This window comes from Lentzea sp. NPDC036949 (assembly GCF_055608075.1).
In genome coordinates this window covers 339,137-427,445 of sequence record NZ_JBVJRA010000008.1, presented here as the reverse complement: position 1 = coordinate 427,445, position 88,309 = coordinate 339,137, and the positions used below count along the sequence as shown (strand labels likewise).

Below are 88,309 nucleotides of genomic sequence, written 5' to 3'. Positions count from 1 at the left end.
ACGCGGGGTTCTCCTCCTGCGACCCGGGCCGGATCTACCTGCCGGTGATCATGGACCCGGTCTACGGCTACCAGGGCCTCAACGTCGAGGCGCAGCTCAACAACTCCTCGTCGCTGCTCAACTGGACCCGGCACATGATCGAGGTGCGCAAGCAGCACCACGCGTTCGCCGAGGGCGACTTCACCGAGCTGGGCGGCTCGAACCCGAGCGTCCTGGCCTACAAGCGGATGTGGAAGCGCCCCGACGGGCGCGAGGACATCGTCCTGTGCGTGAACAACCTCTCCCGCTTCCCGCAACCGGTCGAGCTGGACCTCTCCGAGCACCGCGACTACACGCCGGTGGAACTGACCGGAGGTGTCAAATTCCCCTCGATCGGGGAACTCCCCTACCTGTTGACCCTTCCCGGTCACGGTTTCTACTGGTTCCAGCTGGTAGAGGCGGGCGACGACAGCGAGATGAGGTGAGGCGCGCATGATCGACCCGGACGAGCTCGCCGACAAGCTGGTCGGCACCCTGCCCGACGTCCTGCCGACGCTGCGGTGGTTCGGCGGCAAGGACCGCGCGATCACCGCCGTCCGTCCACTGCGGACGACCCCGCTCACCGACGACCTGGTGCACTGCGTCGTCGAGGTGGAGCAACCCGGCCGCACCGAGGCCTACCAGCTCGTGATCAGCGAGCACTCGGACGGCTTCGACGCGACGGCCGACCCGGAGCGCAACGGCCTGCTGCTGGAGAAGATCGCCGCCGGCGATCGGGTCAACGGCATCGAGTTCGCGCACGAGCCGGGCGTCGAGCTGCGCACGGCGCTGCGCGGCCGCCCGATCGGCGTCGAGCAGTCGAACACGTCGCTGATCTACGGCCAGCAGTACATCCTGAAGATCTTCCGCAAGCTCGCCCGCGGCGAGAACCGCGACCTGGTCATGCACCGGGCGCTGCAGTCGGTGGGCTGCGAGCACATCGCCCGCCCGCTCGGCTCGATCTCGACGACGCTCGACGGCGAGCCGGTCACGCTCGCGATGCTGCAGGAGTTCCTGCCGGACGCGGTCGAGGGCTGGGACATGGCCAAGACCTCGGTGCGCGACCTGATGGCCGAGGCCGACCTGCACGCGTTCGAGGTGGGCGGCGACTTCGCCGGCGAGGCGCAGCGGCTCGGGCACGCGGTGGCCAAGGTGCACGCCGACCTCGCGGAGGCGCTGGGCACCCGCATGGCCGACGACGACGCGGTCACCCGCGCCATCGCGGGCATGCAGCGGCGCCTGGACACCGTCCTGGAGGCGGTGCCGGAGCTGGGCCGCTACGAGAGCGCGCTGCGCGCGTCGTTCGACGAGGCCCGCAGGCACGTCGGGGCGATCCCGATCCAGCACGTCCACGGCGACCTGCACCTGGGTCAGGTGCTGCGGACCGTGCACGGCTGGCTGCTGATCGACTTCGAGGGCGAGCCGGCCGCCGGTGTCGAGGAGCGCAACGCGCTGCGGTCGCCGTTGCGCGACGTGGCGGGGATGCTGAGGTCGTTCGACTACGCGGCCAGGCAGCTGCTCGTCGGCCAGCCCGACGACGACCAGCTCGCCTACCGCGCGATGGAGTGGACGAAGCGCAACCGGGCCGCGTTCTGCGACGGCTACGCCGAGGTGGCGGCCGACCCGCGGGACAACGCGCACCTGCTGCGCGCGTTCGAGCTGGACAAGGCGGTCTACGAGGTCGCTTACGAGCACGCCAACAGGCCGGAGTGGTTGACGGTGCCGCTGTCGTCGATCGCCCGGATGACTTCTGGAGGAGAGTAAGCCGTGAAGGCCGACCTGGACCGACTCCTGTCCGGTGCGCACCACGACCCGCACTCGGTGCTGGGTGTGCACACCGTCGGCGACCAGGTGGTCGCGCGGGCCCTGCGGCCCGGCGCGACCTCGGTCGCCGTGGCGTGGGGTGACAAGCAGGTCGAGCTGCCGCGCATCGCCGACGGCCTCTTCGAGGGCGAGCTGCCGGAGGCGCCCGGCGACTACCGGCTGCTCGTGTCCTACGGCGACCGCACGATCGAGGTCGACGACCCGTACCGGTGGCTGCCCACCGTCGGCGAGCTGGACCTGCACCTGATCGGCGAGGGCCGCCACGAACGGCTGTGGGACGTGCTCGGCGCGCACGTGCGGTGCTACGAGACGGTCACCGGTGACGTCACCGGTGTGTCGTTCGCCGTCTGGGCGCCGAACGCGCGCGGTGTGCGCGTGACGGGTGACTTCGACGGCTGGGACGGGCGCGCGAACCCGTTGCGGTCCATGGGGTCCTCCGGTGTGTGGGAGGTGTTCCTCCCGAACGTGCCGGTGGGCTCGCGGTACAAGTTCCGCATCCTCGGCGCCGACGGCGTGTGGCACGAGAAGGCCGACCCGATGGCGTTCGCCACGGAGGTGCCGCCGCAGACGGCGTCGGTGGTCACGCGGTCGGAGCACGAGTGGCAGGACGCCGAGTGGACGGCCCGGCGTGCGGCGACGCAGTGGGCGAACGCGCCGATGTCGATCTACGAGGTGCACCTCGGGTCGTGGAAGCCCGGCCTGAGCTACCGGCAGCTCGCGACCGAGCTCGCCGACTACTGCGAGGACATGGGCTTCACGCACGTCGAGCTGCTGCCCGTGGCCGAGCACCCGTTCGGCGGTTCGTGGGGCTACCAGGTCACCTCCTACTACGCGCCGACCTCGCGGTTCGGCACCCCGGACGACTTCCGGTTCTTCGTCGACGCCCTGCACCAGCGCGGCATCGGCGTGCTGGTCGACTGGGTGCCCGCGCACTTCCCCAAGGACAGCTGGGCGCTCGCGAAGTTCGACGGCACCCCGCTCTACGAGCACGCCGACCCGCGTCGCGGTGAGCAGCTCGACTGGGGCACGTACGTCTTCGACTTCGGCCGCAACGAGGTGCGCAACTTCCTCGTGGCGAACGCGCTGTTCTGGATCGAGGAGTTCCACCTCGACGGGCTGCGCGTGGACGCCGTGGCGTCGATGCTCTACCTCGACTACTCGCGGCCGGAGGGCCAGTGGCTGCCCAACGAGCACGGCGGCCGGGAGAACCTGGAGGCGGTCCGGTTCCTGCAGGAGCTGAACGCGACGGTCTACAAGCGGCACCCCGGCATCGTGATGATCGCCGAGGAGTCGACGGCGTGGCCGGGCGTGACGCGGCCGACGCACCTGGGCGGTCTCGGGTTCGGCTTCAAGTGGAACATGGGCTGGATGCACGACACGCTGCACTACCTGTCGCGTGAGCCGGTCCACCGCTCGTTCCACCACAACGAGATGACGTTCTCGCTGGTCTACGCGTGGAGCGAGAACTTCGTGCTGCCGCTCTCGCACGACGAGGTGGTGCACGGCAAGGGCTCGCTGTGGACCCGGATGCCCGGCGACGACTGGAACAAGGCGGCGGGCGTGCGGTCGCTGCTCGCGTTCATGTGGGCGCACCCCGGCAAGCAGCTGCTGTTCATGGGCGGCGAGTTCGGGCAGCGGCAGGAGTGGTCGGAGTCGCGGTCGCTCGACTGGCACCTGGTCGAGCAGGAGCCGCTGCACCAGGGCATCCAGTCGTTGCTGCGCGACCTGAACTCGGTCTACAAGACCGCCGCGGCGCTGTTCTCGCACGACGTGACGCCGGAGGGCTTCCAGTGGATCGACGCGAACGACTCGGGTGGCAACGTCCTGTCGTTCCTGCGGGTCGGTGAGGACGGCTCGACGCTCGCCTGCGTCGCGAACTTCTCCGGTTCGCCGCACCACGACTACCGGGTCGGCCTGCCGTCGACCGGGCGGTGGAAGGAGCTCATGAACACCGACGCGGCGCACTACGGCGGGTCGGGCGTGGGCAACATGGGCGGTGTCGTCGCCGAGGCCAAGCCGTGGCACGGGCGACCCGCGTCGGCGGTCCTGCAGCTGCCGCCCTCGGGCGTGCTGTGGCTCGTGCCGGACCCCGCCGACGAGCTGTGACGCCGGCCGGGGTGCGGCCGCAGCCGGTCGCACCCCGGTCACCGGCGGTGATCTCGCCGGGTGAACCCGATCGGCCCGGCACACGTTGACCATCACATGCGCCTGAGTTCGCCGAGTAGGGCCTCCGTCGAGCCGGGCGGCAGGCACAATGGTGTGATGCGGCACTGGAGCATCGCGCTGATGGTCGTCACCGCCCTGCTCGCCACGGGGTGCACCGCCGGGATACCCGGCCGTCCCCGTGCCGCCAAGGTGGTCAAGCAACAACCCGCCAACCCGACGATCCAGGTCCGCGGCAGCGACAACGGCCGCATCGACCAGCTCGCGGCGACGGCGCTCACGGACATCGAGGTCTTCTGGACCGACTCGTTCCAGAAGACGTTCGGCAAGCCGTGGAAGAAGCTGAGCGGCGGCTACTACTCCGTCGACACCGCGGACTCGGCCGCCAAGCCGCCGCCGTGCACGCAGAAGGCCGCCGACGTGGAGGGCAACGCGTTCTACTGCCCCTCGGCCGACGCCATCGCCTGGGACCGCTCGTCGCTGCTGCCCGTGCTGGAGGACCGCTTCGGCGAGGCCGCCGTGGTCGTCGTGCTGGCCCACGAGGTCGGCCACGCCGTGCAGAACCGCATGGGCATCACGCCGGAGGCGGAGCGCCGTGAGCCGGACAAGTACCCGACGATCCTCACCGAGGCGCAGGCCGACTGCTTCGCGGGCTCGTTCGTCCGGCACGTCACCGACGGCGACTCCGAGTACCTCGACATCGGCACCGACGCGCTGGACAAGGCGCTGGGCGCGCTGATCACGTTCCGCGACCCGGTCGGCACCTCACCGGAGGACGAGCAGGCGCACGGCAGCGCGTTCGACCGCGTGGCCGCCTTCCAGGACGGCTTCGAGCAGGGCCCCAAGTTCTGCGCCGCCATGTCCGTGCAGAACCGCACGTTCACCCAGCGCGCCTTCACGAGCACCCGCGACCGCGCGAACGGCGGCAACCTGCCGTTCGACGAGATGCTGGAGTCGGTCACCCCCGACCTCGACACGTACTTCAAGACGCTGGCCACGACCCAGAGCAAGACCTGGCCGACTGTGCGCGCCGAGGCCGCGTCCAGCGAGCCGGACTGCTCCGGTGACCAGGGCCCGGTCGCCTACTGCCCGTCGGACAAGACCATCAAGATCGACACCAAGGACGAGCTGCCCGCGCTGCACAAGGAGCTCGGCGACTACGCCACCGGCACGCTGATCGCCACCCGGTACGCACTGGCCGAGCTGGCCGTCCTCGGCAAGCCGACCGAGGGCGAGGAGGCCTCGAAGGCCGCGCTGTGCCTGGCCGGCGCGTACACCGGCGCGGTGTTCCAGCGGCAGGACGGGTTCGGGCTGTCGCCGGGCGACTTCGACGAGGCGGTGACGGTGCTGCTGCGGTTCGACTACGCGGCCCGCGACGCGACCGGCGGTGACGCGGTGGACCCCGGCTTCGAGCGGGTGGCCCGGTTCCGCGAAGGGGTGTTCGAGGGTCCGAAGAAGTGCGGGCTGAACTGATCTCGCGCCCGGCAGCCGAAAGCCCGCAGCGGACCGTTCCGCTGCGGGCTTCACTGTGCCGGGGGCGGTCAGCTCGACTGGAGCGAGATCTTCGCGCCGGGGATCTTCAGGGTGCCGCCGGCCAGGTCCGCGTTGCGCACCGTGACCTCGGTGAACGACGCGATCGGCACGTTCAGCGGCGGCGGGTGGGCCGCGGTGTAGTCGACCGGGATCTTGATGCCGAGGATGTCCAGGTTCCCCTTGAGCTGCACGGTGAACAGCTCGATCCTGGCCGGTGAGCCGAACGGGACCGAGACCGTGGACGTGCTGCCGGGCGCGGCCCTCGTCACGAGCTGCACGCCGGGTGAGACCTCGCCGGTCTGCACCAGGTCGCGGATCTTCATGTCGGTGGCCGTGAACTTGAGGACCTTCACGACCTGGCCGTTCAGCACCGAGTCGACGACGCCCGCGAAGTTCAGGCCGACCAGGTCGAGCCGGGAGGCGGTGAGGGTCCACTCCCTGCCGCCCGCCGCCGGGGCAGGGGCCGGTGGCGGGGTGGCCGGCGTCGACGGCGGCACCGTGCTCGGCGGTGGGGCCGGCACGGACGACGACGCCGGCGGCGGGGTGGAGCTGCCCGGCGGGGTGCCCGGTGGCGTGCTGCTCGACGGCGGTGCGACGGAGCTGCTCGTGGGGGCCTGGGTGGTGCTCACGGGCGGCGGTACCGACGGGTCGGCGGGGTCGGCGGACGGTTGCTGGACGGCGAGCAGCGCGATCAGGGCCACGGCGGCCATCGGCGGTGCCGGGTTCTCCAGGGAGAGCTCCGACCGGCCCTTCCTCCTGCGCTTCTCCCCCGGCGCCTTCGGTTCCTTCGGCACGTCGGTCCACGCCACGGCGAGCGCGCCGCCGAGCAGGCTGAGGACGGTGCCGAGCAGGAAGCCGCCGAGGTTCGTCGTCACCAGCGCCACCAGCGACAGCAGCACGGTGACGATGCCGGAGGCGAGCCGGAACCCCGGCGCGATCCACAGCGACAGACCGCAGATGATCAGCAACGTGCCGATCAGCAGCGCGGAGACGCCGCCGATCGTCTTGATCGAGATGATCATGTCGCCGAGCTTCACGCCGACGAACGGCGGGAACAGGATGACCATCGCACCGGCGATGACGAACAGGCCGGCCCAGAAGGGCCGGCCACGCCGCCACGCGGTGAAGCTGCGCCAGAGCCTCAGAAGCACTCGTTCTGCCCCTGCTTCAAGCTCAGGTTCATCCCCTTGAACTTGATGGACTGGGCCGTCGTGCTCCACGCGACCTGCCGCAGCGCCGCGATGTTGACGGTGTCGGCCTGCATGCCGAACGACCCCGGCAGGCCCTTCAGGCCCTCCGGGCCCTTGGACAGCGTGCCGGCGTCGATGCCGATCTGCGGGTTGCCCAGCGTCAGGTCACCGCTGATGTCGGTGAGCCCGACGACCAGGTTGGTCGCCTCCATGCCGCCCTTGCCGCCGGCCTCGATGCGCATCGTGAGGTCGCCGACGACCGGCATGTCGGGGACGAAGACCGACTGGCAGAACTTGTCGAGCGATGCCGACTTGAAGCCGTTCACCGCGACCGGGTGCACCTGACCGGACCCGGCGTCCACCCCGCCGAACTGGACGTACCCCTGGCCCGTCAAGCCGTCAGCTGACACCTTGAAACTGCTGCCGGACACCGAGAACGAGGCGGCCAGCGCTCCTTGGGACATGCCGAAGAGGAGCACACCGGCGCCCACGGCACCGATGCCGAGCACCCCGACGAACCGTGCCCAGCGCGTTCTTCCCATACCGCCAAACTCCTTCCACGCCGAAGGCTTGCGTGGGGGGACTGTGCGCTCCGGAACATCGGCGGGACAAGGAAACGAGTCCGTGCAGTCTTGAAATCACCCCACGGGGTGAGGGAGTTTCACGTTTGGCCGCTGGTGGTTCCCTCACCAGGCCCAGAGGGCACTGAGTAGCCTCTGACCATGGGGATCGGACGCCTGGCCGCAGCGCTCACCACCGTCGTCGCGCTGGCGGGATGCTCCTCCGTGGTCGAGGGAGCACCGAAGGGCGAGCGGCCCGACCCCACGAAGGTCGCGGGCCTCGCGATCACCAACGGCCCGTCCGGCGCCAAGCCCGGCGTGCCGAACGCCGACCTGTCCGTCGAGAACGGCGACGGCGGCGAGATGGACCAGCTCGCGATCAACACGCTCGCCGACGTCCAGGAGTTCTGGAAGGACGAGATGCCGAAGGCGTTCGGCGGCAAGGCGTTCGAGCCGGTGAAGCGGTTCATCTCCTACGACTCCAACGGCAAGGGCGTCGAGGTCTGCCGCCTCAACACCACCGGCATCGCCAACGCGTTCTACTGCGCGGTCGACGACAGCATCACCTGGGACCGCGGCGAGCTGCTGCCGATGCTCAAGGACGCGTTCGGCCCGATGGCCGTCGTCACCGTTCTCGCGCACGAGATGGGCCACGCCGTGCAGTACAAGCTCGGTGCCGCGTCCGGCATCGGGCCGAACACCCAGTCGATCGTCAAGGAGCAGCAGGCCGACTGCTACACCGGCGTGTTCATGCGCTGGATCGCCGAGAACAGGTCCAAGCACTTCGAGCTGTCCACCGGCGAGGGCCTCAACCAGGTGCTGCAGACCATGTTCTTCATCCGCGACTCCGCCGGCACCTCGTTCGAGAAGCAGGGCGCCCACGGCAGCGCGTTCGACCGCGTCTCCGCCTTCCAGTTCGGGTTCGTGCGCGGTGCCGCCCGCTGCGCCGAGATCAACGAGGCCGAGATCGACAAGCGCATCACCGAACGCCCGTTCTCGTTGCAGGACACCGACCAGGGCCAGGGCCGCGGCAACGCCCGCATCGACCAGGACAAGTACCTCAAGGCGCTGGAGGAGTCGCTGCGCGACGCCTACAGGTCCAGCGGCGCGGCCTTCCCCGCCCTCGACAAGGGCGGCATCAGGTCCTGCGCCGACGCCCAGACGACCTCGCCCGCGTCCTACTGCCCCGCCACGAACCAGGTCCAGCTCGACCTGCCGTCGCTGGTCAAGATCGGCACCCCGCCCAAGCGCGGGCAGAAGGGCGGCATCGGCGACTTCGCCGCGTTCGCCGTCGTGGCGTCCCGCTTCTCGCTGTCCATCCAGAGCGCCACGGGCTTCAGGCTCGACGACGACGCGGCGGGCCAGCGCACGGCGTGCCTCACCGGGGCGTGGGCGGGGCTCACCAACCGCCCCGACCCCGCCGCGGGTCTGCGGCTGTCCCCCGGCGACCTCGACGAGGCCGTGGCCGAGCTGCTCGCCGACGACAGCCTCATCGCGGCCGACGTGAACGGCAAGGCGGTGCCCTCCGGGTTCGCACGGGTGGAGGCCTTCGCCGACGGGTTCTTCCGCGGTTCCGCGCTGTGCGTGAAGAAGTACTCGGTTTGACCCTTTGATCGACGCCGGTCGATACTTTTCCGGTGCTGACCGATGAAGCCACCACGTACGCCTCGTGGTTCGCGAGCCTGTCCGACCCCACGCGCGTGCGCCTGCTCCACCAGGTCGCGTCCGCGCCCGGCGAGGTCACGGTGGGCGAGCTGACGACGTCGCTCGGCATCAGCCAGTCCACCTGCTCGCACCACGTCCGCAAGCTCTCCGAGGTCGGCTTCCTGCGCGTGCGGCGCGAGGGCACGGCGACGATGGTGTCGGTGAACCCGTCGTGCTGCACCGGTCTGCCGCACGCCGCCGACGCCGTGATGGGCGCGCTGACCACCGGTTCGGTCCGGCCGGTCGCCGGTGTCGCCGTGCGCGCGATGACCGCGGCCGACTGGCCCGACGTCCGCCGCATCTACGGCGAGGGCATCGCCTCGGGCAACGCGACGTTCGAAACCGAGGTCCCGTCCCGCCGCACGCTGGAGCAGAAATGGCTCCCGGACCACCGCTGGATCGCGGTGGTGGACGGTTCCGTGGCGGGCTGGGCCTCGGCCGCCCCGGTCTCACCGCGCGAGTGCTACGCGGGCGTGGCCGAGACCTCGATCTACGTGAGCGACGCGTTCCAGGGCCGCGGCGTGGGCAAAACCCTGCTGCACCACCAGGTTTCGGCCGCCGATGCCGACGGCCTGTGGACGTTGCAGGCCGTGATCTTCCCGGAGAACCGCGCCAGCATCGCACTGCACCACCGGGCGGGGTTCCGCACGGTCGGACTCCGCGAACGGATCGCCCAGCACCACGGCAAATGGCGCGACACCGTACTCCTCGAACGCCGCCGCCCCTAATTCAGAGGGTACGCGGGGTCCCCGCGTACCCCAGAAGGGAACGCAGGGCCCCCGCGTGACCTTAAATGGGAACGTGGGGGGCCCGCGTGCCCCGGAAGGGGACGTGGGGGGCCCGCGTGCCGGTCAGTAGAGGGCGGAAGCGAGGTTGCGGCGTGCTGCGGCCACGCGCGGGTCGTCCGCGGGGAACAGCTCGAACAGGCCGACCAGGTGCTGGCGCACGCGGTCGCGGTCGTCCCCGTACACCCGCCGCACGGTGTCGACGAGGCGCTTGAACGCCTCCTCCACCTGCTGCGACGCCACCTGCGCGTCGGCGGCGGCGAGCTGCGCGTCGACGTCGTCCGGTGCGCCGTCCGCCTTCGCGATCACCGCCGGGTCGACGGCCTCGGCCCGCTCGGCGAACCGCGCCTGCGCGAGACCTTCCTTCGCAAGCTCGTTGGACGGTTCGGCGTCGAGGATGTGCTGGTAGGCGGCCTGCGCGGCGGCGTAGTCGCCCCGCTCGAAGGCCTCCTCGGCGGCGACGAACCGCGGGTCCTCTGGGAGCTCCTCCGGCTCGGCCGGCGCGGTGGCGTTGGCCTCGCCGGCGCGGATGCCCGGCAGCCGGTCGCGCAGCGCGTCCAGCAGCCGCGCGATCCACTGCTGCAGCTCGGCGTCAGCGAGCGGGCCGGCGAACGCGTCGATCGGCTGCCCGCCGGCGACGGCCACGGTCGTCGGCACGGACTGCACGCCGAACGCCTGGCCGATGCGCGGGGCCTGCTCCAGGTCGACCCGCGCGAGGATCCACGAGCCGCCCGACGGCTGGGCGAGCCGCGTGAGCGACGCGGCCAACTGCTGCGACTCCGGGCTGTAGGAGGCACCCAGCAGCACCACGACGGGCACCTGCAGGGACTGCTCGACCACCGCCTGGAACGACGCCTCTGTGACGTCCACGATCCACGGCGCGGACCCGTTCGGAGCTCCGGCGGGACCGGCGGCGGGAGCGGGCGACGCGGCCGCCTGGCGGGCGGCGTCGGCGCGCGCCTTCAGGGCACCCAGGTCGACGGCGCCCGAGAGCGCGGCGGACAGTGCGGCGGTCTTGCGAGGATCAGGCCTTGTCACGTGTTCCATCCTGGCACGGCTAGTTCCCGGACCGGGTCCAGGGCCATCGGGTTGACGCGCATCGCCTCGTTGCCCGAAGCGATGCGTAGTGCAAGCGGTGTCATCAGGTCGACGAACCGCTCGGTTCGCTGTCCTCCCAGCGCTTCCCACGGCGCGCGGGCGGCCTCGTCGGTCGCCCGTTCCACCGCGGCGAGGTCACCGGGCAGGTCGGCGGCTTCCCATTCTTCCTCCGTCCACCCCCTCGCCGCCCGCATGTACGCCGGATCGAGGGAATGCTCACGCGCGTAGAGCGCAAGCGCTTGGCACGGTCCCACACCGTGGGCCACGAGCGCAGCCACATGCCCATCTCCACGCGACTCGCGCAAGATCGTGCACGCGTGCCACAGCGCCAGGTGCGGCTCGTCGGGCCACGGCAGCGCGCGGTTCGCCGCGGCCAGCGGGCGGCCCGCGATCGGAGCGGCCTCGGCGGCGTCCCGCGCGAGCGCGGCCAGCTCGGTGATCTCGGGGGTGTCCACCGCGCCGAGCAACCGCCGCAGGGCGCCGTCGACGCCCTCCAGCCGCGCCCGCAGGAACTCCGCCGGTGAGGCGACCTCCCACGCGTCGGGCAGCGCCCGTGCGACCTTGCGCGGGGCGAAGTTGTAGAAGACGGCCGTCACCAGCTCGCGGGAGGCGGCGCCCAGCGGTGCGGCGCGCAGGCCGAAGTAGCCCATCCAGCCGCCCTTGCAGCCCAGCGCGTCGGTTGCCGCGCGGGACTCGGGCGTGAAGTAGGTGACGTCGTGGTACGGCTCGAACCGCAGCCACAGCTGCCTCACATCCACGCCCGACACGCTAACCCAGCGGACGCCGCCGCACGGACCCGCTCACCGGTGCGGCGTAGAGCCCTCGGCCGTTCGTGCGGACCGTTGCTCCACACGGGTCACGGGGTGTCGGCGAGGTGGTCCTCGATCCGCTGCACCTTGGCCTTCAGCTGCCCGGTGTGGCCCGGCCGGATGTCGGCCTTGAGCACGAGCGAGACCCGCGGTGCCGCGGCCTGCACCGCCTCCGTCGCGCGCTTCACGACGTCCATCACCTCGTCCCACTCCCCCTCGACCAAGGTGAACATCGAGTTCGTCTCGTTGGGCAGTCCCGACTCCCGCACGATCCGCACGGCCTCGGCGACGGCCGCGGCCACACTTCCCGACGAGTCCGATGCGGACGGAGCAACGCTGAACGCGACAAGCACACGTGCCTCCCTGGTGATCTCTGCGTGTACTGACTGGTAGCTTCCGTGCACATGACACCGCTGCCGTTCGATCCGATCGCCCGCGCGGCCGAACTGTGGGACGAGCGCGTCGGTTCGGCCACGTCGATGGCCGCCGTCACGAGCGTCATGCGTGTCCAGCAAATCATCCAGTCCGCGGTGGACGCAGCCCTCAAGCCGCACGGGCTCACGTTCGCCCGCTACGAGGCGCTGGTGCTGCTGTTCTTCTCCCGCAAGGGCGCGCTGCCGATGCGGGTCATGGGCGAGCGCCTGCAGCTGCACCCGACGTCGGTCACGAACATCGTCGACCGGCTGGAGAGCGACGGCCTGGTCCGCCGCACGCCGCACCCGACCGACCGCCGCACGACGCTGGTGGAGATCACCGAGGCCGGTCTGCAGCGCCGGGAGGCGGCGACCGAGGCGGTCGTGCGGGTCAACCTCGGGCTCAAGGGACTCACCGACCGGCAGACCGAGCAGCTCACCGACCTGCTCGCCAAGGTGCGCAGGGCCAGCGGCGACTTCGAGGACTAATTCGGTTGGCACGCGACCGGAGCTGTGGCGTCATGGGCGGGTGATCCGAAACCGCCCTGACCGCTCGATCGTCGCCCTCGTCAGCACCCCGAGCGGGTTCGCCGGGCGCACCGGTGTCCTGCCGGTGCCGACCCCGGAGTGGAACCACGTCGAGCCGGTCAACGCCGTGCTGCGGGAGCTGCTGGGTGTCGAGACGAGCGTGCTGCGGCTGGTGTCGGTCGAGGGCGGCCAGGTGCCATGGGGCGGCACGGTCACCTACCACGTGCAGGCGCACGGCGAGCCCGACCGCTCGAAGCTGAGCCCGGCGGCCGAACCCGCGCCCGACGCCGAGCACCGGTTGCCGTGGGCGCGGCTCGGCGGTCCCGCGGAGCTGGTGGCGTGGGCCGACACCGCGGTCACCCGCACTGGCCCTGCCGTGCAGGTCAGGACGTGGAACCTGTCGAGCGTGCACCGGCTGCCCACCGCGGGCGGCCCGGTGTGGCTCAAGGCCGTGCCGCCGTTCTTCTGCGACGAGGGCGCCGTGCTCAAGACGGTCGCGGCGCACGACCCGACGCTCGTGCCGGCGGTGCTCGCGTCCGCGCCGGGCCGGGTGCTGCTGAGCCAGGCGGAGGGCGGCAACTGCTGGGACCTGACGCCGGAGCTGGTCGAGCGGGTCGTGCCGCGCTGGGTCGCCGTGCAGCACGCGCTGGCCGGCGAGCCGCAGCTGCCGCCGTCGGTCGTGCCGATGCCGTCGTTCGGGCTGCCGGACACCCTCGTGCACGGCGACTTCCACCCCGGCAACTGGCGCGACAGCGGCGTCGTGATCGACTGGTCCGACGCGTGCTGGGGCCACCCGGCGCTCGACGCGTGCCGGCTGACCGAGTTCACCCCGCACCTGAGCGACGTGATCAGCCGGGTGTGGAGCGAGGCCTGGCTGCGGCACCGCCCGGACAGCGAGCCGCTGAAGGCGCTCGACGTCGCCCGTCGTGCCTCACGGCTGCACAACGCGGTGAAGTACCAGGAGTTCCTGGACAACATCGAGGCGTCCGAGCGGATCTACCACGAGGGCGACCAGGAGGCCGAGCTCAGAGCTGTTCGGGAGCTGCCCGTTCGGTGAGGCGGCCGGTCTTCGCGGCCCAGCGCTCGAAGATCACCGTGCCGAACGGCGGGATGCTGGAGAGCAGGCCCAGCAGCAGCGTGCGGGTGTCCCACCGCAGCGGCTCCTTCGCCATGAGCGTGACGAGGATGAAGGCGACGAAGACGAAGCCGTGGATCGGGCCGAAGACCTTGACGCCGATCTCGTTCTGCACCACGACGTACTTGAAGAACATCCCGAGCAGCAGCCCCGCCCAGGAGATCGCCTCGGCGAGGGCGAGGATGCGGAACCGTCCGGCCGCGCTGGAGAACGTCATGGCTCCCCATCATGAACCGTGATGGGGAGCACAACGCCACCGGGGTTGTCTATTTATGTCCTATTCCTCCCATTTGAAGACACGGGAGGCGAGGAACCCGACCACGAGCGCGAACCCGGTGAGGACAGCGGCCGGCACCACCAGCGCCTCGACCCCCTTGCCGCGCACCAGCACGTCGAGCATGCCGTCGTTCATGTGCCGCAACGGGAACACCTTCGACACCGCCTGCAGCCACCCCGGCGCCTGGTCGACCGGGAAGAACGTGCCGGACAGGAACGCCATCGGCAGCACCACGATGTTCGCCGCGGCCGACGCGGACTCCTCGGTCTTCGCGAACGCGCCGACGAGCATGCCGAGCGCGAAGAACGCGACCGTCCCCAGCAGCAGCAACGGAATCGCCAGCCACCAGTGCCCCGAGAGCCGCAGCCCGAACACCGGCAGCATCGCGATGCCGACGAAGATCGCGCCCTGCACCAGCGCGACGCCCGCGCTGACGAGCACCCGCGACGACAGCACCGCGGTCGTGGACACCGGCGCGAGCCTGATCCGCCGCAGCACCTGCTTGCGCCGCCACGACACCAGCGTCAGCGCGGAGCCGAACACCGCCGACACCGCCACGCCCCACGACAGGATGCCCGGCGTCAGGTACTGGATCGGCTTGAGCGAGGCGTCCTCGACCTTCTCGGCGGCGAAGGTGAACCGCGGCGGCTGGCCCGTGGCGGCGAGGTTGGTCTTGTCCACGAACCCGTTCACGATCCCGAGGACGGTCGCCGACTGGACCTGGTCGCTCTGCGCGTAGCGGACGTCGAGCGTCTGGCCGCGCACGATCAGCGCGGCCAGCAGGTCGCCGTCCTTCACCTTCTGCAAGGCGGCGTTCTCGTCGTCGAACGCCTCCAGCTCCAGCACACCGCTGTCCCTGAGCGAGCTGACCACCGGGCCGTCGCCGACCACCGCGATCTTCGTCTTGTCCGTGCCCACGTCCCGCAGGAGCAGACCGAAGATCACCAGGAACATCAGCGGGAACAGGAAGGTGAAGAACAGCGTCACCCTGTCCCGGACGAACCCCTTGAACATCGCGAGCGAAAGCGTTCTGAACGCGGTCATGCGCGGTACTCCCGCCCGGTCAGGTCGAGGAAGACGTCTTCGAGGGTGGCCGTGCGGACCTGGAGGCCGTCGAGCGCACCGCGGTCGGCGAGCGCGGACAGCACCGGCGCGGGGCGGCGGGTGGAGATCGTCAGCGAGACCTCGTCCTCGTGCGCCTCCTCGACACCGTCGAGCGCGGTGGCGTCCACGACGGACAGCAGGCCCTTCTGCAGCGTCACGTGGGTCGGTGCGTCCAGGCCGCGCACGAGCACCGCCGGCGGGTCGAGAGCGAGCACCCTGCCCCTGTCCATGATGGCGACGCGGTCGCAGAGGATCTCGGCCTCGTCGAGGTAGTGCGTGGTGTAGACGATGGTCTTGCCGCGCTCCCGGATGGCCCGCAGCACGTCCCAGAGGTTGCGCCGGGCCTGCGGGTCGAGCGCGGCCGTGGGCTCGTCCAGGAACACGATGTCCGGGTCGTGCACGAGCGCGCACGCGATGGAGAGCCGTTGCCGCTGCCCACCGGAGAGCTTGTTCTCCTGCTCGTTCGCCTTGTCGGCGAGGCCGACGAGCTCCAGCATGTCCGCGGCGGTGCCGGGGCTCACGCCGTAGAGCGAGCCGAACGTCTGCAACTGCTCCTTCGCCGTCAGCTTCTCGAAGAACGACGACGCCTGCAGCTGCACACCGATGCGCGGCAACAACTTCGTGTTGCGCGGCCACGGGCTCTCGCCGAGCAGCGACACCTCACCGCTGTCGGGCTCGCGCAGGCCTTCGACGATTTCCAGCGTCGTCGTCTTACCGGCGCCGTTGGGCCCCAGAATGCCGAAGAACTCGCCCTCGGCCACGGTGAACGAGACCCCGTCCACCGCTTTCAGCTCGCCGTAGCTCTTGCGGACGTCCCGCACCACGACCGCCGACCGTTCCTGCGTCATGGCGCGACGGTAGGTCAGCGGCAGGTCCCGCACGCCGCGGATCGACCAAAGTCGTCGCGAAGTCGAGACGAAAGCCGTCAGCCGCCCGCGACCAGCAGCGGGCGTTCGGTGTGGACGTCGGCCGACCTGCGCAGCGCGGCGGCGAACTGCTCGAACCGCGCCCGCGGCACGGCCGTGCGGACCTCGCCCAGCGCCTGCCACGCGAGGCGGTGCTCCGCGGTCTCGGCGAGCCGCGGCACCGGACCGCCCATGACGTCCCCGGCGAACGCGAGCGCGACGGTCGCCGCCCGCAGGCACGCGGTCGCGAGGGTCACGCAGTCCTCGACGAGCGGGCCGTCACCACCGGGGCGCACGACCCCGCCGACGGCGAACCGGACGACCTGCATCAGCGCGAGGTGCAGGCGCTGGCCGGCCAGGACGCGCTGGTGCGACAGGTCCTCGGAACCGGTGCCGGGCATCACGACGGTCATGCCGACCTGGGGCCGGCGCAGGACGTGGTCGAAGAGGGCGGTGGGCGCCCACACCAGGGTGCGCCAGGCGTCCCCGCCCAGCGAGGTGCCCATGCGGGTGGCGTTGCCGAGGACGTCGAGGTAGGCGGTGAGGACGCCGGACAGGAACACGGCGCCGCTGTCACCGCCGGCCCTGGTGATGCCCAGCCGCCGGTCGTCGGCGAGGTGGCCGTCGCAGGGTCCGGGCTCCCACCCGATGACGTCGCTGCTCGCCAGCACCACGCGGGCCAGCCGCTGGTGCACGGGCGAGGCGGACAGCACCGTGTCGTCCAGCCCCATCCGGGCGAGCACGGACGCCGCGTGCCGCACCGACTCGCGGTGCCGCGGCACGAGGTCGGGGTGCAGCAGGCGGAACGGTTCCACGTCGTCCCCTCCGTTGGTTGTCATCACAATGACCTGCGGGCGGCGGGAAGTCATCCGGATGGGCCGCTGCGTTACGTCTCAGTTGGACTGCACCCAGGCCGCGAGCTGCGCGCGGGTCGACAGGTCGAGCACGGTCTTCACGTTGTGCACGTGCGACTCGACGGTGCGGTGCGAGATCCCCAGGCTGGCCGCGATCTGCGCGTTCGTGAGGCCCTGCGCCACCAGGTCGGCGACCATCCGCTGCCGGTCGCTCAGCACCGCGTCGCGCGCGGCCGCCTCGTCCAGCGCGGTCTCCACGGCGTAGCGGAGGTCCATCGCGCGACCGGCCCGCTCGGCCCGGCTGAAAGCCGCGCGGGGCAAGGCTTCCCGTGCGACATCACGAACGGCGGCGATCTTCCGCCGCCACCACGGTCCCGGCGGGACGTCCCACACCGCGCGCATCTGCCGGCAGGCGGCCAGCAACCGCACCCCGAGCTCGTGCCGCCCGGACAGCACGGCGACCAGGGCGCAGCCCTCGACCGCCTCCAGCACCGCCCGCGGCGCCGCCGCCGACATCCGCGTGCTCTCGGCGAACCGCGCGCCCGCCCTGCCCAGGTCGCCGCGTTCCAGCGCGACGCAGCCGGAGGTGTGCAGGGCGGTGGCCGCGATGTCGGGGCGCCCCAGGTCCGCCAGCACGGGCAGGGCCGCGGACACCAGCTCGTCGGCGCCGTCGACGTCGCCCAGCTCCAGCCGCACCCGGCCGAGGTTCCGGCTCGACACGGCGACGCTCACGTCGTCGCCGTTGCGCACACCCCACTCGATCGACCGGCGCAGGGCCCGCGCCGTGTTCGGCAGGTCGGCCATGCCGTCGTAAGCGCCCGCGACCGTGCGGTAGAGGCGGCACAGGACGAGCTGCTGGCCACCCGCCTCTGCGGTCTCGACCGCCTCCAGCGCGTACCGCACCGCGTCGTCGTGCCGTCCCTCGTGGCTCGCCAGCAGTGACGCGTACTCCAGCGCGAGGACGCGGTAGCGCGCGTCGGCCGCCGTTCGGTCCAGCACCTGCATCAGCACGGTGCTCGCTTCGGCGAAGCAGCCGCGGTCCGAGCAGACCCGCAGCAGGATCGTGGCGAGCATCAGCCGGCGTTCGTCCCACGGCTGCACCAGACGGGCGAACGCGTACGCCACGTTGTCGTACTCCTGGTGCTGCACCTCGACCTGCTCGGGCGTCAGGACCGACGACGTGACACCGGGTTCGCCCATCCCGCACAACCAGTCGACGATCCGGCGCGCGGTCTCGGCGTACTCGCCGCGGCTGCGCAGCTGTTCCTCCGCGTAGAGGCGCACCGACTCCAGCATCCGGAAGCGGCCGTCGTTCTCCCGCACCACCAACGACTTCGCCTGCAACGCGGCGAGCGGCTCGACCACCGGACCGCCGTGCACGACCTCGGCGATGCCCAGCCCGAACCCGCCTGGCAGCAGCGCGAGCCTGCGGAACAGCGCCTCCTCCTGCCCGGTCAGCAGGTCGTGGCTCCACGCGATGGCGGCGCGCAGGCTGCGGTGCCTGCTCTGCCCGTCCGCGTCGGCGAGCAGGTCGAGCCGTTCGTCGAGCCGGTCGGCCAGCTCGCACAGCGGCACCGACCGGATGAGCTTCGCTGCCAGCTCCACCGCGAGCGGGACGCCGTCCAGCCGCGCGCACACGGCGGCGATCTCGGCCTCGTGCTCCGGCGTGGCACTGATCCCGGCCCGGTCGGTGAACAACCGGACGGCGTCGGCCGCCATGCCCCGCACCGGGTAGACCGCCTCCCCGAAGGCGCGCAACGCCTCCCGGCTCGTGGCCAGCACCTGCACCCCGGGACAGCGCGCCAGCAGCGCGTCCACGACGGCACAGCACTCCTCGACGAGGTGCTCGCAGTTGTCGACCAGCAGCACCACCCTGCGTCCGGCCAGCTCCGCGAGCAGCGTGCCGCGCAACCCGGCCCCCGCGTACCGGTGGACGCCGACGGCGTGGGCGAACGCGGGCACCACCTGGTCGGCCGCGCCGACCCGGCTCAGCTCGACCGTGCGCACCTCCACCCGCTTCAGCCGGCCGGCGAGCTCCGCCGCGAGCCGCGTCTTGCCGACACCGGCCGCGCCGACGAGCGTGAGCATCCTGTGCTTGCGCAGCAACACCTGCAGCTCGGCGAGCTCGGTGACGCGTCCGACGAACGCGTCGGCGTGGGCGGGCACCTCGGTGACCACAGTGGACGTACCCGCGGTGCGCCGCCGGTAGGCCCGCTGACGGCACGCGTTCGAGCAGTACCGCGCCCTCGACGGCCGGGGCGCGAAGTGCGTGCCGCACGTCGCACAGGTGCCCATCGCGTGAGTTTACGGCCGATTCGGTGTCTCAATTGGGAAGTGTGCCCAGTTCGACGTCCAGCACGGCGCCGGACCGCAGCTCGGCGACCTCGATCCGGTCCCTGGTCCTGGCGAGCCACCCGCCCCGGACCCGCCGCACCACCTGCGTCTTCGTGAGGTCGGCGCCCTCGGCCCTGATCACGACGTCCCTGCCGTTCTCCAGGTGCACCACCGCCCTGGTGAACTTCGGGGCGTGCGGCACGAACTCGCCGGTGCCGGGCACCGCCGGGTACATGCCGAGCGCGCTGAACACGTACCAGGCCGACATCGTGCCGAGGTCGTCGTTGCCGGTGACCCCGGCCGGGCCGTTGACGAACAGCGTCTGCGCGGCTCTGACGACGACCGAGGTCTTCTCCGGCTTGCCGATCAGCGCGTACATCCACGGCGCGTGCAGGTCGGGTTCGTTGTTCGGGTTGTACCGGAACTGGTTGTAGTAGTCGTAGGGCCCGACGACCCACTTCTCCCGCACCGTGCGCCTCGGGTCGGTCAGCAGGTCCGGGTAGGCGAAGAAGTCGTCGAGCCGCGCCTCGGCCGCCGCCGCGCCGCCGACCGCGGTGAGCAGGCCGGGGATGTCGTGCCGGCACAACCACTGGTACTGCCAGGCCGTGCCCTCGTGGAACCCCTCCGAGCCCTGCGGCGTGTACGGGTCGAGCCAGGAGCCGTCCCGCAGCTTCGGGCGCGGGAACCCGGTGAAGCCGCGGTCGCTCACGCCCCGGTCCCACAGGGCGCGGTGGTTGAGGCCTCGCTGCCGCAGCCGTTCCGCGTCCTCCCGGTGCCCCAGCGCCTCGGCCATGACCGCGAGCGTGGCGTCGGCGAGCGCGTACTCCAGCGTGGCGGACGCGCCGTGGTGCGGGTCGGTGTCCTGCCCCTTCTTCGGGAAGTGCTTGTCGTACTGGACGAACCCGTTCGCGAGGTAGCTCGGGTTGCCCGACCGGCCCTGGAACCGGGAGCTCTCCGGCGGCACGCCGTCGGCGTTCTGCAGCAGTGCCCGGTACGCCTGCTCCTCGAAGCCCTCCAGGTGCCCGAACCGCCACAGGTCGACCAGGAACGGCGTGACCGGGTCGCCGGTCATGCAGTTGGTCTCCTGGTTGGCGAACGCCCACCGCGGCAGCCACCCGCCCTGCTCGTGGACGGCGAGCACGCTGCGGGCGATGTCCTTGCTGCGCTTGGTCCTCAGCAGCGCCAGCAGCTGGTTGTGCGCGCGATAGGTGTCCCACAGGCTGAAGTACTCGTAGTAGGTCCAGCCGTCGGCGCGGTGGACCTGCCCGTCGAACCCGCGGTACCGGCCGTCGAGGTCGCTGCCGGTCAGCGGCTGCAACAACACGTGGTACAGCGCGGTGTAGAAGACCGCGCGCTCGTCCCAGTCGTCCGTCTCGACCTCGATGCACGCCAATTCGTCGCGCCACGCCTGCTGCGCCTCGTTGCGGAGCTCGTCGAAGCTCTTCTCCCCGGCCTCGCCGAGGTTCCCGGTCGCCCCGTCGGCGTCCACTTGCGACAGTGCGGTCTTCGCCGTGACCGGCCCGGGCTCGAAGGTGACCCACGCGCCCCGCAGCCCGGCACCGCCCCGCGACTCGCGCTGCCCCGGCTTCGCCCCGTTCGGGCCCCAGGTGCCGAACTCCCGGAACGGCCGGTCGAACCGGGTGGTGAAGTGGGAGACGTACGGCCGGCCGCCGCAGAACGCCTGCGTCTCCACGGTTCCGGCGATGGTGCGGTCGTCCAGGACCACCACGCTGCTGGCCGAGACGGGTTCCTTGTCGTTGGCCTGGCCGACGTTGACGAGCACCGTGCCGCCCACGCCACCCGGCCACGTGAACCGCTCGACGCCGACGCGCGTGGTGGCGGTGCACTCGACGGTGATGTCCCGGTCCAGCCTGACCTTGTAGTAGCCGGGCTTCCCGATCTCGCCGTCGTGGGTGTACTTCGCGCCGTAGCGCCGGTGGTCGAAGCTCGCCGGCAACGGGCCCGAGATCGGCAGGATCGAGACCAGCCCGCCCTGCTCCCAGCAGCCGGCGCCGGAGAGGAAGAAGTGGCCGAAGCCGCGGATGACCTGGTCGTCGTAGCGGTAGCCGGCGTAGTGCGAGCCGATCGGGCTGGAGTGGGCCTTGCCGAACGGCATGGAGGCGCCCGGGAAGGTGTTGCCCTCGTCCTTCGTGCCGATGAAGGTGTTGACCGACTCGATGGGGTCCAGTGCGTCCACGAGGCCCACCCTAGACGGGATTCCGGGCGCGGGCAGTGGTGCGGAGGAGTGGTTCCGCGAGCACCGGCAGGACGCGGTTGATCCTCCACAGTGGACACCGCTGGCGACCGCCCGCCACCCGGCCCCGCTTGACCGGTGCCGAACGGTTGACAAGGGCGTGGAGCCGGGGTGAGATACGGCCACTATGACAACGTTGTCCCCCAGCGGCCAGGCTGCCGGCCAGCGCAAGGTCCGCCGCGCGACGATGAACGACGTCGCACGGCTGGCGGGCGTGAGCATCAAGACCGTCTCGCGCGTGGTCAACGACGAGCCGGGTGTGCACCCGTCCACCGCGGAGCGCGTGCTGGCGGCCATCGACCAGCTCGGGTTCCGGCGGAACCTCAGCGCGCGCAACCTGCGCAGGGGGTCGTCCACCGGCACGATCGGGCTGGTGCTGGAGGACGTCGGCAACCCGTTCTACTCCGGGGTGACCCGCGCTGTCGAGGAGATCGCGCGGCTGCGGGGCAGACAGGTGATCTCCGGATCGTCCGACGAGGACCCCGGCCGGGAGCGCGAGCTCGCGCTGGAGTTCTGCAGCCGCAGGGTCGACGGGCTGCTCATCGTGCCCGCGGGCCTGCAGCACAGCTACCTGGTGCCGGAGATGCGCGCGGGGACGCCGGTGGTGTTCCTGGACCGGCCGGCCGGGGACGTCGTGGCGGACACCGTGCTGGTCGACAACATCGGCGGGACCGTCGAGGCGGTGATGCACCTGGCCTCGCACGGGCACCGGCGGATCGCGTTCCTCGGGGACGCGCCGGACATCTTCACCGCCAACGAGCGGCTGCGCGGGTACCGCGAGGGCTGCGTGCGGGCCGGGATCGGGTACCACGAGGAGCTCGTGGCGATGGGACCGCACGACGAGGCCAGCGTCGTGACGGCGTTGCAGCGGTTGCGGACCATGCGGGAGCCGGCGACGGCGGTCGTGGCGGGCAACAACCGCATCACCGTCTCCGTCCTGCGCGCGCTCGCCGGGGTCGCGGACAAGCCCGCCCTGGTGGGCTTCGACGACTTCGAGCTCGCCGACCTGCTGTCGCCGCCGGTGACCGTGATCGCGCACGACGCGAGCGCGCTCGGCAAGGCGGCCACCGATTTGTTGTTCGCCCGACTGGACGGCGACAACTCACCACCGCGCCGCGTCGTGCTGCCGGTGCGCTTGGTGCCACGAGGATCCGGGGAGGTCCACGCGTGAGTTCTGGCTTGCTCCACCAGCCGGTCAACCTGCCGGCGAACCAGCCGAAGCAGTTCTACCGCGGCGGTGAGGCGATCGCCGCGTTGCGGGGTGGCGCCGCCGCCGACTTCGGGCCGGAGGACTGGGTGGCGTCGACGACGACGCTCTTCGGCCGCAGCGACGCGGGGCTGACGACGTTGCCGGACGGCGTCCTGCTGCGGGACGCCGTCGCCGCGGACCCCACGGGGTGGCTCGGCGCCGACCACGTGGCCGAGTTCGGCGCGGACACGGCGCTGCTCGTGAAGCTGCTCGACGCCGGGCAGCGGTTGCCGGTGCACTGCCACCCCTCCAACGCCTTCGCCGCCACGCACCTGAACTGCCGGCACGGCAAGACGGAGGCGTGGATCGTGATCGGCACGACCGGCGCGAACCCGACCGTCTACATCGGATTCAAGGACGAGGTGCCCGCCGACGTCGTCGCCGGCTGGGTCGCCACGCAGAACACGACGGCGATGCTCGACGCGCTCAACCCGGTGTGCGTGCGGCCCGGTGACACGGTGTTCGTGCCCGCCGGTGTGCCGCACGCGATCGGCGAGGGCGTGTTCATCGTCGAGCTGCAGCAGCCGACCGACTTCTCGGTGACGCTGGAGTGGCAGGGGTTCCTCGCCGACGCCGACGCCGGCCACCTCGGGCTCGGCTACGACCTGGCGCTGGACTGCGTCGACCGGCAGGGCTGGGGCTCCTCGCTGGCGGAGCTCGTGCACCAGACGTCGGAGAAGTGGGCGCCGTCGGTGGACCTGCTGGGCCGCGCCGCCGACCCGTTCTTCCAGGCCGACCGCCTGCACGTGGAGGGCTCCTCCACCCTGGAGCCGTCGTTCGCCGTGCTCGTCGTGCTGGAGGGCTCCGGCCGGCTCGGCGCGCTGGACGTGCACAAGGGCAGCACCGTCGTCGTGCCGCACGCGGCCGGTGAGCTGGGGCTGACCGGTGACCTGGTGGCGGTCCGCTGCCGTCCACCCGTCCTGTCCACCCTGGAGGGCGCATCGCGATGAGCCGGCCGCTGCTGGAGGCGCGTGATCTCACGAAGAGCTACGGCACCGTGGAAGCACTCCGCGGTGCGTCGTTCACCGCCTGCGCGGGCGAGGTCGTGTCGCTGATCGGCGACAACGGCGCCGGCAAGTCCACCCTGGTGAAGTGCCTGTCCGGGGTGGAGCAGCCGACCGGCGGAACGCTGCTGTTCGAGGGGGAGCCGCTCGTGCTGGGCTCCCCCAACGACGCCCGCGACCGCGGCATCGAGACGGTGTTCCAGGACCTCGCGGTCGCGCCGGACCTCGACCCGGCCGCGAACATGTTCCTGGGCAGGGAGATCCTCAAGCCGGGTCTGCTCGGGTTCCTCGGCGTGCTCGACAAGAAGGCGATGCGCAGGCAGGCCACCGAGCACTTCACCCGCTTCGGCGCGGCGCTGCAGAGCATCGACGTGCCGATCGCGGCGCTGTCCGGTGGTCAGCGGCAGTCCGTGGCGGTCGCGCGCTCGGTGGCGTGGGCGTCGAAGCTCGTGTTCATGGACGAGCCGACCGCGGCACTCGGCGTGGTGCAGCGCGAACGCGTGCTCGACGTGATCAAGCGGGTCCGCGACGAGGGCGTCGCGGTGGTGCTGATCAGCCACAACATGCCCGAGGTGCTGTCGGTGTCCGACCGGGTCGAGGTGCTGCGCCTCGGTCGCCGGGTGGCGCGCTTCACGGCGTCCGAGACCAGTGTCGAAGAGCTCGTCGGCGCGATGACGGGTGCGCTGACCCAGGAGGACGCGGCCTGATGACCGAGGAGAAGACAACGTTGTCAGCCTCATCGGACGACCGGCGCACGCCGTTGCTGAAGCGGCTCGCCGGCGCGAACACGCTGTGGATCGGCCTGGTGCTGCTGGTGCTGGTCGCGGTGTTCGGCGCGATCCGGCCGGACGCGGTGTTCCAGGTGACCACGCTGCAGTTCCTGCTCGCGGAGACCGCCGTGCTGCTGGTGCTGTCGGTCGGCATGACGTTCGTGATCATCACCTCCGGCATCGACCTGTCCGTAGGATCGGTGCTGGTGTTCGCCTCGGTCACGTCCGCGCTGGCGATGAACGCCCTGTCCGGCGGTGACGCGACGAACGCGGGCTGGGGCGTGATCGGGCTCGGGTTGCTGGTCGCACTCGTCAGCGGCGCGGTCTGGGGCCTGCTGAACGGCCTGCTGATCTCGCGGGCGAAGATCCCGCCGCTGATCGTCACCCTGGGCTCGTTCGGCGCGGCGCAGGGCGCGGCCCTGTTGCTGAACAACGGTTCCAACGTCGCCGGTGTCCCGGACAGGCTGAGCCGCACGTTCGGTTCCGGCACGTACCTGGGCATCCCGAACATCGTGATCGTGGCCGCCGTCGTCACCGCGCTGGGCGCGCTCCTGTTGTCCACCACCCGGTTCGGCCGCTACACCTACGCCGTCGGGTCGAACGAGGAGGCGGCGCGGCGCGTCGGCATCTCGGTGCGCGGCCACCTGACGAAGGTCTACCTGCTGGCCGGCACGCTCGCGGGCCTCGCGGGGTTCCTGGGCAACGCGTTCTTCCGCGTCGCGGTCGTCACCGGCCACGAGACGGACAACCTCAACGCGATCGCCGCCGTCGTGCTGGGCGGCACGAGCATCTTCGGCGGGACGGGTTCGGTGGTGGGCACGGTCTTCGGCGTGTTCATCCCGGCGGTGCTGGAGAAGGGCCTCGTGATCATCGGGGTCAGGGAGTTCTGGCAGCCGATCGCGGTCGCGGTCGTGCTGGTGGCCGCCGTGTGGCTGGACCAGACGCGGCGGCGGGCGCGCAACCAACGTTGAGAAGGGGTGCTGGACCAATGAAGATCCGCTCCGCAGTGGCCGTCTCGGCCGCGTTCCTGCTCGCCGCGTGCGGTGGAGGTGGCCAGATCGGCGACTCGAACACGGGCGGCACCGCCGCGAACAAGAAGCTCGTGCTGATCCCCGGCATCACCGCAGAGCCGTTCTACATCTCGATGCGGTGTGGGTTCGAGGAGGCCGCCAAGGCCGCGGGCTACGAGTTCGACACGCAGGCGCCCGCCAAGTTCGACGCGGCCCAGCAGACCCCGATCGTCACCGGTGTCCTCGCCTCCAAGCCCGCCGCCGTCCTGATCGCGCCGACCGACGACAGGGCCATGGCGGGCCCGATGAAGCAGCTCAAGGACGCGGGCATCAAGGTCGTCGAGGTCGACACCAAGCTCCAGGACACCTCGATCGCCGCGTCCTCCATCTCCTCGAACAACGAGCAGGGCGGCAAGCTCGCCGCGGAGACCCTGAACAAGCTGGCCGCCGGGAAGTCCGGCTCGGTCCTGGTGCTCAACACCAAGGCCGGCACCTCGACCACGGACGCCCGCGCCAAGGGCTTCGAGGAGGCGGTCAAGGCCTACCCGAACCTCCGCTACATCGGCCAGCAGTACACCGACAACGAGCCGGCCACCGCCGCCTCGAAGGTCACCGCGACCCTGGCCGCGAACCCGGACCTGATCGGCGTGTTCGCCACGAACCTCAACACCGGCGAGGGCGCGGCGACGGGCCTGCGCAACGCGGGCAAGACGGGCGCGGTCAACCTGGTCGGGTTCGACGCCTCACCGAAGCAGGTGCAGGACCTCCAGGCTGGCACCGTGCAGGCGCTGATCGCACAGGACCCGGCCACGATCGGCAAGCAGGGCGTCGAGCAGGCGCTGGCGGCGATCGAGGGCAAGCAGAACGAGCGCGACATCGAGACCGACCTGGTGGCGATCACGAAGGACGACGCCTCGGCGAGCTCGAAGTACTTCTACAGGGAGAAGTGCTGAGCTTCCCGCAAGCCGGGCGCAGGGCCGTTCCACCGCGGTGGGAGCGGCCCTGCGCCATGTCACGACCCCGAGACCTGCCAGGGAAAAATGACAACCGTCATGGCCGCATGGCCGGGTTGGGCTAAGACCAGAGGTGTACCGGGGGATCACCCTTCAGCCGTTGTCCCGCGCGCCGGAAGGCGGTGGGCTTGGGGCACAACCGAAGGGGGAACCACCGATGCGCCGAAAGCAGTTAGCGGCCGCACTGGCCGTCGCCACGGCAACATCACTTCTCGTCGCACCACAGGCTTCGGCCGCGCCCGCGCAGACCATCGCCTGGCGCGCCTGCTTCAGCGAGGTCCCGCCGGGAGCGCCGCCCGGTGCCGAACGGCTGGAATGCGGCACGTTCACCGCGCCGATGGACTGGAACCACCCGAACAACGGCAAGACCGTCACGATCGCCGTCAGCCGGCTCACGCCGAAGGACGGCAAGGCGAAGTCGACCGTCTTCACCAACCCCGGCGGGCCGGGCGGCGAGGGGCGCACGATGCCGCTGCTGTTCGCCGAACGGCAGAAGCTGGCGGACAACGCCGAGATCATCGGCATCGACGTGCGCGGCACGGGGGCGAGCAGCAACGTCACGTGCGGCGACTACTTCACGCTCCCCTCGACCGACCCGCGCGACCGCAGCAGGGCGAACCTCGACCTGCTCTACGACGGCATGGCGTTGCAGGCGAAGTTCTGCCAGACCAAGTCCGGTGAGCTGGGCCGCTACATCACCACCGACCAGACCGTGAAGGACCTCGACCTCCTGCGCCAGCTCCTGGGCAGGAAGAAGGTCAGCTGGCTCGGCTACTCCGGCGGCAGCTGGCTGGGCGCCTACTACGCCACGTACTTCCCGAAGACGCTCGACAAGGTCGTGCTCGACTCCAACGCCGAGTTCACCGCGCCGTGGCAGGCGGTGTTCGGCGACTGGGGCATGGGCTTCGAACGGCGGCTGCGCGTCGACTTCCTGCCGTGGGTGGCGAAGTACGACAGCGTCTACCACCTCGGGAAGACCGCCGACGAGGTGTGGCAGACCTACGAACGCACCCGCAGGAAGCTCAACGAGCAGCCGGTGACGTTGCCGGAGGGCGTCTACAACGGTGTGCTGCTCGACTTCGTGACGCGCGCCGGGCTCTACCAGAAGGGCGCGTTCGACGGCACCGCGACCAAGATCGCCGAGCTGGCCGGTGCGGCACCGCGGCGGATGAGCGCGCAGGCCACCTACCCGGACGCCTCGATCGGCACGCTGTTCTCGGTCCTGTGCAACGACACGCCGTTCCGCGGCGGTCGCGCGCACCTGGAGCGCGACGCCGTGCGCGACGGCGCCCGGTGGCCGTTCTTCGGCTACTACCAGCTCGCCGGGCCGTGCGCGTTCTGGGACCGCCCGAACGTCACCCTGAAGCAGCCCACGGGCAAGGGCGTCGTGCCGACGTTGATGGTGCAGTCGGTCCGCGACCCCGCGACGCCGCTCGAAGGCGCCCAGCGCGCGCACCGGGGTTTCCGGAACTCGGTGATGCTCACCGTGCAGGACGAAGGTGACCACGGCATCTACGGCTTCGGCAACGCGTGCGTCAACGACGTCGTCGAGCGCTACCTCGTCGACGGTGTCACGCCCGCGAAGGACCTGACGTGCCCCGGCGTTCCGCTGCCCGCTCCCGGCGAGACCGTGCAGAACCCGCTCACGAAGGCACGTCAGCTGGCCACCGACCTCGGCTGGTGACCCGCGTTTCCTGATGGCATCTGCAAGTACCACCAACCCTTGATCACCACCGCTGACTACCACCAATCTGTTCGCCGCCCGTCGAAACAGTCGCGGGCGGCGACCCTGGTAACCCGGTCAGAACGTGCCGGGGTGGAGGCGTCTGCGCCGCGCCGCGTAGACGCCCGCCTCGGTCCGGCGGTCGAAGCCGAGCTTGTGCAGCAGGCTCGACACGTAGTTCTTCACGGTCTTCTCGGCCAGGAACAGGCGGTTCGCGATCTGCCGGTTCGTCATGCCCTCGGCGATCAGGTCGAGGATCCGCTTCTCCTGCGGGCTCAGCGCGGCGTAGCGCGGGTCCTCCTCCGGGCCGCCGCGCAGCCGTTGCAGCACAGTGGCCGTGACGCCGGCGTGCAGCAGGCTGCCACCGGAGGCGAGGGTGCGCACCGCGGCCACGAGGTCGTTCCCGGACACCTCCTTCAGCATGTACCCGGACGCACCGGCCATGATCGCGCCGAACAGCGCCTCGTCGTCCGAGTAGGACGTGAGCATCAGACAGGCCGGCGGTGGCTGCACCAGGCTCCTGATCTCCCGGCACACCGTCACGCCGTCACCGTCGGGCAGCCGCACGTCGATGATGGCGACGTCGGGGCGCAACCGCGGCGCCTGCGTGATCGCGGAGGTGGCGCTGTCGGCCTGGCCGACCACGGCCATGTCGTCGGCCTGCGCCAGGAGCTGCACGAGCCCCCGCCGCACGATCTCGTGGTCGTCCACCAGCAGCACCGCTATCGCCATCTCGCCTCCTGCAGCACCAACGGGACGGACCAGGTGATCCGCACACCGGCACCGGGAACGGAGTCCACCGCGCAGTTCCCGTGGTGCCGCCGCGCCCGTGCCGCCATGTTCGCCAGTCCTCCGGCGTGCTGGGCCTCCCCGCCCGAATCGTCAGCCGACGGCAAGCCGCGACCGTCGTCCTGGACGGTCAGCTCCAGTCCGGTCAGCTCCCGGTCGACGCCGATCGCGACCTTCACGCGGGTCGCCCGTGCGTGCCGTGCGACGTTGGTGAGCGCTTCCCTCAACGTGGCCACGAGGTCCGGTCGCAGCTCGTCGGGCACCACCGAGTCGAGGGGCCCCTCCAGCGACACGTCCGGCTCGAACCCCAGCAGCTGCGCCGAGTCGTGCACCGCCCGCAGCAGCTGCCCGCGCAGGCTCGTGGAGCTGGTCAGCGGCTCCTGCAACGAGAAGATGGTCCTGCGGATCTCGCGGATCGTGTGGTCGACCTCCTCCACCAAGCCGGTGATCCGCTCGGTGAGCTGCGGCTTCGCGGCCATCCCGGTCAGCCCCTGCAACCCGAGCCCCAGCCCGAACAGCCGCTGGATGACCAGGTCGTGCAGGTCCCTGGCGATCCGGTCGCGGTCCTCCAGCACCGCGATCCGCTCGGTGTCCCCCTGCGCCTCGGTGAACTCCAGCACCAGCGCCGCCTGCGCGGCGAACGCCTGCACCAGCTCCAGGTCCTCGAACGGCGGCTGGCTGCGGGTGCGCGCCACGATGAGCACGCCGAGCGTCCGCTCCCCCGCCGACATCGGCACGACCACCAGCGGCCCCGGCACCAGGTCGACCTGCCCGGCCTCGTGGCACTCCGCCCGCCCGGTCTCGTAGACCCGGTAGCTGACCGTGCCGTCACGCGGCACCCGCATGCCCTCCGCGTCGTAGGTCCCGCCGTCGGTGACCTCGATGACCAGCTCACCGGCGTGGTCCGGCAGCACCAGCGCGCTGAAGTTCGCGTTCGCCGCGACCCGCGCCCGTTGCGCGACGAGGTAGAGCGCGTCGCGCCCGGTCGTGCCGGTGAGCAGGGCGGTGGTGACCTCGGCCGCCGCCGTCAGCCACGTCTCCCGCTTGCGCAGCCGGTCGTGGTCGCGCTGCTTCTCGATCGCCACCCCGGCGGCTGCCGCCAAAGTGGCCACCCGCTCCCGGTCGTCGTCGCCGAACACCGGTTTGCCCGCGAGGTGGAGGTTGCCGAAGTCCTCCCCGCCGACCTGGATCGCCGCCCCGATGAAGTGCGTGTCGTCGATCGAGCGCGGGTCCCCCGCGGTGATGTGGCCGGGGTGCTGCCCTGACCACTCGACGAGCTCCCGGTGGCCGTTCACGACCGCCAGTGCGCCATAAGGAGCGTCGACCAGGTCGCAGGCGGACTCCACGACCAGGTGAAGGAGGTCGGGCAACGAGCGGCTGTCAGCGAGCGACAACACCACGTCGAGAAGGCGCTGATCGGTGCTCAAGTTGCCGCCGCCCACGGGCTTCACCTCTTTGCCAGGGAGAGAAGTGACACCGCACGAACGACTGAGGGTAACTCCCCTGCGTAGTCAGAGGGGAGACCATCACCGGAAATGGTGAAAACTGAGGTTACTCAGAGTAGAGGGTCGGTCGAGTTGCCCGGCGGGTTCAGTGCAGCCCGACGGTGAACCCCTCGTCGATCACGCCGCGGTAGATCTGCGGGGCGAACGTCCGCAGCCCGGCGTCGATCGGCGCGATCATCGACGCCGAGTCGCCGAGGGCCAGCCGGTACCCGTTCTGCACGCGGTGGAACTCCCACAGGGGCTCCATGGCCGGGTGGGCGGCGCGGAAGCGCGGCGGGTCGAGGGGGTGGAGGTCGACGCGGACCAGCGTGCGTCGGACCAAGGCGTCGGCGAGCTCGACGGCCCGTTCACGGGTGCGGGAGATCGAGACGGCGCCGAGGTCCTGCCAGGCGACGGCCCACGGTGCGCCCTGCGGGTCGTCGAGGCGGATGCCCTGCTGCTCGATGACCAGCTTGCGGGGCCGGGAGATGGTCTTGAACTTCACCAGGGCCATCACGCCGATGAAGGTGAACGCGAGGCCGATGACACCGGCGGTGGAGCCGCCGACCGGTTCGCCGTCGAGGAACGCGGTCACGGCGCCGATCAGCGCGAGGATGCCGAGACCACCGGCCAGCGAGCCGCCGAGCAGGACCTTGCGGGTGTCGCTCTTGCCCAGGTCGAGGACGACAGGTGCGGGCGCTCCCCAAGCGGTCATGCCCGCAGGTTACCGCTGATCAACTGCTCCGCGGCCGTGAACGGGTCCAGCTCGCCCGCCACCACGCGCCGCGCGAGCCCGTCGGCGGGACCGAGGCGGGTGCGGACGCGGTCGACGGCGATGGCCTCGACCTCGGCGGCCGCGCGGCGCAGGCGGCGTTCGGCGAGCTCGCCGTGCTCGGCCATCCACCGCTGGTGGGCGTCGATGGCCGCCACGACGGAGTCGAGGCCCTCCGAGCGGGCGGCCACCGTCTTCACCACGGGCGGGCGCCACACCGGGCCGGTGCGGTCGCGGCGGCCCAGGGAGATCATGTGCTTGAGGTCGCGGGCGGTCTGGTCGGCGCCGTCGCGGTCGGCCTTGTTCACGACGAACACGTCGGCGATCTCCAGGATGCCCGCCTTGGCGGCCTGGACGCCGTCGCCCATGCCCGGCGCGAGGAGCACGAGGGTGGTGTCGGCGAGGGCCACGACCTCGATCTCGGACTGGCCGACGCCCACGGTCTCCACGAGCACGACGTCGAACCCGGCCGCGTCGAGCACGCGCAGCGCCTGCGGGGTGGCCCAGGACAGTCCGCCGAGGTGGCCGCGCGTGGCCATCGAACGGATGAAAACGCCCGAGTCGGTCGCGTGGTCGCCCATCCGGACCCGGTCACCCAGGAGGGCGCCGCCGGAGAACGGGCTGGACGGGTCGACCGCGATCACGGCCACCCGCTTGCCCGCGGCGCGGAAGGCGCGCACGAGGGCGTTGGTGGAGGTCGACTTGCCGACGCCGGGGGCGCCGGTGATGCCGACGACCTGGGCGTGCCCGGTGAACGGGGTGAGCGCCGCGGCCACCAGGGGCAGCTCGTCGCTGCCCTGTTCCACCAGGGAGATCAGCCTGGCGACCGCGCGCGGCTCGCCGTCACGCGCGCGGCCGACCAGTTCTGCTACGTCAACGGCCTTGGCCACAAACGCGGTCCCTAGGCCTTCGCCGGCACGCGGAGGATCAGGGCGTCGCCCTGCCCGCCGCCACCGCACAGCGCCGCGGCACCCACGCCGCCGCCGCGCCGCTGCAGCTCGAGAGCGAGGTGCAGGGCGATGCGCGCGCCGGACATGCCGATCGGGTGGCCCAGTGCGATGGCCCCGCCGTTGACGTTGACCTTGTCCTCGGAGATCCCGAGCTGACGGGTCGACACGATGCCGACCGCCGCGAACGCCTCGTTGATCTCGACCAGGTCGAGGTCGGCGGGCGAGATGCCCTCCTTGGCGCACGCGGCCTTGATGGCGTTGGAGGGCTGCTCGTGCAGCGAGGCGTCGGGGCCGGCGACGACGCCGTGCGCACCGATCTCCGCGATCCACTCCAGGCCCAGCTCCTCGGCCTTGGCCTTGCTCATCACCACGACGGCGGCCGCGCCGTCGGAGATCTGCGACGCCGAGCCCGCGGTGATCGTGCCGTCCGCGGCGAACGCGGGACGCAGCTTGCCGAGCGACTCGGCGGTCGTGTCGGCGCGCACGCCCTCGTCCGTGCTGAACAGGACCGGGTCGCCCTTGCGCTGCGGGATCGACACCGGGGCGATCTCGGCCTCGAACACGCCGTTCCCGGCGGCCTTGGCGGCGAGCTGGTGCGAGCGCGCGGAGAACGCGTCCTGCTCCTCGCGCGTGACGCCGTAGCGGCCGTTGTACTTCTCGGTCGACGAGCCCATCGCGACCTGGTCGAACGCGCAGAACAGACCGTCGTGGGCCATGTGGTCCTGCATCTGCACGTCGCCGTACTTGAACCCGCCGCGCGACTTCGGCAGCAGGTGCGGCGCCTGCGTCATCGACTCCTGGCCACCGGCCACGACCACGTCGAACTCGCCGGCGCGGATCAGCTGGTCGGCCAGCGCGATCGCGTCGATGCCGGACAGGCACACCTTGTTGATGGTCAGCGCGGGCACGCTCATCGGGATGCCCGCGGCGGCGGCGGCCTGGCGGGCGGGGATCTGGCCGGCACCCGCGGTCAGCACCTGACCCATGATCACGTACTGGACCTGCTCGGGGGCGACGCCCGCGCGCTCCAGTGCCGCCTTGATCGCGACGCCGCCCAGTTGGGCACCCGAGAAGTCCTTGAGCGATCCGAGCAGTCGACCCATCGGGGTGCGCGCCCCGGCGACGATGACGGAACCGGACACAGCTGCCTCCATGGAAGAGCGAACGGTCGTTAACTGAGCACCATACCCGCGGCTACTCGGCGGTAACGCTGTGAGACCTCGCACAGGGGCGCCTGCACCGATCGAGTCGATACCCTTCGCTCTCATGAACGCAGAACTCGCTCGATTCGTGACCGCGATCGACCACGTGGGCATCGCGGTGCCCGATCTCGACGTCGCGATCGCGTTCTACCGCGACAACTTCGGCCTCGAGGTCGCCCACGAGGAGGTCAACGAGGAGCAGGGCGTGCGCGAGGCGATGCTGCACGCGCCCGGCGACCACGACGGCACCGCGATCCAGCTGCTCGCGCCGCTGAACGAGGACTCGACGATCGCGAAGTTCATCGGCCGCAGCGGCCCCGGCCTGCAGCAGCTCGCCTACCGGGTGTCCGATGTGGACGTCGCGGCGGACGCGCTGCGTGCGAAGGGCCTGCGGCTGCTCTACGCCGCCGCCAAGCGCGGCACGGCGAACAGCCGGGTCAACTTCGTGCACCCGAAGGACGCCGGCGGCGTGCTCATCGAGCTGGTCGAGCCCGCGGAGCACTGACCGGAGGACCCGGTCCGGTGAATGCGCGTGGCATCCCTCACAGGTGTGACTCTGAATCGGTTACTGCTGAGTAACCTCCGGCAACCTGCGACTATCCCTCAACCGGGAAGGAATGCCGCCGTGCAGAAGATCCTTGACGCGATCCTGGCCGACGAGCTGGACGCGATCGGTTCGCTGGACGTTCCGGAGAGCTATCGGGGCGTGACCGTGCACGCGGACGAGGCCGACATGTTCGCGGGCCTCGAGACGCGGGACAAGGACCCGCGCAAGTCGCTGCACGTCGACGAGGTCGCCACGCCGGAGCTCGGGCCGGGTGAGGCGCTGGTGGCCGTCATGGCCTCCGCGATCAACTACAACACCGTCTGGACCTCGATCTTCGAGCCGGTGTCCACGTTCGGGTTCCTCCGGAAGCTGGGCGGCCGCCACGACCTGCCGTACCACGTCGTGGGATCGGACCTGGCCGGCGTCGTCGTGCGGGTCGGCCCCGGCGTCACCGCGTGGAAGCCGGGTGACCGGGTGGTCGCGCACTGCCTGGACGTGCCGCTGGAGGCGCCGGACGGGCACAACGACACGATGCTCGACCCCCAGCAGCGGATCTGGGGCTTCGAGACGAACTTCGGTGGTCTCGCGGACCTCGCGCTGGTGAAGTCGAACCAGCTGATGCCGATGCCCAGGCACCTCACGTGGGAGGAGGCGGCGTCGCCGGGCCTGGTGAACTCCACCGCCTACCGGCAGCTGGTGTCGACCAACGGCGCGAACATGAAGCAGGGCGACACGGTCCTGATCTGGGGCGCGTCCGGCGGCCTGGGTTCCTACGCCACGCAGTTCGCGTTGAACGGCGGCGCGACGCCCGTGTGCGTCGTCTCCTCGCCGGAGAAGGCGGAGATCGTCCGTTCGATGGGCGCCGAACTGATCATCGACCGTTCGGCGGAGGGCTACAAGTTCTGGAAGAACGAGCACGAGCAGGACCCGCGGGAGTGGAAGCGGTTCGGCGCGAAGATCCGCGAGCTGACCGGCGGCGAGGACCCGGACATCGTGTTCGAGCACCCCGGCCGTGAGACGTTCGGCGCGTCGGTGTTCGTCGCGCGCAAGGGCGGCAAGATCGTCACGTGCGCGTCGACCTCCGGGTACATGCACCAGTACGACAACCGCTACCTCTGGATGAACCTCAAGCACATCCTCTCGTCCCACTTCGCGAACTACCGCGAGGCGTGGGAGGCGAACCGGTTGATCGCCAAGGGAAAGATCCACCCAACGGTGTCCAAGGTGTACTCAATGGACGAAACGGGCCAGGCCGCGCACGACGTCCACCGCAACGCGCACCAGGGCAAGGTCGGCGTGCTGTGCCTTGCACCGGAAGAGGGTCTGGGTGTGCTTGACCACGAACTGCGTGCGAAGCACCTCACGGCCATCAACCGATTCCGGGGTGTGTGACCTTCTGAAGACACTCGAACGGGTAGCGTGAGGGGCATGGGCCCCCTCGCCGACGACCGTGACCTCGTCCCTCTGGGATCCGGATTCGACATCGTCAAGCGCGGTTACGACCGCGCCCAGGTCGAGGACCACCTCGAACGCCTCGACTCGGACCTGCGGCTGCTGGCCGCGGACCGCGACGCCGCCGTGTCCCAGACGTCCGACCTGGCGCGCCAGCTGGAGGCCGCACGCTCGGAGATCACCGAGCTGCGCAACCAGGTGGAGCGCCTGTCGCTGCCGCCGACGACGCTGGAGGGGCTCTCCGAGCGCCTCCAGCGCATGCTGCGGCTGGCGCAGGACGAGGCCAACGAGATCAAGGCCCGTGCCGAGGCGGAGAGCGGGCACATCCGCGCCAAGGCGGAAGCCGACGCGGGGGTGCTCCGCCAGCGCTACGAGAAGCTGATCCAGGAGCTCGACGAGCGCCGCGCGGCCATGGAGACCGAGCACAGGGGCGTGCTGGAGACGGCGCGCGGCGAGGCCGAGAAGATCGTCTCCGAGGCGGAGGCCGCGGCCCGCAAGATCGCCGACGACTCCGAGCAGCGCCGGGTGACCGTCGAGGAGGACTTCGAGATCGCGATGGCGGCCCGCCGGTCGGAGGCGATGGCGACGCTGGCCACGCAGGAGGCCAACTCCAAGGCCGAGGCCGACCGCCGGCTGCGGGAGGCCTCCGAGGAGGCCGCGCGCATCCGCGCCGCCGTGGCGCAGGAGCAGGCCACCTCGAAGACCGAGGCCGAACGCCGCGTCCGCGAGGCGACGGAGGAGGCCAACCGCCGCCGCCACGACTCGGTGACCGAGGCGACCGCGCGCATCCAGGAGGCCACGGACGAGGCGAACCGCCGGGTCCGCGAGGCCACCGAGGAGGCCAACCGCCGCACCACCGCCGCCACGCAGCGCGTCGACCAGCTCCGCACCCTGCGCAACCGCCTGTCGCACCAGCTGCACGGCGTGCGTGCGGCGCTGCAGGACGTCGTGCCGCTGCTCGACCCGATCGAGGAGCAGCCGGAAGCGACCGCGCCGGAACCGGCCGAGCCGAAGGCGGCCCAGCAGGTCGTCCAGCCGGTCCAGCAGCCGGTTCAGCAGGCGCCCGCCCAGCAGCAGCTCACTCAGCAGGCGCCCGCCCAGCAGCCGCCTGCCCAGCCCGCCGCCGAGGCGCAGAAGGCCGCGCCCGCTCCGCAGCAGGCCCCGCAGGCGCAGAACCCGCAGGCCCAGGCCCCGCAGGCCGCTGCTCCGGTTCCCGCCGCGCCGACGAAGGCAGCGCAGACCCAGTCAGCACCGGCCAAGGCACCGGCGGCACCGACCAGGGCCGCGGCTCCGCAGGCCGTTCCGCAGCCGCCCGCCACGCCCGCACCGGCCCCGCAGCAGGCCCAGGCGGCTCCCGCCAAGCCCGCGCAGCAGGCACCCGCCGCGGTGGACGGCCCGACGAAGAAGCTCACGCGCCCGCAGCCGGCCAAGAAGTCCTGACAGCACCGCAGTCACAGCGGCCGCGACTCCACCGGAGTCGCGGCCGTTGCTCGTTCAGCGGCACGCAACCGTTGCGCCATCTGGGGTTTTCCCGTTCGTGACGTGCCGCTGGACCGTTCACTGTTTCGATCCCGATGGCGAAGCTCACGGCGCTCGTCCCACCGGGGAGTGGCATAGTCGCCCGCAAGTTACTCCTTGGTAGCCCACGCTTTGTCCCGCAGGGAGGTCTGCAGTGACGCGCGAGATCAACACCGTCGGAGTCGTCGGTTTCGGAACCATGGGCGCGGGCATCGCGGAGGTGCTCGCACGCACCGGGCTCGCGGTGCGGGCGGTGGACGTCGACGCGGCCGGTCTCGAACGCGGCCTCGGGCACCTGGAGCACTCGACCGCGCGGGCGGTGCAGGGCGGCAAGCTGACCGAGGACGAGAAGACGGCGCTGCACGGCCGGATCACGACCTCGCTGCGGCTCGCGGATCTCGCCGACTGCGACCTGGTCGTCGAGGCGGTGCCGGAGAGCATCGAGCTCAAGGCGGGCATCTTCCGCGAGCTCGACCAGGTCCTGAAGCCCGAGGCCGTGATCGCCTCGAACACCTCGTCGCTGTCGATCACCGAGATCGGCGTGCACACCGGCCGGCCGGGCAAGGTCGTCGGCCTGCACTTCTTCAACCCCACGCAGGTGCTGAAGCTCGTCGAGGTCGTGCGCACGGTCGTCACCGAGGCGGACGTGGTCGCCGACGTCGTGGCGTTCGTGGAACGGCTGGGCAAGTCGCCGGTCGTGATCGGCGACCGCGCAGGGTTCATCGCGAACGCGCTGCTCTTCCCGTACCTCAACCACGCGGTGAAGATGCTGGAGTCGAAGTACGCGACGCGCGAGGACCTCGACGCCGCGATGCGCTACGGCTGCGGCTACCCGATGGGCCCGCTGGCGTTGCTGGACCTCATCGGCCTGGACACCGCCTACGAGATCCTCGACACGATGTACCACCAGTCGCGCAACCGCCTGCACGCGCCGGCGCCGCTGCTCAAGCAGATGATCACGGCGGGGCTGCTGGGCCGCAAGTCGGGGCGCGGCTTCTACACCTACGACGGCCCCGACTCGCCGACCGTGGTGGCCGACGCGCTGACGCCGTCCACTGTGGACAGCTCGGTGCCGGTGCGCGAGGTGCAGCGGGTCGGTGTCATCGGCACCGGCACGATGGCAACCGGCATCGCCGAGGTGTTCGCCAAGCGCGGCTACGACGTGGTCCTGCGGGCGCGCAGCCTCGACAAGGCCGAGAAGGCGATCGGGGCGGTGGGCAGGTCGCTGGAGCGCGCCGTGTCGAAGGGCAAGCTCAGCGAAGCTGACCGGGACGCGGCGCTGGCCCGCGTCACGCCGGCCGTGGAGTTCGTGGACCTCGCCGACTGCGACCTGGTGGTCGAGGCGGTCGCCGAGGAGATCGGCGTCAAGAAGGAGGTCTTCGCGGCGCTCGACGAGGTGTGCAAGCCCGGCGCCGTGCTCGCGACGACCACGTCCTCCCTGCCGGTCATCGAGGTCGCCGCGGCCACGTCCCGCCCCGCCGACGTCGTGGGCCTGCACTTCTTCAACCCGGCGCAGGTCATGAAGCTGGTGGAGGTCGTCGAGACGATCTCCACGAGCGCGGACGTCGTGGCGACGGCCCGCAAGGTCTGCCTGGACCTCGGCAAGCACCCGGTGCACTGCGGTGACGTCGCGGGCTTCATCGTGAACGCGCTGCTCTTCCCGTACCTGAACGACGCGGTGAAGATGCTGGAGGCGCACTACGCGGAGGCCGACGACATCGACAACGCGATGAAGGTCGGCTGCGGCCTGCCGATGGGCCCGTTCGCGCTGCTGGACGTCGTGGGCCTGGACGTGTCGCTGGCCATCGAGCGCACCCTGTACCTGGAGTTCCGCGAGCCCGGTTTCGCGCCGGCGCCGCTGCTGGAACACCTGGTCACAGCGGGTCGCCTGGGCCGCAAGACGGGCAAGGGCTTCCGCGACTACACGTGAGCGCTGTACCGCTGACAGGGGCACCACGCCGGACGTGGCATGGTGGTGCCATGCGTCGACTGGTGCTCCTGTTGGCTGTCCTCGTGCTCGTCGCCGGCTGTGCCGGGAAGACGACGGTCGAGGGCAGTCCGAAGGCGCAGGACGCGATCGACGCGGCCTCGCCGTTCGACCAGGAGGCACCGCCCTCCGAAGACCCGGACCCGTCCGGCGACCCCGACCCGTCCGGCGACCCCTCCGAGGAGCCGGACACCACGCCGATCGACGGCGAGGTGCAGGGCGTGTGCGCCGTGCTGAAGTGGACGGACCTGCCCTACCCCGGTGCCAAGGCGGAGACCCCGCCGACGCAGATGAACTACGACTCGACGTTCGACCAGTCGTGCCGCTGGACCACGAAGGTCGACAACGCCGAGGTGGGCGTCTCGCTGCGGTTCCGCGAGGGCAAGCAGATCACGATCGAGCGCACCACCGGCGAGTACGAGGTCGGCGGCAAGAAGGTGCCCTACCTCGACCGGTCAGACGACCCCGAGGTGCAGCCGACGTGCGTGCTGGTCGCCCCGTACGACGGCGGCGGGCTCGGGATCATCGTGATCGACTCGACCGGCAAGTTCGGCGGTGTCTGCGACCAGGGCCGCAAGATCGCCGAGATCATGCTGTCCCGGTCGCCGTCCTAGCCGCAGCAGCCTCCGCCGCAGCACCCGCCGCCACCGCCGCCCGGTTGCCGGGCGGTGCCGCCGATCCCGGCCATGGACAGCAGCTTCACCGTGTCCGCGTGACCACCGGGACAGCTCGCGGGCGCTGACGACTCGCTCATGGGGCGCTTCAGCTCGAAGGTGTCGTCGCACGTTCGGCAGCGGAACTCGTAGGTCGGCACGACCCGATTCTACGAGCGGTTACCGTGTGGCCGTGCCGCGTCGCAACAGCCCCAAGCCAGAAGAGCACCGTCCGCTGGGCGGCGGTGTCGGCTGGGCGCGCTCCGAACGGGGTCCCGACGGCGAGGACTACCTGGTGCGCGCCATCTCCGGCACGCAGGCCCAGAAGACCTACCGCTGCCCCGGCTGCGACCACGAGATCCGCCCCGGCACCCCGCACGTGGTGGCGTGGCCCGCGCACGAGGCGGGCTCCGCGGAGGAACGCCGCCACTGGCACCAGGGCTGCTGGGACTCGCGCGGCCGGCGCGGACCGACCACGCGCCGCTTCTAGAGCCCCACCTGGACCCGCCACCGCTCCAGCCGCGCGCGGAACTCGTCCGGCTGCTCGACCGGCGGCAGGTGCCCCGCGTCCTCGATCCGTTCGCTGGTGCTGCGCTTCAACGTGACCGCGAGCTTCGCGGCGACGTCCGGCGGCGTGAGCCGGTCGTGCTCACCGACCAGCACCAGCGACGGCACGTCCAGCGACTCCAGCACCTCGGTCGAGTCCGGCCGCTGCGCCATCGCGCGCTGCCACCAGGCCACGTCCTCCGCGCTCTGGTCGAGGACCATGGCCCTGGTCAGCGCCTTCGCCTCGGCCGACGCACCCGGCCCGAGCAGGTTCGGCAGCATCGCGTCGGCGAGCCAGTCGCCGACGCCCTCCCGTTCGACCCGCTCGGCCATCGCGTACCGGTTCGCGGCCGCCTCCTCGGTGTCCGCGGTGTGCTTGGTGTCGACGAAGACCAGGCCCTTGACCCGTTCCGGCGCGATCCGCAGCAACGCCATCGCCACGTACCCGCCCATCGAGCACCCGCCGAGCAGGAACCGGTCGAGGTCGTCGAGCCCGGCGAGCACTCCCTCGGCGAGCGTCGTCAGGTCCGGCTCACCGGCCCCGCGCAACGACGGCGTCCGCGCCCCCGGCACGTCCCACATGCGCGCGTCGAGCGGAAAGGCGTGCAACAGCACGAGGTCATCCATCGGTCCACTCCGGAGCCAGCACCGACCACACCTCCATGTCGTGACGCACACCGCGGTAGAGGTAGTGCTCCCGCAGCACGCCGTCCCTCCTCATGCCCAGCCGCCGCGCCACCGCGATGCTCGGCGCGTTGGCCGACGACACCAACCACTCAACCCGATGCACACCCCGCTCGCGAATCGCCCAGTCGACCACCAGCCGCGCGGCCCGCGTGACCAGCCCCCTGCCCGCGGCCGACGGCTCCAGCCAGCACCCGGCCTCGGCGGTGCCCTGCCGCAGGTCCATGACCCGGAACAACACCCCGCCGACCAGCTGCCCGTCGAGCCAGATGCCGTAGATGCGGCCGGAGTCGGTCTTCGCCTTCTCCGCGTACCCGGTCAGGTAACCCCGCGCCGCCTCCACGTCCGGCACGGCGTCGGGCAGCGCGATGTACCGCCCGATGAACTCGCGCCCGCGCTCGATGTTCGCGAAGAACTCCGGCGCGTGCCACGGCTCCAACGGCCGCAGCTCGGCGCCGTCGTCGCCCAGTGACCTGCTGAACATCCCCGTCTCCCCAGCGTCAAGATCAGTCTGCGGGGGACGGTACCTCGCGGGTGGGTGGCGGCAGGGCGGTTCGGCGGCGAGCTGTGCGGCGGGTGGCAGGAGCGGCACGCGCCAAGCACGGCGCCTCCGGCACGGCAGGGCGCGGCGACGCGGCACGGCTCGGCGGAACGGCGCGACACGGCGGCACGACGGGGCACGCGGCACGGCACGGCGGCACGTCAGGGCACGGCGGCACGTCAGGGCACGGCGGCACGTCAGGGCACGGCGGCACGTCAGGGCACGGCGGCACGTCAGGGCACGGCGGCGCGTCAGCGCGGCACGGTGCGTTGGGCCGAGCGCGGCGAGCTCGGCCTGCGCAACAAACCGCAGCCGCCAACCGTCCCCGGATCGAACGCGGCGACGCCGACCGTCGCCAGCCGGCCTCGTTCGCCTCCGACCGCCCTTGCTCGCCTCAGCCGACCGCAGCCCTCCCTGCCCCCGCCAGCCCTACCCGGCCCGAGCCGACCGCAGCCGACCGCAGCGTTGCCGTCCCGCCAGCCCCACCCCACCCCGCGCCGCCCGAGCCAGCCTCACCTGGCCCGAGCCGCCCACAGCCGTCCCGAGCCCGCCCGCAACCGTCCCAAGCCGCCCACAGCCGTCCCGAGTCGTCCCCCGCCGTCCCTCGTCCCTCAGTCGTCGAAGCCCCTCTCCGCCAGCTCCTCGATCCGCCGCACCGCCTCCCGCGCGTCCTTTCCCGTCGCCACCACCGTGATCGACGAGCCGCCCGGCGCGCTCAGGCCCATCAGCCCCAGCACGCTGGCCGCGTTCGCCTCCTCGCCGCCATGGCGCACGACCACGTCGGCGTCGAGCTCCGCGACCGTGCGCGACAGCAGGGCGGCCGGGCGGGCGTGCAGGCCGACCTCGTTCGTCAGCAGCACGTCGGCCGACACCTCGTCGGACACCAGGTGCAGTGCCGGGCGGGACGGGGTTGCGGCGGGGGTGTCGCCGGAGGCGCCCTCGGCCGAGGCGGCGACGTCCGCCAGGGAGGCGCCGCCCTGGGCCGTGACCGCCGCCGCGACCGCTCCCTCCACCAGGGGTGCGTCCACCACCGCGTAGCGGCTCGGGTCGTCGGCGGACTCCACGGCCATCTCGGCGGTCATCTTGGCGCTGCCCAGGTCGTACAGCACCACCACGCCCGAGCCGGAGTCCGCGTCGGACAGGGCCTCGACCACCGCGCCGTAGTCGGTGCCCAGGCCGCCCTCCTCCGTGCCGCCCACGGGCACCACCGCCACGTCCGGCGCCATCTGCGCGGCCAGCTCCGCCACGCCGTTCGCCAGCATGTCGCTGTGCGAGACGACCACGAGTCCGACCCGCGCCACCGAGGCCGCCGTCACGACTTGGCCGCCGCGTCCGCGAAGGCGCGCAGCAGCAGCGCCGTCGAACGGGCACCGGGGTCGAGGTGCCCGGCGCTGCGCTCGCCCAGGTAGGACGCGCGGCCCTTGCGCGCCACCATCGGCACCGTCGACTCGGCGCCCGCCTCGGCGGCGTCGGCGGCCGCGCTCAGCACCGCCGCGACCGACCCGCTGCCGGCCGTGGCCGCCGCGGTGACAGCGGGGGTCAGCGCGTCGACCATCGTCTTGTCGCCCACCGCCGCCTTGCCGCGGGCGAGCACGCCGTCCAGCGCGCCCTGCAACGCCCGCGCCAGCAGCTCGCCGTCCAGCTCCTCGGCCTCCCCCACCGCGGTGGAGGCGCGCAGGAACGCCGTGCCGTACAGGGGGCCGGCCGCGCCGCCCACCGTCGAGATCAGCGTGGTGGCGGCCAGCTTCAGGACCTTGCCCGGTGTCGCGGGCGGGTCGGCCTCCAGCTTGGACACCAGCGCGGTGAACCCGCGGCGCATGTTCTCGCCGTGATCGGCGTCGCCGATCGCCTGGTCCAGCCGCACCAGCTCGTCGCGGTGCTCCTGCACGACGGCGGCGGCCAGGCGCAGCGCCGCCACCACGTCCGAGGCCGTGCACCCCATGTCAGACCCCCCACCGCAGCGCAGCGGTGTGCACGGGCGCGTCCCACAGCTCCACCAGCTCGTCGTCGAGCTTGAGCAGCGTGAGGCTCATGCCCTGCATCTCCAGACTGGTGATGTACGGGCCGACGAGGCTGCGTTCCACCGTGATCCCCCTGTCTGCCAACGACTGCTCCGCGATGCCGTGCGCCAGGTACAGCTCGATCAACGGCGTGCCGCCCATGCCGTTCGTGAACAGCAGGACCCGGTCGCCGGAGCCGAACGGCAGGTCGGCCACGATCGGGTCGAGCAGCGCGGCCACCATCTCGGTGGCCGAGCCGACCGGCACCCGCCGGCGGCCTGGCTCGCCGTGGATGCCGATGCCGATCTCCATCTCGTCATCGGCCAGCTCGAAGCTCGGCGTGCCGACGTGCGGCACCGTGCACGAGGTCAGCGCGAGCCCCATCGACCGCACCGACCCGATCACCCGCCGCGCCAGCGCCTCGCACGCGGCCAGGTCGTCGCCGCGCTCGGCCGCCGCCCCGACGATCTTCTCCAGCAGCACGGTCCCGCCGACACCGCGCCGTCCCGCCGTGTAGAGCGAGTCCTGCACCGCCACGTCGTCGTCGACCACCACCGACCGCACCTCGGACTCGGCCAGCTCGCCGGCCATCTCGAAGTTCATGACGTCGCCGGTGTAGTTCTTCACCAGCAGCAACGCCCCGGCACCGCCGTCGGTCGCCGCGACCGCCGCGGCGACCTGGTCGGGCGTCGGGGACGTGAAGACGGCACCCGGACAGGCCGCGTCGAGCATCCCGCGCCCGACGAACCCGCCGTGCAGCGGCTCGTGGCCCGACCCGCCTCCGGAGATGATCGCGACCTTGCCCCGCACGGGCGCGTCCGCCCGCGTGATGACGGCCGGGTCGTACTGGACCGACAACAGCCCGGGATGGGCGGCCCGCATCCCCCGCAGTGCGTCCCGCACCACGGTCTCCGGATCATCGATGATCTTCTTCATCCCACACCCTCCCGATCGGCGGTGACCGTGTTCCTTCTTACTCCGAGGGTCTGACACTCGGAACGGGATACCGTCCCGATGTACGTTAGGTTGCCCTAATTCCCGCAGGTCAGCGTCACTGCTCGTAGTGGAGGAACAACGTCGTGTCGAAGAGAGCAGCGCTGCTCGTCGCAGTGGCCCTCGCGGTCACCGGCTGCAGCTCCAGCACGCCCGACCAGCCGTCCGTGGCCCAGGGGGGCTCCGACTTCGGCAAGGCGACCCAGCTGAGCGACGGCTTCGGCACCACGGCGAAGCCCGGCGAGTTCCCCAGGACGGTCAAGCACGCCATGGGCGAGACCACGCTGGAGAAGAAGCCGGAGCGGGTCGTCGTCCTCGACACCGGCGAGCTCGACAACGTCGCCGCGCTCGGCATCAAGCCGGTCGGCATCGCCTACACCGACGGCTCGCCCACCATGCCGTCCTACATCGGTGAGAAGGGCGGCACGCCGGAGAACGTCGGCGCGATCAACAACCTCAACCTCGAAGCGATCACGAAGCTGAACCCGGACCTGATCCTGGGCTCGAAGCTGCGCGCGGAGGCGCTGTACCCGAAGCTCTCCGCCATCGCCCCCACCGTCTTCGCGGTGCGCCCCGGCTACGTGTGGAAGGAGAACTTCCTCCTCAACGCGGCCGCGCTCGACCGCCAGGCGGACGCCGCGAAGATGCTGGAGGACTACACGAACAAGGCCACCGAGACCGGCACCGCGATCGAGCAGAAGCTGGGCGTGCGCCCGACGGTGACGGCGCTGCGCTTCATGCCGGGCAAGATCCGCCTGTACGCCAAGAAGTCGTTCATCGGCACGATCCTGATCGACGCCAAGCTCCCGCAGCCGTCGCCGTCGCAGGTGGACGACCTCGCCGCCGAGGTGAGCGCGGAGCAGATCAGCAAGGCCGACGCGGACCTGCTCCTCTACTCCACCTACGGCGACGCGGCCAAGACCGCGCAGGGCGACGTGCTCGGCGGCCCGCTGTGGAGCGGCCTGAACGCGGTCAAGGGCGGCAAGGCCAAGCCGGTCGCCGACGAGACCTACTTCCTCGGCCTCGGCGTGCTGGCCGCGAACGTGGTCCTCGACGACCTCAAGAAGCAGGCCGGCGCCTAGGAGCTCCCCTCGCGCGGGTGCTCTACCGGCCGAAGAGCATCCGCGCGAGGCGCAGCATCTGCTTGCCCGCCAGCGAGGACCGGTCGAACGTCGTCATGGTGAGCACGGCCTTGAACCGCTGCTTCGTCACGGCCTTGGCGTAGGCGAACTCGCGCAGCCCGTCCTCGCCGTGGATGCGCCCGAACCCGGAGTCGCCGACACCGCCGAACGGCAGCCCCGGCACCGCCGCGTAGGTCAGCACCGCGTTGACCGACACCATGCCGACCCGCAGCTCCCGCGCCAGCTCCTCGCCGCGCGCCTTGGAGAACACCGCCGCGCCCAGCCCGTACCGCGACTGGTTCGCGAGCCGCACGCCCTCCAGCGCGTTCGGCACCCGGTTGATCACGACCGTCGGCCCGAACGTCTCCTCGGTGACCGCCAGCGAGTCCTCCGGCACGTCGGCGAGCACCACCGGCTCGACGTACGGCGGCCGGATCGACTCCGGCCCGCCCACCAGGGCTTTGCCACCGCGGTCGAGCGCGTCCCGCACGTGCTCGCGGATGATCTCCACCTGCGACGGCATCGTGATCGGGCCGAGGTTCGCGTTCGGCTCGCCGCCGGGCTTGAGCTTGCGCGCCCGCTTCACGGCGATCTCGACGAACTCGTCGGCGACCTCCTCGGCCACGTAGACCCGCTCGACGCCCGCGCAGGTCTGGCCGGCGTTGGACACCGCGCCCCAGATCGCCGCCTCGGCCGCCGCGTGCAGGTCGGCGTCGACGTCGACGATCAGCGCGTCCTTGCCGCCGCACTCGACCAGCACCGGCGTCAGCGTCGTGGCGCACGCGGCCATGACCTTCTTGCCCGTGCGCGTGGACCCGGTGAAGGCGATCTTGTCGACCCCGGCGGCGCACAGCGCCGCACCGGTCTCACCGAAGCCCGTGACCACCTGGAACACCGGGAACTCCGGTACCGCCTCGGTGAACGTCGAGGCGAGGAACGTGCCCACGCCCGGCGTGAACTCCGACGGCTTGAACACCACGGCGTTGCCCGCGGCGAGCGCGTACGAGATGGAGCCCATCGGCGTGTGCGCCGGGTAGTTCCACGGCCCGATCACGCCGATCACGCCCAGCGGCCGGTACTCCAGCGACGCGGTGTGGTTGAACATCAGCAGGCCCGACGAGACCCTGCGCCTGCCCAGCACCCGGCCCGCGTGCCGGGCCGCCCAGTGCAGGTGGTCCATGACCAGCGTGATCTCCAGGCGCGAGTCGTCGGCGGGCTTGCCGGTCTCCGCGCTGATCAGCGAGATGAACTCGTCCGAGCGCTGCGAGAGGATCTTGCGCCAGGCGTCGAGCTTGGTCTTGCGGCCCTCGAAGCCCAGACCGGCCCACCACGCGGCGGCCTCGCGGGCGGAGGACACGGCGTCCTCGACCTCGGCCGCGGTGTGGATCGGGTGGTGCGCCACGACCTCGCCGGTGCGCGGGTCCAGTGAGGCGAACCGCCGCTGCTCACCATCGGCCGACAGTGCGCTGTCCGAAGCGGTCTGCGTCATGGGGCCCTCCGATACTCGCCAGTAACCTGACCCTAACGCGATCCAGGAGAACTTTCAGCCCCCGCCGGGCGGTGTCAGGTCCCGCAACGGTAGTGGTGCGCGTCACGCCCTGGGCAGCTTGGGGAGCACCGCCTTGGCGATCGCGGCGGCGACCTGGCAGCGGTCGAACTCCTTGTCCTTGACCCCCGCCGCGCTGAACAGCGCGATCTCGCCGTTGCCGCTGCCGGAGTCCCTGGTGCGCACGACGGTCAGGTCGCAGGTCGGGAACGGGCCGTCCTTGAAGACCGCGTAGCCCTTCACGCCACCGAGGTCGACCTCGGTCTGCTTGTCGTTGAACTTGAAGTCCGCGGGCACGCGCGTCGTCTTGAACTCCAGCTGCACCTGCGCGCTCTGACCGCTCCACGTGCACGAATGCAGCCCGAACGGCTGCGACCGCGGCGAGGCGCCCAGCGGGGTCGCCAGGTCGGCCTTCTCCACGACCGAGCAGGCGTCGACCTCGACCGGCGAGCCCTTCGGCGGGGTGTAGCGCTGCGGGTTGCCCTTGAGCTTGCGGATCGCGCCCTCGGCGATCTTGCGGCCGGGCTCGCACGGCTCCGCGCCGTCGTTGCCCGTGCCGATCTGCACGCGCACGGCCTGCGGCGGGTTCTCCTGCGTGATGACGGAGATGAAGCACGCCGAGCTGTTCAGCTTCTGCTCCACGCTCTTCAGGCCCGCGACCTGCTTGGTCGCCTTCTTCACCTCGGTGGAGAGCAGGGTGTAGCCGATGTCGAGGGTGACGTTGAGCGTCTTGCCCGACTTGTCCTTCATGTAGTTCGAGCAGCGGGTGTACGAGCTGCTGGAATAGCGCGACGGCGTGCCGACCGTCTCCAGCACGTCCTTGCCGATCACCGCGCACGGGTCGACCAGCCGCAGCCGCTCGGCCGCGAACGCCGGATCGGCCGGCTTGTCCGGCGGGACCGACGACCGGGTCGACGGGTCGGGCGCGTTCGTCTCCGCCGCGGCCTGGACGGTGCGGCGCGGCGACTGGGACTTCGCGAGCCCGGGACCGGTGGCGCACCCGGCCAGCAGCAGCGCGGTGGCGGCGAGCAGCGCCGTGGCACGAGAACGAAGCACGACGTGCACGTTAGCGACCTTTCCCCGGGTTCGTGGCGAGTACCCCGCGTTGCCGCCCGGCCGAGACCGTGGCCGAGGTCACCGTCCGCTTCGGGAACGATTCAGAAGCTCTGTGCGATGTACTTGGTGAAGACCCCGACCAAGAGGAGAGACGTGCTCAACCGAATTCGCCGCGCAGTCACCTGGATCGACGCGTGGACGATCGAGGCCTTCAACCCCGTGTACCCCGGTCGTCCCCGCTCATAGCTCCTTGAGCGGCTGCTTGTCCGTGTCCGCGAACTGAGGCCGCAGCATCGCCCACACGGCGAACAACGCCGAGATCACCACCATGGCGATGCCGGCCCACAGGTTGATGTTGACCCCTTCGGCCTTCTGCAGGTCCGCGTCCGTGGTGAACGCGAGGCCCATGACGACCAGTACGACGCCGTACAGGCCGAAGAGGAACGCGATGATGAGTCGCAGGTCGAACAACCTCATGACGGCCTCCCTCAGCCGAAGACGATGTAGAGAACGGCCGTCAGCGCCAGCACCCCACCGCCGAGCAGGGCGGGCGAGCGGTACCAGCCCGCGTCCTCGCCGGTGGTGGCGTGCGCGCGGTCCTCCTTGGGCGTGAGGCTGTAGACCAGCCCGACCAGCTCGCTGTCCGGCTTCGGCCGCGTGACCGTCGTGACCGCGACGCTCACGACGATGTCGACGACGAACGCGAGACCCGCGCCGAGGAAGCTCGAGCCCTGGCCCGGCAGCTCCAGCAGCTCGATGCCGAACGACGGCTCCGAGACCACGTAGATGAAGATCGCCGTGAACGTGCCGGCGAGCAGACCGACCCAGCCGGCGGTCGGCGTCATCCGCTTCCAGAACATGCCGAGGATGAACGTCGCGAACAGCGGCGCGTTGAAGAACGAGAACAGCGCCTGGATGTAGTCCATGATGTTGGACCCGCCGAGCGCGGCCGCGATGAACGCCGTGCCGATCGCGAGCACGCACGCCCCGACCGTGGCGAGCCGCCCGATCCGCAGGTAGTACTCGTCCGGCCGGTCCTTCTTGACGTAGTCCTGCCACAGGTCGTAGGTGAAGACCGTGTTGAACGAGCTGACGTTCGCCGCGACACCGGCCATGAAGCTGGCCAGCAGACCCGTGATCGCGACACCGAGGATGCCGTTGGGCAGCAGGTCGCGCATCAGCAGCGGCAGCACGTTGTTGTAGACCACGCCACTGCTCGTGTCGCCGGCCTTGAGCTGCGCCATCTCCGGCACGACCACCGCGGCGATGATGCCGGGGATGATGATGATCGCGGGGATGAGCGCCTTCGGGTACGCACCGATGATCGGCGTGCGCTTGGCCGCCGACATCGACTTCGCGCTCATCGCGCGCTGCACCTCGGCGAAGTTCGTCGTCCAGTAGCCGAACGACAACACGAACCCAAGACCGAACACGAGCCCGATGACACTCCACACGGGACTGTTGATGCCGGTCAGCTCCGTGGCGGGCCACGCGGACAGCTGCTCCTGGTCGGTCACCTTGTCGACCAGCCCCTGCCAGCCGCCGACCTTGATGAGGCCGAGGATCGTGATCGGCGCGAGCGCGGCCACGATCACGAAGAACTGCAGCACCTCGTTGTAGATGGCGGCACTGAGCCCGCCCAGCGTCGTGTACGCCAGCACCACGAGCGCCGCGACGCAGATCGAGACCGGCAACGGCCACCCGAGCAGCGCCTCGACGATCACCGCGAGGGCGAACAGGTTGATGCCCGCGATCAGCACCTGCGCGACGGCGAAGCTGATGGCGTTGACGAGGTGCGCGGGCTTGCCGAACCGGCGGCGCATGAACTCGGGAACGCTGCGCACCTTCGAGCCGTAGTAGAACGGCATCATCACCAGACCGAGGAACACCATCGCGGGGATGGCGCCGATCCAGTAGTAGTGCACGGTCGCCATGCCGTACTGCGCACCGTTGGCGGTCATGCCCATCAGCTCAAGGGCACCGAGGTTCGCGCTGATGAACGCGAGCCCGGTGACCCACGCCGGCAGCGACCGCCCGGACAGCAGGAAGTCGAGGCTGGAGGAGACGGACCGGCGGGCCATCAGGCCGATGCCGAGCACGACGACGAAGTAGATGACGAGCAACGCGTAGTCGATCGGTCCCGCGTCGAGCCGCAGGTCCGCCTCGGCCATCACCGACACCGTCCACCTCCCAAACTTCGACAAAGTCGAACATCAACGACCAGGAGAGGACAGCACTCCAGGTGCGCGACGTCTTACCCCGCGTACGTGGACACCAAACCACGTGGTGATCCACAACGCTCGCCGAAGCCGATCGGACCGGAGGAACCGGACAAAAAACGAACCCCGCACCCTGACGAGGCGGGGTTCGCGCCGTCCGGGGCCGGTCAGAACAGGCGGAACTCGTCCGGTTCGATCCCGCGCAGCGCGTCGTAGTCGAGCACCACGCACCGGATGCCGCGGTCCTCGGCCAGCACCCGCGCCTGCGGCTTGATCTGCTGCGCGGCGAACACGCCCCGCACGGGCGCGAGCAGCGGGTCGCGGTTGAGCAGCTCCAGGTACCGGGTCAGCTGCTCGACGCCGTCGATGTCACCGCGGCGCTTGATCTCCACGGCCACGGACGCGCCGGCGCCGTCGCGGCACATCAGGTCCACCGGGCCGATGGCGGTCGGGAACTCGCGGCGCACCAGCGAGTAGCCCTCGCCGAGGGTGGTGACGTGCTCGGCGAGCAGCTTCTGCAGGTCGGCCTCGACGCCGTCCTTCTGCAGGCCGGGCTCCGGGCCGAGCTCGTGCTTGGAGTCGTGCAGCACCTCTTCGAGGGTGATGATCAGCTTCTCCCCCGCCTTGTTCTGCACGGTCCAGATGTCCGGGTCCTCGATGAGCCAGCACGGCGGGCTCATCCAGTTCAACGGCTTGTAGGCGCGGTCGTCGGAGTGGATCGACACCGAGCCGTCGGCCTTGATGAGCAGCAGTCGCTGGGCCATCGGCAGATGAGCGGTGAGTCGTCCGACGTAGTCGACCTTGCAGCGAGCGATGACGAGACGCACCGCGACAGGCTACGGGGTGCGGCCGCGGACGGGTCGTTAGGTACGGTCCGTGCCGTGGAAAGCCTCGGCACCCGTCAGGTGTACGCAAACCCGTGGATGACCGTTCGCGAGGACGCGATCCGGCGCGCGGACGGCACACAGGGCATCTACGGCGTGGTCGACAAGCCGGACTTCGCGCTGGTCATCCCCCTCGACGGGGAACGCGTGCGGCTCGTCGAGCAGTACCGCTACCCGATCGGGCTGCGGCGGTGGGAGTTCCCGCAGGGCACCGCCCCCGACCGGGCCGACACCGACCCGCTCGCGCTCGCCGCGCGGGAGCTGCGGGAGGAGACCGGGCTGCGGGCCGGGAAGCTCGTCGCGCTCGGGCTGCTGGACGTGGCGCCGGGCATGTCGTCGCAACGCGGCCGGGTGTTCCTGGCAACGGACCTGGTCGAGGGGTTCCACGAGCGCGAGCCCGAGGAGCAGGACATGCGCTCGGCGTGGTTCGCCCGCGCGGACTTCGAGAAGATGATCACCAGGGGCGAGATCACCGACGCGCAGTCGATCGCCGCCTACACGCTCCTGCTGCTGCACGAGCACGCTCAGCCCTGAAAGGCCGCGCGGTAGGCGTTCGGTGAGGTGCCGGCGACCCGTTTGAAGCGGTCGCGGAACGCCGTGGCCGACCCGAAGCCCACCCGGCTCGCGATCAGCTCCACCGGGTGCCTCGTCGTCTCCAGCAGGTGCTGCGCCCGGCGGATCCGGGCCCGGTGCAGCCACTGCAGCGGTGTCGTGCCGGTCTGCTCGCGGAACCGCCGGTTCAACGTGCGCGTGCTCATCCCGGCGTGGTCCGCGATGCCGGCCAGGGTCAGGTCGGGCTCGGCGTTGGTCTCCAGCCACCGCAGCAGCGGTTCGAGCTCGGCACCCCGCGGCGCCGCCGGTGGCGTCACGATGAACTGCGCCTGCCCGCCCTCGCGTTCCAGCGGCATCACGGACAGCCGTGCCGCGTCGGCCGCCGCCGCGGACCCGTGGTCGCGCCGGATCAGGTGCAGGCACAGGTCGAGCCCGGCCGCGGCGCCCGCGGAGGTCAGGAACTGCCCGTTGTCGACGTAGAGCACGTCCGGGTCGACGTCCACGGCGGGGAACCGCGCCGCCAGCTCGTCGGCGGCCAGCCAGTGCGTGGTGGCGCGCACCCCGTCCAGCAGGCCGGTCGCCGCGAACACGAACGCACCGGAGCAGATCGACGCGATCCGGGTGCCGCGAGCGGCCGCCGCCCGCACCGCCCGCACCACCCCGTGCGGCACCACCAGGTCCGCCGCGTGCCCTGGGAGGATGATCGTGTCCACTTCGGACAGCAGCTCCAGGCCGTGCGGCACCTTCAGCTCGAACAGCTCGGAGCGAACCGTCCTCTTCGGACCGCAGAGCCGCACCCGGTAGTGCCCGGTTCGGCTGAACGCCTCGATCGGCACCGCGAAGTCGAACGGGATGACGCTGTCCATCACCAGTACGGCCACCTCGTGCATGCCCCCACCGTAGCTGGCGAGAATCCGTTGGAACATGGCATTCCAGCCACTCCCCCGCCACTCGTCCCGCTCCTACGGTTTCGATCAACGGACCAGTGAGGAGCGGTGGAGTGAAAGCGCAAGTGGTGTTGTTCGACGGTTTCGACCCGTTGGACGCGATCGGCCCGTACGAGACGCTGAACGCCGGCGGGGTGGACGTCGAGCTGGTGTCCGCGGAAGGCCCGCGCGAGGTGCCGAGCGGCTTGCGCCCGTCCCTCGCGGCGACCGCCCGGCTGGACCCGGAGGACACCGATCTCGTCGTCGTCCCCGGCGCTGCGGCCGGCACCGAGGACGAGATCCTCGCGTTGCTGGGCAAGGCCGCCGCGACGCTGAAAGCACCGCTCCAGCGGGCCCTCGACCGCGAGGGCCTGACGGTGGCGACCGTGTGCGGCGGTTCGCTGGTGCTCGCGATGGCCGGTCTGATCACCGGCCGCACCGCCACGACCAACCACCTCGGCCTGCACGCGCTGGAGTCGATGGGCGTGCACGCGGTCCGCACCCGCCTCGTCGACGACGGCGACCTGGTCACCGCCGCCGGCGTCACCTCGGGCGTCGACCTCGGCCTCTACCTGGTCGAACGCGAGATCGGCGCGCGCAAGGCCGTCGAGCTGGAGACCCTCTTCGCCCACGAGCGCCGCGGCACGGTGTGGAGCGCGGCATGAGCAAGCTGTTCCTCTCGCTGCACGTCCTCGCGGCCATCGTCGCGATCGGCCCGGTCACCGTGGCCGCCAGCATGTTCCCCAGGGCCGTCACCACGAGTGGCAACGCCGCGCTGCTGCACCGGATCTGCCGCGTCTACGCGCTGGTCGGCATCTCGGTGCCGGCCCTCGGGTTCGCGACGGCGGGCGTGATGGGCGTGACCGGCCACCCCTGGGTGGTCGTGTCGATCGCGCTCACCACCGCCGCCGCGTTCGTGCTGGCGCTGAAGGTGATCCCCGGTCAGGAACAGGCGCTCCGGACCGGGGACGCCGAGCACCTGGCCATGTACACCGGGATCTTCAACCTGCTGTGGGCGACCGTCACCGTGCTCATGGTCCTGCGCCCCGGTTCCACCACCGGTGCCTAGCGCGACGCCACCGGCCGCACCACGATCTCGTTGACGTCGACGGAGTCGGGCTGCGCGACGGCGTAGGCGATGGCCTCACCGATCGCCGACGGGGGCAGCGCGCCCGCCCGGTAGTCCTGCATCAGGTCCGCCGCGTACTGCTCGGTGATGGTGTCCGCGAGCTCGGACTCGGTGACACCGGGCGAGATCACGGTGACCCGCAGGTCGTCGCGCTCCTGCCGCAGCCCCTCGGACAACGCCCACACCGCGTGCTTCGTCGCGCAGTACACGGCGGCGGTCGGCATGACCATGTGCGCGCCGATCGAGGCCACGTTCACGACGTGACCGCCGCCGGTGAACCGGGGCAGCACGGCCGCGATGCCGTTCAGCACGCCCTTGACGTTCACGTCGACCATGCGGTCCCACTCGTCGACCTTCAGGGAGTCCATGAGCGACAACGGCATCACGCCCGCGTTGTTCACGAGGACGTCGACCCGCCCGTACCGCTCGACCGCCGCGTCCACGAAGGACTGGAACGACTCCCGCGAGGTCACGTCCAGCTCCCGGTAGCCGCCACCGGTCTCCTCGGCCAGCGCGGCCAGCCGGTCGACCCGCCGGGCACCGAGGAACACTCGGTGCCCGGCCTTGGCCAGGACGCGGGCCGTCGCCTCGCCGATGCCGCTGGACGCTCCACTGATCACCACAACTTTGCTCATGGCCACCACGATCGGCTGGAGGAGCCGAGCCGGCCAGGACACCGTCTCCCCAGGAGTGCCACACCCAGGCAACAGCTCCAGGCCCGCACTAACCTCGCAGACGTGCTCGGTGAGTTCCTGAAAGCCCATCGCGCCCGCGTCAACCCGGAGGACGCGGGCCTGCCCTCGCACACCCAGCGCAAGGTCAAGGGCCTGCGCCGCGAGGAGGTCGCGGTGCTCGCCGGGGTGAGCGCCGACTACTACGCCCGGCTCGAACAGGGCCGTGAGACCAACCCCTCGGCGCAGGTCCTCGACGCCCTGAGCCGTGCGCTGCGGCTCGACCCGGACGCCCGTTCCCACCTGCACCGCCTGGCCGGTGTCGTCGCGGACGAGGGGCACTCGACCGACAAGGTCAGCCCCGAGCTGCGGCAGCTCATCAGCGGCATGCACGACATGCCGGCGTTCGTGATGAGCTCCTACCTCGACATCCTCGCGACGAACGCCCTGGCCGACGCCCTGTACGAGCCGTTCACCCCCGCCGACAACCTGGCCAGGATGGCGTTCCTCGACCCGGCCGCCCCGAGCTTCTACCCGCGCTGGAACTGGGTCGCGCAGAGCACGGTCGGCAACCTGCGGCTGACGGCGGACCCGAAGTCCGCGCGGCTGGCGCGGATGGTTGCGGCGCTGCGCCGCAACCCGGTGTTCGAGGAGCTCTGGGAGCACCACGAGGTGCGCGGGAAGACCCAGGACGCCAAGGACTTCGTGCACCCGGCGGTCGGTCCGCTCCGGCTGACCTACCACTCGTTCGACGTCCGCGAGGCCCCCGGCCAGTTCCTCGTGATCTACCAGGCGGAACCGGGCCCGAACGCGGACGCGCTGAGGCTGCTCGCGACTAGTCGGGCCACACGGGCTGCCGCTTCTCCAGGAACGACGCCCGCCCCTCCGTGGCCGACGGGGACTGCGACGTCTCGGCCATGACCGCCAGCGCGATCTCGTAGGCGTCGGCCTCCGGCCGGTCCAGCTGCGCGTAGACGGTCCGCTTGCCCACGGCCTTCGACGCGCGGCTGCCCCGCGTCGCCCGCGCCAGCAGGTCGTCGACCTCGGCGTCGAGCGCGTCGGCCGGCACCGCGCGGTTGACCAGGCCCCACTCCGCGGCGGTGGCCGCGTCGACCACGTCGCCGGTGAGCACCAGCTCCATCAACCGCTTGCGCCCGATCGACCGCGCCACCGGCACCGCGGGCGTGTGGCAGAACCAGCCGGCCTTGCCGCCGGGCAGCGAGAACCCGGCCGTGTCCGCCGCGACCGCGAGGTCGCACGACGCCACCAGCTGGCACCCGGCCGCGGTCGCCAGTCCCTGCACGCGTGCGATCACCACCTGCGGCACGGCCTGGATGGTCTTCATCAGCACCGTGCACAGCTCCAGCAGCAGCCGCACGCCCTCTTCGTCACGCGCGTGCACGTCCGCGAAGTCGTGACCCGCCGAGAACACCGGCCCCTCGGCCGCCAGCACGATCCCGGCCGCGTCGGACGCACCGGCCTCGCGGAACGCCTCCAGCAGCTCGGTCAGGTGCTCGGCGGACAGCGCGTTGCGCTTGGCCGCGCGGTTCATCGTGATCCGGACTACCGACCCATCGCGCGCAACATCGACCATCCAGCGAATCTAAGGCCCTAGGCCAGCGAGTGCACCTCGCGGATCACGGTGACGATCTCGTCCATGATCTCGGTCAGCTCGTAGTCCTTCGGCGTGAACACCCGTGCCACGCCGCGCTCGTGCAGCTTGGCCGCGTCGTCGGGCGGGATGATGCCGCCGACGATCACCGGGATGTCCCCGGCACCGGCCGCGCGCAGCCCGTCGACCACCGCGGGCACGACCTCCAGGTGCGACCCGGACAGGATCGACAGGCCCACGACGTGCACGTCCTCCTGCACCGCGGCCGCCACGATCTGCGCCGGCGTCAGGCGGATGCCCTGGTAGACGACCTCGAAGCCGACGTCGCGGGCGCGCACGGCGACCTGCTCGGCACCGTTGGAGTGCCCGTCGAGACCCGGCTTGCCGACCAGCATGCGCAGCCGTTCGCCGACCTCCTCGCCGGTCGACCGCACCCGGTCGCGCACCCGTGCGATCTCCGAGCCCGCCTCACCGGAGGCGGAGGCGGCGGAGACACCCGTGGGCGCCCGGTACTCGCCGAACGTCTCGCGCAGCGCCTGCGACCACTCGCCGGTCGTCACCCCGGCACGTGCACAGGCCAGCGTCACCTCGACGAGGTTCCGGTCGGTCTTCGCCGCTTCGCGCAACGCGTCCAGCGCCGCCTCGACCGCGGTGTTGTCACGGGAAGCACGCCACTGCCGGACCGCCTCGACGGCGTGCATCTCGACGACCGGGTCGATGGTCTCGATGGCGTTCGCGCCCTCGGCCTGAAGCGGCGACGGCTCGGTCGTGTCGAACCTGTTGACGCCGACGACGACCTCCTCGCCGGACTCGACGCGCCGGCGCCGGTCGGCGAGCGACGACACGAGCTGCGACTTCATGTAGCCGGACTCGACGGCTGCGACGGCACCGCCCATCGCCTGCACGCGGTCGATCTCCTCGCGCGCACCGGCGAGGATCTCGTCCACCTTCGCCTCGATGACGGGCGAGCCGTCGAAGATGTCCTCGTACTCCAGCAGGTCCGTCTCGTAGGCGAGGACCTGCTGCATGCGCAACGCCCACTGCTGGTCCCACGGCCGCGGCAGGCCCAAGGCCTCGTTCCACGCCGGCAGCTGGATCGCGCGGGCGCGGGCGTTGCGGGACAACGACACCGCGAGCATCTCCAGCACGATGCGCTGGACGTTGTTCTCCGGCTGCGCCTCGGTGAGCCCGAGCGAGTTGACCTGCACGCCGTAGCGGAACCGGCGGTGCTTGGGGTTCTGCACGCCGTAGCGCTCCAGCGTGATCTCGTCCCAGAGCTGGGCGAACGCGCGCATCTTGCACATCTCCTCGATGAACCGCACACCGGCGTTCACGAAGAAGGAGATGCGGGCGACGACGTCACCGAACTTCTCCTGCGGCACCTGGCCGGAGTCGCGCACGGAGTCGAGGACCGCGATCGCCGTGCACATCGCGTACGCGACCTCCTGCGCCGGCGTCGCGCCGACCTCCTGGAGGTGGTAGCTGCAGATGTTGATCGGGTTCCACCTGGGCACGTTCGACACGGTCCACGCGACCATGTCGGTGATCAGCCGCAGCGACGGTCCCGGCGGGAACACGTACGTGCCGCGGGACAGGTACTCCTTGATGATGTCGTTCTGCGTCGTGCCGGCCAGCGCGGCCGGGTCCGCGCCCTGCTCCTCGGCCACGGTGACGTAGAGCGCGAGCAGCCACATGGCCGTCGCGTTGATCGTCATCGACGTGTTGGCGCCGCCGAGCGGGATCTGGTCGAAGAGCTGCCGCATGTCGCCGATGTGGCTGACGGGCACGCCGACCTTGCCGACCTCGCCCTTCGCGAGCTCGTCGTCGGGGTCGTAGCCGGTCTGCGTGGGCAGGTCGAACGCGACCGACAGGCCGGTCTGCCCCTTCGCGAGGTTCCGCCGGTAGAGGGCGTTGGACGCCGCGGCCGAGGAGTGACCCGCGTACGTGCGCATCACCCAGGGGCGGTCGCGTTCACGGTCAGCTGGGTACGGCACAGCACCTCCCACAACGTCGTTGTCCGGAGCGTACTGGCCGGTAACCAGAGCTGCGCGTGCGCTTGCTCACTGAATCGTGACCAAAAAGAGCATGATGGAGAGGTGACGGGGATCTACCAGACCGTGGTCGTCTTCGCGGCGCTCGGCCTGCTCGCGGTGCTGCTGCGCTACTTCGTGGGCAACGACAGGCGGCCGGTGCCGGACCTGGACGGCACGGACTTCGGGTTGCTCAGCGAGGTCGCCGTCGTGCCCACCGAGGAGGCCGCGAAGGTGCTCGTGCAGAAGCTCCGGCGCAACGGCGTGAAGGCCACGCGCTCGCGGAACGCGCCCTACCGGGTCATGGTGTGGCCCGCGGACGTCGCGAACGCGCGGCTCGTCCTGAAGTCGTGACCGGCGGTCAGCCGCTGACCCGCTCCACGTCGGCGCCGAGCTTGCGCAGGTTCTCCACGAACCCGGGGTAGCCGCGCTCGATGTGGAAGATCTCGTAGACCTCGGTGGCACCGTCCGCGCACAGACCGGCCAGCACCAGCCCCGCACCGGCCCGGATGTCGGAGGCCCACACCGGCGCGCTGGACAGCTTCTCGACCCCGCGGATGACCGCGTGGTGCCCGTCGGTGCGCGCGTCGGCGCCGAGCCGGATCATCTCGTCGATGAACCGGAACCGCGCCTCGAACAGGTTTTCCGTGATCATCGACGTGCCCTCGGACACCGCCGACAACGCGATGGCGAACGGCTGGTTGTCCGTGGCGAAGCCGGGGTAGGGCAGCGTCACGAAGTCGACCGCCTTCGGCCGCCCCTCCATGACCACTCGGAAGCCCTCGTCCTCGCCCTCGTAGACGGTCACCTCGGCGCCCGCCATCCGCAGCTTCTCCAGCACCAGGTCCAGGTGGTGCGGGTTCACGCCGCGCACCCGCACGTCACCGCGCGTCATGGCGGCGGCGAACCCCCACGTGGCACCGACGATCCGGTCGCCGATGACGCGGTGCTCGGTCGGCTTGAGCTCGGACACCCCGTGCACGGTCAGCGTGGACGTGCCGGCGCCCTCGATCTTCGCGCCCATCTGCGTGAGCATCAGGCAGAGGTCGACGATCTCCGGCTCGCGCGCGGCGTTGTCGATGACCGTGGTGCCGTTCGCGAGCACCGCCGCCATCAGGATGTTCTCGGTGGCCCCCATGCTGGGGAAGTCGAGCCAGATCTGCGCGCCGTGCAGCCCCTCGGCCTCGGCGACGATGCAGCCGTGCTCGATCCACGTCGTGGCGCCGAGCTTCTCCAGCCCGCTCTGGTGCATGTCGAGCGGCCGCGACCCGATCGCGTCCCCGCCCGGCAGCGCCACGACGGCGCGCTTGCACCGGCCGACGAGCGGCCCGAGCACGCAGATGCTGGCGCGCAGCTTGCCCATCGCCTCGGAGTCGGCGTGGTAGCTGAGCTCGGACGGCGTGGTGATCCTCGCCACGTCGCCTTCGAGCTCGACCTCGCACCCGAGGCTGCGCAGCGCGTCCGCCATCAGCGGCACGTCCAGGATGTCCGGGCAGTTGGTGAGGGTTGTGGTCCCCTCGGCCAGCAGGGCAGCCGCCATCAGCTTCAGGACGCTGTTCTTGGCGCCGACGACCTCGACCTCGCCGACCAGACGCGCGCCGCCGTGTACCCGGAAATGCTCGCTCACGCGGCAATCCTACGTACGGCCTTACAGTGCCCGTTATGGCGGTGCATCTCACCAAGATCTACACGCGCGTGGGCGACGACGGCACGACCGGTCTCGGCGACTTCTCGCGCGTTCCCAAGACCTCACCCCGCATCGAGGCCTACGCCGACGTGGACGAGACGAACGCGGCCCTCGGCGTGGCCCTGGCGCTGGGTCAGCTGGCTCCTGACGTGCACGAGGTCGTGCGCAAGGTGCAGAACGACCTCTTCGACGTCGGAGCGGACCTGTGCACGCCGATCGTGCCCGACCCGGAGTACCCGCCGCTGCGGGTCACCCAGGCGTACGTGGACCGCCTGGAGGGCTACTGCGACACGTTCAACGAGAACCTAGGCAAGCTCGACTCGTTCATCCTCAACGGCGGCACCCCCGGCGCGGCCCTGCTGCACCAGGCCCGCACCATCGCCCGCCGCGCGGAACGCCGGGCGTGGGCGCTGGTCGAGGCCGAGCGGGAGCAGACCAACGTGCTGACGGCGAAGTACCTGAACCGGCTGTCGGACCTGCTGTTCATCCTGGCGCGGGTGGCGAACCCGGACGGTGACGTGCTCTGGCAGCCCGGCGGCAACGCCTGATCGAGAAACACGAGAAGGGCGCCTCCCGTTGCGGGAGGCGCCCTTCTCACGTTCGTCAACTGGCCCAGGGAATGGACCGGCCCGGAGGCGCTGACTCCAACCAAGACAGGAATCCTGTCAGCGCGTCCGGGCCCATCGCGATCTCGACCTCACCGGCGGCGGACCGGCACCGCAGCACCGTCGCCCCCACCGGCATCGCGTACGCCTCGGGGCCCGTGGGCTCCCGCCGCGCATCGATCTCGAGGCCGTCTCTGGAGATCATCTGGTCGGGGCCTGACCCGAGCGAGAGCACCCGGAACCAGGCGAACTTGTCGCCCCGGTAGTGCCCCACTCCCAGGTGCCAGCCCCGGCCACGGTCGTCGAACCGGCTGCGCAGGGCGACGTGCACACCGCCCTCGCGCAGCAGCCGGACCCGGCGCCACGCGAGGCACACGATGACGACGGCCACCCCGAGAAGGATCAACCCGGCAATCTCGGTGATCCCCACGACTGAGCCCTCGCGCCCGGTCTCAGGCCGACTGTTCCACGGCCCGCACGCGCGCTGCCGCACGTGCGCGCTCGGCGTCGTCCGCGTCCTGCAGCGCCGACCGCGCCGCGTTCACGTCGATCTCGCCCGCGAGCTCGGCGTCTTCGGCGAGGATCGACACGCCGGTGCCGGTCACGGACAGGAAGCCCCCGTGCACGGCGGCGGTGACCAGTGCACCGTCCGTCGTGCGGATCCGCACCACACCACCCTCGACCAGCTGACCGAGAACGGGCTCGTGACCGGGCAGGATGCCGATCTCGCCCTCGGTCGTCTGCGCCGAAACGGAAGTGGCCGTACCGGACCACAGGCGGCGTTCAACGGCGACCAGTTCAACGGTCATCTCGGCCACGCGCATCTCCCTCGTCGTCTGGAGTCGAACTGAGTCTAAACGGTCGCCTGACAGCCTCGCCGGGCCGCCCGGTGTAGCGGGGTCCGAGGACCGCCGCAGAGCCGCACAGGTGCCACCCGGTGCGAGCGCGAGTTGTTGTGCCTGCACGGGATCCAGCACCCGCACCACCGGCAGCACCACCGCGGCCACCGGCGGCGAGATCCGCGCCGGCATCACCGCACGCCGGGCACGACCGCTTCCGCCCGCACCCCGACGGCGGCCACCCCGGCCGCCCCCAGCGCCGCGACCACGGCGAACACGTAGAACCCCCACGGGTGCGCCAGACCGGCCGTCAGCAGCGCCCCACCGAGCAGCGGCCCGCTGATCGCCCCGAGCCGCCCGATGCCCGCGGCCCACCCGATGCCGGTGGCCCGGTTCTCCTCGTAGACCCGCCCCGCGTAGGCGTACACGAGCACCTGCGCGCTGAACACGAAGCACCCGGCCAGCAACACGGCCACGTACACGCCGATCCCCGGCAACCTGATGCTCAGCAACGCCAGGAACACCACGGCCCCGGCGAACCAGCCGATCGCCGCCGGCCGGACACCGACCCTGTCCGCGACCGCGCCCGCGATCAGAAGTCCCACCACCGCACCGATGTTGAGCGTCAGCAGCAACGCGAGCGCGGTCCCCAGCTCGTAGCCCGCACTGCGCATGATCTGCGGCAGCCACGTGTTCAGCCCGTAGACCAGCAGCAGCCCCATGAACGACGCCACCCAGAACGCCACGGTCGCCTTGCGCAGCCCCGGCTTGAACAACGACCCGACCGCCTCACCGGCCGGCGCCTTCCGCACGACCGTCTCCGGCAGGTACCGGAGCATCAGCGGGATCAGCACCAGCGCCGGCACCGCACCGGCGACGAACAGCGCCTGCCACCCGAGCCGCGGGATGAGCAGGATGCCCAGCAACGCCGTGATGACCGCACCCACGTGGTACCCGGTCATGATGAGCGTGGTGGCCCGTCCACCCTGCTGCGGCCGTGCCTCGTTCACCAGCGCGATGGCCGTGGGCAGACACCCGCCGAGCCCCAGCCCGGCGAGGAAGCGGAAGACGCCGAACGTGGTGGCGTCCTGCGCCAGCGCGCAGGCGAGGGTGAACACGGAGAACCCGGCGACGGCGTAGATCATCACCTTCCGCCGCCCGATGACGTCGGTGACGGTCCCGATGACGAGCGCGCCGAGCATCATCCCGACGAGACCGGCCGTGGACACCGCACTGGCCGACGCCGTCGTGAGCACCTGCTCCTGCAACAGGGTCGGGATCACCGTGCCGAGCACGACGAGGTCAAAGCCGTCGAGCAGGACCGCCGTCCAGCACAACGGCAACACCCATTTGTTCACGCGCTCTCTCCTCGCTGAGGGGCCCTGGTGATGCCGAGCATCGTGCGGCCCGGGACCCGCAGGCGGGAGAGCTGTTTCCGGTGAACGGAAATGTCATGTCGTCCGAAAAGGCGAAGGGCCGTCCCTCCACAAAGGAGGAACGGCCCTTCGTCACGTCAGCCTGCCTCAGTTGCCGGCGAGCTTCTTCGCGTTGGCCTCGACGTCGTCCAACCCGCCACAGGAGAAGAACGCCTGCTCCGGGTAGTGGTCGAACTCGCCCTTGCACACGCGGTCGAACGCCTCGATCGTGTCCTTGATCGGCACGAAGGAGCCGGGCTGACCGGTGAACTTCTCGGCCACGATGAAGTTCTGGCCGAGGAAGCGCTCGAGACGACGCGCGCGACCGACGAGGACCTTGTCCTCCTCGGAGAGCTCGTCCATGCCGAGGATGGCGATGATGTCCTGCAGCTCCTTGTACTTCTGCAGGATTCGCTTCACCTCCTGGGCGACCCGGTAGTGCTCCTCGCCGACGATCGACGGCTCGAGGATTCGAGACGACGACGACAGCGGGTCGACGGCCGGGTAGATGCCCTTCTGGGAGATCGGACGGGAAAGCTCCGTCGTCGCGTCCAGGTGGGCGAAGGTGGTCGCCGGGGCGGGGTCGGTGTAGTCGTCCGCGGGCACGTAGATGGCCTGCAGCGAGGTGATCGACTTACCGCGCGTCGAGGTGATGCGCTCCTGGAGCTCACCCATCTCGTCGGCCAGCGTCGGCTGGTAACCCACGGCGGAAGGCATGCGGCCCAGCAGGGTCGACACCTCGGAACCGGCCTGGGTGAAGCGGAAGATGTTGTCGATGAAGAGCAGCACGTCCTGGTTCTGCACGTCGCGGAAGTACTCCGCCATCGTGAGAGCGGACAGCGCGACGCGCATGCGCGTGCCGGGCGGCTCGTCCATCTGACCGAACACCAGGGCGGTGTCGCCGAGAACCCCCATCTCCTCCATCTCGAGGAGGAGGTCGGTGCCCTCACGGGTGCGCTCACCGACGCCGGCGAACACCGACGTGCCGGAGAACTCACGCGCGATACGCGTGATCATCTCCTGGATGAGCACGGTCTTGCCGACACCCGCGCCGCCGAACAGGCCGATCTTGCCACCCTTGACGTACGGGGTGAGCAGGTCGATGACCTTGATGCCGGTCTCGAGGATCTCGGTCTTGCCCTCGAGCTGGTCGAAGGCGGGCGCCTTGCGGTGGATGCCCCACTGCTCGCCGTCGCGGCCGAGGCCGGGCTGGTCGAGGCAGTCACCGAGGGCGTTGAAGACGTGGCCCTTGACGACGTCGCCGACGGGCACCGAGATCGCGGCACCGGTGTCGGTCACGGTCGTACCGCGGACGAGACCGTCGGTCGGCTGCATCGAGATGCAGCGGACCAGGTTGTCGCCCAGGTGCTGCGCGACCTCGAGGGTCAGCGTCTTGGCGACCGCCTCGAAGGTGATCTCGGCGTGGCAGGCGTTGAACAGCTCGGGCACGGCGTCGCGCGGGAACTCCACGTCGACGACCGCACCGATCACCCGGACCACACGGCCGGTGCGGGTGGTGGTGGCAGTAACACTCATGTCAGTCATCACTTCCTGCGCCACCGGTAAGCGCGGAGGCGCCACCGACGATCTCGCTGATCTCCTGGGTGATCTGGGCCTGACGGGCCGAGTTCGCCGCCCGGCTGAGGTTCCGGACGAGCTCCGTCGCGTTGTCCGTCGCGGCCTTCATGGCCGTGCGGCGTGCCGCAGACTCCGATGCCGCCGCTTCCAGCAAGGCGGAGAACAGCCGGGTCTTCACGTACTTGGGCAGCATCGCACCGAGCAGCGCTTCCGCACTGGGCTCGAAGTCGTACACCGCACGCGGCCCCTTGGGGGTCTCGCCGGTGTACTCGACGTCCATCGGCGCGATCCGCCTGGCGGTGGGCGTCTGGCTCAGCATGGACTTGAACTCGGTGTACACGACGTGGATCTCGTCCACGCCCTGCGCACCGTTCTCCGTGCCCTCCAGGAACGCCTCCACCAGCGCGTTGCCCGCCTCGACGGCATTGACGTAGTGCGGAGTCTGGGAGAACCCGCTCCACGAGGCGGTGACCTCGCGGCGGCGGAAGTTGTAGTACCCGATCGCCTTGCGGCCGGTCGCGTACAGCACCGGCTCCTTGCCCTCGGACTTGAGCAGCTCGATCAGCTGCTCAGCGGCCTTCAGCACGTTGGCGTTGTAGCCACCGCACATGCCCTTGTCGCTGGTGACGACGAGGACGGCAGCGCGCTTCGGGTTCTTGCGTTCCGTCAGCAGCGGGTGGTCGAGGTTCGCCGAGGCCTCGGCCAACGCGGAGAGCACGTTCGTGATCTCGTCCGCGTAGGGGCGCGAGGCCGCGACCCTGGTCTGCGCCTTGGCGAGGCGAGACGTGGCGATGAGCTCGTAGGCCTTCGTGATCTTCTTGGTCGAGTTGACCGTTCGGATCCGCTGGCGGAGCTCCCGAATCTGTGCGCCCATGGCTCAGATCACTTCTTGGTCGGCTCGGGCTTGTTGACCTTCACCGACTCCTGCGCGACCTTGTCGGCGTCCATGGCCTTCTCGGGCGCCTCGTTGACGATGGTCGTGCCGTCGGAAGCGGTGAACTGCTTCTTGAACTCCGCCACGGCGTCGGCAACGCGCTTCTGCGAGTCCTCGGGGAACTTCTTGGTCTCGATGATGCTGCTGAGCAGGTCCGCGTGGTTGCGGCGCAGCGAGTCCTTGAAGTCCGCGACGAAGCGGCGGATGTCGGCGACGGGCACGTCGTCCAGGTGGCCCTTGGTCGCGGCGAAGATCTCGACGACCTGCTCCTCGACGGGGACCGGGGAGTACTGGCCCTGCTTGAGCAGCTCGACCAGACGGGCACCGCGGTCCAGCTGGGCGCGCGACGCGGCGTCGAGGTCGGACGCGAACGCGGAGAAGGCCTCCAGCTCGCGGAACTGCGACAGGTCGAGGCGCAGCGAGCCCGCGACGTCCTTCATCGCCTTGATCTGCGCGGCACCACCGACGCGGGAGACGGAGATACCCACGTTGACGGCCGGGCGGACACCGGCGTTGAACAGGTCGGACTCGAGGAAGCACTGACCGTCGGTGATCGAGATGACGTTGGTCGGGATGTACGCCGACACGTCGTTCGCCTTGGTCTCGATGATCGGGAGACCCGTCATCGAGCCGCCACCGAGCTCGTCCGAGAGCTTCGCGCAACGCTCGAGGAGGCGCGAGTGCAAGTAGAAGACGTCGCCGGGGTAGGCCTCGCGGCCCGGCGGGCGGCGCAGCAGCAGCGAGATGGCGCGGTACGCCTCGGCCTGCTTGGTCAGGTCGTCGAAGATGATCAGGACGTGCTTGCCCTGGTACATCCAGTGCTGGCCGATGGAGGAACCGGTGTACGGCGCCAGCCACTTGAAGCCGGCCGAGTCAGAAGCGGGGGCGGCGACGATCGTCGTGTACTCGAGTGCGCCCGCCTCCTCCAGCGCGGTCTTGACGCCCGCGATGGTGGAGCCCTTCTGGCCGATGGCGACGTACACGCAGCGGACCTGCTGCTTGGGGTCGCCCGACTCCCAGGCCTTCTTCTGGTTGATGATCGTGTCGATGCAGACCGCGGTCTTGCCGGTCTTGCGGTCACCGATGATCAGCTGGCGCTGGCCGCGGCCGATCGGGGTCATCGCGTCGATGGCCTTGATGCCGGTCTGCATCGGCTCGGACACCGGCTGGCGCTCCAGCACGGAGGCCGCCTGCAGCTCCAGGGCGCGGGTGTCGTCGGCGACGATGTCACCGAGGCCGTCGATCGGCTGGCCCAGCGGGTTGACGACGCGACCGAGGAAGCCGTCGCCGACCGGCACGGACAGGACCTTGCCCGTCCGGCGGACCTCCTGGCCCTCTTCGATCTTGTCGAAGTCACCGAGGATGACCGCACCGATGTTGCGGACCTCGAGGTTCAGTGCGACGCCGAGGACGCCGCCGGGGAACTCGAGCAGCTCGTTGGTCATCGTGCCCGGAAGGCCCTCGACGATGGCGATGCCGTCGTAGGTCTCGGAGACGACACCAACCTCTTCCCGGCTGACCTCCGGGGAGTAGCTCGAGACGTACTTCTCGATCGCACTGCGGATCTCGTCCGACGAGATCGTCAGCTCCGCCATGTCGTTCCTGCTCTCACTTCTTCGTTCTTGGGAAAGGGCTCAGGGGCTAGCTGGCGAGATTGCGGCGCAGTGCCGCCAACCGGCCGGCGACGCTTCCGTCGATGACCTCGTCGCCGATCTTGATCTGGAGACCGCCGCCCAGCGAGGGGTCGACCTCCACGTGCAGCGCGATCGGGCGCGAGTAGATCGTGGTCAGCGTCGCGGTCAAGCGGTCGACCTGTGCCGCGGTCAGCTCCACGGCGGACCGCACGTGGGCCACGGAACGCTGACGGCGCTTGGCCGCCAGGTCGGCGAGCTCGGCGAGCCCGTCCGCCACGCGCACCCCGCGCGGGTTGCGGACCAGCTGGTCCACCAGCGTCTTGGTGACGGAGCCGACCTTGCCCTCGATCAGGGAGCCGACCAGTGCGACCTTGGTGTCGGCGGTACCCGCGGGGTCCGCCAGCAGGAGCTCGAGCTCGTGCGAACCCGCCACGATGCGGCCGAGCCGGAACAGCTCGTCCTCCACCGAGTCGAGCTGGCCGTCACCCTCCGCACGCACGAGCAGTGCGGTGCGGGCGAGCGACTCGACGCCCTCGACGAGCTCGCGCGGGCTGGACCAGCGCGCGGTCACGACGGCGGCGAGCACCTGCAGCGTCCCGTCGCCCACCTTGCCCGCGAACAGGCCGCGGACGAACTGCTCACGGCCACCGGGCTCGGACGAGGCGTCGGCGAGCGCGCGGCGCAACGCCGGCTGCTCGACCAGCAGGCCGAGCACGGCGAAGAGCTCCTCGCCCAGCTTGGCCTGCTCCTGGGAGGACGCAGCGTCGGCGAGCTCCAGCAGCCGCAGTTCCGCGGCTGCCAGAGCTTCACGACTTGCGGCATGCAACGTCATCGGCTGCCTCTACTTGCCCGCGGGCGCCGCGACGGCGTCCAGCTCGTTGAGGAAGCGGTCGACGGTGCCGCGGCGGCGGGTCTCGTCCTCGAGGGACTCGCCCACGACCTTGCTCGCCAGCTCGACGGCGGTGCGGCCGAGGTCGGCGCGCAGCTCGGCGACGATCTGGGCGCGCTGCGCGTCCAGCTGGTGCTGGCCCTGCGCCACGATGCGGGCGGACTCGGCCTGCGCCTGCTCACGCAGCTCCTCGACGATCTGCAGGCCCTCGGCCCTGGCGTCGTCGCGGATGCGAGCGGCCTCGGCGCGAGCCTCGGCCAGCTGCTCCTTGTACTGCTCGAGCATCTGCTGAGCCTTGGCCTGCGCCTGCTCCGCCTTCTCGATGCCACCCTCGATCTTGGCCGTCCGCTCCGCGTACAGCGCCTCGAAGCGCGGCGACACGAACTTCTTGATGACGAAGAGGAGGAGCAGGAAGGCGACGAGCCCGAGGATGATCTCCGCGGTGTGCGGAAGGACCGGGTTGACCTTCGCAGGGTCCTCCGCGGCCAAGATCAAAGCGTGGAACACGGCGTCTCCTAACGCGTCGAAGGGTTAGGTCAGGCGCCGGCGGTCGCGATGAAGTACACGACGAAGCCGATCAGCGCGAGGACCTCGACGATGGCGAAGGTGGTCCACGCGAGGCTGAGCAGCACGCCGCGGGCCTCGGGCTGGCGGGCGGTGCCGCTGATGACCGAGGAGAAGATCAGACCGACGCCGATGCCGGGGCCGATGGCGGCGAGGCCGTAACCGATGGCCGCAAGACCCGGGTTGATGTTTCCGTCGAAGGCCTGGGCGATCTGGAGAGCGCTCACTGTTGCTGTTCCCTTTCCAACTCGGTCCGCGAGTGTTCGCGGATCGGAGGCTTTGTGCTGTTTCTCAGTGCTCTTCTGCCAGCGCCATGCCGATGTAGCTGGCAGACAGCAGCGCGAAGATGTAGGCCTGCAGGCACATGATCAGTGCCTCCAGGAAGGTCAGCGCGATGGCGAAGGCGAAGGACACCGGCGCCACGATGACGGTCAGCCCGCCATTGAGCAGCAGGAACTCACCGGCCAGGGTGAACACCAGCAGCAGGAGGTGACCCGCGAACATGGCCGCGAAAACTCGGATCGCCAGCGTGAGCGGGTTCAGGATGAACTTCTGGAAGAACTCGATCGGGATCAGCAGCGGCAGCACGAACCACGGCGCGCCCGGCGGAATCGTCTGGTGCTTCAAGTAACCCACGAAGCCGTGCCGCTTGAACCCGACGAAGTGGTACACCGGGTAAACGACGAGCAACGAAACGGCGAGCGGGAAACCGATGTGCGACATCGTCGGGAACTGGATGATCGGGATGAGCCCGAACAGGTTGTTCACCAGGACGAAGGTGAAGATCGTGAGGATCAGCGGGATGAAGGGCTTGAAGTCCTTCGCGCCGATCTGCTCCCTGGCGATGTTGTTGCGCCCGAAGTCGTAAACCGACTCGGCGGCGAACTGGAACTTGCCGGGAACGAGCTTCATGTTGCGCGTCGCGGCGACGAAGAACACGCCGATGATCACGATCGACAGCACCAGCAGGACCATCGGCTTCGTGACCGAGCCGAAGATCGGCGGGAGGAAGAAGTCCTTCACACCGGGAGCGACGAACTCGCCCCCCGAAGCCAGCAACTTGGTCACTGTGTTCCTTCCGGTTCTCCCGGCCGGCGTTCACTCCGCCGGGGGAATCGTCACGATCTGGACTTAACGTACCTTACGGTTCGCAAGCGACTACCAGAGGCACCCCTGCGATCGGGTGTCCCTGGCCTGCGCGGACCATATCAGCAGGTCTAGGCGCCTTCGGAGGCGGGGACCACCATCTGGCTGCGGCTGCGCTTGGACGCCCTGGCCTCCAGGTACGACGTCACCAGGACCGTCGCCACCAGGGTGATTCCGAGTGCCTTGGGTTCGAGCCAGTCCTGGTTGCGCAGCAGGATGACCGCGAGCAGCAGCACCATCAGCTTGCCCGTGAATCCGCCGAGTGCGGCGACCATCACGAACATCGGATCGAGCGCGGCGGTCTTGCGCATCAACAACAACGTCGCGAGGCTCGAGAGGATGGCGATCGCGCCGCCGATCAACGACCCGTAGAGACCCGCGGTCCCCCAGATCACAGTTGACACGACGACGCCGAGGAGAAAGGTGCCGAGCGCGGCCCAGGCGGCCGCGCGGAACATTTCCCCGGCGAGCCGCTGGACGACCAACTCGTGCGTGACGGCCTTGTCCGCGTCGCTCATGTCCCGAAGTGTAGGAACCCGCTTTTCAGCACGTGCAGGCAGCCCCCTCGACAATCCCTCAGGACTTGCGGGCCTCGCGCAGCCGGGGAATGACGGAGACCACGAACGTCACCACCAGCCCGATGACGAAGCAGGTCGCCACGATGACCGGGTCGAAGAGCGTCAAAGCTACGGCCCCAAACGCGAGCACGCCCGCCCACAAATAGATGAGCAGCACCGCGCGCCGTTGTGAGTGACCGATCTCCAGCAACCGGTGGTGCAGGTGCATCTTGTCCGGGGAGAACGGGCTCTCGCCCCGTCGCGTGCGCCGGATGATGGCCATCAGCAGGTCGAGCACCGGCACGAACAGCACGGCCGCGACGACGATCAGCGGCGACAGCAGACCGAGCAGGTCGGCGGCGCTGCGGGTGGACGGGTTGATCTTGCCGGAGGCGCTGGTGGTCGCGGCGGCGAGCATGAGGCCGATGAGCATCGAGCCGGAGTCGCCCATGAAGATGCGCGCGGGGTTGAAGTTGTGCGGCAGGAACCCCAGGCACGCCCCGGCCAGCACGGCGGCGATCAGCGCCGGCGGGTAGGCCTCCACGGCCCCTTCGCGCTCGACGAGGATGCCGACCGAGAACACGCACGTGGCGGCGGCCGCGATGAGCCCGATGCCGGCGGCGAGCCCGTCCAGGCCGTCGACGAAGTTCATCGCGTTGATCATCGTGACGGTGAGCAGCACGGTGAGCAGCGCGCCCTGGTTCTGGTCCAGCGACACCGTGGCCCCGAGCCCCGGCACCCACGCGAGCATCCACTGCAGGCCGAAGAGCACGAGGATGCCCGCGGCCGTGACCTGACCGGCGAGCTTGGTCAGCGAGTCGAGCTCGAACCGGTCGTCGATCGCACCCACGAGCACGATGACACCACCCGCGACGATGACACCCCACGGGTCGTTGGAGAAGTCGAACGCCGCCCGAAGCACCGGCAGCTGGTGCGCGAGGAACATGCCACCGAGCACACCGCCGTAGATGGCGACGCCACCCATGCGCGGCATCGGCTGCACGTGCACATCGCGCTTACGCGGATACGCCACCGCACCAACCCGGAACGCAAGCGCGCGCACCAGGCCGACGAGCAAGAACGTCACGATGGCAGCCGTCAACGCGACGAGCAGGTACTCGCGCACCGGCAATACGAACGAGGATGCGGGCCCCACGGGCCTACCAATCAGGTCGGGGTCTTCTTCGGGGGTCTTCTTCGGGGTGGCCGCCACGGTACCCGCGGCGCCATGATCAATTCTGTCAGCCGCCGCTCAGCGCGCGACTTCGACCTCGACGCCGAGCACCTCGTCGACGTCGGCCTTGGAGACCGCGCCCTCGCGCAGGATCACCGCGTCGGGCCCCGTGAGGTCGATGATGGTGGAGGCGATGTTCTCCCCGCTCAACCCACCGTCGAGGAAGACCGGCACCGAGTCCCCGAACTGGTCCCGCGCCTCCTGCGCACTGGACGCCGGCGCGTACCCGGACTTGTTGGCACTGGACACCGCCATCGGCCCGACGTCCCGCAACAGCTCCAACGCCACCGGGTGCAACGGCATCCGCAACATGACCGTCCCCCGCGCCTGCCCCAGGTCCCACGCCAAGCTCGGCGCGTGCGGCAACACGATGCTCAGCCCACCCGGCCAGAACGCCTCGATGAGCGCCCGCGCCTGCCGCGGCACGCTCAGCACCAGCCCGTCGATCGTCGTCCACGACCCGACCAGCACCGGCACCGGCATGTCCGGCCCCCGCCCCTTGGCCTGCAAGAGCCCCCGGACCGCCTCCGCGTCGAAGGCGTCACACCCGATCCCGTAGACGGTGTCGGTCGGCATGACGACCAGCCGCCCGCTCCGCACCGCGCCGGCGGCAGCGGCAAGCCCCGCCGCGCGGTTGTCAGGTTCGCTGCAGTCGTAGACCGTGCTCACCCGGCTGAGCCTAGCCAGGTGAGCCACCCCGCCGCCGGACCCCCTCCACCGACCACCGACAGTGGCACCGCGCATTTCTCGCTTTATGCCACCGAAGCTGCGCTGCTGTTCTCACTTGAAGCACTCATACCGGCTTTGACCAGGCACGGTTTTGCCCCAAACGGGTGTAAGTAGTTCAACTCATCCACCGAATGGTGGCACCGCTGTATGGTCATTGACCGACCACAGAGCGCAATCGGGGAGGGTCGAGCTCCTGTGTCAGAACCACTCAGCACCAGCGGCGCCGTCGGCACGAGCATTGCCGCACAAGCCGCAGCCACCGCCTCCTGGGGCGCCGTTCTCGGCGGTGGACTCGCGGCGGTGGTGGCGGCCAGCAAGGCGGTCGCGGTCGCCGTCGAGACCCAGCAGCTCTCCGTCGACCCGCACCTGGTCGACGCGATGATCAAGAAGCTGACCGAGATGCGGGACGAGCTCGGCAAGATCCAGCGCAAGCGCGAGGCTCTCCAGCTCAAGATCAAAATCGGCGACGGGTACGCCACGCGCATTGCCGATGCCAGCACGAAGTTCGGGTCAGCAGCGGTCAAGCAGATCGACGACCTCGACCGCGCCATCGAGTCATTGAAGACGCAGATCGAGAAGAGCCGGGCGTCGTACGAAAATGTCGACCGAGCAGGCTCCGACTCGTTCAAGAAGATCAACGGGAAGTCATGAAGCGCATCCTCGTCGCCACCCTGATCGGCCTTTCCGCAGTCGCGTGCACCGGCAGTCCCGCCACCACGGGTACACCCACGCCGACCCCGACGTCAGACGGAAGCAGCACGTCCACCAACAACACCGACTCCGCGTCCGACCTGAAGTCGGTCAAACCGTGTGACCTCTTCACGGCTTCGGAAGCAGCGACCTTCGGACTGAAGCTCCCTGGCGAGGCGGGCAAGCTCGGCTCTTCCACGACCTGCGACTGGGTCATCAGCGGCAATGGCGGCGTTCAGGCCATCGTCAACCCCAGCGAGGGCGTGAAGGACCTGAACCTCCAGAACGGCAAGCTTTCGGAAACCAAGATCGGCAAGTACCAGGCCTCGAAGCTGGAAGCCCGCGACGGCGCGAAGTCGGTCTGCGACATCGCGATCTCCGTGAGTGAGTCCTCGTCGGTCGTGGTCATCGCCAACTTGAACGCCTCAGACACCGACACCGCAGCAGCTTGCGAACGAGCGACGAAGGCTGCCGAAGTGATCGCACCGAAGCTGCCGTAACGAAGCTCGAGGGGGGATATCTCATGGCGCCCATCCAGGCTGCTGTTCCGCCACCGAACGACAACTACGCGGGCCAGAAGCACGAACACATGCAGTCACTCGTCCAAAACAACTACGCACCAGAGACGGCGACCGATGTCGCCGACATCTGGAGGGCGTTCGGTGACACGTTCAAGGAGTTGGCGAGTGACTTCACCATCTTGGTCAACGGGTCGCAGAGCGCGTGGACCGGTCAAGCCGCCGAGGGAGTGCGCACAGCGCTGAGCAAGGTCGGCACCTTCACCGACCAGACCGGTGACAGCTTCCACAAAACGTCGGAGGCCATCGAGAACATCCGTGAGGCGTCGGTCCAGGCGAACCACAGCATGCCCAAGCCGGTCGACTTCAACCCGCTCAAGATCGCGGGCGACTGGTTCACCAACAAGGGCGGCTTCATCAACCCGATCATGATGGCCGGCGCGCCCATCGAGATGATCTCGACCTACAACGCCCAGCAGGACGCCAAGGCCGAGGCCGTCCAGGTCATGCAGACCCGGGACAACACGATGATGGCCGCGGCGATGTCGATGCCGACGATGGACGCCCCGCCGGTCGTCACCCAGGACCAGGGCATCACCCAGCCGAGCTCCAGCACCCCGTCGCACACCCTCGGCAACACCCCCGCGTACCGCCCGCCCGCCACCACGGGCATGCCCGGCATGCCGTCGTCCTCCACCGGCAACGGCACGACCAACGCGTCGTGGGTGGCGCCTCAGGTCAACGACCCGAACCTGCCGAACAACAACAACCAGAACCAGAACGGCGGCAACAACCAGAACCGCCCGCCGATCGGCACCCCGCCCGGCATCCTCCCGCCCGGCGTGCGGCCTCCCGGAGGCAACCAGACCGGCCGCCCGCCCCTGCGCGGCGGTCCCGGCATGCGCCCAGGCGGTCCCGGTGGCCTTGGTGGCCCCGGTGGCGGCGCCGGTGGTGGCCGCGGCACGGGTCCCGGCGGCATCGGCGGGCCCGGCAGCGGCGTGGGTGCCGGTGCGGGCCGCGGCATGGGCAGCTTCGGCCCGGCCAACCCCGGCGGTGGCGCAGGGGTCATGGGCGGCGGTGCGGGCACCGGTGCCGCGGGCGCGGGTGCCGCGGGACGTGGTGGCGCGGCCGGCGCTGCGGGCATGGGTGCCGGCGGTGGCGCGGGTGCCGGTGCGGGCCAGGGCGCGGAGGACAAGGAGCACAAGTCGAACTACCTCGTCCCGACCGACGAGTTCTTCGACGACGACCGCATGGTCGCGCCGCCGGTGATCGGCGGATGAGGCAGATCGCGCAGCTCTCCCTGCCCGCGTTCGAGGTCCTCTGGGAGGACCTGCGGGCGGGGAGCCTGCCCTACCCCTTCGACATCCCGTCGCACGGCGACACGCTCGACGAACGCGAGCGCATCAAGAAGGCCGTGCACCAGGACCTCGAACGCCGCGGCCTCGCCCGCCGCGGCCGCCCGGAGCCGGACCTCGACGACGCGCTGCGGCTGCTGGCGCGTCCCGAGCTCCGCGTCATCGCCCTGTGCATGCCGGACATGAGCCGGGAGAAGCTCGTGCGGGCGTGCGTGGTCGCGCGCGGCGGGTACGCCGTGCTGGTGTCCCAAGAGGACACCACGATGACGCTGAACCAGGTGCAGCCCAACGAGATCGCGACGAGCCTCGCGGGCGTCGTGCCGCAGGGCCGCCCCGGCCAGGGCAAGCTGGTCACCGTCCCGGCACAGGCCTTCGAGAACCAGCCGCAGCAGCACCAGGAGGGCTTCCGCCAGGCCGTCCGCGCGACCGAGAACGAGGACGTCCGCCTCGCCAAGCAGATGCTGGCCGGTCCGGCACTCGGCAACGGCCACTTCCTCGTCCAGCTGGACCAGGGCCGCACCAAGCGCGACTTCCCGCCGGTCACCTGGATCGACACCCAGAACGGCCGCTACGCCAACGTGCAGCTGCGCACCGGGTGGTTCACGATCTCGCCCGCGGACAACATGGGCCTCGCCCGTCACCTCGGTCAGGTCCTCGCGATGACGAGCGACCGGTGATGCAACGACACGGACCACTGAGCGAGTGACGACGATCCAGCCGAAGAAGGTCCTTCTCGCAGCACTCAGCATCACGGCGCTCATGGTTCTGAGCTTCACCGCCAACGCGGGCGGTCTCTGGGCGATCCCGCTGGTGGTCCTCGGCATCGCGGCCTTCTTCGGCTACGTCTGGTCCCTGGCGAGCTACCGGCCGAACGGCGGGCGGTGGGTGGTCGTCCCCGCGATGGCGCTCTTCTTCGCCAGCCTCGTCCTCGGCAACATCGGCGGCCACTCGCTGTGGCTCAGCGCGTTCGGCGAAACGGTGCGGTGCGACGTCGTGGAGGTGCAGAGCCACAAGCACACCCGAAGCCCCACCACCTACAGCAACACGCTCGACTGCGGCGGCCGGCAGCTGTCCTACCGGCCCACCACGGGCCACGAGGTAGCGGACGTGGGCGCGCGGCTCAGCGTCGTGGTGGACAGGACCGGGTTCGTCAGCAACCTCGAAGCGGCCAAGGTGAACCTGGGCCACTCCCTGCTGTTCCCGCTGGGGCTGCTCGTCAACGCCGCGTTCATCGCCTTCGTGGCCCGGCGCCCCGTCCGCGAACCGTGAAACCCGTCGTCGCGTTGTGCGCCGTCCTGCTCGGCGTCGTCATCGCGGGTTTCGTGATCGCCCTCCCGGTCCCCGAAGCGCTCTTCGCGGTGCTCATCGTGGTCCTGAGCCTGCCGCTGTCCGGCTACCTGATGGCGAAGGCCAGGCCGGGCACCACGGCCGTGCTGGCGGCGCCGATCGCGGTTCTCGCCATCGCCGCGCTCAGCGGCACCGGCGGGCATTCCCTGTGGCTCACGGTCTTCGGCGAGAAGGCGAACTGTGAGGTCACCGCGGTCAACACGCACGTGGGGCGCCGTTCACCGACCAGTTACAGCAACAGCCTCGCGTGCGGCGCCCACCGGGTCGAGGTGCACACGCCGTCGAGCGGCAAGGTCAACCAGCCGGGCGAGCGCGTGGAACTGGTCCTCGACCGGCTGGACGTCGTGTTGCCGCAGGAACCGGGCGAGATCACCTGGTGGCGGAACCTGCTCGTGCCCGCCGCCGCAGCGACCGCGGCCGCGTTCGTCCTGATGGTGCTGCGGCGGCCCGAACGAGCACCGAAGAAGCGGAAGCAAGAGATCCGCAACGACTTCCTGTAGCTAAGACACGGTCACGCGCGAGATCGCTCCAGCGCGTGACCGTGTGCCCTCCCCACGGGAAAACATACGACCGTTCAACCCCGGCAAGAGCGAACGGCTACTTATTGGCCAGCATTTGGCAACCCGGAGAAGACCCCGTGCCGGAAGCGGGCAGGCCCTGGGAAACCCTGCGAGCGGTCGCGAAGCGAGGCCGGCCCGCCAGGTCGGTGTGGTCGGCGACGTCGGTCAGCACCCGGCGTGCCGACAGCAGTGCCGGCACCGACTCGCCCTGCGTGTCGTCGTGCTCGATGCCGACGGAACCGCCGGGGCGCAGCCACCGCGCGGCCGCCGAGACGACGTGGCGGATCACGTCCAAGCCGTCCGCGCCGGAGAACACCGCGTGGTGCGGGTCGTGCACGCCCACCTCGGGTTGCACCGGCGTTCCCTCGGGGACGTAGGGCGGGTTGCACACCACCAGGTCGACCGTGCCGTCCAGGTCGGGCAGCAGCGACGGGTCGGTCGCGTCGCCGTGGTGCAGCCGGATCGGGGTGTCGCCTGCTGCCGTTCGCGCGTCGGCGTTGCGGCGGGTCCACGCAAGCGCTTGCGGGTCCAGTTCCACCGCGTGCACCACGGCGTCCGGGCGGGCTGCGGCGATCGACAGCGCCAGGGCGCCCGTGCCCGTGCAGAGGTCCATGACCACCGGGGTGGGCACTCCCGCCACGGTCTTCAGGGCCCACTCCATCAGCAGCTCGGTCTCCGGCCGCGGCACGAACACCCCGGGCCCGACCTCGACGGAGATGGCGCCCATCGGAGCCCAGCCGAGGATGTGCTGCAACGGGATGCGTTCGGCGCGGGTTCGGACGAGCTTGTGCAGCTGGTCGACCACCGACGGGTCGACCAGCGGGATGAGCGGCAGCCGCCCGCGCTCCACCCCGAGCACGTGCGCGGCCAGGTGCTCCGCGTCGACGCGGGGGCTGTCCACCCCCGCCTCGGCCAGGACCTCGGCCGCCTCGGAGATCGCGAGGCGGAGCGGCTGCCGGTTCATCGTCGAGGACATCGAGGAGAAGCTACCTCAGAAGTTGATCATGTGCCCGGCCAGGCCGTGCACCGCTTCCTTGACGGCTTCCGAGAGGGTCGGGTGCGCGTGGACGTTGCGCGCGACCTCGTGGACGGTGAGGTCCCACTGCTGCGCCAGCGTCAGCTCGGGCAGCAGCTCGGTCGCCTCGGGGCCGATGATGTGGCCGCCGAGCAGCTCGCCGTGCTTGCCGTCGCTGATCAGCTTCACGAAGCCACCGGGCTCGGCGAGGCCGTGCGCCTTGCCGTTCGCGGTGAACGGGAACTTCGCGACCTGGACGTCGAAGCCCTTCTCGCGGGCCTGCTTCTCGGTGTAGCCGAAGGAGGCGATCTGCGGCTGGCAGAACGTCGCCCGCGGGATCATCACGTAGTCGAGCTCCATCGTCTCGGCACCCGCGATGGTCTCGGCGGCGATGATGCCCATCGACTCGGCGGTGTGCGCGAGCATCAGCTTCGCGGTCACGTCGCCGATGGCGAAGATGTGCGGCACGTTGGTGCGGCCGCGGCCGTCGATGTCGATCGCGCCGCGCTCGGTCAGCTTCACACCGGTCTTCTCGAGGCCGTAGCCCTCGACACGCGGCACGAACCCGATGGCCTGCATGACCTTGTCGGCTTCCAGGACCTCCTCGGCACCGTTCTTCGACACCGTGACGCGGACCTTCTCGCCCGACTCGTCGATCGACTCGACCCGCGTGCCGACGCGCACGTCGACGCCCAGCTTCTTGTAGCGCTTGAGCAGCTCGGCGGACACCTCTTCGTCCTCGAGCGGCACCATCCGGTCGAGGAACTCGACGATGGTGACCTTCACGCCGTAGTTGTGCATGACGTACGCGAACTCGACGCCGATGGCGCCCGCGCCGGCGATGATGATCGACTCGGGCAGGTCCTCGGTCATGATCTGCTCTTCGTAGGTCACGACGCGGTCGGACTTCTGCGTGTTCGGCAGCATCCGGGTCGTGGCGCCCACGGCGATGATCGCGTGGCCGAAGGTGATCGTCTCGTCCCCGACGGTCAGGGTGTGGTCGTCGGTGAAGTCGGCCCACCCGTTGTACTCGGTGATGCCGTTCTTCTTCATGAGGAAGTGCACGCCCTTGACGCGCCCGTCCGCGACCTTGCGGCTGCGCTGCCACGCCGCGCTGTAGTCGAAGCTGACGGTGCCGTCGACCTTGATGCCGAACGTCTTCTGCTCGTGCGTGAAGAGGTGCGCCAGCTCGGCGTTGCGCAGCAGCGCCTTCGACGGGATGCAGCCGACGTTCAGGCAGACGCCGCCCCAGTACTTCTCCTCGACGATGGCGGTCTTCAGCCCGAGCTGAGCCGCACGGATCGCGGCGACGTACCCGCCGGGACCCGCACCCACGACGACGACATCAAAGTGTGCGCTCATGAGCACACCCTAGGTCCCGAGCTGCTCCTGCAAGAACTCGACGGTCCGTTTCCACGCGTCCCGCCGCGCGTGCGCGGTGGCCTGCGGAACACCACCACCCGAGAAGGTGACGCCGGGTCCCGGATAGGTCACGTCGGTGGCGGGACGGTGCGGCGGGCCCGCGATCAGGTGTCCTGCCTCGGGATACACGACGTGCTCGTACGGGAACGGGTGGTCGTGGTCCTTCAGCCGCCGCAGCGCGACCTCGCTCAGCTCGGCCGACGGCCACGAGTCGTCGTGGCCGGACGAGATGAGCAACACACCCCCGGCGATGTCCTCGACGCGGATCTCCGCGTCCTCCGGCACGCCGTCGGTGGTGTCGAAGGCGAGCCTGAGCGGCACCGGTTCGTCGTTGACGATCCTGGCGCGCAGCTCCTCGCCGATGTCGTAGGGCAGGTACGGCAGCGGCTCACCCCTGTGCGTCCACGACGCCGCCTCGTGCGACAGCTTCTGCAGCAGGTTCGCGCCCGGACCGATGCCCTGGGTCACCACACCGCTGCCCACCACGCTCACGACCGCCTTGACCTGCGGGAACGTCGCGCCGAGCAGCAACGCGAGCTCGCCGCCGCGGGAACCGCCGACGACGCCGACCGCACCGGCGCGCTCGCCCAGGTGCTCGATCGCCTTGCCGAAGTACTCCAGCGGGATGTCGACGAGGTGGTCCGGCAGGCCCTTCACGCCGAAGTAGCCGAGGGCGAACGTCACGAACCCGTGTGCGGCCAGGAGAGCCGCGTCGGTCTCGTGCAGGCCGCCCTCGGAGCCGCCCAGCACGAGCACGCCGGGGAGCTCGCCACCGTCGGCCTCAGGGGCGAACAGCGTGCCCACGAGACCGTTCTCGCGGACCTCGACGCGTTCGACGCCCTCGGGCACCTCCAGCCGCCGCAGCTCGACCTCGCCGGCGCCGTCCACGGACAGGCACGTGGGACCGGGCTTGCCGCCGGTGCGTTCGAGGGACCAGAACAGGCCCATCGCGTCGACACCGGTGTAGGTGCCCTCGACCGGGGCGTGCCGGGCCAGGTCCACGACACCGCGTTCGTCGGCGCGGAAGACGCCGTGGGACGCGCGGTCACCCGTGGACAGCTGCACGGTGACCTCGGCGTCGGGCGGCAGTCCCGTGACGACGATGCCGACCGGCTGGTCGAGGGGCGCCGCCTCGGGGTCCACCAGGATCTCGGCCACACCGCGCCCCTCTCACGTCGGATTACCCGCCTGCGAGCCGTTCTGCCCGGTCAGCGGCGGCGAGTGCGTCCACCACCGCGTCCAGGTCTCCGTCGAGCACCTGGTCCAGGTTATGCGCTTTGTACCCAACCCGGTGATCGGAGATGCGCGATTCGGGGAAGTTGTAGGTCCGGACCCGCTCGCTGCGGTCGACGGTCCTGATCTGGGTGCGGCGGGCGTCGCTCTGCTCCTGCGCCTTCTGCTCCTCGGCAAGCGCGGCGAGGCGCGACTGCAGGACCTGCATGGCGCGCGCCTTGTTCTGCAGCTGGCTGCGCTCGTTCTGGCAGGAGACGACGATGCCGCTCGGCAGGTGCGTGATGCGCACCGCGGAGTCGGTGGTGTTGACCGACTGGCCGCCCTTGCCGCTCGACCGGTAGACGTCGATGCGCAGGTCCTTCTCGTCGATCTCGACCTCGGCGGTCTCCTCGGTCTCCGGGAAGACCAGGACGCCGGCCGCAGAGGTGTGGATGCGGCCCTGCGACTCGGTGACGGGCACGCGCTGCACCCGGTGCACGCCGCCCTCCCACTTGAGCCGGCTCCAGACGCCGTCCGGGGTCGTGGCCTTCGCCTTGATGGCCACCGTGACGTCCTTGAACCCGCCCAGGTCGGAGTCGGTGCCGTCGAGCATCTCGACCTTCCAGCCCTGGCGCTCGGCGTACCGCGTGTACATGCGCAGCAGGTCGCCCGCGAACAGCGCGCTCTCCTCGCCGCCCTCACCGGACTTGATCTCCAGCAGCACGTCGTCGGCGTCGTGCGGGTCGCGCGGCAGCAGCAGCTCGGTGAGCTTCTCCTCCATCTTGGGGAGCTGCTCCTCGATCTGCTTGGCCTCGTCGGCGAACGCCTGGTCCTCGCTCGCGAGCTCCTTGGCCGCCTCCAGGTCGCTCTTCGCCTTGTCGATCTCCCTGGCCGCCTTCACGATCGGCCCGAGCGCGGCGTAGCGCTTGCCGAGCTTGCGCGCCCCCGCCTGGTCAGCGTGCACGGAGGGATCGGCGAGCTTCTTCTCCAGCTCGTCGTACTCGGCGAGCAAGCTGTCCAGCGACTGCGACACGTCTCCTGCTTTCGGTTCAGGGTGGCCTGGAAACGGCGACGGCGCCCGCCCCGGCCGGGTGGCCGAGGTCAGGCGCCGTGAAAGCAGCTACTTGTTGCGCTTGCCGTAACGCGCCTCGAAGCGCGCGACGCGACCGCCGGTGTCCAGGATGCGCTGCTTGCCCGTGTAGAACGGGTGGCAGTTCGAGCACATCTCGACGCGAACCTCGGACGCCGCGGTGGTGCTGCGCGTGGTGAAGCTGTTACCGCAGCTGCAGGTCACCTCGGTGACCGTGTACTCGGGGTGGATGCCAGTCTTCAAGATCTTGTCCCTTTCAAGGATGGCCGCCGGGTCCCAGTTTGTGAACGGGTGAACCGGAGCCGGACTCGACCGTTTAGTTTGCCAGACCGTTCAACACGTGCAAAAACGCGGTTGTTCCCGCGACGGCCACGACAGGCCCGGGGTGCCTGAGGTCACAACCGCTCAACCTCACTGGTACGCCGTTCGGCGCAAGGTGTGGCCGTTGGGCTGGATACGGCTCCACGTTGTTGGACGTATTCCATCAGACTGTGTGCCGTGTTCTGCACCGTCGATCGGCAGCTGAGCTGGCGCCTGTGGCTGGCCGTGCCGTTCCTGTTCGCCGCAGCCGTGTTCGGCCTGATGGGGTCGGCAGGGCTGGTCACCGCGTCCTTCGGGACCGTGCCGCTGTCCTCCGTGGTGTGGGGTGCCGGCGTGGCGGTCGCGGCTGCCGTGTCCCGCGGGGTGCGCTGGGCGGCCCGGTGGCAGCGGACCTGGGTGCGGTGGCCCTGGCTCGCCGCGGTGCTCGCCGGTGGTGTGGGCGTGGGCGGCGTCGAGGTCTCGGCCCTGGGTGCCGCGGTCGTCGGCGTGCCGGTGCTGCTGGGGCTGGTCGTGCAGTGCCTGCTGCGGCAGGACGAGGGAACGGCCGCGTCCAACTGCCGTTGAGCACGGACGGGCACGTGGTTCGGCATTCGAGTGAACAGACGCGGAAAGGCCCCCGGTGACCAGCACCGGGGGCCTTTTCACGTGAAACTCGCGCGGGATCAGTCCTGCTCGGCGCCCGGCGTCGTCTTCGCCACCTGCATCAGGAACTCGATGTTGGTGCGGGACTTGCGGAGCCGGTCGAGCAGCAGGTCGATGGCCTGCTGGCCGTCCAGGGCGTGCAGCACGCGGCGGAGCTTGTGCGTGACCGCCATCTCGTCCGGGGAGAGCAGCAGCTCTTCCTTGCGCGTGCCCGAGCTGTCGACGTCGACGGCCGGGAAGGTGCGCTTGTCGGCGATCTTGCGGTCGAGCTTGAGCTCGGCGTTGCCGGTGCCCTTGAACTCCTCGAAGATGACCGAGTCACCGGCGGAGCCGGTCTCGACCAGCGCCGTCGCGATGACGGTCAGCGAGCCGCCGCCCTCGATGTTGCGGGCAGCGCCGAGGAACCGCTTCGGCGGGTACAGCGCCGTCGAGTCGACACCACCGGACAGGATGCGGCCGGAGGCCGGGGCAGCCAGGTTGTAGGCGCGGCCCAGGCGGGTGATCGAGTCGAGCAGCACGACCACGTCGTGGCCCATCTCCACCAGTCGCTTCGCACGCTCGATGGCGAGCTCGGAGATGGTGGTGTGGTCCGACGGCGGGCGGTCGAAGGTCGAGGCGATGACCTCGCCCTTCACCGAGCGCTGCATGTCGGTGACCTCTTCCGGACGCTCGTCGACGAGGACGACCATCAGGTGGCACTCGGGGTTGTTCTTCGTGATCGCGTTCGCGATCGACTGGAGCACCGAGGTCTTGCCCGCCTTCGGCGGCGACACGATCAGGGCGCGCTGGCCCTTGCCGATCGGCATCACCAGGTCGATGACGCGGGTGGTGAGGATGTGCGGCTCGGTCTCCAGGCGCAGGCGCTCGTTCGGGTAGAGCGGCGTCAGCTTGGTGAAGTCCGGGCGGTTGCGCGCCTCGTCCGGGTCCAGGCCGTTGATCTTGTCGACGCGGACCAGCGGGTTGAACTTCTGGCGCTGCTGCTCGCCGTCGCGCGGCTGGCGGACGGCGCCGGTGATGGCGTCACCGCGGCGCAGGCCGTACTTGCGGACCAGCGACAGCGAGACGTAGACGTCGTTCGAGCCGGCCAGGTAGCCCGACGTGCGGACGAACGCGTAGTTCTCCAGCACGTCCAGGATGCCCGCGACCGGCAGCAGGACGTCGTCGTCGCGCACCTCGGTCTCGCGGTCAGGACGCTCGACGCCCTCGCCACGGCCACCGCGGCGGCGGCGGTCGCGGAAGCGGCCACGACGGCCGTCGCCGTCGTCGTCCTGCTGGCCACCGCCCTGGCGGTCGTTGCGGTCGCCCCGGTCACCGCGGTCGCCGCGCTCACCGCGGTCGCGGTTGCGGTCACGGCCGCCCCGCTCGCCCCGCTCGCCGCGGTCACCGCGGTCGCCACGGTCCTGGCGCTCGGAACGCTCACCGCGTTCAGAACGCTCAGCGCGGTCGGAACGTTCGGAACGCTCACCGCGGTCGGAACGCTCGGCGCGTTCGCCCCGGTCAGGGCGCTCAGCGCGCTCCTGGCGCTGCTCCTGCGGCTGCTGCTGGCCCTCGGCCACCTCGCCGCCCCCACCGCGGCCGGAACGGCGGCGGCGGTTGCCACGGCGACCGCCCTCCTCGGAGGAACGACCCCCGTCCTCGGCTCCGGCGTCGACGGCAGCGGCGGCAGGCTTCTCCGCGGCTACCTCGAGCTGCTGCTGAACAGGCTTTTCGGCAGGCTTCTCGGCCACCGGCTGCTCCGCGACGGGAGCCGGCTTCTCAGCGGCCTGCTTGGGGGCCCGCGCCGGCTTCTCGGCTTTCGCGGCCGGGGCACCGGAGCCCTGCTTCTCCTTGATGGCCGCGATCAGGTCGCCCTTGCGCAGACCAGCGGTTCCGGTGATGCCCAGCTGGCCGGCGAGCTCACGCAGCTCGGCGAGCACCATGCCGGACAGACCCGCGCGGCGGCGCGGCGTCGTGCCGTTCGAAGGGGTGGACAGAGCGGTCTCCTCGGCTCCAGAACCAGAAGCAGCTGCGACATCGCTGCTCAGCAAATCGGTGTTGCTCACACATGTCCTTCCTGACCAGGCCCCGCCTCCTACGCGGCCCAGCGGACCCGCCCTCCCGCTTCAACTGGGGAACGGCGGTCAGTCCGATGCAGACGGAAGCACACACCGCTTCCGGCAAGCACGGGACTTTTGTCAGGTCACACGGCGATCGGGTGCCTCTTTTGCGTCCGCCCCGCCCGCACGGCACAGAGCCAGAACACAAAAGGATTGCGACCCGGAACGAGTGTCCGGGCGCGACACCGGCGCCCGTGCGCGCGGTGACTGATCGCCCCCGAGGGTAGACGCCGGTCCTCCGCTGTGCAACAACCGGGGTCGGGCGTGTCAGTCCAATGGACGAACGCGCACGCCAGAGGCGTCGACGTCGAGTCTGCGCACGTCGAAGCCGTGCACGTCGACCTCGTCCGGAACGTCCCCGAACGCGATCACGGTGGGTCCCGCACCGGACACGCAGGCGGGAACCCCGAGCTTGCGGAGATCGTTGATCACTCGAACGGTGTCGGGCCACGCGGGCTCGCGGTAGTTCTGGTGGAGGCGATCCTCAGTAGCGGCAAGGAGAACCGAGGGGTCCGAGGTCAGCGCGTGCACCGCCAGGGCGGCCCGCCCCGCTGCGTGCGCGGCGTCAGCGTGCGGCACCTCGGCCGGAAGCAGGCCGCGGGTGGTCTTGGTGGACGACTCCTGCGACGGGACCAGCACGACCGGCCGCACCCGTGCGTCGGCGTCCGCCCGGACCGCACGGTAGCGCTCGCCCTCCGACCACGCGATGACGACTCCGCCGTAGAGCGAGGCGGCGACGTTGTCCGCGTGGCCCTCGAACTCGGCGGCGATCTGCAACGCGTCCGCGTCCAGCTCGCGACCCGTCAGGGTGAAGCCGGCTGCGACACCCGCCACGATCGCGGCAGCCGAAGAGCCCAGCCCGCGTGCGTGCGGAATCACGTTGTGGCACTTCAGGGCAAGGCCACCGGAGTAGCCGGCGGCGCGGACGGCCCGCACGACGAGGTGCGACTCGTCGAGCGGGACGTCACCCGATCCAGCGCCCTCCACGACCACCGAGAGACCCTCGGCGACCGTGACCTCGACCTCGTCGTACAGGCCGAGGGCCATGCCCAGCGCGTCGAACCCCGAACCGAGGTTCGCGGTCGACGCGGGGACGGTGACGACGAACCTCACGCCAGCTCCAACGCGTGCGCCACGGCACCGGGGTCGACCGGGACCGGCTCGACCTCGGTGGTGCCGAGCAACGCGGTGTCGGGGTCCTTCAGGCCGTGTCCCGTGACGGTGCACACAACCGTCGAGCCCTTCGGCAGCCGGCCGTCCTCGGCGGTCTTCAGCAGACCGGCGATGGACGCCGCCGACGCGGGCTCCACGAAGATGCCCTCGGACGAGGCCAGCAGCCGGTAGGCGGAGAGGATCTGCTCGTCGGTGACCGCGTCGATGAGGCCGCCCGACTCGTCACGGGCGTTGACCGCACCGGTCCACGACGCCGGCGACCCGATCCGGATGGCGGTCGCGATGGTCTCCGGGTTCGGCACCGGCGCACCGCTCACGAGCGGTGCGGCACCGGCGGCCTGGAAGCCGAACATCTTCGGCAGGCCCCGGTCGTAGGACGTGTAGCCCTTCCAGTACGCGGTGATGTTGCCCGCGTTGCCGACCGGCAGGCAGTGCACGTCCGGGGCCTGGCCGAGCACGTCGCAGACCTCCCACGCGGCGGTCTGCTGCCCGACGAGGCGCACCGGGTTGACCGAGTTCACCAGCGTGACCGGGTACTCGGCCGCGGTCTTGGAGGCGAGCTCCAGGCAGTCGTCGAAGTTGCCGTCGATCTGCAGGATCCGCGCGCCGTGCATCACGGCCTGGGCGAGCTTGCCCATCGCGATCTTGCCGCTGGGCACCAGCACGGCCGCCGTCAGGCCAGCCTTGGCCGCGTAGGCCGCGGCGGACGCCGAGGTGTTGCCGGTGGAGGCGCAGATCACGGCCTTCAGGCCGGACGCCAGCGCGTACGTCATGGCCACGGTCATGCCGCGGTCCTTGAACGAGCCGGTCGGGTTCGCGCCCTCGACCTTCACCCACACGTCGCAGCCCGTGGCTGCGGACAGCCGCTGCGCGTGCACCAGCGGCGTGCCGCCCTCGTGCAGCGTGACGACCTCCGCGCCCTCCGGGATCTCGATGCGGTCCCGGTAGGCGTTGATGAGACCGGGCCAGCCAGCTCTAGCGCTCACTCTTCGCCCTCCACCCTCATGACGCTGACGACGTCCCGCACCACGGGGAGGCCACCGACTTTGTCCACAGTGGACCGCAGCGCGGCGTCGGTCGCCGCGTGCGTGACGATCACCAGGCTGGCGTCCTCTGTCCGGCCCTCCTGGCGCACCGCGGCGATGCTCACGTCGTGCTCGGCGAACACGGCGGCGACCTGCGAGAGGACACCCGCCTTGTCCGCCACGTCGAGGCTGATGTGGTAGCGGGTGGGCGTGTTGCCCATGGGCTGCGCCGGCAGCGCCGCGTAGGCCGACTCGCGCGGACCGCGTCCGCTCGCGACCTTGTTGCGCGCCACGGCGACCAGGTCGCCGAGCACCGCGCTCGCCGTCGGGGCGCCACCGGCGCCCTGCCCGTAGAACATCATCTCCCCCGCCGCGTCGGCCTCGACGAACACCGCGTTGAACGCGCCGTTGACCGAGGCCAGCGGGTGCGTCCTGGGGATCATGGCCGGGTGCACTCGAACCGCGACTGACTCCTGACCGGACGGCGAGACGACGCGCTCGCAGATCGCGAGCAGCTTCACCGTGCGGCCCAGGCCCTTGGCCGCCGCGATGTCGGCGGCGCTGACCTGGCGGATGCCCTCCCGGTACACGTCCGCGGCCGTCACGCGCGTGTGGAACGCCAGCGACGCGAGGATCGCGGCCTTGGACGCGGCGTCGAACCCGTCGACGTCGGCGGTCGGGTCGGCCTCGGCGTAGCCCAGCCGCGAGGCCTCCTCGAGCGTCTCGGCGTAGCCGGCGCCCGTGGCGTCCATCGCGGACAGGATGAAGTTCGTCGTGCCGTTGACGATGCCCATCACACGCGTGATCCGGTCACCCGCCAGGGACTCCCGCAACGGGCGCAGCAACGGGATCGCGCCCGCGACGGCCGCCTCGAAGTACAGGTCGGCGCCCGAGCCGTCGGCGGCCTCGAACAGGTCGGAGCCGTGCTCGGCCAGCAGCGCCTTGTTCGCCGTCACGACGGACTTGCCGTTGTGCAGCGCCTCCAGCAGCAGCCCGCGGGTGGGGTCGATGCCGCCGATGACCTCGACGACCACGTCCACGTCGTCCGACTTCACCAGCGCGGACGCGTCCGTCGTGAGCAGGTGCTCCGGCACCTCGCGGTGCTTGTTCGGCCTGCGCACCGCGATCCCGGCGAGCTCGATCGGCGCGCCGATGCGGGCGGCGAGGTCGCCGGCCTGGTCCGTCAGCAGCCGGACCACTTCCGTGCCCACCGTGCCACATCCCAGCAGGGCGACCCGGATGGGTTTCGCTTCCGGCACCGTTCATACCTCCAGACGGAACAGGTCGTCCTCGGTCTCGCGGCGCAGCAGCAGCCGCGCCTCCCCGTCGGTCACCGCGGCGAGCGCGGGCCTCGGGAGTCGGTTGTACCCGCTCGCCATCGAGTAGCAGTAGGCCCCCGTCGCAGCGACGGCCACCAGGTCGCCCGGCGCGAGGTCCTCGGGCAGCCAGCAGTCGCGCACGACGATGTCGCCGGCCTCGCAGTGCTTGCCCACGACGCGGCAGAGCACGGCGCGCGCATCGGGCTCTGCGGTCCTGGACACGAGCCTGCAGTCGTAGACCGCGTCGTACAGGGCGGTGCGGATGTTGTCGCTCATGCCGCCGTCGACGCTCACGTACCGGCGGCGCGCGCCACCGTCGAGCTCGACGTCCTTGATCGTGCCGACCTCGTACACGGTGACCGTGCCGGGGCCGACGATCGCGCGGCCGGGCTCGACCGCGATGCGGGGCATCTCCAGGCCGCTGTGCTCGCACTCCTTCTGCACGATGTTGTGCAGCTGCCGCGCGAGCTCCGCCGGCGGGGGCGGGTCGTCGTCCGGGGTGTAGGCGATGCCGAGGCCACCGCCGAGGTCGACGGTGGTCAGCGAGCCGATCTCGCCGTGCTCGGAGCGGATCTCCGCGAGCAGGCCGATG

89 protein-coding genes (1 of these 89 only partly in view) are annotated in these 88,309 nt (G+C 70.5%); 34 read left to right on the top strand and 55 right to left on the bottom strand.

Going from position 1 to position 88,309, the window contains the following annotated elements; all coding sequences use genetic code 11:
- The 4 genes from ACZ7CD_RS24765 to ACZ7CD_RS24750 all read left to right on the top strand — a co-directional run.
- Window positions 1-464 (top strand): alpha-glucosidase C-terminal domain-containing protein (locus ACZ7CD_RS24765; protein WP_360395655.1); only part of this gene is annotated, 464 nt, incomplete at its 5' end.
- Between the two features lie 7 nt (window positions 465-471).
- Entirely contained in the window at window positions 472-1,782 is a 1,311-nt protein-coding gene (locus tag ACZ7CD_RS24760; RefSeq protein ID WP_360395653.1) for a maltokinase N-terminal cap-like domain-containing protein, read from the top strand.
- 3 nt (window positions 1,783-1,785) lie between these two features.
- A complete protein-coding gene (gene glgB, locus ACZ7CD_RS24755; RefSeq protein ID WP_458430526.1) occupies window positions 1,786-3,948 on the top strand; it encodes a 1,4-alpha-glucan branching protein GlgB in 2,163 nt (720 codons plus the stop codon).
- 156 nt (window positions 3,949-4,104) lie between these two features.
- On the top strand, window positions 4,105-5,478 hold the full coding sequence (locus ACZ7CD_RS24750) for a neutral zinc metallopeptidase (protein ID WP_458430525.1): 1,374 nt from the start codon (window positions 4,105-4,107) through the stop codon (window positions 5,476-5,478).
- A 68-nt stretch (window positions 5,479-5,546) separates the two neighbouring features.
- Here ACZ7CD_RS24750 and ACZ7CD_RS24745 read toward each other — a convergent pair whose 3' ends face one another.
- The gene (locus ACZ7CD_RS24745; RefSeq protein ID WP_470379754.1) at window positions 5,547-6,689 is read right to left on the bottom strand and encodes a DUF6114 domain-containing protein; all 1,143 of its coding nucleotides are present in this window, start codon (window positions 6,687-6,689) and stop codon (window positions 5,547-5,549) included.
- Window positions 6,680-7,270, bottom strand: coding sequence for a DUF6230 family protein (locus tag ACZ7CD_RS24740; RefSeq protein ID WP_360395645.1), 591 nt, complete (start codon window positions 7,268-7,270; stop codon window positions 6,680-6,682). The genes ACZ7CD_RS24745 and ACZ7CD_RS24740 overlap by 10 nt, the downstream gene beginning before the upstream one ends.
- 180 nt (window positions 7,271-7,450) lie before the next feature.
- On the opposite strand from ACZ7CD_RS24740, the gene ACZ7CD_RS24735 reads away from it, so the two are divergent.
- Both ACZ7CD_RS24735 and ACZ7CD_RS24730 read left to right on the top strand, forming a co-directional pair.
- Window positions 7,451-8,893, top strand: coding sequence for a neutral zinc metallopeptidase (locus tag ACZ7CD_RS24735; RefSeq protein WP_360395643.1), 1,443 nt, complete (start codon window positions 7,451-7,453; stop codon window positions 8,891-8,893).
- Between the two features lie 32 nt (window positions 8,894-8,925).
- The gene (locus ACZ7CD_RS24730) at window positions 8,926-9,720 is read left to right on the top strand and encodes a helix-turn-helix domain-containing GNAT family N-acetyltransferase (protein ID WP_470379753.1); all 795 of its coding nucleotides are present in this window, start codon (window positions 8,926-8,928) and stop codon (window positions 9,718-9,720) included.
- A gap of 123 nt (window positions 9,721-9,843) precedes the next feature.
- Here the strand turns inward: ACZ7CD_RS24730 and ACZ7CD_RS24725 are convergent, their stop codons facing one another.
- The 3 genes from ACZ7CD_RS24725 to ACZ7CD_RS24715 all read right to left on the bottom strand — a co-directional run bounded on the left by ACZ7CD_RS24725 (window position 9,844) and on the right by ACZ7CD_RS24715 (window position 12,037).
- Window positions 9,844-10,815, bottom strand: a complete 972-nt coding sequence (locus tag ACZ7CD_RS24725) for a tetratricopeptide repeat protein (RefSeq protein ID WP_360395639.1) — start codon at window positions 10,813-10,815, stop codon at window positions 9,844-9,846.
- Window positions 10,812-11,633, bottom strand: a complete 822-nt coding sequence (locus tag ACZ7CD_RS24720) for an SCO6745 family protein (RefSeq protein ID WP_470379752.1) — start codon at window positions 11,631-11,633, stop codon at window positions 10,812-10,814. The genes ACZ7CD_RS24725 and ACZ7CD_RS24720 overlap by 4 nt, the downstream gene beginning before the upstream one ends.
- A 98-nt stretch (window positions 11,634-11,731) precedes the next feature.
- Window positions 11,732-12,037: a thiamine-binding protein gene (locus ACZ7CD_RS24715; RefSeq protein WP_360395636.1), complete on the bottom strand. Its 306-nt coding sequence runs from the start codon at window positions 12,035-12,037 to the stop codon at window positions 11,732-11,734.
- A gap of 51 nt (window positions 12,038-12,088) precedes the next feature.
- Between ACZ7CD_RS24715 and ACZ7CD_RS24710 the strand changes: the two genes are divergently transcribed.
- Both ACZ7CD_RS24710 and ACZ7CD_RS24705 read left to right on the top strand, forming a co-directional pair.
- The gene (locus tag ACZ7CD_RS24710; RefSeq protein WP_360395634.1) at window positions 12,089-12,586 is read left to right on the top strand and encodes a MarR family winged helix-turn-helix transcriptional regulator; all 498 of its coding nucleotides are present in this window, start codon (window positions 12,089-12,091) and stop codon (window positions 12,584-12,586) included.
- Between the two features lie 40 nt (window positions 12,587-12,626).
- Window positions 12,627-13,682, top strand: coding sequence for a phosphotransferase family protein (locus ACZ7CD_RS24705; RefSeq protein ID WP_470379751.1), 1,056 nt, complete (start codon window positions 12,627-12,629; stop codon window positions 13,680-13,682).
- Here ACZ7CD_RS24705 and ACZ7CD_RS24700 read toward each other — a convergent pair.
- The 6 genes from ACZ7CD_RS24700 to ACZ7CD_RS24675 all read right to left on the bottom strand — a co-directional run bounded on the left by ACZ7CD_RS24700 (window position 13,651) and on the right by ACZ7CD_RS24675 (window position 21,431).
- Window positions 13,651-13,977, bottom strand: coding sequence for a DUF3817 domain-containing protein (locus ACZ7CD_RS24700; RefSeq protein ID WP_470379750.1), 327 nt, complete (start codon window positions 13,975-13,977; stop codon window positions 13,651-13,653). The two genes, ACZ7CD_RS24705 and ACZ7CD_RS24700, sit on opposite strands and share 32 nt — an antisense overlap.
- A gap of 60 nt (window positions 13,978-14,037) precedes the next feature.
- Window positions 14,038-15,081, bottom strand: coding sequence for an ABC transporter permease (locus ACZ7CD_RS24695; protein WP_470379749.1), 1,044 nt, complete (start codon window positions 15,079-15,081; stop codon window positions 14,038-14,040).
- Window positions 15,078-15,989 (bottom strand): ABC transporter ATP-binding protein, encoded by a 912-nt coding sequence (locus tag ACZ7CD_RS24690; protein ID WP_360395627.1) that lies wholly within the window; start codon window positions 15,987-15,989, stop codon window positions 15,078-15,080. The genes ACZ7CD_RS24695 and ACZ7CD_RS24690 overlap by 4 nt, the downstream gene beginning before the upstream one ends.
- A gap of 77 nt (window positions 15,990-16,066) precedes the next feature.
- Complete coding sequence (locus tag ACZ7CD_RS24685; RefSeq protein WP_360395625.1) at window positions 16,067-16,885, bottom strand: hypothetical protein; 819 nt, start codon at window positions 16,883-16,885, stop codon at window positions 16,067-16,069.
- Window positions 16,886-16,939: 54 nt separating this feature from the next.
- Complete coding sequence (locus ACZ7CD_RS24680; protein ID WP_470379748.1) at window positions 16,940-19,195, bottom strand: helix-turn-helix transcriptional regulator; 2,256 nt, start codon at window positions 19,193-19,195, stop codon at window positions 16,940-16,942.
- Between the two features lie 28 nt (window positions 19,196-19,223).
- Complete coding sequence (locus tag ACZ7CD_RS24675; protein WP_470379747.1) at window positions 19,224-21,431, bottom strand: GH92 family glycosyl hydrolase; 2,208 nt, start codon at window positions 21,429-21,431, stop codon at window positions 19,224-19,226.
- Window positions 21,432-21,675: 244 nt separating this feature from the next.
- On the opposite strand from ACZ7CD_RS24675, the gene ACZ7CD_RS24670 reads away from it, so the two are divergent.
- From ACZ7CD_RS24670 to ACZ7CD_RS24645, 6 genes are all read left to right on the top strand, one after another.
- Entirely contained in the window at window positions 21,676-22,659 is a 984-nt protein-coding gene (locus ACZ7CD_RS24670; protein WP_360395677.1) for a LacI family DNA-binding transcriptional regulator, read from the top strand.
- On the top strand, window positions 22,656-23,687 hold the full coding sequence (locus tag ACZ7CD_RS24665; protein ID WP_360395621.1) for a class I mannose-6-phosphate isomerase: 1,032 nt from the start codon (window positions 22,656-22,658) through the stop codon (window positions 23,685-23,687). Before ACZ7CD_RS24670 ends, ACZ7CD_RS24665 begins: the two co-directional genes overlap by 4 nt.
- Window positions 23,684-24,448, top strand: coding sequence for an ATP-binding cassette domain-containing protein (locus tag ACZ7CD_RS24660; RefSeq protein ID WP_360395619.1), 765 nt, complete (start codon window positions 23,684-23,686; stop codon window positions 24,446-24,448). The genes ACZ7CD_RS24665 and ACZ7CD_RS24660 overlap by 4 nt, the downstream gene beginning before the upstream one ends.
- On the top strand, window positions 24,448-25,482 hold the full coding sequence (locus ACZ7CD_RS24655) for an ABC transporter permease (protein ID WP_360395617.1): 1,035 nt from the start codon (window positions 24,448-24,450) through the stop codon (window positions 25,480-25,482). The genes ACZ7CD_RS24660 and ACZ7CD_RS24655 overlap by 1 nt, the downstream gene beginning before the upstream one ends.
- Before the next feature lie 17 nt (window positions 25,483-25,499).
- Window positions 25,500-26,474, top strand: coding sequence for an ABC transporter substrate-binding protein (locus ACZ7CD_RS24650; protein ID WP_470379746.1), 975 nt, complete (start codon window positions 25,500-25,502; stop codon window positions 26,472-26,474).
- 217 nt (window positions 26,475-26,691) lie between these two features.
- Window positions 26,692-28,218 (top strand): alpha/beta hydrolase, encoded by a 1,527-nt coding sequence (locus ACZ7CD_RS24645; RefSeq protein ID WP_470379745.1) that lies wholly within the window; start codon window positions 26,692-26,694, stop codon window positions 28,216-28,218.
- 117 nt (window positions 28,219-28,335) lie between these two features.
- On the opposite strand, the gene ACZ7CD_RS24640 is transcribed toward ACZ7CD_RS24645, so the two are convergent.
- The 5 genes from ACZ7CD_RS24640 to ACZ7CD_RS24620 all read right to left on the bottom strand — a co-directional run bounded on the left by ACZ7CD_RS24640 (window position 28,336) and on the right by ACZ7CD_RS24620 (window position 33,394).
- Window positions 28,336-28,989 (bottom strand): response regulator, encoded by a 654-nt coding sequence (locus ACZ7CD_RS24640; protein ID WP_470379744.1) that lies wholly within the window; start codon window positions 28,987-28,989, stop codon window positions 28,336-28,338.
- Window positions 28,980-30,488, bottom strand: coding sequence for a GAF domain-containing sensor histidine kinase (locus ACZ7CD_RS24635; protein WP_470379743.1), 1,509 nt, complete (start codon window positions 30,486-30,488; stop codon window positions 28,980-28,982). Before ACZ7CD_RS24635 ends, ACZ7CD_RS24640 begins: the two co-directional genes overlap by 10 nt.
- Window positions 30,489-30,636: 148 nt before the next feature.
- Complete coding sequence (locus tag ACZ7CD_RS24630) at window positions 30,637-31,245, bottom strand: hypothetical protein (RefSeq protein WP_470379742.1); 609 nt, start codon at window positions 31,243-31,245, stop codon at window positions 30,637-30,639.
- Window positions 31,242-32,192, bottom strand: a complete 951-nt coding sequence (gene meaB / locus ACZ7CD_RS24625) for a methylmalonyl Co-A mutase-associated GTPase MeaB (RefSeq protein WP_470379741.1) — start codon at window positions 32,190-32,192, stop codon at window positions 31,242-31,244. Before meaB ends, ACZ7CD_RS24630 begins: the two co-directional genes overlap by 4 nt.
- Before the next feature lie 11 nt (window positions 32,193-32,203).
- Complete coding sequence (locus ACZ7CD_RS24620) at window positions 32,204-33,394, bottom strand: acetyl-CoA C-acetyltransferase (RefSeq protein ID WP_458430512.1); 1,191 nt, start codon at window positions 33,392-33,394, stop codon at window positions 32,204-32,206.
- Window positions 33,395-33,518: 124 nt separating this feature from the next.
- Here ACZ7CD_RS24620 and mce point away from each other — a divergent pair, with 124 nt between their 5' ends.
- From mce to ACZ7CD_RS24595, 5 genes are all read left to right on the top strand, one after another.
- Window positions 33,519-33,959: a methylmalonyl-CoA epimerase gene (mce, locus tag ACZ7CD_RS24615; RefSeq protein WP_360395603.1), complete on the top strand. Its 441-nt coding sequence runs from the start codon at window positions 33,519-33,521 to the stop codon at window positions 33,957-33,959.
- A 120-nt stretch (window positions 33,960-34,079) separates the two neighbouring features.
- Window positions 34,080-35,393: a crotonyl-CoA carboxylase/reductase gene (gene ccrA, locus ACZ7CD_RS24610; RefSeq protein ID WP_470370277.1), complete on the top strand. Its 1,314-nt coding sequence runs from the start codon at window positions 34,080-34,082 to the stop codon at window positions 35,391-35,393.
- A 36-nt stretch (window positions 35,394-35,429) separates the two neighbouring features.
- On the top strand, window positions 35,430-36,893 hold the full coding sequence (locus tag ACZ7CD_RS24605; protein WP_470379740.1) for a chromosome segregation protein: 1,464 nt from the start codon (window positions 35,430-35,432) through the stop codon (window positions 36,891-36,893).
- Between the two features lie 232 nt (window positions 36,894-37,125).
- Window positions 37,126-38,901, top strand: coding sequence for a 3-hydroxyacyl-CoA dehydrogenase family protein (locus ACZ7CD_RS24600; RefSeq protein WP_470379739.1), 1,776 nt, complete (start codon window positions 37,126-37,128; stop codon window positions 38,899-38,901).
- A 50-nt stretch (window positions 38,902-38,951) separates the two neighbouring features.
- A complete protein-coding gene (locus tag ACZ7CD_RS24595) occupies window positions 38,952-39,572 on the top strand; it encodes a DUF3558 family protein (RefSeq protein WP_360395597.1) in 621 nt (206 codons plus the stop codon).
- Here the strand turns inward: ACZ7CD_RS24595 and ACZ7CD_RS24590 are convergent.
- Window positions 39,569-39,772, bottom strand: coding sequence for an FmdB family zinc ribbon protein (locus tag ACZ7CD_RS24590; RefSeq protein ID WP_458430506.1), 204 nt, complete (start codon window positions 39,770-39,772; stop codon window positions 39,569-39,571). The genes ACZ7CD_RS24595 and ACZ7CD_RS24590 overlap by 4 nt on opposite strands.
- Before the next feature lie 32 nt (window positions 39,773-39,804).
- Between ACZ7CD_RS24590 and ACZ7CD_RS24585 the strand changes: the two genes are divergently transcribed.
- Window positions 39,805-40,101, top strand: a complete 297-nt coding sequence (locus tag ACZ7CD_RS24585) for a hypothetical protein (RefSeq protein WP_360395593.1) — start codon at window positions 39,805-39,807, stop codon at window positions 40,099-40,101.
- Here ACZ7CD_RS24585 and ACZ7CD_RS24580 read toward each other — a convergent pair.
- From ACZ7CD_RS24580 to dhaK, 5 genes are all read right to left on the bottom strand, one after another.
- Window positions 40,098-40,784, bottom strand: coding sequence for an alpha/beta fold hydrolase (locus tag ACZ7CD_RS24580; protein WP_360395591.1), 687 nt, complete (start codon window positions 40,782-40,784; stop codon window positions 40,098-40,100). The two genes, ACZ7CD_RS24585 and ACZ7CD_RS24580, sit on opposite strands and share 4 nt — an antisense overlap.
- Window positions 40,777-41,325 carry a GNAT family N-acetyltransferase gene (locus tag ACZ7CD_RS24575; RefSeq protein ID WP_470379738.1) on the bottom strand — a complete coding sequence of 183 codons (549 nt, stop codon included), beginning with the start codon at window positions 41,323-41,325 and terminating at the stop codon, window positions 40,777-40,779. Before ACZ7CD_RS24575 ends, ACZ7CD_RS24580 begins: the two co-directional genes overlap by 8 nt.
- Before the next feature lie 668 nt (window positions 41,326-41,993).
- Window positions 41,994-42,644 carry a dihydroxyacetone kinase phosphoryl donor subunit DhaM gene (gene dhaM / locus ACZ7CD_RS24570; protein WP_458434321.1) on the bottom strand — a complete coding sequence of 217 codons (651 nt, stop codon included), beginning with the start codon at window positions 42,642-42,644 and terminating at the stop codon, window positions 41,994-41,996.
- 50 nt (window positions 42,645-42,694) lie between these two features.
- Window positions 42,695-43,324 carry a dihydroxyacetone kinase subunit DhaL gene (gene dhaL, locus ACZ7CD_RS24565; protein WP_458430504.1) on the bottom strand — a complete coding sequence of 210 codons (630 nt, stop codon included), beginning with the start codon at window positions 43,322-43,324 and terminating at the stop codon, window positions 42,695-42,697.
- 1 nt (window position 43,325) lies between these two features.
- Window positions 43,326-44,318: a dihydroxyacetone kinase subunit DhaK gene (dhaK, locus tag ACZ7CD_RS24560; protein ID WP_470375177.1), complete on the bottom strand. Its 993-nt coding sequence runs from the start codon at window positions 44,316-44,318 to the stop codon at window positions 43,326-43,328.
- A gap of 143 nt (window positions 44,319-44,461) precedes the next feature.
- Here dhaK and ACZ7CD_RS24555 point away from each other — a divergent pair, with 143 nt between their 5' ends.
- The gene (locus tag ACZ7CD_RS24555) at window positions 44,462-45,457 is read left to right on the top strand and encodes an ABC transporter substrate-binding protein (RefSeq protein WP_470379737.1); all 996 of its coding nucleotides are present in this window, start codon (window positions 44,462-44,464) and stop codon (window positions 45,455-45,457) included.
- Window positions 45,458-45,479: 22 nt separating this feature from the next.
- Here the strand turns inward: ACZ7CD_RS24555 and ACZ7CD_RS24550 are convergent, their stop codons facing one another.
- From ACZ7CD_RS24550 to nucS, 5 genes are all read right to left on the bottom strand, one after another.
- A complete protein-coding gene (locus ACZ7CD_RS24550; protein WP_470375176.1) occupies window positions 45,480-46,985 on the bottom strand; it encodes an aldehyde dehydrogenase family protein in 1,506 nt (501 codons plus the stop codon).
- Window positions 46,986-47,087: 102 nt separating this feature from the next.
- Window positions 47,088-48,098, bottom strand: a complete 1,011-nt coding sequence (locus ACZ7CD_RS24545; protein WP_458430500.1) for a DUF3558 family protein — start codon at window positions 48,096-48,098, stop codon at window positions 47,088-47,090.
- A 240-nt stretch (window positions 48,099-48,338) separates the two neighbouring features.
- On the bottom strand, window positions 48,339-48,575 hold the full coding sequence (locus tag ACZ7CD_RS24540) for a hypothetical protein (RefSeq protein ID WP_360395575.1): 237 nt from the start codon (window positions 48,573-48,575) through the stop codon (window positions 48,339-48,341).
- Between the two features lie 11 nt (window positions 48,576-48,586).
- Entirely contained in the window at window positions 48,587-50,278 is a 1,692-nt protein-coding gene (locus tag ACZ7CD_RS24535) for a sodium:solute symporter family protein (protein ID WP_360395573.1), read from the bottom strand.
- 206 nt (window positions 50,279-50,484) lie between these two features.
- Entirely contained in the window at window positions 50,485-51,144 is a 660-nt protein-coding gene (gene nucS / locus ACZ7CD_RS24530; protein WP_360395571.1) for an endonuclease NucS, read from the bottom strand.
- A gap of 96 nt (window positions 51,145-51,240) precedes the next feature.
- Here nucS and ACZ7CD_RS24525 point away from each other — a divergent pair, with 96 nt between their 5' ends.
- Complete coding sequence (locus ACZ7CD_RS24525) at window positions 51,241-51,735, top strand: NUDIX hydrolase (protein ID WP_360395569.1); 495 nt, start codon at window positions 51,241-51,243, stop codon at window positions 51,733-51,735.
- Here the strand turns inward: ACZ7CD_RS24525 and ACZ7CD_RS24520 are convergent.
- The gene (locus ACZ7CD_RS24520) at window positions 51,726-52,643 is read right to left on the bottom strand and encodes a GlxA family transcriptional regulator (protein WP_360395567.1); all 918 of its coding nucleotides are present in this window, start codon (window positions 52,641-52,643) and stop codon (window positions 51,726-51,728) included. The two genes, ACZ7CD_RS24525 and ACZ7CD_RS24520, sit on opposite strands and share 10 nt — an antisense overlap.
- 110 nt (window positions 52,644-52,753) lie before the next feature.
- Here ACZ7CD_RS24520 and ACZ7CD_RS24515 point away from each other — a divergent pair, with 110 nt between their 5' ends.
- Both ACZ7CD_RS24515 and ACZ7CD_RS24510 read left to right on the top strand, forming a co-directional pair.
- Complete coding sequence (locus ACZ7CD_RS24515; protein ID WP_470370273.1) at window positions 52,754-53,344, top strand: DJ-1/PfpI family protein; 591 nt, start codon at window positions 52,754-52,756, stop codon at window positions 53,342-53,344.
- Entirely contained in the window at window positions 53,341-53,748 is a 408-nt protein-coding gene (locus tag ACZ7CD_RS24510) for a hypothetical protein (protein ID WP_360395563.1), read from the top strand. The genes ACZ7CD_RS24515 and ACZ7CD_RS24510 overlap by 4 nt, the downstream gene beginning before the upstream one ends.
- Here the strand turns inward: ACZ7CD_RS24510 and ACZ7CD_RS24505 are convergent.
- The gene (locus tag ACZ7CD_RS24505; RefSeq protein WP_360395561.1) at window positions 53,745-54,443 is read right to left on the bottom strand and encodes an SDR family oxidoreductase; all 699 of its coding nucleotides are present in this window, start codon (window positions 54,441-54,443) and stop codon (window positions 53,745-53,747) included. The two genes, ACZ7CD_RS24510 and ACZ7CD_RS24505, sit on opposite strands and share 4 nt — an antisense overlap.
- Window positions 54,444-54,545: 102 nt before the next feature.
- Between ACZ7CD_RS24505 and ACZ7CD_RS24500 the strand changes: the two genes are divergently transcribed.
- Window positions 54,546-55,400 carry a helix-turn-helix transcriptional regulator gene (locus ACZ7CD_RS24500; RefSeq protein WP_360395559.1) on the top strand — a complete coding sequence of 285 codons (855 nt, stop codon included), beginning with the start codon at window positions 54,546-54,548 and terminating at the stop codon, window positions 55,398-55,400.
- On the opposite strand, the gene ACZ7CD_RS24495 is transcribed toward ACZ7CD_RS24500, so the two are convergent.
- Entirely contained in the window at window positions 55,315-56,073 is a 759-nt protein-coding gene (locus tag ACZ7CD_RS24495) for an enoyl-CoA hydratase-related protein (RefSeq protein ID WP_360395557.1), read from the bottom strand. The two genes, ACZ7CD_RS24500 and ACZ7CD_RS24495, sit on opposite strands and share 86 nt — an antisense overlap.
- Before the next feature lie 17 nt (window positions 56,074-56,090).
- Window positions 56,091-58,085 (bottom strand): protein meaA, encoded by a 1,995-nt coding sequence (locus ACZ7CD_RS24490; RefSeq protein ID WP_360395555.1) that lies wholly within the window; start codon window positions 58,083-58,085, stop codon window positions 56,091-56,093.
- 102 nt (window positions 58,086-58,187) lie between these two features.
- Here ACZ7CD_RS24490 and ACZ7CD_RS24485 point away from each other — a divergent pair, with 102 nt between their 5' ends.
- On the top strand, window positions 58,188-58,475 hold the full coding sequence (locus ACZ7CD_RS24485) for a hypothetical protein (protein ID WP_360395553.1): 288 nt from the start codon (window positions 58,188-58,190) through the stop codon (window positions 58,473-58,475).
- Between the two features lie 7 nt (window positions 58,476-58,482).
- Here ACZ7CD_RS24485 and murA read toward each other — a convergent pair whose 3' ends face one another.
- Window positions 58,483-59,748, bottom strand: a complete 1,266-nt coding sequence (gene murA / locus ACZ7CD_RS24480; RefSeq protein WP_360395552.1) for a UDP-N-acetylglucosamine 1-carboxyvinyltransferase — start codon at window positions 59,746-59,748, stop codon at window positions 58,483-58,485.
- Between the two features lie 35 nt (window positions 59,749-59,783).
- Here murA and ACZ7CD_RS24475 point away from each other — a divergent pair, with 35 nt between their 5' ends.
- Complete coding sequence (locus ACZ7CD_RS24475) at window positions 59,784-60,356, top strand: cob(I)yrinic acid a,c-diamide adenosyltransferase (RefSeq protein ID WP_360395550.1); 573 nt, start codon at window positions 59,784-59,786, stop codon at window positions 60,354-60,356.
- A 55-nt stretch (window positions 60,357-60,411) separates the two neighbouring features.
- On the opposite strand, the gene ACZ7CD_RS24470 is transcribed toward ACZ7CD_RS24475, so the two are convergent.
- The 13 genes from ACZ7CD_RS24470 to ACZ7CD_RS24410 all read right to left on the bottom strand — a co-directional run bounded on the left by ACZ7CD_RS24470 (window position 60,412) and on the right by ACZ7CD_RS24410 (window position 71,872).
- On the bottom strand, window positions 60,412-60,843 hold the full coding sequence (locus ACZ7CD_RS24470) for a DUF2550 domain-containing protein (protein WP_360395548.1): 432 nt from the start codon (window positions 60,841-60,843) through the stop codon (window positions 60,412-60,414).
- Between the two features lie 22 nt (window positions 60,844-60,865).
- Entirely contained in the window at window positions 60,866-61,231 is a 366-nt protein-coding gene (locus ACZ7CD_RS24465) for a F0F1 ATP synthase subunit epsilon (RefSeq protein ID WP_360395547.1), read from the bottom strand.
- Between the two features lie 212 nt (window positions 61,232-61,443).
- A complete protein-coding gene (locus ACZ7CD_RS24460; RefSeq protein WP_470379736.1) occupies window positions 61,444-62,610 on the bottom strand; it encodes an MFS transporter in 1,167 nt (388 codons plus the stop codon).
- Between the two features lie 165 nt (window positions 62,611-62,775).
- Window positions 62,776-64,212, bottom strand: coding sequence for a F0F1 ATP synthase subunit beta (gene atpD / locus ACZ7CD_RS24455; RefSeq protein ID WP_090095970.1), 1,437 nt, complete (start codon window positions 64,210-64,212; stop codon window positions 62,776-62,778).
- On the bottom strand, window positions 64,205-65,119 hold the full coding sequence (locus ACZ7CD_RS24450) for a F0F1 ATP synthase subunit gamma (protein ID WP_360395542.1): 915 nt from the start codon (window positions 65,117-65,119) through the stop codon (window positions 64,205-64,207). The genes atpD and ACZ7CD_RS24450 overlap by 8 nt, the downstream gene beginning before the upstream one ends.
- Before the next feature lie 8 nt (window positions 65,120-65,127).
- Entirely contained in the window at window positions 65,128-66,774 is a 1,647-nt protein-coding gene (gene atpA, locus ACZ7CD_RS24445; protein ID WP_360395541.1) for a F0F1 ATP synthase subunit alpha, read from the bottom strand.
- Between the two features lie 46 nt (window positions 66,775-66,820).
- On the bottom strand, window positions 66,821-67,645 hold the full coding sequence (locus tag ACZ7CD_RS24440; RefSeq protein WP_360395539.1) for a F0F1 ATP synthase subunit delta: 825 nt from the start codon (window positions 67,643-67,645) through the stop codon (window positions 66,821-66,823).
- Between the two features lie 9 nt (window positions 67,646-67,654).
- On the bottom strand, window positions 67,655-68,197 hold the full coding sequence (locus ACZ7CD_RS24435; RefSeq protein WP_360395675.1) for a F0F1 ATP synthase subunit B: 543 nt from the start codon (window positions 68,195-68,197) through the stop codon (window positions 67,655-67,657).
- Window positions 68,198-68,238: 41 nt separating this feature from the next.
- Window positions 68,239-68,493, bottom strand: a complete 255-nt coding sequence (locus ACZ7CD_RS24430; RefSeq protein WP_470379735.1) for an ATP synthase subunit c family protein — start codon at window positions 68,491-68,493, stop codon at window positions 68,239-68,241.
- Between the two features lie 64 nt (window positions 68,494-68,557).
- Window positions 68,558-69,334, bottom strand: coding sequence for a F0F1 ATP synthase subunit A (atpB, locus tag ACZ7CD_RS24425; protein WP_360395535.1), 777 nt, complete (start codon window positions 69,332-69,334; stop codon window positions 68,558-68,560).
- A 149-nt stretch (window positions 69,335-69,483) separates the two neighbouring features.
- Entirely contained in the window at window positions 69,484-69,930 is a 447-nt protein-coding gene (locus tag ACZ7CD_RS24420; protein ID WP_360395533.1) for a hypothetical protein, read from the bottom strand.
- Window positions 69,931-69,988: 58 nt separating this feature from the next.
- Window positions 69,989-71,125, bottom strand: a complete 1,137-nt coding sequence (locus tag ACZ7CD_RS24415; protein ID WP_360395531.1) for a glycosyltransferase family 4 protein — start codon at window positions 71,123-71,125, stop codon at window positions 69,989-69,991.
- A gap of 96 nt (window positions 71,126-71,221) precedes the next feature.
- Window positions 71,222-71,872, bottom strand: a complete 651-nt coding sequence (locus ACZ7CD_RS24410; RefSeq protein WP_360395529.1) for an L-threonylcarbamoyladenylate synthase — start codon at window positions 71,870-71,872, stop codon at window positions 71,222-71,224.
- A gap of 255 nt (window positions 71,873-72,127) precedes the next feature.
- On the opposite strand from ACZ7CD_RS24410, the gene ACZ7CD_RS24405 reads away from it, so the two are divergent.
- The 6 genes from ACZ7CD_RS24405 to ACZ7CD_RS24380 are packed head-to-tail and all read left to right on the top strand — an operon-like array spanning window position 72,128 to window position 76,342.
- Window positions 72,128-72,583: a hypothetical protein gene (locus ACZ7CD_RS24405; protein WP_470379734.1), complete on the top strand. Its 456-nt coding sequence runs from the start codon at window positions 72,128-72,130 to the stop codon at window positions 72,581-72,583.
- Window positions 72,580-73,122, top strand: a complete 543-nt coding sequence (locus ACZ7CD_RS24400) for a DUF3558 family protein (RefSeq protein ID WP_470379733.1) — start codon at window positions 72,580-72,582, stop codon at window positions 73,120-73,122. The genes ACZ7CD_RS24405 and ACZ7CD_RS24400 overlap by 4 nt, the downstream gene beginning before the upstream one ends.
- Window positions 73,123-73,145: 23 nt before the next feature.
- Window positions 73,146-74,420: a hypothetical protein gene (locus ACZ7CD_RS24395; protein ID WP_470379732.1), complete on the top strand. Its 1,275-nt coding sequence runs from the start codon at window positions 73,146-73,148 to the stop codon at window positions 74,418-74,420.
- Complete coding sequence (locus ACZ7CD_RS24390; RefSeq protein WP_360395521.1) at window positions 74,417-75,172, top strand: ESX secretion-associated protein EspG; 756 nt, start codon at window positions 74,417-74,419, stop codon at window positions 75,170-75,172. Before ACZ7CD_RS24395 ends, ACZ7CD_RS24390 begins: the two co-directional genes overlap by 4 nt.
- A 25-nt stretch (window positions 75,173-75,197) precedes the next feature.
- Window positions 75,198-75,764, top strand: a complete 567-nt coding sequence (locus tag ACZ7CD_RS24385) for a hypothetical protein (protein ID WP_470379731.1) — start codon at window positions 75,198-75,200, stop codon at window positions 75,762-75,764.
- Entirely contained in the window at window positions 75,761-76,342 is a 582-nt protein-coding gene (locus ACZ7CD_RS24380) for a hypothetical protein (protein WP_470379730.1), read from the top strand. Before ACZ7CD_RS24385 ends, ACZ7CD_RS24380 begins: the two co-directional genes overlap by 4 nt.
- 97 nt (window positions 76,343-76,439) lie before the next feature.
- Here the strand turns inward: ACZ7CD_RS24380 and prmC are convergent, their stop codons facing one another.
- From prmC to rpmE, 5 genes are all read right to left on the bottom strand, one after another.
- On the bottom strand, window positions 76,440-77,366 hold the full coding sequence (gene prmC, locus ACZ7CD_RS24375; RefSeq protein ID WP_470379755.1) for a peptide chain release factor N(5)-glutamine methyltransferase: 927 nt from the start codon (window positions 77,364-77,366) through the stop codon (window positions 76,440-76,442).
- Window positions 77,367-77,393: 27 nt separating this feature from the next.
- Entirely contained in the window at window positions 77,394-78,779 is a 1,386-nt protein-coding gene (gene lpdA / locus ACZ7CD_RS24370) for a dihydrolipoyl dehydrogenase (RefSeq protein ID WP_236216559.1), read from the bottom strand.
- A gap of 9 nt (window positions 78,780-78,788) precedes the next feature.
- Entirely contained in the window at window positions 78,789-79,997 is a 1,209-nt protein-coding gene (locus tag ACZ7CD_RS24365) for an acyl-CoA thioesterase/bile acid-CoA:amino acid N-acyltransferase family protein (protein WP_470375171.1), read from the bottom strand.
- Between the two features lie 22 nt (window positions 79,998-80,019).
- Window positions 80,020-81,084: a peptide chain release factor 1 gene (prfA, locus tag ACZ7CD_RS24360; RefSeq protein ID WP_470379729.1), complete on the bottom strand. Its 1,065-nt coding sequence runs from the start codon at window positions 81,082-81,084 to the stop codon at window positions 80,020-80,022.
- Between the two features lie 87 nt (window positions 81,085-81,171).
- The gene (gene rpmE / locus ACZ7CD_RS24355; protein WP_065916458.1) at window positions 81,172-81,384 is read right to left on the bottom strand and encodes a 50S ribosomal protein L31; all 213 of its coding nucleotides are present in this window, start codon (window positions 81,382-81,384) and stop codon (window positions 81,172-81,174) included.
- 255 nt (window positions 81,385-81,639) lie between these two features.
- Between rpmE and ACZ7CD_RS24350 the strand changes: the two genes are divergently transcribed.
- On the top strand, window positions 81,640-82,026 hold the full coding sequence (locus tag ACZ7CD_RS24350) for a hypothetical protein (protein ID WP_360395504.1): 387 nt from the start codon (window positions 81,640-81,642) through the stop codon (window positions 82,024-82,026).
- A gap of 98 nt (window positions 82,027-82,124) precedes the next feature.
- Here ACZ7CD_RS24350 and rho read toward each other — a convergent pair whose 3' ends face one another.
- The 5 genes from rho to lysA form a co-directional block, all read right to left on the bottom strand.
- Entirely contained in the window at window positions 82,125-84,146 is a 2,022-nt protein-coding gene (gene rho, locus ACZ7CD_RS24345) for a transcription termination factor Rho (RefSeq protein ID WP_470379728.1), read from the bottom strand.
- 321 nt (window positions 84,147-84,467) lie between these two features.
- Window positions 84,468-85,313 (bottom strand): homoserine kinase, encoded by an 846-nt coding sequence (gene thrB, locus ACZ7CD_RS24340; protein WP_360395502.1) that lies wholly within the window; start codon window positions 85,311-85,313, stop codon window positions 84,468-84,470.
- Window positions 85,310-86,359, bottom strand: coding sequence for a threonine synthase (thrC, locus tag ACZ7CD_RS24335; RefSeq protein ID WP_360395500.1), 1,050 nt, complete (start codon window positions 86,357-86,359; stop codon window positions 85,310-85,312). Before thrC ends, thrB begins: the two co-directional genes overlap by 4 nt.
- Window positions 86,356-87,657, bottom strand: a complete 1,302-nt coding sequence (locus ACZ7CD_RS24330) for a homoserine dehydrogenase (RefSeq protein WP_360395498.1) — start codon at window positions 87,655-87,657, stop codon at window positions 86,356-86,358. The genes thrC and ACZ7CD_RS24330 overlap by 4 nt, the downstream gene beginning before the upstream one ends.
- Before the next feature lie 3 nt (window positions 87,658-87,660).
- A protein-coding gene (gene lysA / locus ACZ7CD_RS24325) for a diaminopimelate decarboxylase (RefSeq protein ID WP_360395497.1) crosses the window boundary here: on the bottom strand, window positions 87,661-88,309 show its 3' end. Its footprint extends 770 nt past the window's final position; only the last 649 of its 1,419 coding nucleotides appear in the window; its start codon lies beyond the right edge, outside the window; the stop codon is at window positions 87,661-87,663.

What these genes read in the sequence shown, in the direction of transcription:
- ACZ7CD_RS24760 (WP_360395653.1), top strand. Translation starts at nt 472, where the DNA reads ATGATCGACCCGGACGAGCTCGCCGACAAGCTGGTCGGCACCCTGCCC.
- ACZ7CD_RS24750 (WP_458430525.1), top strand. Translation starts at nt 4,105, where the DNA reads ATGCGGCACTGGAGCATCGCGCTGATGGTCGTCACCGCCCTGCTCGCC.
- ACZ7CD_RS24740 (WP_360395645.1), bottom strand. Translation starts at nt 7,270, where the DNA reads ATGGGAAGAACGCGCTGGGCACGGTTCGTCGGGGTGCTCGGCATCGGT.
- ACZ7CD_RS24735 (WP_360395643.1), top strand. Translation starts at nt 7,451, where the DNA reads ATGGGGATCGGACGCCTGGCCGCAGCGCTCACCACCGTCGTCGCGCTG.
- ACZ7CD_RS24710 (WP_360395634.1), top strand. Translation starts at nt 12,089, where the DNA reads ATGACACCGCTGCCGTTCGATCCGATCGCCCGCGCGGCCGAACTGTGG.
- ACZ7CD_RS24700 (WP_470379750.1), bottom strand. Translation starts at nt 13,977, where the DNA reads ATGACGTTCTCCAGCGCGGCCGGACGGTTCCGCATCCTCGCCCTCGCC.
- ACZ7CD_RS24695 (WP_470379749.1), bottom strand. Translation starts at nt 15,081, where the DNA reads ATGACCGCGTTCAGAACGCTTTCGCTCGCGATGTTCAAGGGGTTCGTC.
- ACZ7CD_RS24690 (WP_360395627.1), bottom strand. Translation starts at nt 15,989, where the DNA reads ATGACGCAGGAACGGTCGGCGGTCGTGGTGCGGGACGTCCGCAAGAGC.
- ACZ7CD_RS24685 (WP_360395625.1), bottom strand. Translation starts at nt 16,885, where the DNA reads ATGACAACCAACGGAGGGGACGACGTGGAACCGTTCCGCCTGCTGCAC.
- ACZ7CD_RS24680 (WP_470379748.1), bottom strand. Translation starts at nt 19,195, where the DNA reads ATGGGCACCTGTGCGACGTGCGGCACGCACTTCGCGCCCCGGCCGTCG.
- ACZ7CD_RS24670 (WP_360395677.1), top strand. Translation starts at nt 21,676, where the DNA reads ATGAACGACGTCGCACGGCTGGCGGGCGTGAGCATCAAGACCGTCTCG.
- ACZ7CD_RS24660 (WP_360395619.1), top strand. Translation starts at nt 23,684, where the DNA reads ATGAGCCGGCCGCTGCTGGAGGCGCGTGATCTCACGAAGAGCTACGGC.
- ACZ7CD_RS24655 (WP_360395617.1), top strand. Translation starts at nt 24,448, where the DNA reads ATGACCGAGGAGAAGACAACGTTGTCAGCCTCATCGGACGACCGGCGC.
- ACZ7CD_RS24650 (WP_470379746.1), top strand. Translation starts at nt 25,500, where the DNA reads ATGAAGATCCGCTCCGCAGTGGCCGTCTCGGCCGCGTTCCTGCTCGCC.
- ACZ7CD_RS24645 (WP_470379745.1), top strand. Translation starts at nt 26,692, where the DNA reads ATGCGCCGAAAGCAGTTAGCGGCCGCACTGGCCGTCGCCACGGCAACA.
- ACZ7CD_RS24640 (WP_470379744.1), bottom strand. Translation starts at nt 28,989, where the DNA reads ATGGCGATAGCGGTGCTGCTGGTGGACGACCACGAGATCGTGCGGCGG.
- ACZ7CD_RS24630 (WP_470379742.1), bottom strand. Translation starts at nt 31,245, where the DNA reads ATGACCGCTTGGGGAGCGCCCGCACCTGTCGTCCTCGACCTGGGCAAG.
- mce (WP_360395603.1), top strand. Translation starts at nt 33,519, where the DNA reads ATGAACGCAGAACTCGCTCGATTCGTGACCGCGATCGACCACGTGGGC.
- ACZ7CD_RS24605 (WP_470379740.1), top strand. Translation starts at nt 35,430, where the DNA reads ATGGGCCCCCTCGCCGACGACCGTGACCTCGTCCCTCTGGGATCCGGA.
- ACZ7CD_RS24595 (WP_360395597.1), top strand. Translation starts at nt 38,952, where the DNA reads ATGCGTCGACTGGTGCTCCTGTTGGCTGTCCTCGTGCTCGTCGCCGGC.
- ACZ7CD_RS24580 (WP_360395591.1), bottom strand. Translation starts at nt 40,784, where the DNA reads ATGGATGACCTCGTGCTGTTGCACGCCTTTCCGCTCGACGCGCGCATG.
- ACZ7CD_RS24575 (WP_470379738.1), bottom strand. Translation starts at nt 41,325, where the DNA reads ATGTTCAGCAGGTCACTGGGCGACGACGGCGCCGAGCTGCGGCCGTTG.
- dhaM (WP_458434321.1), bottom strand. Translation starts at nt 42,644, where the DNA reads ATGCTGGCGAACGGCGTGGCGGAGCTGGCCGCGCAGATGGCGCCGGAC.
- dhaL (WP_458430504.1), bottom strand. Translation starts at nt 43,324, where the DNA reads ATGGGGTGCACGGCCTCGGACGTGGTGGCGGCGCTGCGCCTGGCCGCC.
- dhaK (WP_470375177.1), bottom strand. Translation starts at nt 44,318, where the DNA reads ATGAAGAAGATCATCGATGATCCGGAGACCGTGGTGCGGGACGCACTG.
- ACZ7CD_RS24550 (WP_470375176.1), bottom strand. Translation starts at nt 46,985, where the DNA reads ATGACGCAGACCGCTTCGGACAGCGCACTGTCGGCCGATGGTGAGCAG.
- ACZ7CD_RS24540 (WP_360395575.1), bottom strand. Translation starts at nt 48,575, where the DNA reads ATGAGGTTGTTCGACCTGCGACTCATCATCGCGTTCCTCTTCGGCCTG.
- ACZ7CD_RS24525 (WP_360395569.1), top strand. Translation starts at nt 51,241, where the DNA reads ATGACCGTTCGCGAGGACGCGATCCGGCGCGCGGACGGCACACAGGGC.
- ACZ7CD_RS24520 (WP_360395567.1), bottom strand. Translation starts at nt 52,643, where the DNA reads ATGCACGAGGTGGCCGTACTGGTGATGGACAGCGTCATCCCGTTCGAC.
- ACZ7CD_RS24510 (WP_360395563.1), top strand. Translation starts at nt 53,341, where the DNA reads ATGAGCAAGCTGTTCCTCTCGCTGCACGTCCTCGCGGCCATCGTCGCG.
- ACZ7CD_RS24505 (WP_360395561.1), bottom strand. Translation starts at nt 54,443, where the DNA reads ATGAGCAAAGTTGTGGTGATCAGTGGAGCGTCCAGCGGCATCGGCGAG.
- ACZ7CD_RS24495 (WP_360395557.1), bottom strand. Translation starts at nt 56,073, where the DNA reads ATGGTCGATGTTGCGCGCGATGGGTCGGTAGTCCGGATCACGATGAAC.
- ACZ7CD_RS24475 (WP_360395550.1), top strand. Translation starts at nt 59,784, where the DNA reads ATGGCGGTGCATCTCACCAAGATCTACACGCGCGTGGGCGACGACGGC.
- atpD (WP_090095970.1), bottom strand. Translation starts at nt 64,212, where the DNA reads ATGACTGACATGAGTGTTACTGCCACCACCACCCGCACCGGCCGTGTG.
- ACZ7CD_RS24450 (WP_360395542.1), bottom strand. Translation starts at nt 65,119, where the DNA reads ATGGGCGCACAGATTCGGGAGCTCCGCCAGCGGATCCGAACGGTCAAC.
- atpA (WP_360395541.1), bottom strand. Translation starts at nt 66,774, where the DNA reads ATGGCGGAGCTGACGATCTCGTCGGACGAGATCCGCAGTGCGATCGAG.
- ACZ7CD_RS24440 (WP_360395539.1), bottom strand. Translation starts at nt 67,645, where the DNA reads ATGACGTTGCATGCCGCAAGTCGTGAAGCTCTGGCAGCCGCGGAACTG.
- ACZ7CD_RS24420 (WP_360395533.1), bottom strand. Translation starts at nt 69,930, where the DNA reads ATGAGCGACGCGGACAAGGCCGTCACGCACGAGTTGGTCGTCCAGCGG.
- ACZ7CD_RS24400 (WP_470379733.1), top strand. Translation starts at nt 72,580, where the DNA reads ATGAAGCGCATCCTCGTCGCCACCCTGATCGGCCTTTCCGCAGTCGCG.
- ACZ7CD_RS24395 (WP_470379732.1), top strand. Translation starts at nt 73,146, where the DNA reads ATGGCGCCCATCCAGGCTGCTGTTCCGCCACCGAACGACAACTACGCG.
- ACZ7CD_RS24390 (WP_360395521.1), top strand. Translation starts at nt 74,417, where the DNA reads ATGAGGCAGATCGCGCAGCTCTCCCTGCCCGCGTTCGAGGTCCTCTGG.
- prmC (WP_470379755.1), bottom strand. Translation starts at nt 77,366, where the DNA reads ATGAACCGGCAGCCGCTCCGCCTCGCGATCTCCGAGGCGGCCGAGGTC.
- lpdA (WP_236216559.1), bottom strand. Translation starts at nt 78,779, where the DNA reads ATGAGCGCACACTTTGATGTCGTCGTCGTGGGTGCGGGTCCCGGCGGG.